Origin of the sequence: Colwellia sp. MT41, from assembly GCF_001444365.1 — a bacterium.
Taxonomy (GTDB): Bacteria; Pseudomonadota; Gammaproteobacteria; order Enterobacterales; family Alteromonadaceae; genus Colwellia; species Colwellia marinimaniae.
In genome coordinates, this window is sequence record NZ_CP013145.1 from 2,825,899 (window position 1) to 2,941,241 (window position 115,343).

General features: G+C 39.5%; 91 protein-coding genes, 6 tRNA genes and 2 pseudogenes (2 of these 99 only partly in view). 47 read left to right on the plus strand and 52 right to left on the minus strand.

Translation table 11 applies throughout. The annotated features are described in order from the left end of the window. From CMT41_RS12130 to CMT41_RS12195, 16 genes and pseudogenes are all read left to right on the plus strand, one after another. A protein-coding gene (locus CMT41_RS12130) for a ribose-phosphate pyrophosphokinase (RefSeq protein ID WP_057181562.1) crosses the window boundary here: on the plus strand, positions 1 to 730 show its 3' portion. Its footprint begins 215 nt before the window's first position; only the last 730 of its 945 coding nucleotides appear in the window; the start codon falls outside the window, past its left edge; its stop codon occupies positions 728 to 730. Between the two features lie 296 nt (positions 731 to 1,026). Continuing rightward, complete coding sequence (locus CMT41_RS12135) at positions 1,027 to 1,647, plus strand: 50S ribosomal protein L25/general stress protein Ctc (RefSeq protein WP_058027404.1); 621 nt, start codon at positions 1,027 to 1,029, stop codon at positions 1,645 to 1,647. A gap of 30 nt (positions 1,648 to 1,677) precedes the next feature. Then, positions 1,678 to 2,262 (plus strand): aminoacyl-tRNA hydrolase, encoded by a 585-nt coding sequence (pth, locus tag CMT41_RS12140; RefSeq protein WP_058027405.1) that lies wholly within the window; start codon positions 1,678 to 1,680, stop codon positions 2,260 to 2,262. A gap of 62 nt (positions 2,263 to 2,324) precedes the next feature. After that, on the plus strand, positions 2,325 to 3,416 hold the full coding sequence (gene ychF / locus CMT41_RS12145) for a redox-regulated ATPase YchF (protein WP_057181565.1): 1,092 nt from the start codon (positions 2,325 to 2,327) through the stop codon (positions 3,414 to 3,416). A 313-nt stretch (positions 3,417 to 3,729) separates the two neighbouring features. Next, the gene (locus tag CMT41_RS12150; protein ID WP_058027406.1) at positions 3,730 to 4,071 is read left to right on the plus strand and encodes a DUF3718 domain-containing protein; all 342 of its coding nucleotides are present in this window, start codon (positions 3,730 to 3,732) and stop codon (positions 4,069 to 4,071) included. Between the two features lie 204 nt (positions 4,072 to 4,275). Further along, a tRNA-Met gene (locus CMT41_RS12155) sits at positions 4,276 to 4,352 on the plus strand. A 284-nt stretch (positions 4,353 to 4,636) separates the two neighbouring features. Further along, positions 4,637 to 4,721, plus strand: a tRNA-Leu gene (locus tag CMT41_RS12160). A 45-nt stretch (positions 4,722 to 4,766) separates the two neighbouring features. Then, positions 4,767 to 4,841, plus strand: a tRNA-Gln gene (locus tag CMT41_RS12165). A 53-nt stretch (positions 4,842 to 4,894) separates the two neighbouring features. Further along, positions 4,895 to 4,969, plus strand: a tRNA-Gln gene (locus CMT41_RS12170). Between the two features lie 275 nt (positions 4,970 to 5,244). Next, positions 5,245 to 5,329 (plus strand) — tRNA-Leu (locus CMT41_RS12175). An 86-nt stretch (positions 5,330 to 5,415) separates the two neighbouring features. Next, a tRNA-Met gene (locus tag CMT41_RS12180) sits at positions 5,416 to 5,492 on the plus strand. A gap of 537 nt (positions 5,493 to 6,029) precedes the next feature. Further along, the gene (locus CMT41_RS12185) at positions 6,030 to 7,226 is read left to right on the plus strand and encodes an IS4 family transposase (protein ID WP_083494194.1); all 1,197 of its coding nucleotides are present in this window, start codon (positions 6,030 to 6,032) and stop codon (positions 7,224 to 7,226) included. Further along, on the plus strand, positions 7,210 to 7,380 hold the full coding sequence (locus CMT41_RS19185; protein ID WP_157466373.1) for a hypothetical protein: 171 nt from the start codon (positions 7,210 to 7,212) through the stop codon (positions 7,378 to 7,380). Before CMT41_RS12185 ends, CMT41_RS19185 begins: the two co-directional genes overlap by 17 nt. Before the next feature lie 761 nt (positions 7,381 to 8,141). Then, positions 8,142 to 8,255 (plus strand): annotated as a pseudogene (locus CMT41_RS19910) (hypothetical protein); the annotation flags it as partial. Between the two features lie 162 nt (positions 8,256 to 8,417). After that, positions 8,418 to 9,608, plus strand: coding sequence for an AAA family ATPase (locus tag CMT41_RS12190; protein ID WP_058027407.1), 1,191 nt, complete (start codon positions 8,418 to 8,420; stop codon positions 9,606 to 9,608). Beyond that, positions 9,595 to 10,110: a hypothetical protein gene (locus CMT41_RS12195; RefSeq protein ID WP_058027408.1), complete on the plus strand. Its 516-nt coding sequence runs from the start codon at positions 9,595 to 9,597 to the stop codon at positions 10,108 to 10,110. The genes CMT41_RS12190 and CMT41_RS12195 overlap by 14 nt, the downstream gene beginning before the upstream one ends. 191 nt (positions 10,111 to 10,301) lie before the next feature. On the opposite strand, the gene CMT41_RS12200 is transcribed toward CMT41_RS12195, so the two are convergent. After that, positions 10,302 to 11,495: an FAD-dependent oxidoreductase gene (locus CMT41_RS12200; RefSeq protein ID WP_058027409.1), complete on the minus strand. Its 1,194-nt coding sequence runs from the start codon at positions 11,493 to 11,495 to the stop codon at positions 10,302 to 10,304. Positions 11,496 to 11,988: 493 nt separating this feature from the next. Between CMT41_RS12200 and CMT41_RS12205 the strand changes: the two genes are divergently transcribed. The 7 genes from CMT41_RS12205 (at position 11,989) to lnt (ending at position 21,022) form a co-directional block, all read left to right on the plus strand. Further along, positions 11,989 to 12,468, plus strand: a complete 480-nt coding sequence (locus tag CMT41_RS12205) for a hypothetical protein (protein WP_057181568.1) — start codon at positions 11,989 to 11,991, stop codon at positions 12,466 to 12,468. Further along, positions 12,431 to 15,232, plus strand: a complete 2,802-nt coding sequence (locus CMT41_RS12210; protein ID WP_232299952.1) for a ligand-binding sensor domain-containing protein — start codon at positions 12,431 to 12,433, stop codon at positions 15,230 to 15,232. Before CMT41_RS12205 ends, CMT41_RS12210 begins: the two co-directional genes overlap by 38 nt. Positions 15,233 to 15,393: 161 nt before the next feature. Continuing rightward, positions 15,394 to 16,836, plus strand: coding sequence for a tRNA (N6-isopentenyl adenosine(37)-C2)-methylthiotransferase MiaB (gene miaB / locus CMT41_RS12215; protein WP_057181569.1), 1,443 nt, complete (start codon positions 15,394 to 15,396; stop codon positions 16,834 to 16,836). Positions 16,837 to 16,881: 45 nt separating this feature from the next. Then, positions 16,882 to 17,997 carry a PhoH family protein gene (locus tag CMT41_RS12220; protein ID WP_058027410.1) on the plus strand — a complete coding sequence of 372 codons (1,116 nt, stop codon included), beginning with the start codon at positions 16,882 to 16,884 and terminating at the stop codon, positions 17,995 to 17,997. Next, positions 17,997 to 18,455 carry an rRNA maturation RNase YbeY gene (gene ybeY / locus CMT41_RS12225; protein ID WP_057181571.1) on the plus strand — a complete coding sequence of 153 codons (459 nt, stop codon included), beginning with the start codon at positions 17,997 to 17,999 and terminating at the stop codon, positions 18,453 to 18,455. Before CMT41_RS12220 ends, ybeY begins: the two co-directional genes overlap by 1 nt. Before the next feature lie 97 nt (positions 18,456 to 18,552). After that, positions 18,553 to 19,431, plus strand: a complete 879-nt coding sequence (locus CMT41_RS12230) for an HlyC/CorC family transporter (protein ID WP_057181572.1) — start codon at positions 18,553 to 18,555, stop codon at positions 19,429 to 19,431. Further along, positions 19,424 to 21,022: an apolipoprotein N-acyltransferase gene (gene lnt / locus CMT41_RS12235; RefSeq protein ID WP_058027411.1), complete on the plus strand. Its 1,599-nt coding sequence runs from the start codon at positions 19,424 to 19,426 to the stop codon at positions 21,020 to 21,022. The genes CMT41_RS12230 and lnt overlap by 8 nt, the downstream gene beginning before the upstream one ends. A gap of 41 nt (positions 21,023 to 21,063) precedes the next feature. Here the strand turns inward: lnt and CMT41_RS12240 are convergent, their stop codons facing one another. After that, the gene (locus tag CMT41_RS12240) at positions 21,064 to 22,032 is read right to left on the minus strand and encodes a GGDEF domain-containing protein (RefSeq protein ID WP_058027412.1); all 969 of its coding nucleotides are present in this window, start codon (positions 22,030 to 22,032) and stop codon (positions 21,064 to 21,066) included. Between the two features lie 89 nt (positions 22,033 to 22,121). After that, positions 22,122 to 23,237, minus strand: coding sequence for a response regulator (locus tag CMT41_RS12245; protein WP_057181575.1), 1,116 nt, complete (start codon positions 23,235 to 23,237; stop codon positions 22,122 to 22,124). Positions 23,238 to 23,410: 173 nt separating this feature from the next. Between CMT41_RS12245 and tpx the strand changes: the two genes are divergently transcribed. Next, entirely contained in the window at positions 23,411 to 24,082 is a 672-nt protein-coding gene (gene tpx, locus CMT41_RS12250; protein WP_057181576.1) for a thiol peroxidase, read from the plus strand. A gap of 290 nt (positions 24,083 to 24,372) precedes the next feature. Next, the gene (locus tag CMT41_RS12255; protein WP_057181577.1) at positions 24,373 to 24,843 is read left to right on the plus strand and encodes an Hsp20 family protein; all 471 of its coding nucleotides are present in this window, start codon (positions 24,373 to 24,375) and stop codon (positions 24,841 to 24,843) included. Positions 24,844 to 24,932: 89 nt separating this feature from the next. On the opposite strand, the gene CMT41_RS12260 is transcribed toward CMT41_RS12255, so the two are convergent. Beyond that, positions 24,933 to 25,286, minus strand: a complete 354-nt coding sequence (locus CMT41_RS12260) for an MGMT family protein (protein WP_058027413.1) — start codon at positions 25,284 to 25,286, stop codon at positions 24,933 to 24,935. A 107-nt stretch (positions 25,287 to 25,393) separates the two neighbouring features. Here CMT41_RS12260 and CMT41_RS12265 point away from each other — a divergent pair, with 107 nt between their 5' ends. Continuing rightward, positions 25,394 to 25,849, plus strand: coding sequence for a YaiI/YqxD family protein (locus tag CMT41_RS12265; protein ID WP_057181579.1), 456 nt, complete (start codon positions 25,394 to 25,396; stop codon positions 25,847 to 25,849). 103 nt (positions 25,850 to 25,952) lie between these two features. Here the strand turns inward: CMT41_RS12265 and CMT41_RS12270 are convergent, their stop codons facing one another. Then, on the minus strand, positions 25,953 to 26,777 hold the full coding sequence (locus CMT41_RS12270) for an ion transporter (protein ID WP_057181580.1): 825 nt from the start codon (positions 26,775 to 26,777) through the stop codon (positions 25,953 to 25,955). Beyond that, positions 26,774 to 27,436 carry an MBL fold metallo-hydrolase gene (locus CMT41_RS12275; protein WP_057181711.1) on the minus strand — a complete coding sequence of 221 codons (663 nt, stop codon included), beginning with the start codon at positions 27,434 to 27,436 and terminating at the stop codon, positions 26,774 to 26,776. The genes CMT41_RS12270 and CMT41_RS12275 overlap by 4 nt, the downstream gene beginning before the upstream one ends. A gap of 166 nt (positions 27,437 to 27,602) precedes the next feature. Between CMT41_RS12275 and CMT41_RS12280 the strand changes: the two genes are divergently transcribed. Beyond that, positions 27,603 to 28,940 carry a sodium-dependent transporter gene (locus CMT41_RS12280; protein ID WP_057181712.1) on the plus strand — a complete coding sequence of 446 codons (1,338 nt, stop codon included), beginning with the start codon at positions 27,603 to 27,605 and terminating at the stop codon, positions 28,938 to 28,940. 211 nt (positions 28,941 to 29,151) lie between these two features. On the opposite strand, the gene CMT41_RS12285 is transcribed toward CMT41_RS12280, so the two are convergent. The 3 genes from CMT41_RS12285 to CMT41_RS19195 form a co-directional block, all read right to left on the minus strand. Then, the gene (locus CMT41_RS12285; RefSeq protein ID WP_058027414.1) at positions 29,152 to 30,468 is read right to left on the minus strand and encodes a DNA recombination protein RmuC; all 1,317 of its coding nucleotides are present in this window, start codon (positions 30,466 to 30,468) and stop codon (positions 29,152 to 29,154) included. Positions 30,469 to 30,869: 401 nt separating this feature from the next. After that, complete coding sequence (locus CMT41_RS12290; protein WP_058027415.1) at positions 30,870 to 31,955, minus strand: YecA family protein; 1,086 nt, start codon at positions 31,953 to 31,955, stop codon at positions 30,870 to 30,872. 419 nt (positions 31,956 to 32,374) lie between these two features. Next, positions 32,375 to 32,521, minus strand: coding sequence for a hypothetical protein (locus CMT41_RS19195; RefSeq protein ID WP_157466374.1), 147 nt, complete (start codon positions 32,519 to 32,521; stop codon positions 32,375 to 32,377). 218 nt (positions 32,522 to 32,739) lie between these two features. Here CMT41_RS19195 and CMT41_RS12295 point away from each other — a divergent pair, with 218 nt between their 5' ends. Together CMT41_RS12295 and CMT41_RS12300 are read left to right on the plus strand one after the other, a co-directional pair. Next, on the plus strand, positions 32,740 to 33,171 hold the full coding sequence (locus CMT41_RS12295) for a DUF1413 domain-containing protein (protein WP_058027416.1): 432 nt from the start codon (positions 32,740 to 32,742) through the stop codon (positions 33,169 to 33,171). Between the two features lie 40 nt (positions 33,172 to 33,211). Next, positions 33,212 to 33,739, plus strand: a complete 528-nt coding sequence (locus CMT41_RS12300) for a hypothetical protein (protein ID WP_058027417.1) — start codon at positions 33,212 to 33,214, stop codon at positions 33,737 to 33,739. A gap of 517 nt (positions 33,740 to 34,256) precedes the next feature. Here CMT41_RS12300 and CMT41_RS12305 read toward each other — a convergent pair. Both CMT41_RS12305 and CMT41_RS18740 read right to left on the minus strand, forming a co-directional pair. Next, a complete protein-coding gene (locus CMT41_RS12305) occupies positions 34,257 to 36,227 on the minus strand; it encodes a nuclease-related domain-containing DEAD/DEAH box helicase (RefSeq protein ID WP_058027418.1) in 1,971 nt (656 codons plus the stop codon). A 247-nt stretch (positions 36,228 to 36,474) separates the two neighbouring features. Then, positions 36,475 to 36,663 (minus strand): annotated as a pseudogene (locus CMT41_RS18740) (IS3 family transposase); the annotation flags it as partial. 122 nt (positions 36,664 to 36,785) lie between these two features. On the opposite strand from CMT41_RS18740, the gene CMT41_RS12310 reads away from it, so the two are divergent. From CMT41_RS12310 to CMT41_RS12320, 3 genes are all read left to right on the plus strand, one after another. Then, entirely contained in the window at positions 36,786 to 37,079 is a 294-nt protein-coding gene (locus tag CMT41_RS12310) for a hypothetical protein (protein ID WP_058027419.1), read from the plus strand. A gap of 382 nt (positions 37,080 to 37,461) precedes the next feature. After that, complete coding sequence (locus CMT41_RS12315) at positions 37,462 to 38,340, plus strand: tyrosine-type recombinase/integrase (protein ID WP_058027420.1); 879 nt, start codon at positions 37,462 to 37,464, stop codon at positions 38,338 to 38,340. Positions 38,341 to 38,347: 7 nt separating this feature from the next. Continuing rightward, a complete protein-coding gene (locus CMT41_RS12320) occupies positions 38,348 to 39,547 on the plus strand; it encodes an IS91 family transposase (protein WP_058027421.1) in 1,200 nt (399 codons plus the stop codon). Between the two features lie 473 nt (positions 39,548 to 40,020). Here CMT41_RS12320 and CMT41_RS12325 read toward each other — a convergent pair whose 3' ends face one another. After that, positions 40,021 to 41,088: a hypothetical protein gene (locus tag CMT41_RS12325; RefSeq protein WP_058027422.1), complete on the minus strand. Its 1,068-nt coding sequence runs from the start codon at positions 41,086 to 41,088 to the stop codon at positions 40,021 to 40,023. Between the two features lie 568 nt (positions 41,089 to 41,656). Here CMT41_RS12325 and CMT41_RS12330 point away from each other — a divergent pair. Then, complete coding sequence (locus tag CMT41_RS12330) at positions 41,657 to 41,932, plus strand: hypothetical protein (protein WP_232299953.1); 276 nt, start codon at positions 41,657 to 41,659, stop codon at positions 41,930 to 41,932. Positions 41,933 to 42,164: 232 nt separating this feature from the next. On the opposite strand, the gene nudC is transcribed toward CMT41_RS12330, so the two are convergent. The 11 genes from nudC to CMT41_RS12385 form a co-directional block, all read right to left on the minus strand. Then, the gene (gene nudC, locus CMT41_RS12335; RefSeq protein ID WP_058027423.1) at positions 42,165 to 43,157 is read right to left on the minus strand and encodes an NAD(+) diphosphatase; all 993 of its coding nucleotides are present in this window, start codon (positions 43,155 to 43,157) and stop codon (positions 42,165 to 42,167) included. Between the two features lie 15 nt (positions 43,158 to 43,172). Beyond that, positions 43,173 to 43,493 (minus strand): winged helix-turn-helix transcriptional regulator, encoded by a 321-nt coding sequence (locus CMT41_RS12340; RefSeq protein WP_157466375.1) that lies wholly within the window; start codon positions 43,491 to 43,493, stop codon positions 43,173 to 43,175. Positions 43,494 to 43,621: 128 nt separating this feature from the next. Further along, complete coding sequence (locus CMT41_RS12345; RefSeq protein ID WP_058027424.1) at positions 43,622 to 45,601, minus strand: PAS domain-containing sensor histidine kinase; 1,980 nt, start codon at positions 45,599 to 45,601, stop codon at positions 43,622 to 43,624. A gap of 48 nt (positions 45,602 to 45,649) precedes the next feature. Then, positions 45,650 to 46,258 carry a hypothetical protein gene (locus CMT41_RS12350; RefSeq protein WP_058027425.1) on the minus strand — a complete coding sequence of 203 codons (609 nt, stop codon included), beginning with the start codon at positions 46,256 to 46,258 and terminating at the stop codon, positions 45,650 to 45,652. Between the two features lies 1 nt (position 46,259). Further along, the gene (locus CMT41_RS12355) at positions 46,260 to 47,261 is read right to left on the minus strand and encodes a hypothetical protein (protein WP_058027426.1); all 1,002 of its coding nucleotides are present in this window, start codon (positions 47,259 to 47,261) and stop codon (positions 46,260 to 46,262) included. 53 nt (positions 47,262 to 47,314) lie between these two features. Further along, positions 47,315 to 48,283: a response regulator gene (locus CMT41_RS12360; protein WP_231733053.1), complete on the minus strand. Its 969-nt coding sequence runs from the start codon at positions 48,281 to 48,283 to the stop codon at positions 47,315 to 47,317. Positions 48,284 to 48,614: 331 nt separating this feature from the next. After that, positions 48,615 to 49,328 (minus strand): glutamine amidotransferase-related protein, encoded by a 714-nt coding sequence (locus CMT41_RS12365; protein ID WP_058027427.1) that lies wholly within the window; start codon positions 49,326 to 49,328, stop codon positions 48,615 to 48,617. Positions 49,329 to 49,406: 78 nt separating this feature from the next. Continuing rightward, positions 49,407 to 50,630 carry an iron-containing alcohol dehydrogenase gene (locus CMT41_RS12370; RefSeq protein ID WP_058027428.1) on the minus strand — a complete coding sequence of 408 codons (1,224 nt, stop codon included), beginning with the start codon at positions 50,628 to 50,630 and terminating at the stop codon, positions 49,407 to 49,409. After that, the gene (locus tag CMT41_RS12375) at positions 50,630 to 52,027 is read right to left on the minus strand and encodes an aldehyde dehydrogenase family protein (protein ID WP_058027429.1); all 1,398 of its coding nucleotides are present in this window, start codon (positions 52,025 to 52,027) and stop codon (positions 50,630 to 50,632) included. Before CMT41_RS12375 ends, CMT41_RS12370 begins: the two co-directional genes overlap by 1 nt. Before the next feature lie 76 nt (positions 52,028 to 52,103). Then, positions 52,104 to 53,474 (minus strand): glutamine synthetase family protein, encoded by a 1,371-nt coding sequence (locus CMT41_RS12380; protein ID WP_058027430.1) that lies wholly within the window; start codon positions 53,472 to 53,474, stop codon positions 52,104 to 52,106. A gap of 272 nt (positions 53,475 to 53,746) precedes the next feature. Then, on the minus strand, positions 53,747 to 54,955 hold the full coding sequence (locus CMT41_RS12385) for an MFS transporter (protein ID WP_335338149.1): 1,209 nt from the start codon (positions 54,953 to 54,955) through the stop codon (positions 53,747 to 53,749). Positions 54,956 to 55,329: 374 nt separating this feature from the next. Here CMT41_RS12385 and CMT41_RS19585 point away from each other — a divergent pair, with 374 nt between their 5' ends. Together CMT41_RS19585 and CMT41_RS19590 are read left to right on the plus strand one after the other, a co-directional pair. Further along, positions 55,330 to 55,551, plus strand: coding sequence for a helix-turn-helix domain-containing protein (locus CMT41_RS19585; protein ID WP_058027431.1), 222 nt, complete (start codon positions 55,330 to 55,332; stop codon positions 55,549 to 55,551). After that, positions 55,491 to 55,652: a helix-turn-helix domain-containing protein gene (locus tag CMT41_RS19590; protein WP_232299954.1), complete on the plus strand. Its 162-nt coding sequence runs from the start codon at positions 55,491 to 55,493 to the stop codon at positions 55,650 to 55,652. The genes CMT41_RS19585 and CMT41_RS19590 overlap by 61 nt, the downstream gene beginning before the upstream one ends. Positions 55,653 to 55,703: 51 nt before the next feature. On the opposite strand, the gene CMT41_RS12395 is transcribed toward CMT41_RS19590, so the two are convergent. Further along, a complete protein-coding gene (locus tag CMT41_RS12395) occupies positions 55,704 to 57,398 on the minus strand; it encodes a methyl-accepting chemotaxis protein (protein WP_058027432.1) in 1,695 nt (564 codons plus the stop codon). 572 nt (positions 57,399 to 57,970) lie between these two features. Here CMT41_RS12395 and CMT41_RS12400 point away from each other — a divergent pair. Next, positions 57,971 to 58,888 carry a glutaminase gene (locus CMT41_RS12400; protein WP_197410283.1) on the plus strand — a complete coding sequence of 306 codons (918 nt, stop codon included), beginning with the start codon at positions 57,971 to 57,973 and terminating at the stop codon, positions 58,886 to 58,888. Positions 58,889 to 59,115: 227 nt separating this feature from the next. On the opposite strand, the gene CMT41_RS12405 is transcribed toward CMT41_RS12400, so the two are convergent. After that, on the minus strand, positions 59,116 to 61,485 hold the full coding sequence (locus CMT41_RS12405) for a S8 family serine peptidase (RefSeq protein ID WP_058027433.1): 2,370 nt from the start codon (positions 61,483 to 61,485) through the stop codon (positions 59,116 to 59,118). A gap of 420 nt (positions 61,486 to 61,905) precedes the next feature. Here CMT41_RS12405 and CMT41_RS19200 point away from each other — a divergent pair, with 420 nt between their 5' ends. Next, the gene (locus tag CMT41_RS19200; RefSeq protein ID WP_157466376.1) at positions 61,906 to 62,046 is read left to right on the plus strand and encodes a hypothetical protein; all 141 of its coding nucleotides are present in this window, start codon (positions 61,906 to 61,908) and stop codon (positions 62,044 to 62,046) included. Positions 62,047 to 62,199: 153 nt separating this feature from the next. After that, a complete protein-coding gene (locus CMT41_RS12415) occupies positions 62,200 to 63,132 on the plus strand; it encodes a cation transporter (protein WP_058027435.1) in 933 nt (310 codons plus the stop codon). A gap of 63 nt (positions 63,133 to 63,195) precedes the next feature. On the opposite strand, the gene CMT41_RS12420 is transcribed toward CMT41_RS12415, so the two are convergent. Continuing rightward, positions 63,196 to 64,719: a fumarate hydratase gene (locus CMT41_RS12420; RefSeq protein ID WP_058027436.1), complete on the minus strand. Its 1,524-nt coding sequence runs from the start codon at positions 64,717 to 64,719 to the stop codon at positions 63,196 to 63,198. A 289-nt stretch (positions 64,720 to 65,008) separates the two neighbouring features. On the opposite strand from CMT41_RS12420, the gene pabB reads away from it, so the two are divergent. The 3 genes from pabB (at position 65,009) to CMT41_RS12435 (ending at position 68,846) form a co-directional block, all read left to right on the plus strand. After that, the gene (gene pabB / locus CMT41_RS12425) at positions 65,009 to 66,493 is read left to right on the plus strand and encodes an aminodeoxychorismate synthase component I (RefSeq protein WP_257721047.1); all 1,485 of its coding nucleotides are present in this window, start codon (positions 65,009 to 65,011) and stop codon (positions 66,491 to 66,493) included. Between the two features lie 88 nt (positions 66,494 to 66,581). Then, positions 66,582 to 67,151, plus strand: coding sequence for a CoA pyrophosphatase (locus CMT41_RS12430; protein ID WP_057181596.1), 570 nt, complete (start codon positions 66,582 to 66,584; stop codon positions 67,149 to 67,151). A gap of 318 nt (positions 67,152 to 67,469) precedes the next feature. Continuing rightward, complete coding sequence (locus CMT41_RS12435; protein WP_057181597.1) at positions 67,470 to 68,846, plus strand: L-serine ammonia-lyase; 1,377 nt, start codon at positions 67,470 to 67,472, stop codon at positions 68,844 to 68,846. Between the two features lie 125 nt (positions 68,847 to 68,971). Here CMT41_RS12435 and CMT41_RS12440 read toward each other — a convergent pair whose 3' ends face one another. After that, positions 68,972 to 71,161, minus strand: coding sequence for a TonB-dependent receptor family protein (locus tag CMT41_RS12440; RefSeq protein ID WP_057181598.1), 2,190 nt, complete (start codon positions 71,159 to 71,161; stop codon positions 68,972 to 68,974). Positions 71,162 to 71,476: 315 nt separating this feature from the next. On the opposite strand from CMT41_RS12440, the gene CMT41_RS12445 reads away from it, so the two are divergent. Further along, positions 71,477 to 73,255, plus strand: a complete 1,779-nt coding sequence (locus CMT41_RS12445; protein WP_058027437.1) for a hypothetical protein — start codon at positions 71,477 to 71,479, stop codon at positions 73,253 to 73,255. Positions 73,256 to 73,953: 698 nt separating this feature from the next. On the opposite strand, the gene CMT41_RS12450 is transcribed toward CMT41_RS12445, so the two are convergent. From CMT41_RS12450 to CMT41_RS12460, 3 genes are all read right to left on the minus strand, one after another. Then, entirely contained in the window at positions 73,954 to 78,105 is a 4,152-nt protein-coding gene (locus CMT41_RS12450; protein ID WP_083494283.1) for a cobaltochelatase subunit CobN, read from the minus strand. Positions 78,106 to 78,379: 274 nt separating this feature from the next. Further along, complete coding sequence (locus CMT41_RS12455) at positions 78,380 to 78,739, minus strand: DUF2149 domain-containing protein (RefSeq protein WP_057181600.1); 360 nt, start codon at positions 78,737 to 78,739, stop codon at positions 78,380 to 78,382. Then, the gene (locus tag CMT41_RS12460) at positions 78,739 to 79,278 is read right to left on the minus strand and encodes a MotA/TolQ/ExbB proton channel family protein (protein ID WP_058027438.1); all 540 of its coding nucleotides are present in this window, start codon (positions 79,276 to 79,278) and stop codon (positions 78,739 to 78,741) included. Before CMT41_RS12460 ends, CMT41_RS12455 begins: the two co-directional genes overlap by 1 nt. Positions 79,279 to 79,536: 258 nt before the next feature. Here CMT41_RS12460 and CMT41_RS12465 point away from each other — a divergent pair, with 258 nt between their 5' ends. Beyond that, the gene (locus CMT41_RS12465) at positions 79,537 to 81,720 is read left to right on the plus strand and encodes a TonB-dependent hemoglobin/transferrin/lactoferrin family receptor (RefSeq protein WP_058027439.1); all 2,184 of its coding nucleotides are present in this window, start codon (positions 79,537 to 79,539) and stop codon (positions 81,718 to 81,720) included. A 132-nt stretch (positions 81,721 to 81,852) separates the two neighbouring features. On the opposite strand, the gene CMT41_RS12470 is transcribed toward CMT41_RS12465, so the two are convergent. The 5 genes from CMT41_RS12470 to rppH all read right to left on the minus strand — a co-directional run bounded on the left by CMT41_RS12470 (position 81,853) and on the right by rppH (position 87,638). Next, complete coding sequence (locus tag CMT41_RS12470) at positions 81,853 to 82,704, minus strand: thymidylate synthase (protein WP_057181603.1); 852 nt, start codon at positions 82,702 to 82,704, stop codon at positions 81,853 to 81,855. Further along, positions 82,704 to 83,624 (minus strand): prolipoprotein diacylglyceryl transferase, encoded by a 921-nt coding sequence (gene lgt, locus CMT41_RS12475; protein WP_057181604.1) that lies wholly within the window; start codon positions 83,622 to 83,624, stop codon positions 82,704 to 82,706. The genes CMT41_RS12470 and lgt overlap by 1 nt, the downstream gene beginning before the upstream one ends. A gap of 154 nt (positions 83,625 to 83,778) precedes the next feature. Beyond that, positions 83,779 to 84,573, minus strand: a complete 795-nt coding sequence (locus CMT41_RS12480; protein WP_058027440.1) for a sulfite exporter TauE/SafE family protein — start codon at positions 84,571 to 84,573, stop codon at positions 83,779 to 83,781. Positions 84,574 to 84,636: 63 nt separating this feature from the next. Further along, positions 84,637 to 86,991, minus strand: coding sequence for a phosphoenolpyruvate--protein phosphotransferase (gene ptsP, locus CMT41_RS12485; protein WP_058027441.1), 2,355 nt, complete (start codon positions 86,989 to 86,991; stop codon positions 84,637 to 84,639). A 131-nt stretch (positions 86,992 to 87,122) separates the two neighbouring features. Continuing rightward, entirely contained in the window at positions 87,123 to 87,638 is a 516-nt protein-coding gene (gene rppH, locus CMT41_RS12490; protein ID WP_057181718.1) for an RNA pyrophosphohydrolase, read from the minus strand. Positions 87,639 to 87,787: 149 nt separating this feature from the next. Between rppH and mutH the strand changes: the two genes are divergently transcribed. Next, entirely contained in the window at positions 87,788 to 88,456 is a 669-nt protein-coding gene (gene mutH / locus CMT41_RS12495) for a DNA mismatch repair endonuclease MutH (protein ID WP_057181607.1), read from the plus strand. A 24-nt stretch (positions 88,457 to 88,480) separates the two neighbouring features. Here the strand turns inward: mutH and CMT41_RS12500 are convergent, their stop codons facing one another. The 8 genes from CMT41_RS12500 to CMT41_RS12535 form a co-directional block, all read right to left on the minus strand. Beyond that, complete coding sequence (locus tag CMT41_RS12500; protein WP_058027442.1) at positions 88,481 to 89,401, minus strand: D-hexose-6-phosphate mutarotase; 921 nt, start codon at positions 89,399 to 89,401, stop codon at positions 88,481 to 88,483. 247 nt (positions 89,402 to 89,648) lie between these two features. Beyond that, positions 89,649 to 91,856, minus strand: a complete 2,208-nt coding sequence (locus CMT41_RS12505) for a patatin-like phospholipase family protein (protein WP_058027443.1) — start codon at positions 91,854 to 91,856, stop codon at positions 89,649 to 89,651. 289 nt (positions 91,857 to 92,145) lie between these two features. Continuing rightward, positions 92,146 to 93,468 carry an amidohydrolase family protein gene (locus CMT41_RS12510; protein WP_058027444.1) on the minus strand — a complete coding sequence of 441 codons (1,323 nt, stop codon included), beginning with the start codon at positions 93,466 to 93,468 and terminating at the stop codon, positions 92,146 to 92,148. 11 nt (positions 93,469 to 93,479) lie between these two features. Then, on the minus strand, positions 93,480 to 94,982 hold the full coding sequence (locus tag CMT41_RS12515; RefSeq protein ID WP_082606556.1) for an amidohydrolase: 1,503 nt from the start codon (positions 94,980 to 94,982) through the stop codon (positions 93,480 to 93,482). Between the two features lie 274 nt (positions 94,983 to 95,256). Next, positions 95,257 to 95,880 carry a protein-methionine-sulfoxide reductase heme-binding subunit MsrQ gene (gene msrQ, locus CMT41_RS12520; protein ID WP_058027445.1) on the minus strand — a complete coding sequence of 208 codons (624 nt, stop codon included), beginning with the start codon at positions 95,878 to 95,880 and terminating at the stop codon, positions 95,257 to 95,259. A 4-nt stretch (positions 95,881 to 95,884) separates the two neighbouring features. Beyond that, complete coding sequence (gene msrP, locus CMT41_RS12525) at positions 95,885 to 96,892, minus strand: protein-methionine-sulfoxide reductase catalytic subunit MsrP (protein WP_058027446.1); 1,008 nt, start codon at positions 96,890 to 96,892, stop codon at positions 95,885 to 95,887. A 194-nt stretch (positions 96,893 to 97,086) separates the two neighbouring features. After that, the gene (locus CMT41_RS12530; protein WP_057181719.1) at positions 97,087 to 97,455 is read right to left on the minus strand and encodes a glutaredoxin family protein; all 369 of its coding nucleotides are present in this window, start codon (positions 97,453 to 97,455) and stop codon (positions 97,087 to 97,089) included. A gap of 180 nt (positions 97,456 to 97,635) precedes the next feature. Beyond that, positions 97,636 to 98,187, minus strand: a complete 552-nt coding sequence (locus CMT41_RS12535) for a DUF2058 domain-containing protein (protein WP_058027447.1) — start codon at positions 98,185 to 98,187, stop codon at positions 97,636 to 97,638. 881 nt (positions 98,188 to 99,068) lie between these two features. Here CMT41_RS12535 and CMT41_RS12540 point away from each other — a divergent pair. Then, complete coding sequence (locus CMT41_RS12540; RefSeq protein ID WP_057181614.1) at positions 99,069 to 99,353, plus strand: peptidylprolyl isomerase; 285 nt, start codon at positions 99,069 to 99,071, stop codon at positions 99,351 to 99,353. Between the two features lie 135 nt (positions 99,354 to 99,488). Here the strand turns inward: CMT41_RS12540 and CMT41_RS12545 are convergent, their stop codons facing one another. The 9 genes from CMT41_RS12545 to CMT41_RS12585 form a co-directional block, all read right to left on the minus strand. Further along, positions 99,489 to 100,784, minus strand: a complete 1,296-nt coding sequence (locus CMT41_RS12545; protein WP_058027448.1) for an inorganic phosphate transporter — start codon at positions 100,782 to 100,784, stop codon at positions 99,489 to 99,491. A gap of 10 nt (positions 100,785 to 100,794) precedes the next feature. Continuing rightward, complete coding sequence (locus CMT41_RS12550; RefSeq protein ID WP_057181616.1) at positions 100,795 to 101,475, minus strand: TIGR00153 family protein; 681 nt, start codon at positions 101,473 to 101,475, stop codon at positions 100,795 to 100,797. A 238-nt stretch (positions 101,476 to 101,713) separates the two neighbouring features. Next, on the minus strand, positions 101,714 to 102,415 hold the full coding sequence (gene phoU, locus CMT41_RS12555; protein ID WP_058027449.1) for a phosphate signaling complex protein PhoU: 702 nt from the start codon (positions 102,413 to 102,415) through the stop codon (positions 101,714 to 101,716). Positions 102,416 to 102,485: 70 nt separating this feature from the next. Beyond that, entirely contained in the window at positions 102,486 to 103,325 is an 840-nt protein-coding gene (gene pstB, locus CMT41_RS12560) for a phosphate ABC transporter ATP-binding protein PstB (RefSeq protein ID WP_058027450.1), read from the minus strand. A gap of 94 nt (positions 103,326 to 103,419) precedes the next feature. Next, positions 103,420 to 105,057, minus strand: coding sequence for a phosphate ABC transporter permease PstA (gene pstA, locus CMT41_RS12565; RefSeq protein ID WP_058027451.1), 1,638 nt, complete (start codon positions 105,055 to 105,057; stop codon positions 103,420 to 103,422). Positions 105,058 to 105,115: 58 nt separating this feature from the next. Further along, positions 105,116 to 107,449, minus strand: a complete 2,334-nt coding sequence (locus CMT41_RS12570) for an ABC transporter permease subunit (RefSeq protein WP_058027452.1) — start codon at positions 107,447 to 107,449, stop codon at positions 105,116 to 105,118. Positions 107,450 to 107,687: 238 nt separating this feature from the next. After that, positions 107,688 to 108,722: an NAD-dependent epimerase/dehydratase family protein gene (locus CMT41_RS12575; protein WP_058027453.1), complete on the minus strand. Its 1,035-nt coding sequence runs from the start codon at positions 108,720 to 108,722 to the stop codon at positions 107,688 to 107,690. Positions 108,723 to 109,115: 393 nt separating this feature from the next. After that, positions 109,116 to 110,396 carry a Vi polysaccharide biosynthesis UDP-N-acetylglucosamine C-6 dehydrogenase TviB gene (tviB, locus tag CMT41_RS12580; protein ID WP_057181622.1) on the minus strand — a complete coding sequence of 427 codons (1,281 nt, stop codon included), beginning with the start codon at positions 110,394 to 110,396 and terminating at the stop codon, positions 109,116 to 109,118. A gap of 122 nt (positions 110,397 to 110,518) precedes the next feature. Then, a complete protein-coding gene (locus tag CMT41_RS12585; RefSeq protein ID WP_232299955.1) occupies positions 110,519 to 113,206 on the minus strand; it encodes an SLBB domain-containing protein in 2,688 nt (895 codons plus the stop codon). 477 nt (positions 113,207 to 113,683) lie between these two features. Between CMT41_RS12585 and CMT41_RS12590 the strand changes: the two genes are divergently transcribed. Both CMT41_RS12590 and CMT41_RS12595 read left to right on the plus strand, forming a co-directional pair. Continuing rightward, positions 113,684 to 115,123: a peptide MFS transporter gene (locus CMT41_RS12590; RefSeq protein ID WP_058027455.1), complete on the plus strand. Its 1,440-nt coding sequence runs from the start codon at positions 113,684 to 113,686 to the stop codon at positions 115,121 to 115,123. Between the two features lie 106 nt (positions 115,124 to 115,229). Beyond that, positions 115,230 to 115,343, plus strand: partial view of a 5-formyltetrahydrofolate cyclo-ligase gene (locus tag CMT41_RS12595; protein WP_058027456.1) — the 5' portion only. Its footprint extends 465 nt past the window's final position; the window shows 114 of its 579 coding nt (coding positions 1–114); it begins with the start codon at positions 115,230 to 115,232; the stop codon falls past the right edge of the window.

Here is a 115,343-nt window from a genome sequence, read left to right on the forward strand (position 1 = left end):
AATGATAGACGCATTGCGTCGTGCCTCCGCTGGCCGTATCACTGCTGTAATCCCTTATTTTGGTTATGCTCGCCAAGACAGACGTGTACGTAGTGCTCGTGTACCAATTACGGCAAAAGTAGTTGCTGACTTTTTATCAAGTGTTGGTGTTGACCGTGTATTAACGGTTGATTTACATGCCGAGCAAATACAAGGTTTCTTTGATGTGCCGGTTGATAATGCTTTTGGTACGCCAATTTTATTAGAGGACATGAAAAGTCGTGGTTTTGACAACCCTGTGATTGTTTCTCCTGATATTGGTGGCGTGGTTCGTGCTCGTGCTGTTGCTAAATTATTAGATGACGCTGACTTAGTCATTATTGATAAACGTCGCCCGAAAGCAAACGTTGCCCAAGTGATGCACATTATTGGTGATGTAGAAGGTCGCGACTGTATTATTGTCGATGACATGATTGATACTGGCGGTACATTAGTCAAAGCGGCAGAAGCATTAAAAGAGCATGGCGCAAAACGTGTTGTCGCTTATGCCACTCACCCAGTATTGTCGGGTAATGCCGCACAAAACCTCAGAGATTCAGTGCTTGATGAAGTTGTAGTTACTGATTCAATTCCTCTTTCTGATGAAATTAAAGCGCTTAAAATGGTTCGTCAATTAACCTTAAGCGGCATGCTTAGTGAAGCTATTCGTCGTGTAAGTAATGAAGAATCTATATCGGCAATGTTTGATTAATTTCTAGCGAATAATTACTACTATTGCAAAAAAGCAGCCGCTGCCACGGCTGCTTTTTTATTGCTCCTTAACCCTTATTTATTTCCCCCTTCCCCCTCTAAACCATCAGTAATTAACCGCTTAAGTTGATAGCTTTACCTAGGGCTAAATGTTACAATGCGGCGCCTTTTTTATCTAATGACCGAGTTAGTTGTTAACTGATCTAGGATGTTAAAATGGTATCTCCTTGTTTTTGGTCGCAAAAAACAAGACTTAATTTTTAAGTTTTATAACTTATATAACAGAAGAGTATTAAAATGACTGATTTTTTAACATTAGAAGCTGAAGTACGTACTGATTTAGGGAAAGGTGCGAGCCGCCGCCTACGTCACGCGGAAAAAGTTCCTGCTATCCTTTACGGTGAAAACCAAGAACCAGTATCTTTAACGTTAGCGCACAAAGATGTATTCCGCGCTCAACAAGAAGAAAAATTCTATACGCAAGTATTAACATTAAATATTGCTGGTAAGCCAGTTGAGTGTTTAATTAAAGACATGCAACGTCACCCGTTCAAGCAATTGGTAATGCACTTAGATTTCATCCGCATTGATCAAAACCATGTAGTTCATGCAAACACTACTCTTCACTTCATTAATGAAGAAGAAGCGGTAAAAACTGGCGCTACCATTGCTCATCACGTGACTAAAATTGCCATCTCTTGTTTACCAAAAGATTTACCTGAGTTCATCGAAGTTGACTTAACTAACTTAGCACTTGGTCAAACTTTCCATTTATCAGACCTTACGTTGCCAGCAGGCGTTACTTCTGACGAATTAGCAAAAGGTGAAGAACACGATCTAGCTGTTGTTTCTGCTAAAGCGCCTAAATCGGCTAAAGTAACAGACGAAGCAGCAGAAGAAGCTCCAGCTGCTGAATAATAGCTACATTCATTTATAATATTATAGATAATGACTATTAAATTAATTGCGGGGCTGGGTAATCCTGGCCCCGAATATAGCAAAACACGCCACAATGCAGGTGTTTGGTTCGTCGAAGAACTGGCACGTTGTCACAACATTTCCCTCCGTCCCGAAAAAAAATACTCCGGCCTTTATGGTAAAGGCTTAATTGCGGGAAACCTTGTCCACTTATTAATTCCAACCACCTTTATGAATCGTAGCGGTCAAGCAGTTGCACCACTTGCTAATTTTTATAAAATGTCGATAGATGAAATCTTAATTGCTCATGATGAATTAGACATGCAACCCGGTGTTTGTAAAATAAAAAAGGGTGGTGGTCACGGCGGACATAATGGCTTGCGCGATATTATCGCTGCTATGGCTAATAATAAAGAATTTTACCGGTTACGTATTGGCATTGATCATCCGGGTCATCGCGATAAAGTAACAGGGCACGTATTAGGTAAAGCGCCTAGTGCAGAACAAGAAAAAATAGAACAAGCAATCGACGAAGCCAGTCGATGTCTTGATATTTGGCTAACAGACGACTTAAAGAAAGCGCAAAATCGCTTACACTCGTTTAAAGCCGAGTAAATATACACAAGTAAATACACGCTAGTAACTCTGTGTTAGCAACTAATCAGTAGGTAAAAATTATGGGTTTTAAATGTGGTATCGTTGGCTTGCCTAACGTCGGTAAATCAACACTATTCAATGCACTTACCAAAGCAGGTATTGAAGCGGCAAACTTCCCGTTTTGTACTATTGAGCCAAATACTGGTGTAGTACCGGTACCCGACCCTCGCTTAGATAAATTAACTGCAATAGTAAAACCTGAGCGTGTCTTAGCCACCACCATGGAGTTTGTCGATATTGCCGGTCTTGTGGCTGGCGCATCAAAAGGTGAAGGCTTAGGTAACAAGTTTTTAGCGAACATTCGTGAAACAGATGCTATTGGTCACGTAGTTCGCTGCTTTGACAATGACAATATTATTCACGTTGCTAATAAGATTGATCCTGCTGATGATATTGAGGTGATCAATACTGAATTAGCATTATCTGATATGGACACAGCAGAACGGGCAATTTTTCGTTTAGCTAAAAAGGCTAAAGGCGGAGATAAAGACGCCAAATTTGAAATGCCTGTTTTAGAAAAAATATTAAAGCATGTTGAAGAAGGCCATATGGTACGTTCTTTAGAATTATCTAAAGAAGAAAAAGCCGCTATTGACTATTTAAATTTCTTAACACTAAAACCAACCATGTATATTGCTAATGTCAATGATGATGGTTTTGAAAACAACCCCTACCTTGACGTAGTACAAAAGATAGCAGATGCAGAAGGTAGCGTAGTTGTTGCTGTTTGTGCAGAAGTTGAAAGCGAATTGTCTGAAATGGATGAAGACGATAGAGCTGAATTTATGGCTGAGATGGGCTTAGAAGAGCCCGGTCTTAATCGTGTTATAAATGCCGGTTATGCATTACTGCACTTACAAACTTATTTCACTGCTGGTGTTAAAGAAGTACGTGCTTGGACAATTAAACAAAGTGCTACTGCGCCGCAAGCGGCCGGTGTTATTCATACCGACTTTGAAAAAGGCTTTATTCGCGCTGAAGTCATCAGTTATGACGACTTTATTGAGTTTAATGGTGAGTCGGGTGCTAAAGAAGCCGGTAAGTGGCGTTTAGAGGGTAAAGACTACCGCGTAAAAGATGGTGATGTAATACACTTCCGCTTTAATGTATAAAAGTCCGCCTATAGCTAGAGTCTATTTAGCCTAACCAAAAAACGCATCCTTAGTGATGCGTTTTTTTATGCCGCTAAGGACTGACGAGTCAGCATCCTGGCTGTAAACTTGAGTCAACTTGACCATAGTATTATAATAAAGACTTGTTTTAATTGTATATACAACTAAAATACCGCCTGTAATATAAAAACGAAAGATATACAGCTATTCAGTTAGCTTAGTTATTCTACTAGCGGGTACCATAACTAAGCTAATGGTCTACACTTTTCTTGTTTAAAGAAATTGATAAATCAAACAATAATAAGGCGTCACAATGAAAAAATTTATTTTATTACCCATACTATTAGCGACAAGTGTTATTACAGCTCCATCGGCTCAAGCAGAGGACCTAGCATTGCGTATTTGTGAATATGTGCAAGCAAATGATAAAAGTCGCTTAAGGTCATTCTTAAAGCAAAACAAGTTAAAGCTTCGTAAAGTTTATGATGGCCTAGCGTGTAACGGCAATAGTTTATTAATTTTTGCCGCTAAATCTAATGCTTTAGAAGTTGGCGAATACATTATTGGTAAGTTACCTTCTAAAAAGGTTAAAGCTGAGATAGATAACTTAGCAAAATATTCTGCACATTTAGCTGAAGAAGCAAGAGATAGATAAGACTTACCTTCATGATAAATACAAACGCATTATCATTTCCCAATAAGTAATGCGTTTCTCACCTTTTATTTGCATAGTTATCCACCAAAATGCACAATCAATCGCCAAACAAATAGAAAGTACACCTTTTTTAAAAAAAACGGTTGACGAAAGGCAGGTAGATTAGCATAATACGCCGCACTTGCTACCGAGCAGGTTGGTAAAGGCTACATAGCTCAGTTGGTTAGAGCACATCACTCATAATGATGGGGTCCCAGGTTCAAATCCCGGTGTAGCCACCATTTTACTTCGGTATTTTTTACTTAAGTAAAAAGAGTTCAAGTCTCTTTAACACTTGAATGTAATGCGGGTTTGGCGGAATTAATAAACGATGACGCGCTACTTTTTTTTATAGAGAGTAGGTTCCAGTATTACAAGATGTGAGAGTTCAAGTCTCTTTAACACTTGAATGTAATGCGGGTTTGGCGAAATTAATAAACAATGACGCGCTACTTTTTTTTATAGAGAGTAGGTTCCAGTATTGCAAGATGTGAGAGTTCAAGTCTCTTTAACACTTGAATGTAATGCGGGTTTGGCGGAATTGGTAGACGCGCTGGATTTAGGTTCCAGTATCGCAAGATGTGAGAGTTCAAGTCTCTTGACCCGTACCATTTCAAAGCAACTTTAGTTGCACAAGTAAAAAGTAAATACATTGCAGGGATATAGCCAAGCGGTAAGGCAGCGGGTTTTGATCCCGTCATTCAGAGGTTCAAATCCTCTTATCCCTGCCATTTTTTATGATGTTATTTAGTTATAAAAAAATGCAATGTAATTACCTCCCAGTAGGGATATAGCCAAGCGGTAAGGCAGCGGGTTTTGATCCCGTCATTCAGAGGTTCAAATCCTCTTATCCCTGCCATTTCTTTTAAAGAAATGGTTATAGAGTTCAAGTCTCTTTAACACTTGAATGTAATGCGGGTTTGGCGGAATTAATAAACAATGACGCGCTACTTTTTTTTATAGAGAGTAGGTTCCAGTATTGCCGGATGTGAGAGTTCAAGTCTCTTTAACACTTGGATGTAATGCGGGTTTGGCGGAATTAATAAACAATGACGCGCTACTTTTTTTTATAGAGAGTAGGTTCCAGTATTGCCGGATGTGAGAGTTCAAGTCTCTTTAACACTTGGATGTAATGCGGGTTTGGCGGAATTGGTAGACGCGCTGGATTTAGGTTCCAGTATCGCAAGATGTGAGAGTTCAAGTCTCTTGACCCGTACCATTTCAAATATCCAGAAAACAAAACACTTCCTTCATTATCTAAATTTTAAGCACTGCTTATATTAGATAATTATTTGTGTTTCTAATGGCTACATAGCTCAGTTGGTTAGAGCACATCACTCATAATGATGGGGTCCCAGGTTCAAATCCCGGTGTAGCCACCATTTTCACTTCTGTAAAAATCAATTGAAAATATCTAAATATTATCTCTTCAATATATCTACGAAAAATCCTAGTTAATACTTAAAAAAACACCTCAAGCTCAACAAAAATAATACTTTTAAAATACTAAAGACCCTTTTTAGTTATTCAGTTTAACCACTAAACATTGGCTTGCCCTATTTAATTTTAGTTCTGTTGTAGTTTAGTGCTGCTGAGTAAATAAGTGATACGCATACACGCTCTTTGACATCCTGTCACCGCGATATACCGTGCGTCCTGAACATAATCCCATCCATGGCTGACGAATCCCCATAACTTTTTAATCTTAGTTGGGTTTAATTCCCCAGCGCTTACGGTGAAAAAAGATGAGATAAACTAACTAAAGATACCCTCTCTTTTCGCAGAAAATTTCGCCTAAGCGAAACCCTTGGGCCGGGAGACTCATTAAAAAAAGCATAAAAATAGTTAAATAAGGTTAGGTGTACCCATGAATATCGGCGATCATTAAATTCTCTAAAACCCAATTGACGTCAATATTCATGAATACATCCACTATGTTACACACCTTTTTCAAAATGTCTTCTTTTAATGCTATTAATGATAAACGGAGGATCAAAGCTGTTTTAGATTGTACTGACTCACTTGCAATGGATGAAACGCTTACCCTTACAGGTTTAGGCAGAGGTATCATCAATACTAAAGCAAAAGTTAAAAACTCCATTAAACGTGTCTGTCGGCTATTAGGCAATGAAAATTTACACCAAGAGCGGATAGGTGTTTATGCTGCGATTGCTAAAGTCAGCCTCAAGAATATCAAATATCCTTTGATTATTATTGATTGGTCACCTGTAAATAGGCTAGATAAACAAATATTGCGCGCGGTGATCCCTATAGGGGGCAGAGCATTTACTCTTTATGAAGAAGTTTATCCAGAAAAACAACTTGGCACGGTTACCGCTCATAAAGATTTTTTGAATAAATTAGCGTTAGTTCTTCCTAAAAATATAACCCCAATAATTTCAACCGATGCTGGTTATAGGGTTCCGTGGTTTAAAGAAGTAGAAGCACAAGGATGGTTTTGGCTTGGCCGTTTACGAGGTAGAGTGAGTCTTCAAGTTGAAGAGCAATGGCAGAGTGTTTATGAATTATTTTCACAAGTAAAAGTCAATGAAAAAAAGCACTTAGGGACATGTTTGTTGGGAAAAACGCAAAAGCACACTTGCACAGCCGTCCTTTATAAAAAAGCCTCCAAAGGAAGGAGTACGAAAACATTAGACGGTAAAAAAAGTAGAAGAAGCGTAAGCTTAGAGTATGCTAAAGGCGGTAGAGAGCCTTGGTTGTTAGTGAGCAACATGCCTGAATTAGAGTGGCCTGCAGAGCGGATTGTCAACTTATACAATCAACGAATGCAGATAGAAGAAGGCTTTAGAGATACAAAAAATGAACGTTACGGCCTAGCACTAAATTTTTGCCGAAGTTCAAGTTTAGAACGAGTAAATATTTTACTCATGATAGCAATGCTTACCCAATTTTCATTGATATTGGTAGGAAAAATGGCTTACATAAAAGGCTACTATAAAGACTTCCAAGCTAACACGGTTAAATCTAGACGAGTACTATCTTATTTTCGATTGGGAAAGGAGTTAATCAGACGAGAACAATATCAGTTTAATGTTGCTGACATTGCTCTAGCACTAGGAGGGTTAAAGGCATGCGCGGATGCACAATTCAGATAAAGAAATGGGGATCCCTCAGCATCCATGGGGCTTAACACAAGCATCAGGACAGTATGCTCCTGCACTGTCTAATAAGGTATATCCATATACCGTCATGCTTTTAATGCTCACTTTTATCACCTCAGCAATGCATCAAGGTACTACTGAGCTATAAAACTAGCCAAGAGCGCCAAATCTGCGTGGTAAAACCCTGAAATGACTGAAAGGTGCAGGTGTTTTCTCAAGGATGATGAAAAAGCGGCGTTGTACAGGGATGTGCATTAACGCGGCTCCTCGAAACACTTGATTGAATGAAAGATTAGGTTTTATTCGCAGCGCCGGGAGAGTCCAGAGAGCCTAACTTAGGCGTAACGCGATAGTTCTCTTTCTTTTCTGGGTGTAGTCGCCACCGCGACGCGAAAGAAATTAAGAATGCAGTCGCATTTTAAGAGCATATACATAAAGTCATATTCAATAAGTGCCTAAAAACGCTAGCCGTAATAGTTTAATGCCGAATGAGGATAAAAATGTTGATTATTTTAAGTGGGTGTCTGTTATTTTGATTCACAGAAAAACACACTACTTGAGCTATCAAACTAGCCAAGAGCGCCAAATCTGCGTGGTAAAACTCTGAAAAGATTGAAAGTGTGCAGGTGTTTTCATCAAGGATGATGAAAAAGCGGCGTTGTACAGGGATGTTCATTAACGCGGCGCCTCGAAACACTTGATTGAATGAAAGATTAGGTTTTATTCGCAGCGCCGGGAGAGTCCAGAGAGGGCTCGGCGATAGCCCTCTCTGGGTGTAGTCGCCACCGCGACGCGAAAGAAATTAAGAATGCAGCCATGGCGTGATGATAGAGCTATTTATCATGGGTGTTGGCAACCAGCCCTTAAAAATCTAAAGTTAAGTTTCGTAAGCAATACAATACACGTCATACCTACGCTTCAACCATGTTAACTAACAATAAACCTATAGCTTGGGTAGCCAAACAACTTGGTCATAGTGACATTGGTATGACTTTGAGTACTTACGCAAGATGGTTACCATAGAAATAATCTTTATAAATTAGTCTTATTATATATTAGCTAATGGAACAATTAAGCCATAAAAGTCAAAAAAACATAAATAAGACCAAATAATCACACCTTTAAGTTAACATTCAACCAAATTTGTCTTATCATGGTTTTATAGTAAGTTAATTTTGGATTGTAATGATTAAAAAATTTGGAGTTAAAAATTTTTTCAGTTTTGAAGAAGGCATGGAAGTAAGTTTTGAGCTTGATAAAAAGGTACCTGAAGATATTAGACAGGGTTTAGATACAACTACAGTATTAGGAATAAAAGGAGCAAATGGCTCTGGTAAAACAAATATCATTAAGGCGATAGATTTCTTAACCTCCTTTTGCACTACATCAGCCAAATCTAAAGAAGCTGAGGGGATAAACATAAGATCTTTTTTTGATAATGAAGACGCTATTGAATTCTATATAGATTTTAATGTGGAAGAGCAGCATTTTTTTTATGAGTTAGAAATAACAGAGAAGTCAATTTTAAGAGAGGTTTTATATCGAACTAACTCTAGAAAAGTTAAGGTTTTTGAAAGGGTTGGTAATGAAATTGTAGATTGTATTGATGATGTTGTTGAACTCAAAGCTATCAAATTAAAAAGCAATGCGTCTTTACTTAGCCTCTATGATACATACAAATTTACATCTAAAATGGAAGATGTGCATAATGCATATACATTTTTCCTCCAAATGATCACCAATGTTAATTCATTTGGTTATTACGATGTAGGTTATGATTATAGAGATGCTTCCGAAAAATTTAATTCAGATCCAGAGTTATTCAAATTTGTAAAAAATATAATAGCCTCCGCTGATAATGGTATCAAAGATATAGAAATTACCAATATGATTGATTCTGATGGTAAAAAATATTTTTATCCTGTTTTTATTCATGAACATAAAAAAATGGATTTAAGATTAACCTATCATGATCAATCAAGTGGTACTAAAGCTTTATTTAAAAAAATGTCTCTCTATTGGTTAGTTCTTAAAACTGGAGGGTTCTTAGCCTTTGACGAGTTTGATATTCATATTCACTCAATGATTTTACCATTGATAATTGAAATGTTTACTAACAAAGACATCAATAAGAAAAATGCCCAATTCATTTTTACTGCACACAATACTGAAATCATTGATACTTTGGGAAAATATAGAACAATACTTGTAAACAAGGAAGATAATGCTAGCTATTGCTATCGATTAGATGAAATTACAGGAACAATGATTCGGAATGGACGTCCTATAACCCCTTTGTATCTAGCTAAGAAGCTAGGAGGCATACCTTCAAATGGCTTAAAAAGCTTCCAAGGAAGTATTAATGAAGAGCTTTAAAAACAGCCCTAAAAAGATGACTTTCTTAGATAGCCTACCTGTAACAAGTATTGAAACATCTGACATTGCAGCTAAATGTAAATTTAATTTGTCATATTTTGATGATAGACAGGCACCAAGCCAATCTTTTAGTAATTGGAATGAAGAAGCAGGGATATGTTGTTTAGATTCTATTTTAAATAAAATTAAAGAGTTTACAAAAGAATCTCTATCATATTGGACCAAGCAACGAAGTGGTGCTGGTAGCCTCAAAATTTTAGCATATTATAATGAATTTCCATCTAGATCTGCATTTTTTCATCCCCCTAACATCCCTCATGATGCCTGCTGGGCAAGGTTTCGTTTAGGGAATAAAGTTAGGCTGATTGGCTTTGTAATACCTGAACAAATGAATAATAATGAATTTATTCATAAAGGAAAAGATTATAGATACGACTCAAATACATTTTATTTAGTCTTTTTTGACAAAAATCATGCTTTTTATCAAACTGAACAAGCATAATAAATTATTAACCAAATTAATTTATTTTCATTAATCTATATAGAGCACTAACGTTTTTCTATTATTGTTTTATATTAAAAAGGCAATTGATAATTTAATCGATTGAAATACATATGAATTTTAAGGTTTCAACTCCCCCCTTTCGAAATAAGTAGAGGAAAAGTTAAATCTTTAACTGCCAGTGAACTCAGCTATAAACCACAAGCATAAGCCAAGGCTTTATTTTTTATCGTGCTGTTAAGGAAGGGCACTTTATTAACGGCGAGTAGTGCTAAATTACGTGCTGCCTTAATCACTGGCGAAGGATGGCTAAAGCCTGCATATAAGGCATCCATGGTTGTCATCATAAGTAAGTTCTCTTTGCGCCGTTTTTGCTCATATCGAGCTAACACAGCTTCATCATGCCAAGTTCCGCCATTAGCAATAGCGTCAGCAATAACGTGTTGTAAAGCAATAACGTCTTTAAAGCCTAAATTGACTCCCTGCCCTGCCATGGGGTTGATAGTATGGGCAGCATCGCCTAACAGCAGTACTCGTTTATGTTGATAAGTATTAGCATGCCTGCGTGTTAAAGCAAAAGCGCCTTTCGCAAGTACTTTGATTTCACCTAATCGTTTGGGGAAATATTTAACTACTTCTTGTTGAAGTTGCTTATTGGATAATGATGCTAAGCGAGTGATCTCATCACGTTGGTGATACCAAACTAATGCCGCATAACCACCTAACGAACTTTCTCCGGCTAAGGGTAATAAAGCGACTGGGCCCGTGGGGAAAAATTGTTGCCAAGTAATATCTTGTTGACTCTGTGAGGTTTCAATATTAATCAACATAGCCGACTGTTGATAATCCCAGCCAGTCACACCAATGGCTGACATTTCTCTAACTTTTGATTGTGCGCCATCAGCGCCAATGACGAGTGTTGCCGTTAATGCGCTATTGGTGAGTGTTAAGCTTGCTTTGTCGTGCTCTTGGGTTAAAGAGACTAAACTATCAGGGCAAAAAGTACGGATATTACTCATAGCACTAATTTCCTGCCAGAGCGCCAGTTGAATTAATCGATTTTCAACGATATGACCTAGGTGCGTTTGTTTAATGTCTTGAGCATTAAACTCAGTATAAGCACTTTCATGCTCCCAAACACCGAGGCGTTTATATGGACAGACACGCCACTGCTTAATTTGTTGCCATGCTCCCAGCTGATTAAGTAAATTTTCAGAGGCCAGCGATATAGCCGATACACGTAAATCAAGCGCTTGTTCAACAGCATAATTCTTGGGCTGGTACTGTTCAACCAACGCTACTTTTAAACCAAGTTGAGCTAAGGACAGTGCACTTGCTGCACCAACCATACCACCACCAATAACTACACAATCAAAATGTTCCATGCTTAAAAATTCACAACAATATTGTAATATACCTTTATTTTACCCAAGCCTAGCGCTATTTTCGACTGCTTTATTACATTAAACACCCATGTTCATCACTTTAACCCTCTCCACTTAGGCGAAGTAGCGAGTTGCTGGCCTAAAATATTCAACAAAGGCGGTAAATAAAGTGTTAATAGTGCACGAATACTAGATTCACCCGCAAATTTGTTGAACATAAATAGGGGTGTCCTGATGTTACTAAAGGAAGCAGCGAGGGGTAAGCGATGGGTACTAACATAAGCTGAAAATGCAATGCTTTTGATCTCATGGTAGTTAGACAAAGCTTGTTTGTCAGTAAAATTCAGTTATAGTGAATTGTCGACTTTGGCGGTTCATGGGGAATATGTGCCGTCTAATTAAGGCAAGAATTACTTAAAAATTAAGTTGTTGCCGTTAAAGGTATATTATGAGTAATAATAAAAACTATATAACTGAATGATAAGGATGCACTATGTCAGCATTAGCAAAAACAAACATCTCAGGACAAAATACTGAAGAAAAACGACTCGCGAAAGATATCAATTTAATTTATGATTTTACTGAAAAACCTAACCGCACTCAGTTAAAAGCAAAGAGCGATCGCGCCGTTGTTGCCAAACTAAGAGCAGATTTAGTTTTACCGAACAACAAAATATTAACTGTTGATATAGATTTTGATAGTACAAGCGGATACCATAACAACACTATGTTGGTTATGGATGACTTTGGTGTTGACATGTTAGTCACTGCTTTCGCAGTAAAGTACGGACAGTCATTTGCTGATAAAATAACTAAAGCTTGGGCAGAAAAGAAACAACACGATGACCCTAGAAAACCCACTTACTTGTTGGTACAAAAACCCATTAGGGATGGCGATCTGCCAAAAGTATTTGCCGCCTGCGGTGATAAAATACATGACAATGACAACAAAACACCACAAAGTATCGTTTAGTATTTTCTCTGCTAAAGTATTTCAGGCTAAGTGCTATTCACTAATAGCGCTTAGCCTGTTGATTTTCAGTTTTTCCAGCCACGCCGATAATATCGCCTCGATAAATACCCTCAGTAATGTCACAAAAATGCTGCAAGATAAACATGGTTTTATCTGGTTATCGAGTCAACAAGGGCTAACTCGGCTTGATGGCAGCAATAACATCACTTTCTCGCTCAATAACCAAGAGTGGCCGCTGCCCTACTCTTGGATCAATGATATAAGTCTCATTGATGATAAGCTATTAATCGCCTCAGAAAGGGATGGTTTATGGCTCTTTGATACCAATAACGGTGTCGCTAAAAAGCTAGCCGTTGATATTCCAAGGCAAAGCCACTATCACTCAGTGTGGTTTAAAGACCAGTATTATATCAATGCACCCAATAAGCTTTATCGTTTCAATCCAAGTACAAAAACAACCCAGTTGCTTGATGACAATATCGCCATCAAGCACCTTGTTCATAATAAAGAGCAGCTTTATGTCGCAAACAGTGACGGCTTATATCAATTACAAGATGACCAACTTCAACAGATCCTTAGTGAGCCTATCACTGCCTTAACCGCCCTGTCTGATGCGGTAATAGCCATTACGGCCAATAAAATCTACCGTTTAAGTAATGAGGGTGATATATCAAGTATCAAACATAATGAAAAACTTTATGCCTTAACAAAAGCCTTTGCTAGTGATAACTTTTTCACCGTCAGCAATGCCGGTAAGATAAGTAAATATAATGGTACAAGCTTATTGCCACTGTCGCACAATTATGGCAATAGTACTCCGGTACGCCTAACCTCACTGTTTCACGATGCATCAGGTGGATTATGGTTAATCAGCAGCCATGGCGTTGAACAGCTTAATGAGACTTACGTTACCAATCATAAAGTTATTTTTGATATTCCAATCAATGCCAATGAAATAACATTATTTGATAATGAAATTATTATTGGCAGCTATGGGGCGGGTTTACAAAATTTCTTAAAACCGGTATTTAAGCAAGATATTAATAGCGCTTTCACTAAAAATGGCTTGAAGATATTTGACCTGCTAGAGATAAATAAAGACCTATACATCGCCAGTTATGATGGTTTATGGCGCTATGGTAACAGCACAAAACAAGTACAAAAACTTGATGTTGTTGCTGATAAACTGATTTTAAAGCTAGAACATAAAAACAACTTACTTTATATCGCCACTAATTATTACGGTCTCTATATCTATGATTTGAGTACTGAGAAAATAATTAAACATCTTGATATTATTGATGGTTTACCCAGCACGGAAATTATTGATGTACTGCCTTTAGACTCAGGAAAACTATGGATAGCATCGAGTAATAACATTAGCATTTATCAGCCATCCCTTAATAAAATCATCACCTTAACCACGCCAAATAAGAGTAAAGTGATCTCTTTTGTTTATGCCGATAACAAAATTTTTGCTTCGACCTTAGGTGATGGGATTTTGGTTTTTAATCAACAAGGTGGCTTATTAGCCCAACTTTCTAAAGGTCATAGTTTCACCGAAATGTTATTGATTAATGACACCATATGGGCCTCAGGTAAACCTGGGTTATATCGAATATCACCAAAAAACTATCAAGTAACCATGATAGAGAATAGCCAGCAGTATTCTTTTGTCAGCAGCATGTTAGTCAAAGATGACACGCTATATGCTATCCATTACAGTGGCGTACTAGCACTCAATTTATCTGCAAAAAAACAATTTAACCCCAATGTTATTATTAGTAAAACCACCATCTCAGGTAAAGCCTATTTACTCAATAAAACCATCGAAATAGCAAGTGGTAACGATGTTATCACCCTTGATTTAGCCAGTTTAGACTATCGTCCTGGCCTAGCAAAAGAGTATCAATATCGTATTAACAACAACCAATGGCAGAAAATAAATAATAACCAGTTAACCTTAACAGGACTAGCTTCTGGTCGTTACAATATTGAAATCATGGCCACCAATAGTTTAGGGCAATGGAGTGATATCATAGCGTATACCGAGATTGATGTTGCCTATCCGTGGTACTGGACAATAGAGCTGAGAATCTTCTATGCAGTATTGGTTTTATTTATCGTGTTATTGACCTCATGGCTACTTTTTTTACGGACAAAGTCAATTAAACATATTCACACCTTGCTCAAAGATGATATGCGAAATTACGGTAGACTGATGAATACTTTGCAACGCAATTTACAACTAACCGCGACATCATTAGCAAATAATGATGTCGAGCAAGGTAAGCAACTCATTGAGAAGAGTATATTAGTACTTAAAGATAACATTAATAGCCAAGAGCCTGACAACCTTGCCGGAAAAACCTTAGCCCTGGCAATTCCCTTTTTAGCGGACTATGTCCAGAGCAAGTACGAAGTTAAATTGCACTTCACCTTAGATGATAAGGTGGATAAGCTTAAATATGAACTAAGGGCCGATATATACAAAGTGATATTTGAAGCCATTATGTCAGCTATATTCAAGAGTGAAGCACAAAATTTCAGTCTGAGCTTAAAAGAGGTTAAACAAAAATTATGGCTTACTGTTAATAGCGATAAAAACTCTTTTAGCCAACTTAATAGTAAAATTAACTTTGACCTCGCTAGCTATACTATTCGTCAGATCACCACTAAACATCAAGCGTCACTTAATATTTTTGCTAATGATGACGGCAGTAGTCAGTTGGTAATTAGCGTGCCATTAATGGCCTTAAATTAGTTTATAATTTACCCAGCTAGCAAAAAAAATACAGACATTTACAACTAGTTGCCTTATTCATTCGAAATTAGTCCTTAATTGGTATAAAATATGCCTCCTTTTATCTTTACTGGCTTTGCTTAGGTAAATTCCAGTGAAATTTGTGTGTGAAGAGTGAAGTAATGAGTAAGAAGCTATATATCAAAACTTGGGGCTGTCAGATGAACGAGTATGACTCGCAAAAGATGGCAGAATTGTTGGACTCAACCCATGGTTATACCTTGGTTGATGAAGCGGAACAAGCCGATGTTATTTTGCTTAATACTTGCTCTATACGCGAAAAAGCACAAGAGAAAGTCTTTCATCAATTAGGTCGTTGGAAACGTTTAAAAGAGACTAAGCCTGATTTACTTATTGGTGTTGGTGGCTGTGTTGCCTCACAAGAAGGTGATGCTATACGTAAACGTGCACCTTTTGTCGATATGATTTTTGGTCCGCAAACCCTACACCGCTTACCTGAAATGATTAATCAAGTACAGAAGACAAAGAGTCCGGTTGTTGATGTCAGCTTTCCAGAGATTGAAAAGTTTGATCGCCTACCTGAGCCTAAAGCTGATGGTGCCAGTGCTTTTGTTTCTATTATGGAAGGTTGTAGTAAATATTGTACTTTCTGCGTAGTGCCCTACACCCGTGGTGAAGAAGTTAGCCGTCCCCTTGATGATGTGCTCTATGAAATTGCCCAACTTGCTAAGCAAGGCGTACGTGAAGTAAACCTACTGGGTCAAAATGTTAATGCTTATCGTGGTCCAACCCACGATGGCAGCATTTGTCGCTTTGCTGATCTGCTACGTTTGGTCGCTACCATAGATGGCATCGATCGTATTCGTTATACCACCTCACATCCAGTTGAATTTACTGATGATCTTATCGAAGTTTATGCTGATGTACCTGAACTAGTAAACCACCTACATCTGCCGGTACAAAGTGGCTCCGATCGCATTCTAACGCAAATGAAACGTGGTCATACTGTGCTTGAATATAAGTCTAAAATTCGCCGTTTGAAGAAAGTTCGCCCTGACTTGAGCATGTCGTCTGACTTTATTATCGGTTTTCCTGGTGAAACCGATGAAGACTTTATGGCAACAATGGACTTAATTAAGGCCATTGATTTTGATTTAAGCTTCAGCTTTATCTACAGTGCTCGCCCTGGTACACCGGCAGCCGATTTACCCGATAATATTAGCGATGAAACCAAGAAAAAACGCTTAAAGCTGTTACAAGACCGTATTACCCAACAAGCATTACGAATTGCCAGACAAATGTTAAATACCGAGCAGCGCGTTCTCGTTGAAGGCCCTTCGAGGAAAAACCCAATGGAATTACGGGGTAAAACAGAAAATAACCGTACGGTTAACTTTGTTGCCCCACATACCGTTATTGGCCAATTTGTCGATATCAAAATTACTGATGTAGTTGCCAACTCTTTACGCGGCGAATTAGTAAGAGAAGAAAAAGACATGGGTATGCGCATTGCCCATTCACCAGCAGATATTTTAGCCAATAATCACCACACGGCCACGCCAAGTAACCTTGACGATATAGGTGTAAGTACTTTTACCCCATAGCAGCCCTTTGGGCAGTATTAAGCACTTTAATTTAACAAAGCGGAAATGAATTTGACCACATCAACGACTAAGTCACTTAAGTTAACCCGAAAAGTTTTCAGTTTAACGCCTGTAGACAACCATAGGCAGGCAAACTTATGTGGCCCTATGGACGATAACTTAAAGACTATCGAACGCCGTCTAGGCGTAGAAATAAGTTACCGAGGCCAAGAGTTTACTATCATGGGTAAGCCGTCAAATTGCCAAGCAGTGGTTAAAGTTTTAACAGAGCTATATCTTGAAAGCCAAGAAGTTAAGGGAAAAAGTAAGATAATCTCCCCTGAAATGGTGCATTTAGCTATTTTAGAGTCTGGCTGTCTTGAGCAAGAACAGCCACAAGCAAACAGTCAAATAGCCTCAGAGTTAGGTAATCAATTAGATAAAAAATACGATGATATCGTCACTATAAAAACCAAACGTGGTGTCGTAAAACCGCGTAATGGTAACCAACAATCCTATGTACAAAATATAAGGACAAACGATATCAGCTTTGGTGTCGGTGTGGCGGGTACAGGTAAAACCTATTTAGCTGTCGCCTGTGCGATAGAGGCATTAGAGCGCCAAGAAGTGCGTCGTATTATACTGACCAGACCAGCAGTAGAAGCGGGGGAAAAGCTAGGTTTTTTACCCGGCGATTTATCACAAAAAATAGACCCTTATTTAAGGCCACTTTATGACGCGCTTTTTGAAATGCTTGGCTTTGAAAGGGTCGAGAAACTTATCGAACGCAAAGTCATTGAAGTTGCGCCACTTGCTTATATGCGTGGCAGAACCTTGAATGATGCCTTCATCATATTAGATGAAAGTCAAAATACTACGGTTGAACAAATGAAGATGTTTTTAACCCGTATTGGCTTTAATTCTCGTGCTGTGATCACCGGTGATATAACCCAAGTTGACTTACCTCGTCATCAAATGTCAGGGCTTCGCCATGGTATTGAAGTGCTGCAAGATATCCCGGGCATTAGTTTCAATTTCTTTCAGTCTAAGGATGTTGTTCGCCATCCCGTTGTCGCCAGAATTGTTGACGCTTATGATAATCATGAACAAAAAACAAACCGAGAAAAACAACAAAAAAAGCAAGCACAACAAAAAAATAATGATAAGAGCACGCTAAGCTAATGGCTCATGTCATCGATCTACAAATTGCTTGTAAAGCAACCGAATTACCCACTAAAGCGCAATTTCAACTATGGGTTGATACGGCTTTGGCAGAAGTCACTAGTAAGCCAGAGCAGGAATTTGAACTCACCATTCGCTTAGTTAATAGTGACGAAAGCCAGCAACTAAATAGTCAATATAGAGGCCAAGATAAAGCAACGAATGTGTTATCTTTTCCTTTTGAGGTACCTGACGGCATAGAGCTTAACTTATTAGGCGACTTAATTATTTGCATAGAAGTCATGAAGCTAGAAGCACAAGCACAAAACAAAGCCCTCTTTGATCATTGGGCACATCTTGTTATACATGGTTGCTTGCATTTAGTTGGTTTTGATCATATAAGTGACAGTGATGCTGTTGAAATGGAAACTATCGAGATTGCCATTTTAGCGAAATTAGGCATTAGCAACCCTTATTGATAGCCGTACCCCTGTGATATGCAGGATTTCACTGGCAGTTAACATGGGTTAACAAATAACATTTTCAATAACATAATAAAGGAAGAATAATAGCTCTATGAGCGATGACACCCCCCACTCTAGAACCGGTTCAGCCAATAAGTCTTTTTTTCATAAAGTTATGCAAATACTAATACCTGAGCCGAAAAACAAAAATCAATTGGTAGATGCATTAGATAATGCGCAAGAAATAGACTTGATCAATCCTGAAACTAAACAAATGCTCAAAGGTGTTTTAGACGTTTCTAAATTGCGCGTTCGAGAAATAATGATCCCACGCTCGCAAATGGTTACTATCGATATTAACCATAGTCTTGACGAATTCCTGCCTATTATCCTAGAGTCTGGTCATTCACGTTTTCCCGTTGTTAATGAAAATATTGATCACATTGAGGGTATTTTATTAGCAAAAGATCTACTCGCCTTTGGTTTTAGCTCTCAAAAGGATGATTTTAGCCTAAGGGATATCATTCGCCCTGCCATTATTATCCCCGAAAGTAAAAAAGTTGAACCCTTATTAAAAGAGTTTCGTTCTAATCGCTATCATATGGCTATTGTTGTTGATGAGTATGGCGGTGTTTCAGGTGTTATCACCATTGAAGATATTTTAGAACAAATTGTCGGTGAAATAGAAGATGAAACCGATGATGAAAACGAAGACGAAATCAAGAGATTAGCCGGCAATGTCTACTTAGTAAAAGCGCTTACTGAGCTGAGTAACTTTAATCACTACTTTAATTGCAACTTTAATGAAAGCGATGCGGTTACCATTGGCGGCATTGTTTTACGTCAGTTTAACCACTTGCCACAAAAAGATGAACTTATAAACATAGGGAATTTTGAATTTAAAGTACTGGCTGCTGATAATAGACGCATACAAGTGCTACAAGTCAGTGTTGACAAAGGTCATGAAATTAACGGTAGAATGAGTGACTAATATCACCAAGGGCGTTATTTTTTCAGCGATATTAAGCAAACTCACAAACAAACAAAATTGGCTGTGCTTTTTTAGTGGCTTTTTCTTGGTGTTTGCTTATGCGCCATTTTCCTATTGGTGGCTAGCATTAATTTTACCTAGCATAATACTACACCAAGTCAGCCATGCTTCGCCTAAACTAGCCGCTAAAAAAATGGCTCTGTTTGCCTTTGGTTGGTTTAGTAGTGGTATTAGCTGGGTCCATGTCAGTATTGATCAATTTGGTGGTTTGCCACTGATAGTGTCTTTACTGTTAATGCTAGCTTTATGTTCCTACCTCGCACTATTTCCGGCACTTGCCGGCTATTTAACCGCTCTTTTATCTAAAAACAAACAAGTTAACTTGTGGTTATTACCCTCTATTTGGCTTTTTTGTGAATATTTACGTTCAGTAGTGCTGACCGGATTTCCTTGGCTATCACTTGGCTATAGTCAAATTGACAGCCCCTTAGCTAACTTTGCCCCGGTTATTGGTGAAGTCGGGCTAACGGCTATTATCCTGTTAGTAAACATTTCCTGGGTCAAAATATATAATATCTTGTCGGCCTTATTTAAAAATAAGAACCAAGACACTAATACACACATATCTAGCAAAGACTTAATATTCCCTATGGCTTTAGCAGCAAGTATTCTTGTTACTAGTGTGGCTTTAAGTCTGGTTAGTTGGACTGAGTTAACGGGAAAAAGCGCTAAAGTTGCCCTTATCCAAGGTAATATTGCCCAGTCGATCAAATGGCAACCCGAGCAAGAATGGCCAACGATGCTTAAATACCTCGACTTAACACGGGTAAACTATGATGCCGACTTAATTGTTTGGCCTGAATCAGCTATTCCGGCACTGGAGCCAGCAGTTCAGGACTTTTTAAGCACAGTGAACCGTTCAGCCATTTTAAATAACAGCGCTGTTATTACCGGGATAATTAATTATAACTTTGAAAGTAAAGAGTATTATAATGCCTTATTGGTTTTAGGTAAGAAAACCACAGAGGATGAACAAGGCTATTATTACAATCACAGCAATAGGTATTATAAAAGCCACTTACTACCCATTGGTGAATTTATTCCCTTTCAAGAATGGTTGCGTCCTCTAGCCCCCTTATTTAACTTACCTATGTCGTCCTTCACCGCAGGTAATTATGTCCAAGCAAATTTAGTGGCCAATAATTTTCATATTTTACCGCTAAACTGCTTCGAGGTTGCTTTCCCACTCCAGGTAGCCGCCAATTTTACCGATAAAACAGAATTGCTACTGACCGTCAGTAATGATGCCTGGTTTGGCGACTCTCATGGTCCACATCAGCATTTTGAAATTGCCCGAATGCGCGCGTTAGAATTTGGCCGGCCCTTAATACGCTCAACAAATAATGGTGTTACCGGCATTGTTAATCATTTGGGTGAAATTACTGCCATAGCACCACAATTCGTAGAAGTGGTACTTAGAGGTAAGATTGAGTTGGTCAGTGGTTATACGCCATACAGCCAATGGCCGAATTTAATATTGTTTTTGATGGTATTCATGCCATTGGTTTTGTTGAAACTTTTTAAGTTTTAACAGTCAATAAAAAGTGGCCTGAACAGCCACTGTTCTATAAATCACTTTGTTTGCTTGGGGTGTAGAGACGTTTTATTACGACCCGTTTCTTTGGAACGATACAAGGCAGCATCGGCGCATTCAATCCATACTTCATGGGTTTCAATACTTTCATCAACTTCAGCTATGCCCATACTAATGGTGTACTTAACATTGATATCGTTATAAGTGACAATAGCCTCACTGACCTCTTTACGCAGTCGTTCAGCAAAAATGAAGGCATTTTCAAGATTAGTATCCGACAATAAAATAGCGAATTCCTCACCACCATAACGACCACAAACATCGGTTTCCCTGACATGATGGCGAATTAAGCCGGAAATGTGACGAATGACTTTATCACCAACAACATGACCATAACTATCGTTAATATTCTTAAAATGGTCAATATCAATCATCACTAAAGAACTTGGGTTCTGGCTACGACTCCAGCGCTTATGCTCGGCTAATAAACATTGCTCCCAGTGGCTACGATTAAATAATTGGGTTAAGCCATCGGTTTGACTTAATAGGGCTAATTCTGCATTAGCTTTTTTCAAGCTTAGTTTATGCACCGCTGTATCGGTGACATCATAAACAATTAAACATAAATGGCTTACTTCACCCGTTGCAGAGAGCAGCGGAATAAAAGTAGTATTTTGATACATAAATTCTTCACTACCCGTTACCGGACGATAACTATCGAACTTGAACAAGTAAGGTCTTTGCTCCCATATAGTAAAGGCTTTATTTTTCAGTAAAAAGACTGATTCAGCTTTACGGGTAAACCACTCTCTAGGTATCTCTGGAAACAGATCAAATATCAGCTTACCTTTTACCTCACGGGGAAATAAACCGCTATGATTTTCCATAAAACCATTAAATATTTGTATAGTGAACTCTTTATCGAGCACAACGAGACCAACGTCGATGTTGTGCAACATTTCCATTATCCAATGCAGTTCATGTAATTGTGATTTTTCTAACGTCATAAACCATTCCTGTCATCACTTTCCAGCGCGAACTTGTGTCACTTGTTAATAACAACAAGCTAATGTATTAACTGCGATTAACTCAGTAATTAATCCATCAAATAAGCCAACTTATTGTTAAGTGTTTTCATTGATTTTTCAGTGAAAAGCAACAACAAATCACACTTAATTGGGTAGTTTTCTATGCCATAGCTTATTTCAATGGCTAAGGTTCTTTTCCATTTATTGGCATTATTAGCAATTAAATCAGATATTTTTCTATGTTGCCCCAATACCTCAGGATGTCCTTGGCTGAACTGGATATCAAGTTGCTCTGCCACCCCTTTTAAGCAAGCACCAATAAGTACATTAGCCAAATCCATTAATAACTCTAATTCAGTGCCCATATCAGCATCATATTGATAGTTCATCAGTGAGGCGACATCTTTAAAGCTTGAATCATTTAGAATTAATAAAGCCTCTCCTGAAATACCTGCGCTAATAAAACCTTGGCAAATACCTGAAGTACTTTCATGATTTTCAATATCTTTTAACGCCATGCGAAGTTCACTCACTTCAATGAAGTTAACATTCGGAATCGGTAACACCACAAAAACATTGAGTAAACGTGCCAGTAAATCACCCGCCCGCCCCATAGCAACATTGGCGAGTTCTTGATAACAATCACGCATTTCAGCCGATAAAGTCATCTCTGGTTCAGCAGTCAAAGGGGTACTGTCAACGGTAGAGACATCAAGCTGGCTAGAAAGGCGATCTTCCTGGCTATCAAATTCTGCCACAGGAAGTTTAATCGGCGCAACTTTTATCGCTGCTGCTGGCTCAGTGGTAGCGACTTCCTTTGAGAACACGCCATAAGACGATAATACCTTGGTAAGAATATCTTTATTAACGGGTTTTTGAATAAAATCTAGCGCACCTAAACGAGTAACACGTTGATGAGCTTCGGGTTGAATATCACCCGATATCACTATGGTAAGTGTGGGTAAATCTTCTGCTAAAATGGTTTCAAGCACTTGATAACCATCCATCTCTGGCATATTAAGATCAAGTAAAAGCACATCGCCTTTGCCTGCCTTTATCGCCTCAATACATTCTAAACCATTGGCCGCAAAACTTATTTCTACATCCCAACCATCGGGTAATGAACGCGCCACCTGTTTTCGCGCCATATTAGAATCATCACAAATTAATAATTTAGTGGTCATATTAATCTTGGGCCTTACATAAACGATAACAACGGCCGGGTAAAAACATCTCTAGCCTCTATTGATAACCATAGAGTATCCAATATAAAACACAATGATAAAGTTCTATTTATAGAACTTTTATCGCTAAACGGCTAATATCGGTTCACCTTAACCATTATTTTCAATACTTCATGAAATTTCCTACTTCAAACATCACCTTATGTGCTTTCTTTATCGCCAGTTTTACCCTGGCTTTTAACTGTCAGGCTTACTCTTTTGATCTGGATAAGCTAAAACAAAGCAATAATCTGGTTAAAGCTGGCGACAAATATGTCACCCTTTTAGGGCAACAAGTTAAGGTTGGCGAACAAGCGCCGCCGTTTACAGTGGTTGATAAAAACTTCGCGCCAGTATCACTGAAAGACTTCCAAGGGCAAACCTTACTTATTTCTGTTGTACCTAGTTTAGATACGGGCGTTTGCTCTATTCAAACCAAACGTTTTAATGAAGAAGCGGCCAAGTTACCTAAAAACATCACTGTTTTAACTATCAGTAATGATCTGCCATTTGCCCAAAAGCGTTTTTGTGATGTTGAAAAAATCGATAGTATTAAAGTACTATCAGATTCAGTGTGGCGTGAGTTTGGTACTAACTATGGTCTATTAATTAAAGATATGGGCTTGCTTACCCGAGCGATATTCGTCATTGATAATCAAGGCAAGATTGTTTACAAAGAGCTTGTTGCCAACATATCACAGCAGCCTAATTATGATAAAGCGTTAGCAAAGGTAAGATATACGGCCCCCGTTATTGTTGTTAATGCCGTAGCAGCTAAAGAAGCAGCTAAAAAAACAGAAAAATAATCAACTTAAAACACCAATAAAAACAAAGAACTAACAATTAAACTCTAACTTATTGCAATTATATTCTTGAAAAACAAATAAACAATCCCATCTCTAATTGTGTAGTCGCCGCAAGGGGCTACACCAAGAAATTGCCTGTTCATTGTGAAAGGCAGCATTATTTAAAATGACCCGCGTATTCGCGCAGTAATTTACTAGGCAATATTGCTTTGCTAGTGAGTTGCTCAATAGCTGAACGCCAACATTGAAAATAATAATCATTTTATTGCTATATATTAGGATAACTTATTATGCGTAACTCTACCGATTTCAGTCCACTATACCGCTCTTTTATTGGCTTTGACCACTTAGCTGGTTTAATCGATAAAGCCTCACGAGCTGACAAACAATCATCATACCCGCCTTTTAACATCGAGTTATTAGCGGAAGATCAATACCGCATTACCATGGCTGTAGCTGGGTTTAGCGAAGACGATATTGATATCGAATCAAAAGAAAGTAGCTTAACGATTGTTGGCACCAAGCAAGTCAGAGATAAACCAAAAGTTGAGGCAGGTAAAACTCCCCGACAGTTTCTCCACCAAGGCATTGCCGAACGCAATTTTGAGCGAAAGTTCCAACTTGGCGAGCACGTAAAAGTTATTGGTGCCTTTATGGAAAACGGCTTGCTGCACGTTGATTTAGAAAGAGAGGTTCCTGAAGCATTAAAACCTCGTAAGATAGCCATTAACGGCAAAAGCTTATTACCTAGTAACGCTTAATTCTTAACTGTTTCTCCCTTTGTTTTTGCCCAGTCTTTGACTGGGCTTTTTTGTTTTAATGAAGCAAGTTAAATGTCTGCCCACACCTATTAAAACTCCAGTGAAAACAATATTTCTGCTAAATCTGGTTGCCATTGAAAATCGTTTAGCTGTACTCGGCTACCAAGCACCACTATCTGTTCATCTTGTAAATGCTGCTTTTGCTTAACAAAATATTCACTGCCGAGCGGAAAAGATATTTTTCCTTGTGAATTAATAACTCGAAACCATGGCACACGTCGCCCTTGCCATCCCTCTTTTGGCACCTTACCTAACGCTTTACCCACCAGACGAGCACGACCAGGCAACCCGGCCAAATCAGCAATTTGTCCATAACAAGCAACTCGGCCATGAGGAATTAACTGCACTGTTTGCCATATTTGTTGGTAATGTGGGTATACCATTTTTCGACGTCCTGCGCTATCAAGCGTTGATTAGCCCATTTTTTATTGACCAGTGAATACGCTATCATAGCAGCACAAACATCAATTACACTATGCTAAGGAAAAACATGAAAATTTGGGTGGATGCTGATGCCTGTCCAGTGGTAATTAAAGATATTTTATTTAAAGCCGCTGATAGAGCCAAAATAGCCACGACCTTGATAGCAAACCATAATATTCGAATACCGCCATCACCTTTTATCAAATTTATACAGGTAAGCAGTGGCTTTGATATTGCTGACGATGAGATCGTTAAACGTGTTGAGCCCCATGACTTGGTTATTACCAGTGATATTCCACTGGCGGATGAAGTAATAACAAAGTCTGGTATTGCCCTTAGCCCCCGCGGCGAACTTTTTACCAAAGAGAATATTAAATCACGGCTCAATATTCGTGATTTTATGGACACTATGCGTGCTAGTGGTGTGCACACTGGTGGGCCACCGGCATTAAATCAAACCGATAGACAAAACTTCGCCAATCACCTTGACCGTATTATTACTCAGTTTAAAAAATCTCAATAAACAGTGCCAACATACGACTCAATAAACCCAAAGAGGCCGATACTCAAACGAGTATCGGCCTCTTTTCTCTCAACTGGCTTATTTTTAAATTACGTTCTTTCAGCTACTTATTTTCAAGTAAAAGCACTTTAATTTCTTGCAACTGTTTTTCTAAGTTATCTATTTGCGCACGACTTGCTGGTTCACCACCTTCTGCACTTTCACCGTGTTGCTCAGCACGAAATTTTTCATGCTCTTGGCTCATCACTTCTAATACCGTACCTACCATCATATTTAAAAAGATAAAAGCGGTTAAGAAAATAAAGGTCAAATAGTAAATCCAACTTAATGGATACACAATCATTGTTTCGTACATCACATCGGTCCAATCTTCAAAGGTGGCGATACGAAATAAGGTCAACATTGAAATAGATACATCGCCCCATAATACTTCATTAATTTCATGGAAAAACATACTACCTACGGCAGCGTAAATGTAGAAGATAACAAACATCAGTAGCGCGATATAGCCCATACGAGGTATGGCTTTAAGTAAGGCATTAATCAACAAACGCAGCTCTGGCACTATAGATATTAAGCGTAAAACACGAAACACCCTTAATAAACGAGCCAATAAAATCCCTGACCCGCCCGATGGCACTAGGCTACCAATGACAATGACAGTATCAAAAATATTCCAGCCACTTTTGAAAAAGTATTTTTTTTCAGGGCAAGCAAAAAAACGAATAGATAATTCTATGGCAAAAAACACCGTAACCGCTACATCCATAAGTAATAATACTGCAATAGCATTAGCGGACAAGTTATGAGTTTTAGCGCCAATCAATAACGCGGATAATAAAATAACGGCAATAACAATGCCTTGAAAAATTTTACTATCGTCTATGTTACTTAATTGGCGCTGAGCACTTAAGATCAAACGACTCATTTACTCACGCCCATCACAGCATCACTGACATGCTGATTGCTGCGACGCTCTTGTCCAAAAGTGCTCATTGGGCCATGACCCGGAATAAATCGCACATCATCTCCGAGGGGAAAAAGAGTGTTACGAATAGAATGAATTAAGGTGGCGTGATCGCCACGGGGAAAATCAGTACGGCCAATGGAACCGCTAAATAAAACATCACCCACTTGGGCAAGTTTTGACTCTCGATGAAAAAACACTATATGACCTGGGGTATGACCGGGGCAAAAATAAACTTCTAAGGTAATATTGCCAAAACTTACGCTATCGTTTTGTTGTAAAAAACGCGTAGGTGTGAATTTTTCTGCATAGTTAAATGCCTCACCAAACATTTGCTTTTGCTGTTCGAGAGCATCTATCCAAAACTGATCTTCTTTATGTGGACCTTCAATAATAACATCATAATCTATCGCTAAGGCGTGGGTCGCACCGGCATGGTCAAGATGAGCATGAGTAATTAATATTTTTGCTAACGTTAAGCCATGTTTAGTGATAGCCGCTTTGATTTTGTCAATATCACCACCGGGATCAACTACCGCAGCCTGTTGGGTTTCACTGCACCAAAATAGCGTACAGTTTTGCTCAAAAGGCGTTACCGGGATAATTTCATGTTTTAACATAACTCGCTCTTCAATCATTACTATTTACAAAATGGCGGCATTATATCATAAGTTCCAAGGGTATATTGATGACAAAAAGGTAACAAAAGCCATGAATAACACTTCCCCTAAGCGTGTTAACTCGGTAAGCTTTGCGCAACTAATATTAACGATTAACTATCTCTCTATGACCACCGTTTCTTCCCGTGATTCCTTTCATTCTCGTCTTGGTTTTGTTTTAGCTGCAGCAGGTGCTGCCATAGGGTTAGGCAATATTTGGGGATTTCCCACACAAGTGGCAAATAACGGTGGTGGCGCCTTTTTAGTAGTCTACTTAATTGTAACTTTTTTACTCGCCCTGCCGGCTCTTTATGCAGAAGTTTACATCGGCAATCAAGCACAAACGAACCCTGTAGCCGCATTAGCATCGGCTTGTGGTAAACGCTTTAAAAAACTCGGTCATATCGCCGGCATTATTGGCATTATTGGCGCCATGATGATGTTAAGTTTTTATACCATAGTGGCAGGTTGGATGTTGGCTCATGCGCTGGCATCTTTGGCTGAATTAGTTGGTTTAATGTCATTATCGCAATGGTTATCCACGTCAAGCACCTGGCGCAACGTTATTTTCACCCCTATTTTCATCGTACTTGGCGCAGCCATAGTACACCAAGGTGTGCACAGCGGCATTGAACGTTGGTCGGCACGCTTAATGCCAATGTTACTCGTTATGCTAGGTGGTTTAGTTATTTATATCCTGCAACAAGATGGCGCTATGGAAGGATTAACGCTTTATTTAGTCCCTGATTTTTCACAAGTGACCGAGCCCAAACTTATTATTTCAGCCATGGGACAAGCATTTTTCTCACTGGCCATAGGTGTTGGTGCCATGATGGCTTATGGCTCGTATATGCCTAAAGGAGAGAGTGTTGGCAAGTTAGTACTTTCGATAACCTTACTTGATACCTTTATTGCTTTTATCGCCGGCTTACTTATTATCCCAGCACTTTTTGTTGCCCAACATGCAGGACAAGAAGTATTTATTGACGGTCATTTAATTGGTGAAGGTCAGCTTATTTTTAACATTCTGCCAACCCTGTTTAGCTCCATGGGCACTGTCGGTTTAATTGTCTCTTTTGCTTTTTTTGCGCTGCTTTCAATTGCTGCCCTCACCTCAACCATTTCGTCAACAGAAGTCCCTGTGGCTTATTTAATTGAAGATAAAGCCATGACACGAAAAAATGCTACCTGGTTAGTATCTGGATTAGTTTTAGTTGCCAGCATGTTACTTATTGCCTTTTTTGAGCAACTCTTTGCTTTAGTCATCCAATTACTCACTACTGTGCTGCAACCACTGATGTCGCTGTTTTATTTCATTGTTATAGGATGGTTGTGGAAGCGTGGTAATCAACTAACCGACATAGCAACATTAGCGCAAGATAAATCATTAAGACTGCTTGGTTTTTACTTACGCTTTATTTGCCCAGCATTGTTATTGGTCGTCTTTGTTAATGTGGCCTTTTAAAACCCTTAGTTAAACAACTCGCTAATTAACCAGAGCCTGCTTACCACCCGTAGGCTCTGAAGATTGCTGACGTGATATAAAAACAGCAGACCATAATGACCTTATCAATGACCTGTCATCTTAATAGCTGAACAACTAAATGGGCACAACCTTTTAGCCGTAAAGAGGCTGTTGGCATTTGATGTTAAGCTACTCTCCGCCACCACCAACTTTATTTATCCAGTAACGCCACATCTTCCTCAGTCAAGTCCACTTGCTCTATTTTCTCAAAACGTATTGATATTTTATCTGCCGAGGTATGAATTTGTTTAACATCGGTTGCCGCTTGGTCTATATGTTTGGCAAGGTTAGCAAAACGGCCTTTAAAGCGATTAAAGTCTTGTGCTAAGTCAGACAAATGTGCCTGAATGATATGGATTTGCTGACGAGTCGCTTCATCTTTAAGGACCGAGCGCGCGGTTGTTAATATCGCCATCAAGGTGGTGGGTGATGCCAACCAAACACGTTTCCTATGAGCATATTCAACTAAGTCACTTTGATGCCCATGGATCTCAGCAAAAACAGCTTCCGCTGGAATAAACATAATAGCGCCGTCGGCAGTTTCGTTATCAATGAGGTACTTATCACTAATATCATTAATATGTTTTTTAATATCGATTTTGAACTGACGCATAGCTGATTTCCTCTCAGATTCAGGGGCTTCAAAGTCCATCATTTTACGGTAATTTTCTAAGGGAAATTTTGAATCTACTACAACATTACCGGTCGGTTTAGGTAAAAACAGTATACAATCGGCTATTTTTCCGTTTGATAAGGTATGCTGCAGTTTAAAGCTTTGCTCTGGTAGCACATTTCTGATCAGGCTATTTAATTGCACTTCGCCAAAGGCCCCTCGTGAGCGCTTATCATTAAGTATGGCTTGTAAGCTGACCACGTTGGTAGATAACTCGGTAATTTTCTTCTGAGCATCATCTATTAATGCCAAACGCTGTAAGATATCACTAAAGGTTTTAGTGGTTTTTTCAAAGCCTTCGCTCAGACGCCTTTCGACCTGACCACTGATCTCTTGTAAACGTTTATCGGTAGAGTCCGTTAAAGCATCAATACGCTTGGTCATTTGATCGCTGCTTTGCGCTAATGTTTTCGACAACTCCTCCCTATTGCTAAAGGCCGTGGCATTTAAATGTTTAATAAGTTGATCGAGTGACTGATTTTGATTTTGATTTAATTGCGCTTGCAGCTCATTAAATTGCCTCAATAATTTAATCCGTAAATCAGCCATTTGCTGCTCAAAGCTATTAGCTAACTGCAATTGCTGCTTTTCTTGTAATTGGCTAAGCTGCTGCAAAAATTGTTGCTCAGTTTGTTTTGCTAACTGACTAAACAATTCAATATTATGCACTTGTAAACGTTTTTCTTGCTTTGCTAACCGCACTAGCACCAGTATTAATAGCAAGGCCAACACCACAAAAGCCAGTACAGGCAACCAAGTCGATAGCAACTGCTGTTGCTCTAAGGTAAAAGTCATTTTCTCAATCTCAATAAGGTGCCAAACGCACTACACTGTAAATATTACCAGTATCTTTCTGAAAGGCAAGCACAAAGGCAAGAACTGTGGCTTCCAGTTTATTTCTGAATTTTGTCCTGAGTGATTAAACTCTGTAACAGGGCCGTTTATTAAATAAAGATACAGATAACCCTAGAATATAGAGTTAATTTAATAAGCTGAGTAATCACCTATAAATAGGCTTAGATGTGATAATTAGGTCTACTTATACCACACAGAGGACATTAGAGATTAAACGCTAAACAATGCTTCGGATTAGATTTTGTATTGATTATAGCGTTGCTAATTGGCGTAAAATACTTGGCTAAAATTATCGACAAAGGAGAAAAAACCAACTGTTATTTGTGCTTTTAAGTGACTTGTTAGTTGCGTTGAACGCCTGTGACTTGCCAGTTAGTATACTCATTATTAGTAAATTCAACAGATTCACCATACTGTACAGGTTTTCTAGCCATAGATTCAATAGTTACCCTTTTTTCATTGTCTAAACCATTTAACCAGTCCATAGAGAAGTAGCTATTCTCAATATAACTAAATATAAGCTCCACCAATCTACTAGGTAATAATTGATGCTCTATATTCAGAAGAGAATCTATAAATATTGCGCACTTGGTAAATTGACTAGGCCATGAAAAAACTATCGCAAAGCCGTTCTCTGTTGATAGTGTATTAATAGCAATGTTTTCGACAAAAACAGCATCAAGATCGAGCGATTGAATTTCTTCACCTTCTATCGTAAATTCAGGAGTAAAACACCCTGAAACTACTAAATTTAACTCGCCTGTAAAATATATTGCGACACTTTCAAAATCATCAAACTGTTGTAATTTGTAACTCCCAGTAAATATATCGAGAGACGTTTTAAAGTCATCTATACCTTTAAAAAATCCGAGTTTCATCGCATGCAAGTTCTGTTGAAATACAACTTGATCTTCGTATGTCATTCCACGATCTATATTATCTCTCATGAACGGCACTGCTTTAATCATACTAATTTTTTTGAAATACTCTAAGGCATACGCCCTATAACCTGCAATAAAGTTCTGATCTTGTCCATTATTGTATGGCACATCTTCGATAACGGAAAATAACTCTTTGTCATGCTTACCGCAAAAACCTTTAAAAGTCGAAGCTTTTTGCCAGCCTAGTTTTGAAATTTCATTTCTACCATATTGATCCATGCCAAAACTGTAAACATGATTGGTGTCATCAACTATAAATTTGAGGGGGCCCTTTTTTTGGATTGTATGAGCATTTATGATTTTTTTACTACAGTTTTGTTTACTTGCTTCAGGGTGCATACATTCTTTATGGTTTGTTTTTTCTTTAAAACCAGCAATAATACGGCGGATAGAATGTGAGACCTCATTAGCTCTAATAAGGTGACAGTTTTTATATTTATTTCCCGATCCACACCAACAGGGATCATTACGACCAATCTTTGACATATCTTCCTTGAGCAACTAATAATATATTATGTAGACGTCTCAGTAATGACCGTCTACTCGATTTCTTTATAATCTACCGTAAAACTCTTTAATTTCAAACTCTTAATTTTTGTTTTATGGTTATTTTTAACCATTATTGAATAATACTGAGACTTCTCAGTAATGTAATAAAAAAGCATTAGAAAATATATGGCAAATAGATTTGTGGCTTACGTCTTCAAAGCGCACCAAAGAGCCGTTAGGGTGTGATTGAAATATTGAGTTTCTAAAGTTAAATTCAAAGTGCATGCACCGGACTGCTCAAAGGGCAGTAGCTACCACATTGCGGACGTTTTCATGAACCAAATCCACCTCACCTAATGACAACTTTGATACGAAAGCGGACGTTAGCTTTGGCTTATTTAGCGACAAGTGATCCGTCATTGCGACCTTAACACTAAGAATGTTATAGGTGCTCTAAAAGTGTCGCCATCATTAACACTGATAATTTTACTTACAGTTGCTGAACCGTAGTCTTTAGCGTTAACGGCAAAGGTTAATAAGATGAAAATTATTATTTTTTTCATATCAGGTGCCTTATCTGATAACTCACTATCTATTCCAAAGAAGTCTTTCGTGCAGTATTACAGTATCTCTACATTAAAACTAGCCACATTCGAGAGGTGTCCTATCCGACATAGAAATACATTCTATGTCGTTTTATTATATTTCTACCGTTATTCTATTGTCATTCTATATTTATAGATGTATAGTTCAGTTATCAAATCAAGCAAACGGAGTCTACATGACAACATTTAAAGCAAAAAAACAAACAACCTTAAACCTGAATATTTCTCTCCCTCAAGAATTGGTTCTAAAGCTATTAAAAGAAGCGGAAAAAGAAATGATTGATTTATCACTTCATATCGCTAATAAACTCGATTCTTCATTGGATGAGATCAGTGACGATCTTAAGCTCGAAGGAAATACTTTGACGGGAGCAATTATGCGTGCTGAACATCTCAAAGAAGGAGATGAGTTTACGCTTAAAGACTTATTCAAAGGTGACGAAGCAGGATGGGAAGATGTGAGATCACCTAGATCATTTGGACGTAAATTTAAAAAAGAAATGCTTGATCTGGAGATAGCTGAGATTGCAGGAAAAAAAGCTGATAACAAAATAATTTACAAAAGAACAAATAAAGCGGCGTCTATTTTAACTGTATTGAAGCTGTAAAATTAAAAATTAAAAATTAAAGTAACGGAAGGAAGTCCTAATGGCGTTTTACATTATAGTATTTGTCGTTATTGGTTTTGTGATAGGGACAATAACCCCCAAAAATAAACAGGATGATGCTTATATTTGGTATGTATTGATAAGTATCGGTTGGTTTTTTATATCAGGGCCTTTCGCCATTCTTGCATTCGTTGAATTGGGTGTTGGTGATATGCTTGCAAGGAAAATAAAAGGGCAAGAAAGCACTGTTGATAAAAAGAATATTGATTCAGGAAATATTATTGATACTGACTTCAATGAAATAAAAATCAGTGAACTTAACTTTAATGATGTACCTAAAAATACTGAGAATAAAATTTGGGTTCCAACTAGAAAACATCAAGCGAAGTTAGTTAACCCTTCGCGCTACAACTATAAAACCGAAGTTATTGATTCGGGACAATATTGTTCGTATGGCGAATGGCTGCGTTTAGGATACCAAGTTAAAAAAGGTGAAAAAGGATGCAGACGAGGAGGTTATACCGTTTTGTTTGACAGAAGCCAAGTCATAAGAAAGCATTTTCATTAAAACAAGACAACTATTGAGGAATTTATTATGGCATTAGCAGTATTATTAATATTATTAGCGGTAGCTTACAAGTTAGGACTATTTGAACTTATAAAGGAATTAACTGACGAGGCTACTCGAAAGAGCAAGGCGTAAAACGAGGAGCATAAAATAAAGACCTACAAACGCTACGATAACATGGATACAGACTTTGATGTTGATGCTATCAATGAAAAAATTAGAAAGATTAACAGCATAAAGTTTGATTGATGCGTAACAAAAGCATGGTTAGTACAATTACCCGTCAGCCTTTCAATATAGAGTGCCTGCTCTTATAACCAACCGTAGCTCAGAGTATATAATTTGGACTTGATACAATAAACTCTGTTTTAGCACTACTTGGTGGTAGTCATCACGTTCATGTGACTAGCTGGTAGTCAATGTCGTATCCACATACATCGCTGAACCTTGTTGTTTAAACCAATCAAATTATTGTTGTTGGAGTGGGTTTTAAGTGTTCATTAAACAGTTCGCCAACTTAAACGGATTTGTTCATGTTATTGTTAAAAAAATCTGAAAATTGATTTCCCGTACTTATATCCAATATTATGAGGTTCTCTACAGATCGCGTTATAGATGTGTATACAATTTCGGGCGTATCATCATGATCCATTAGGTAGAACACGGTTTTAGACTCTAAACCTTTAAAACTATGAACGGTTGATAACTTGATTAATCCGCTGTTTGCATAGAAATGGTTTTTCTTAGTTCGTCTTGCTTGCACTATTTTAGTTTGCAATCCTTCATAGTTTTCAAGAGTGTTTTGTAGCGTGTTTTCTGACATAAATTTGAGCGATTCCAAAGTAATATTGGAGTCATAGACTGAAAGTAACTCATGCAGTTCTTGATAGGTTTCAAACATACAATGAACCTTTTCAACATTTTGAAATTGTTCAACTAGTTTACGGACAAAATAAATTTTGGAGGATAGTATAACCACATCATTTGGGTTAAAGTTGTTAGCCTTAATAGTTTTTTGAATCAGTTCAAATGATTGATTTTCCCAGTTATGACTAAATGAGTGATAATCTAGAATCTCAAACGTAAGCCCTTGTTGGGCTGGAGCCGTTTCCAATAATTCAGAATCAGAATATTTTTCTATCAAATACTTCGATTGATAGTCCTTAAAAACTTGGTTGAGTGGTGAATTGAGACTAGTTCTATAAGAGCGTTTTAATTTCTGCCAACGTCCAAATCCTTGAGCTATAACCGCTGCGCGTTCATTGTCTCTCCCATAAATATTTTGTGATTCATCACCAAAAAGAACCATTTCCCCATCAGCCGCTAGAAAGTTATCTCTAATGATTTTGACCCATTCATTCTTAAAATCCTGCACTTCATCAACTAAAATTGTTTGGTAACGTAGCAAATCATAGCCTTCAAAACAGTCTCTTTTATAAAGTTCTTTGAAGCCAAAACGATCTATTAATTCACTTATATCTAGCCCTGTTTCATTGATTTGAGAATTGTAGAACTGATGGTAGTTAGTTACAGCAAAGTTACTCCCATCTCTATATCCTAAAATATCACTGATTCTATCTTTAATTAGATTTTTTAGCGTTATATTATAAGTGATGATCAGTACATTTTCTTGGTGCCGAGTACGAGCATTAACCGCTCGTTGCGCGATAATAGCTGTTTTACCACAACCAGCAACGCCCTTAACCTTTTGTTTACCAACATCACTAACTGCTAACTTAGTTTGTTTGTCATCCAGAGGTATTTTCTTACCTTGATTCAACACATGTTCACATGGCATTAAACGTCGTTTTAGATCATCATAAACACGGTCATCAAATAACACATGAGACTTAAAGCTCTTAATTTTTGATATGAGGGTATTAAGTTGATCATTGGCATATATCATCGACTTATCACGAGACAGCCGTTGTTTAGCCCTCACAATAGCATCAGAGCGTTTATTATAACTATCGTGATTGAGTTTTTGATTGCTATGTTGCTTGAACAGCTCTTGCGATTGTTTACTCAGATCATCGTCGGCCTGGCTATAAAACTGATTGACTTGAGGTTTAGTCGCTTTATGCATATAAACTAGCGGTAGAACAAGATTAAAAAAGTTACGATTAGTAAGCTGCCTTAACCCTAACGCTGGCAAATGTAATTGGTATAAATTCTTTTTGTAAGTAAAGGCTTGTGACTGAGGGGACGCTATTCGAGAAGAACCGTGGGCACTTTGAACTGACCATTTGTTATAACTATCAATACTATATTTTTTTAAATCGTAGTCTTTAACCTCTATGACAAATATCGCTACGCCTTCTTTGATTATAATAAAATCTGGCCTATCACCATCTAAAAAAGGATTAAAAAATATTTCATAGCTGTCATCAAGGTGTTCATTTAAATGATGTAATAAATGGTACTCACCTTCTGTTGGCTGTACTTTTAATCGTTCAATGTTTTCTAGCGACGGATATAAACTAGCCATAATATCTACTTATAAAAAAGGTAATCCAAAATGAGCACCTATTAAACCAATAGGTGCAATAGGTATAGGTAAAAGCAATTCGCCTACAACATCAGCTAACCCATCACTCATTGTGTCGGGTTGCTACATTGATAGCTAACTTTTGTGATACTCCAGTAACTTCAACACATATGTAATCGAGTACTGTTTTCTAACCCCTAATCAATCTGTTCAAGCTAGGGTGGACACTTTATTAAGCGACATTTAATTATTCATATTTCTCAGGACTTAAATAGCCAAGAGAACTATGCATTCTATTCTTGTTGTAATCAACTTGAATATATTCAAATATGTTTTGGCGCATGGCTTTTCTATCCATGATCGGCTCATATTGACCTGTTTAAACTTTCATTGAATGGAAGAAGCTTTCAACACAAGCACTTTTAACATTGCCTTTATATACGGCTTTTATGGCAACTAATTCTACCGTTGGTAACTGTTAAAAACATATAGATACTGGTGTTGTTATTTATTTTTATTCAATTAACATATAGAAATATTTAATAAGGAAATAAAGTAATGTCATCAATAAAAAATGGTTATTATGAGACCTGTGAAAAACTCGCGTCTGGGATTAGTTCTTTTACTGAGAAGGTTCGCTCTTTCAATGAAGAGATGGAAGTTAAAAACATTGAGATTGAGATAGAAAGTGCAGAAGAATTTTGCCTAGGGAATGCCATGAGGCAGCCAGATGGAAACCCATTAAAGGGAAAAGAGGCTGTATTGGCATGTAAGCTAATGAGAAAAGTGTTACTTGAAAATGATCAGGAGCTATTCAATAATTTGAAAGAAGCAGGCTTCATTCATAAGTGATATTTGTAGTGTGGACTCCCCCTTTTTTACCAGCCACCCAAGAAGTTACACTGTAACTTCAACTAGAGGTGTTTATGAGCAAAGGTAAACGACTAACAGTATCTATATGATACTTACCGTATATGATTTGACTCATGAGTGATGATCGTTTCAGGCTCTGTCTGCCATTAGTAACTCAAAAGCTAATGTCAGCTTATGGCTATCAGTTGACCTAAAGAACAACAAGTAGCTAACGTCAGCAAAGCGCACAAAGAACTAAACCGCTCCGCGGTAATGGTGTGTTTGGCAAGCACCGTTCACCCCTTTAACACCTTTAACACCTTCACTTATTCCTAAACTAAGTCTTGAGGCATGTCGTCTCACCTTAGCTTGGAGAATACTCATGAACATCAGCCCATACTTTTCAGCACCACTGCGTCAGCGTATTAACGAAGACATGATCCTTCGTAAACTAGCCACTAGCACACAAATTTCTTATTTCCGTGGTGTTAATAAATTCTGTGAATTTTTACAACACTCACCTGAAACCACCACCCAAGAAGAGTTGCGTGAGTTCCAACTTTTCATGGTCACTCACGGTGTTTCTGGACTCACCGTCAATGCCACGCTAACGGCACTTACGTTCTTATTCAAAATAACACTCGATAAACCGGAAGTCATCGCACGGGTTTGTCCCGTGACCGTTGCCCGTAAATTGCCTGTGGTATTGAGTCTAGAAGAGGCTAAGCGCTTTATGTCTTGTACTATGCATCCTAAATTCAAAGCCGCGTTAGCCGTCGCTTATGGCTCGGGATTACGTGTCAGTGAAGTGGTGTCTTTAAAAGTGAGTGATATCGATAGTGAACGTATGATCCTGCGTGTTGAGCAAGGTAAAGGCAGTCGTGATCGCTATGCACTGTTATCACCCGCTCTCGTTGAACATCTTCGGGGTTGGTGGCGTTTTGCGAACCATGAAGGCCAAATGTTTGAAGGTAGTTGGTTATTTCCAGGCTTGAACCCTATCGACCACATGACAGCTCGCCACTTGAGTCGCGTCTGTAAGCAAACGGCTAATGCGGCGGATATTGAGAAAAATGTCTCCATGCATACTTTGCGTCATAGTTTTGCTACGCACTTACTTGAAGCGGGTGTAGATATTCGCGTGATCCAAGTATTACTGGGGCATGCTCAACTGAATACCACGGCTCGTTATACAAAGGTGGCCACGGATTTACTCAGACAAGTTATCAGCCCATTAGATTCATTAATGATAAAGCATTGAGCCGCTCATGCCTCGTCCAACACTGGAAGTGGCCGATGTCTTCCGAGCACACGGCCAACATTGGCGTGAGAGTCATGCGGGTCATGTCAGTTTAGAGCAACTCAAAGTGATGTCTGCCGTTGAACATTGCCGCAGTGAAGTGCTCGGAGGTCATGTTTTGCATTGCCCTGCGTGTGAGCATGATCAAATAGCCTATAACTCATGTCGCAATCGACATTGCCCGAAGTGCCAAGCGAGCGCAGCGAAACGCTGGCTAGCTGCACGACAAACAGAGTTATTACCTGTCGAGTACTATCATGTGGTGTTTACGCTTCCGCAACCTATCAGTGACTTAGCCTATTACAATAAGTCGGTGATGTATGGGGCGCTGCTCAAAGCGGCCGCTCAAACGTTGTTAACGATTGGGGCGGATACCAAGCATTTAGGTGCTCGCTTAGGTGTGACGTTTGTCTTGCATACGTGGGGCAGTGCCATGACGCATCATCCGCATGTGCATGGCATTATTCCTGGCGGTGGTTTATCACCCGATGGTGAAAAGTGGGTGTCGTGTAAAGCGGGATTCTTCTTACCTGTACGCGTATTATCACGTTTGTTTCGACGGTTATACCTTGAAGGATTACGTGAAGCGTATGAGCAGAATAAATTACTGTTCTTTGGTGATTGTTTACCTATTATGGAGGGAAAAGCCTTTCTGGCCTGGTTAAACAATCAACGAAAAATAGACTGGGTGGTGTATGCCAAGCGGCCTTTTTCGGGGCCTCAAGCAGTATTGGCCTATTTATCTCGCTATACCCACCGTGTTGCTATTGCGAACTCGCGACTGGTGGCTATGGATAAACAAACGGTGAGTTTTAAGTGGAAGAACTACCGCGTTAAGGAGCAAAATCGACACCGAGTCATGACGTTGACGAAAGATGAGTTTATCCGACGTTTTTTACTGCACGTGTTACCGAGTGGTTTTCATCGTATTCGCCATTATGGTTTGACAGCGAATACCGGTCGTAAAAAGAACTTGGCTAAGGCGCGACAGTTATTAAACGTTGAAGTCCCGATAGTGCTATTGGATAAAGATATATCGGGTGAAGTAAAAGCGCATGAGCCAACAGCTACCTTTGTGTGTCCTTGTTGTGGTGCAGCCATGATAGTGACCGAAGTATTACTTCATTTGTATTTGCCTCGAGCACCGCCCTTAATGCAGGGTATGTGATTAACCACAAGGTAAATTATTGACGAGCGTTGATAAGGAATGACGCTGTCCAATTTACGAAAACGAGTCGAATATGGGCTAAAATAAACAAGTATGAAAGGTGATATTTATGTCGAAAAACATATTAAAGCAATCTAGCGTAGTCTTCCTAAAGCATTGCCCCCACTCAGCACAAAAGACAATTAAGTAATCCCCATAGCACCGAGTTTGTTTCCCGCGGTTTCTTCATTGTGAGCCTTTCAGACATCAGCCTTCAATTGGAGAGTTGTTGGTAGGTTTTGTGTACTGGCTGATATCTGAAAACCTTAACCAAGTAGCCCTTAACAAAAGGGCTACTTCATTTGAAGTTTACTAATTTTTTAAAATGAGATGCTAAGGGCGGTAAGTACCACAGAGCAGACATTAGGTCTTTGTGTAAAAACTATAGTTTGGATTAGATATTGTATCGATAACGCCCTGTTTACAGCATATCATTAGGCTTTTAAACTTTTAATAAAAGAGCCCATTTGGCTAAAACCATCAAATGTACTTGGTAATTTATCAGAATCTGATAGAACACCACTAAAAATTAAGTTTTCAAATTTTTCAAGTGCTGTAGCATCTTTTTCCTTTATTTTAGAAGCGTAATCAGCATAACTTTGTATAAATTGACAAAGTGTTTGCCTTAACTCAATCTGCATAATCTGTACTTTTACAGACCTATGATTAAGTAAAATAACTCTAAAGAAATAAATCAATATGACCTCTATTGATATTAACGGCATTAAGATATACAAATGTTCTGTACCTATAGTTTTACTTTTGAACATACCCAATAAAACTAACGTGATTTCAGTTATCAAAGGTGCAAGAATAAGTATTGCCATACCAATTAAGGACAGAAAAGACAAAAAAGCTTCTTTTTTCTTTTTGGTAACAAGTTCAGAAAATCCTTTGTATAACCCTACAAAATTGAATCCAATTTTGTATTCTTCTAGCTTGGTTTTTAAAATATCAACTTCAATTTTTTTTGCTTCTATTTCTTTGTTCCATTCACTTTTGAGCTTTTCAGCTTCAGCCTTCTTTTGTTCAAAACTTTTAAATATGCCGATATTTGCATCATTAATAAACTCTTTTGCAATATTTGCAGGCATTACATAAGAAGCATATATAATCTGAGAGTGTACATTTTCATCCATATCAGCTGCGTCTTCTTGAACCAGACGTTTAATTGAGCTTAGATTCATATTAAGCTCTTTGCCAGCACCGATTAAGAAGTCATATTCACAAAGAAACCTGTATGTTATTGAATATATATGATCAATACTTGTGTTATCAGAAGATTTAAAGTCGCGTAACCATTCTATAAATTGATTTCCAATATGTTTTATATTATAGCTACACCTTTCACTCCAATCCTCGGGGGCTTTGTACATATAACCAACAATAGTCCTAGATATCTTTAAGCGCTTATTTCTACTTTCATCTTCTATATGAGCAGATTCAGCCTTTCTAAGAAACGAAGCTAAAACTTTTGAATTATTCTCCTGACTAAAAAACATCGAAACTCCTAATTAATCCAATTGGCTCACAAAAATTGTTATTGAAAGCCTCTGTAATATAACAGTAATTATTCATTAGAACTAATATAGTAAATAGACTGGTGGCTAATGTCTTCAATGCGCACTAAGTGATCTTTAGCTCTAATTCATTTAACAACCGCTTTAGGCTCCTAGTTTCCCCTAGTAACTCAAAAAAAATGTCTGTTTTGAGGTACCAGTTAACATACTGGCCTAATAAAAACCGCATGATTAAATTGTATGATTTTTACTCGTTTTAGCTTCCGTGAAAACCCACCATGTTCTGATATTCTTCAATAATTAGCCCTAGAGCTGCCTATATAATTGAGATATTTAATTCCCATGAAATGCCAATTTCATGTTAACGCGATTTTATCCGCTCAATTTACCGTTAATATGAATTAAAAAAAAAAGACTATCTGGATTTCGACCTTTAAGCTTTTGATTTCATTATGCCGCCAATTTCACTTTAAACTGGATCTCACATAACGGCACTTATAACAATCCATGTCTATACTCAATTTACTTTCTAATTGTCAGAGCCATTAACATGAAGAAAAATACTAGCCCTTTGCATAAAACAATGAATATTATTTCTTATTTAGCCTTACCTTTAATGGTCATAACGTTAGTCAGTTGCTCTAAAGCACCGCCAGTAGCCGTAAGTGAATGTAGCACTGTGGTCAGTCATGTGAAAAAAGTATTAAAAGACCATGCCCCGAGTAAGACCAAAATGCTTAAACAGTGCAAAGCCGCTACAGATGAAGCTAGGGGTTGTATCATGGCCGCAGATAAACCGATGAAAATACTGCAATGTGACTTTTAGTTTTTTAGCCAACAACTATTTCAGCGGAAAAATTGATAATGCTGGCATATATAACTGTCAGCAAGGGCTGTTTCATCGTTTGTACTACCGTAAGAAATACTACTACATAACGTTGTTAGCACATACTCTATGCCAGCAAGCACAGAAAACATTAAAGCGAAAAAAGGGGCCAGCGAATCAATGGTTAGCTGGCCCCTTTTGATTTTATGCCTTTTTACTTTATCACTTATAATTAATACTGCCCTATTTCCTTATTCAACCACGCGGTGATTAAATAAGAAGAAATAGAGTCGCTACTACTCATTCTATATTGCAGAGTCTCAGAGTTAGCCGCCACATCAGTCACAGAACTATTCGAGGTAAACTTACTCAGTTGCTCACGTGAAAACCACTGAGCATCTTCTAAATCATCTTGGCTAATATCAATTGTCTCAGAAGTGGCAATAGCGGTAAAAGCTAACATTATCGAGGCGGGAAAGGGCCAGGGTTGAGACGCTATATATTGTGGTTTTTCCACGATAATAGCGGTTTCCTCCACCACCTCTCTGCTCACCGCTTGCTCAAGAGTCTCACCTGGGTCAACAAAGCCCGCTAGCGTTGAATACATACCTTTAGCCCAACTAGCCTGCCGACCTAACAAGCAACGTGGAGTACCATCAGCAAACATTTTTTCTACCAGCATAATGACCGCAGGATCGGTGCGAGGAAAACTCATATTTCGACAATCGGAGCAGCGTCGGGCATGCCCAGCTTCAACAGCACCATTAGCATTACCACAATGGCCACAAAATTGATGACTTATATGCCAATGCACTAACCCCTTAGCTAACGCTAAGATTGACGCATCAATAGCAGATAAATTAGCGGTGACTTGTCTAATCCCTTGCCATTGCCCCAGCTCAGTTAACGCTTGCTGAGTAGAAAAACGCAATTTATTATAATCGATAGCAAAGATGGCAGCAGTTGCGGGCTGATTTTTTACACCACCCTGATGTTCTGCTCTGCCTTTCCCTAAGTATATGCAGCTATTAAGATTAACCGTTGGCAGTTGTGTTTTATTAAGATAAATGGGAATAAATTCAGCCGCCTTTTCAAAAAGACTCATGCCTTCATGAATGACACAAAATAAAGTATCTTGGTGATTAAACTCAGCTGTTAACCAGCGTTTATTCTTTCGCTGGTTAGTGCCTCTATCTAACGGCATACTGCCATAGGCTAATGTCATATTTTGCTTTCGTCCTTAAGTGCTGGTGTCCACTGAGCAGACCAACATCCAAAGGAGAAATAATTTAAAATAAGTCACGCCTTGGGAGGATAATTGATAACCACTTTTTTGGCTGTCAATAAGCTGCAGTGTTTTGAGTTCTTTTAATCGAGTATTTAACAATGTGGGGGAGATTTTCTCACAGCGTTGTTGCAACGCTCTAAATGTTGCTGGGCCAGTACGTAAATGCCAAATAATACCTAATGCCCATGTTCGCCCAAGTAAATCGAGTAAAGCCATAATAGGCTTACCCGTTGCAGAGCCGCGTACTTGTCTGCCAGGTAGTGGCAGTGTCATAATTACAAGATAAAATGCAATGATAAAAGCACCATGCTACATTATTGGTAGCGCAGATACTATAGCAAACCGCCCTGCAAGAGCAAGAGAGTAACGCTCACTGCCAATGAGTATTTAGCAGTTAAGTGTTAACTAATTAATTGCTTAACACTTAATTTATTTGCCGCTAATTCATCATAATGAATAGGTAAAAAAATATCAAATTTACTGCCTTGACCTACCTTTGAGCTGACCTCAATACGGCCATGATGATCTTCAATAATAGACCTGACAATATGAAGACCTAAACCTGTGCCCTTACCCACTGGCTTAGTGGTAAAAAAGGGGTCAAAAATATTTTTCAAGTTCTCTTGGCTAATACCAGCGCCATCATCTTCGAAACGGACATTGATTTCTTGTTGAACGACATGTGACGAAATACAAATACAGCCTTTAGTTTCAATGGCATGAGAAGCATTTACCAATATATTAATAAACACTTGTAATAACTTTTGCGGAAACCCAATAACATTAACATTGGCTGCAAGGTCTTTGCTTATTTCAACTTTGTATTTAAGCTCATTAGCGACTAAGGTAAGGCTTTTTTCAATTAATTCATCAATGGCTATCGCTTCAGGAAGTTTTTCGTCAATATGAGCATAATTACCTAAATCTGTGATGATTTTACTGACTCTGGCAGCTCCTTCCAACGTTGAAGCGATTAAAGGTTCAATATCCTCAAGAATAAAATCTAAATCCTCTCGTTGATATAACTCTTGTGCGGCTTTTTTATTAGCAGAATTTTTAGTTAGATCTACATTTGTTAATGCTATATAGGCAAGCAGTGGCTTAAAATAGTCATTAAGTACATCCAAATTACTGCGAATATAACCAACGGGGTTATTAATTTCATGAGCTATACCTGCAGATAATTGGCCAATAGAGGCAAGCTTTTCTGCCTGTATTAACTGTTCATTTAATGACGACAAGGCCTTTTGGCTATGTTTTCTTTCATTAATATCATTTAAGGTGATTAAATAATTAATGGCTCCCATAATAACTATTTTCCGGCCGGTAAATTCAATATGTGGATTTTCAAAACCGGGGGCAAGTAAAGATTCTTCCATATTTTTTAACGCTATATCCTTATCGAACTGACCATCTAAGGTTGCTAAAGCAGGGACAAAATTAGCCACTGGTTTATCGATGATATGCGCTTTATCTCTTAGTAATAATTTTTCAGTTTCTATATTGCACTCTTTTATCAGCCCTTGTTCGTCTACTAAGAGTACCGAACAAGGTATGGTATCCATAATGATATTGGCTTTGTCATTTGCTCGAATAACATTGCAGCGCTCTTGCTCTGCTCGCTGTTTTTCAATGGTAATATGTTGAGTAAACTGCTGAATAGCAATTGATAAGTCAATTATTTCAGTGGCAGCTCTCGTTTGTATAAACTCAACACTAGCCCCTGCGGATGTCCGCTGCAGAGCTAAGGCGGTAATATTTTCAATGGGCTTTACTATGTATTTACTAAAGAAACTGACCGTGCATAAAATAAAACCTAAATAGAGAGAAACCACCAAAAATGACAGTTTAGTAAAGTTGCTTTTCGCTCTCTTAGCCTGCTCACTCCAGAAATGATTATCACGCATAACTTGAGCCGATAATTGCTCTAAGTTACTGACATACATTGTTGTTATCTGGTCAGAGTCAGCAATCCTAGCTTGCCAATAGGTGTTTTTTTGTCTTGAAACCTGGGAGAATAAATTGACAATAACATCATTTTGTTCAGTCGCGACAATGAGTTTTAACACCAGATCATTACCGTCCTTATTGACTAGTTTTCCTTTAACACTCATCAGGGTTTGCCTGAGTTGTGCTGATTGCTCATTAATCCCTTTTGCTAAATACGTTTGCCGACCAGAAAAGAGTAAATCTTGTGTGGTTAGCCAAAGCTGCGACATAGTAAATACATGCTCAATGGTTTGTACTAATAAACGTGACTGATAATGTATCCGTGATACCTGCTCAACCTTTTGGTATTGATGCCAAAGGCTGGCAAAAATAACTACTCCAGAAAGTAACGTCGATATTGCTAATAGCAGATTATAATTAGAAATTTTCATAATTAATTCGCCATTTTTTTGTCAGGGATATGAAAAGCGTTACCATAACTATAGCTTTTCCAATTCATCTCCCCATAATATTTCAGTGAGTAACAGGGTTTTCAATGCACACCTTAATACCACATTGGCTAACTCAGCCGCACCTTGGGCATGACTTAATACGCTTGGCTTCGCCGTAATACCATCAGCACTTAATTGTTGCTTCAATTCTTGATAATTTTTGCCAATAAAAATGTCCTTAAAATCACTATGTTGAGCAATTTTCTTTTTAGGACTGCGACAGCGTTGAAAAACAAAGTCTCTTATTCTTAAGTCTTTATCAATTGCCCACACTATTTCTACCAAGCCCCAAGCACTTTGCTCTGATCTTACATGGACATAACCTAGAACCTCCTGACCTTTCATCGCGATATACAAGGTATGTCGACCGAGTTCACTAAAGTGTAAGTCATTACTGGGCAGTGCAATTTGCACTTGCGCCCGAATATTATCATCGACCGTTTTAACAATTGAAAGCTGATTAGTTTTTTGTGGATAAAGCTGTGCTATTTGCGCAACGGGATCACGTAAGGAGCAGTAAGCGACTGCATGAACATTGCTAGGTAGCAATAGCAGCATAGCTAAAGTCAGTATTAAGATGATAAAGCGTATGGTCATATCAGTACCTAACCCTTATTTGAACTCTAGCCAATTGCTGTTTTTTACCACTTGCTGGGCTGTTAATTTGTTTTACGCCAGACATACTTAGCTCTAACTGGTTATTAAATTGATAACTAAAGCCAATATTTACTAACTTATCCGTACTTGCGTGATCTGTTCTAGCTCTAATAATGAACTGGCTATATAATTTTAATTGCTCATTTATTGAGGTTTTATTTAGCTCAACTAGGCTGTATTTTTCTTTTTGCCAGCCCTGGTGCTGATTATTATCTTCACCTAGGGCTAACTCCCCTAATATCCCCCATGTTCCCCAATAGTATTGCCAATCAATGGCTAACCTTTTTCGTGAAATATCATCAATCTTGCCATCAAAAAAAGACAAGCCAATGACAAAGTCTAGGTGACTTAATGAGCCTATTCTCCCCGTGAGGGCGTATGAGCCAGCAAGCGATTTTGCCTGATCTTTCCCCCCTAGGGTGTAACTAACGTTATATTCTATTTGTCTTAGTACTTTGTTAAAGCTAAGCCCCCAATCCAACTTTGTGCCTAAATTTTTTCCATGATAGTAATCAAGTAAGCGGCCATTGGTATCAATACTTTCTTCTAAGCCAAAAGGTAAGGTAAAATGCCCTACTCGAACATTAGGCAGCCAATTGGGCCCAGCAGTATAATTGAGGTGCGCCTCTCTAATAATAAACTCACTATCATCTTTCGAACTAAATAAGAACGGCACTGGCATATGGTTTACTAACTTGGTGAAATATAGCTGTCCTACACCATAACCAATATCCCCAGAAGAATTAGTAAAAACCTTATGAGTATCAATACCTAAAGCATAAATAGCACTGCTATTATCTAAGGCTTGATTATCATTCAACCGAGCACTGCCATCGATGCTCCATCTGAGGTTTTTGCTGAAATTGCCATAACAAGACTCTGAAACAAACACGAAAACAACGCTGATAAAGACTAGTGAAAAAATATAAAGCCAAGGTTTCATTATTCCCCCTACGGGTAAAGTAAGTCTTACCAGTAACATATATAAATAAACCTTTATAAATTGACCGCCAACCTATTAAGGACTAATTCTCCAGTACAGACAGAAGCCGCTAATGAATATTCGGCATTGATAATTAAATCATCGGTAAGTGTATCTTCTAAGTTGGCGATACCTATATTAGGGCGTAACAGGCGAGGACTTTTTTGAGCTAACCAAATGATACGTTTGGCAAGTAAAACGGCATCATCGGCACAGGTTTCAATCAGTAAAATAGCAAAGGTATGCTCAGCCCACTTTATCAAAGGATCAGATGCTCGGCGCTTTAGTAGCGTTATCACTTCCAAGTCTCGGCTTTTAACCCCTTGCTTGTCATCTATTGAGTCAATTTTTACTAAGAGAAAACTTAACGGGTGTTGATAACGCTTAGCTCTGGCAATTTCATAATTTAGCCAACTTTCGACAAAGTAGTTTTTCGATAACACGCCATCACTTTCAGCATAGGAGACAGTTCCCATAGCACCTTGTTTAAATAAGCCTCTTTCGATACGAATAAGTAAGGTTTTTATATCAAAGGGCTTTATGACGTAATCATCTGCGCCCGAGAGTAAACCGGCACTTTCCTCCGCTATTTCACAGGTCAGCATAATGATCATGGTGGCGGCAAATTTACTATCACTCCTTAAAATACGGCAGGCTTTTAACCCGTCCATGACTGGCATACGTATATCCATAATAATTAAATCCGGAGGGAATCTATGTGCTAACGCTATCGCTTCTTCACCATTAGCGGCCTCGCTAATAGAGACTCGTTGATTGCCTTTATTAAATTGACGGTGAATACCCCTTTTCAAGGTCTCTCTAACACCAGCTTCATCATCAACAATGAGGACACTTTTTTCGCATAACATACGCTCTCCTTGCCCGGTAAATATAAAAGTAAGAAATAAATAGCCGCTTGCTCTTTGGCATAAAGCCGCATAAACACTAAGTAATAATTGAAGTGCAATTGATGTACCAGACATCAAAATAACCCCGAAGTTTTTTAAAGCCCTTAGTGCTCTAGGTCATGGTAAGAGTTGATGTTTTTAGCAAGGTAATGAAGTGGTAATGGGGTATTATCAAAATGACAGTATTTGCAAAATGCAACGCAGGGAAATAATAGCTCGGTTGGCAAGTCTTAGCTTGATATCAAATAAGGTATTATTGGTTAAAGGGTTATGAAACATACCTAAAAAGCCAATATGCTACGGGCTTGAACTTATGCCCAATAAAGAAGAGTCTATTTGTTTTTTTATCATAAACACTTAAAGCTCAACGCCCGTATTCAGTGCTGTTATCCGTTTTAAAGCAGCACTATCTGGCAATAACCTGCTGTATAAAATTAATAAGCCAGCGCATGACTAATTCCCCATCGCCTTGTTGTGACAATGACTGAAGACCCTGAGTGAAGTTTTTCTCAGCAATAATAGCTTTTCGGCTTTGCATTATCGCCTTAGCATAAGCTCGGCTAAATTCAGGGTGACCTTGTAAACCAATAAAATTATTACCCACTTGTATCATGGCATAAGGACAAAAGTCATTAGCCATTAATACTTCAGCGTCAGCTGGTAACTGCTCTACTTGCTCTTGATGGCTAACCACGAGTTTAATTTGATCTTTATGCGGTTGCATCCAAGGTTTATGGCAGTGTACTTTTGTTGTCGCCACGCCCACGCCCCAACCTTTAGCAGAGTAAGCAACTTTACCGCCCAGTATTTTGGCTATAAGTTGATGGCCAAAACATATACCGACAAAGGGCTTCCCCCCGACAAACAATTGCCAAACAAACCGCTCTAACCTAGTAATCCAAGGTAAGTCATCATTTACACTGGCTTTGCTACCACTAGTCATATAAGCATCACAAACATCAATATTGTCAGGAAATTCGCCATCAACAACCCAATAATAATGCAATTCAATGGCACTATCACATTGGCTTAACAACTGAGTAAACATATGGTCAAGGTCAGTAAATTCCTCTTGCAGCGCAGGTTGCACATGGTCACAAAGCAAAATCCCTAACTTCATAATAATAACCCCTCATTAGCATGCAATATCAGCCCATATCAACTCAATAACAATGTTATAGCAAAAATAACTAACTCGTTAACACTCTCCGTGCACTGCTTTTTTGAATATATCGCTATATTGCTGAGCGCTAAAGGCGATAGGGTTGCCGCTGGCACTAGGGTCATTAAATGCCATCATGCCAATTTCATCGGCTCTGCGGGTATCTATGGCTATTTCTTGCAATGAATGAGGAATAGCTAGTTGTTTTCTCAAGGCTAAAATCCAATAAAAAAAACCGTCAAATGTTTGCTGCTCAAGGGCTAAATAACGGCTTAGTCGAGTGATTTTTTTTGCTATAACCTTTTTATTTGCTTTGAGTACATAAGGCATCAATATGGCATTAAGTAAACCATGATGACTATCATAAAGTGCCCCAAGGGGATGTGCTAAGGCGTGCATAGCGCCAAGACCGCGCTGAAAAGCTGTTGCTCCCATAGTGGCAGCGGCCATCACCTGTGCTCGTGCCTCGAGATCATGGCCATTAGCCGTCGCTCTAGGTAAATACTCTTTTATTAAGCGGATGGCCTCAAGAGCAATACCTGCCGCCATGGGATGAAAAGAAGGGGCACAATACGCTTCCAGCGCGTGCGATAATGCGTCCATGCCAGTGGCAGCGGTTAACCCAGCGGGTAAACTAACCGTCAGCTGGGCATCTAAAATCACAATATCCGGTAACATTGCCGGGTGAAAAATAATACGCTTAATATGCGCTTGCTCATCGGTGATAACCGATGCGCGCCCTACTTCAGCGCCTGTTCCCGATGTGGTTGGGATAGCAATGACTTTCGCCATTTTATCTGTGTTTACTCGGTGAAAATTGCTCCCTGAATCTTCAAAGTCCCATAAGGGTCTCGTTTGACCAACCATGAGCGCGATTGCTTTGCCGGCATCTAGGGCTGAGCCACCGCCAAATGCTATAACCCCATCGTGCTTGCCGTGCAAAAAGGCAGTAACACCATCGGTTATATTTTTCTCGCAGGGGTTAGTTTTAATGGCAGAAAAAACCTGACAGTGAATACCTTGTCCAGCAAGATGTAACACCGCTTGTTTTACCATTGGCAGTGCCGCCAAGTCAGCATCTGTGACCAGTAAAGGCGCGTTAAAACTAAGTTCCTGACACGCTGAGGGTAATTCATTGATGCGGCCAATGCCGGCACGAATCGAGGTAGGATAATGCCAATTGCCATAAAATTGCTTCAGCGTTGTCACCGATAACCGCCTTGGTTTTTCACGTTGAGTTAAGTCAAATTTACCAGTCATTATTCACTGTTAGTCATTTTAATATGAAATGATTTAGCTCGGCTAAGGGCCTGATAACCTAAGCTAGATAAGGTACAGCCTCGCCCTGAATTTTTAACCCCAGTCCAGGGTAAAGCTGGGTCGAGGTAATCACAGCGATTAATAAAAAAGGTGCCGGTAGCTAATTGTTCGCCCAGGGCGATGCCTTGCTTAATATTGCGAGTAAAGACGGTCGAGGTTAAACCAAACATTGAGTCATTTATCAAGCTAACGGCCTGTTGATCATCGCTCACTTTCATAATGCCAACCACAGGGCCAAAACTTTCCTCCGTCATTAGTGACATACTGTGGTCAACGTTGGTTAACACTTGCGGCGCGAGATAAGCACTACCTGGCTTATCTAAGGGGAAGTGATGACTGGCAAGGTGTGTTTTGGCGCCAGCAGCAAGTGCTTCGGTTATTTGCTGACGAACAAAGTCCGCATTGGCAGCGTTAACCAAGGGCCCAAGTGTGGTGGCTAGTTCATCCGGCCGCCCTAACTTATAGTCCTGTACTAAGGCCACTAATTGCTCAACAAAGTCATCATAGACCTCGCTGTGCACATAAATGCGTTCAATAGCGCAACAAGATTGCCCTGAGTTGAAAAAAGCACCATCAAGGCAACTTGCCACCGCCTCAGCTATATCAGCATCTGCTCGAACATACGCAGCGTCTTTGCCACCTAACTCTAAACCCACACCAATAAAACGGCCACTGGCGGCGCGTTCGACCATTTCACCGCCGGCCACTGAGCCAGTAAAAGCAACGTATTTAATTAGCGGCTGGCGAATAAGATTTTCGGTCTCATCATGACTTAAGAATAAATTTTGAAAGATGCCCTCGGGTAAGCCCGCTTGCGCAAAAGCGTTAGCAAATTGCTCACCGCATAAGGGGGTTTGCGCTGAATGTTTTAGCAGGACACTATTTCCCGCCATAATGGCTGGCACGATAGAATTAATCGCCGTTAAGTACGGATAGTTCCACGGGGCAATAATAAAAACAACACCCAAGGGTTCGCGTTTAATGTAGCGTATGAAACCCGGTTTTTTGGTTAATTTTATATCGGCTAGGGCATTTTGTGCCTCGGTTATCATAAAGCGAGCACGCTCGGCCATACCACTTACTTCACCCTGGCCATAACGAATGGGCCGTCCCATCATCCAACATAACTGCTCGGCAATTTCATCGGCTTTACTGAGCAAGATATCGACCATGGCATGACAAATAACCGCCCGCTGTGCTAGTGAGCTTTGTCGCCACCTAATTTGTGCGCTATTTGCAAGTGCCAAAGCCCGTTGGACCTCAGCCTGAGTAGCCAATTCACGCTCGACATAAATAGCGTCATCTATAGGTGAACGTGTGGTTTGAATTTTACTCATAGTGAACTCATAAATTACTCATTACTTATCTACCTAGTAACAACGCTACTGCTAAGTGTGGTTAAATTATTTCAGCTTATATAATTTCAAAGTAGCGACTTAACTCCCAATCAGAAACATGCTTACGGTATTCTCGCTCTTCCCATTCCCTACTGGCACTAAAGTGCTCAACAAAGTCATGACCAAACATGGCTATGGCGGCTTTCGATTGCTTAAACCTAGTCGCCGCTGCAAATAAAGTATTGGGCAGTGCTAATTCTGCTGGATGACTTTGTTGATAAGCATTGCCCTTAATTTGTGGCAAGGGCTGCAGTTGCTCTTCTATGCCAATTAAGCCCGAAGCTATGGCCGCGGCTAAGGCTAAATAAGGGTTAGCATCGGCAGCGCCAAGTCGATATTCAATTCGTTGTGATTTTTCTGAGCCAGAAATAACCCGCAGTGCTGTGGTACGATTTTCTACCCCCCAAGTAGCATCAAGTGGCGCCCATAAGCCAGGAACCATGCGACTATAGCTATTAACTGTCGGAGCAATCATGGCGATAAACTCAGGCATAAAGCGTTGTTGTCCGGCAAGAAACTGGCGCTGTAATTTACTCATGCCATCCTTATTATCTTGCTGATAAAACACACCATGGCCTTGTGCATCTTTTAATGAGATATGAATATGACCACTTTGCCCTGGCCAATCTGTCGACCACTTAGCCATAAAAGTAGCCATTAAATTATTACGTTGTGCCCAAACCTTGATAAAGGTTTTAAAAAGTGCGGCTTTATCCGCAGCATTAAGTGCTTCATCATGGGCGATTGCGGCTTCTAAGACCCCAGGACCTGTCTCTGTGTGTAAGCCTTCAAGGGGAAAGTCCATTTGTTCAGCAAGGGCTAAGATTTGATGATGTAAGTCGGCGTGCACCGAGTTACGGATGATCGAATAACCAAAGCAGTCCGGCGACAGTGGTGTTAAGTTTTTATAATTTTTTGCTCGAACAGACTCAGGCGTTTCATTAAAAATAAAAAACTCATATTCTAATGCCGCTATCACTGTAAAACCTTGTTCTTTGGCGCGTTCAAGTACTCGCTTTAGGGTGTTGCGCGGACAAATAGGCGCTGCAGCACCACTAAACTCCGCGATAAATAACAACATATCATCTTCAAAGGGTAAGGCACGGCAGGTTTGCGGGATAATACGAACAGGTGCATCTGGGAAGCCAGTATGCCAGCCAGTATATTTAACATTATCATAAAGCTGATCTTGACAATCCCAGCCCAATACAACATCACAAAAAGCAAAACCTGAGTCTAATGAGCAGAAGAATTTTTCTTTACTCATGTACTTGCCACGCATAATGCCATCGATATCAAACAAGCCCACTTTCACATGGCTAAGGCCTCTTTGCTCGACAATTAACTTAGCGTCAGCAATGGTTTTAACTTCTCTTGGTAATAACATGCACTTTCCTCTTTAGCGGTATTACCTTACCTAGAAATCAGCTAGAGATTACCTAGAAATGATCTAGAATATTGATAACTCGAAGGATAATTAAAATTTGTACTTACCTTTACAGTAAAGCTCAACAAAGGAGATTTTTCAAAATAACTCAATATTGATTGAGTTATTTTCAGAAGAGTACACAACTAAGCAGGCGTAAAAAAGCCAGTCGAATGACTGGCTACTGATGACATGGTATTAATACATGGTACAAACACATGGTGTAAGTAAGCTTAACTGCTAGGTGCCCGCTTAGCCGTGTTAACAAACTGACTGGCGGCTAAAGAAAGTAAGGCGAAAAAGGCACCAGCATAAAATACTAAGGAATGATCATAAAGCCAAATTAAACCAAAGGTCGCTGGTATAACCACAGCGGCAATATGATTAATACTAAAACTTACCCCAGCAGTTGCAGCAATATCTTTTGGGTCTGCTATTTTTTGAAAATAGGTCTTTAAGGCGATGGCCATAGCAAAAAATAAATGGTCAATAACATACAGCACGGCGGCAACATTAGCCGACTCAACCAGCGCATAACCGATAAAAACGGTAATTAAGCCCAAATACTCTAAGGTTAAGGCTTTACGCTCCCCTACTTTGGCAATCCAAGCACCTATTTTAGGCGCTAAAAAAAAGTTAATTAGATGATTAATCATATACAAAAGCGTAATTTCTTGGACACTGTAACCAAATTTTTCCACCATAAGGAAGCCGGCAAAGACAACAAATATTTGTCGACGTGCTCCCGCTAAAAAAGTGAGTAAGTAATACAAACTATAACGTTTTCTTAGAATTATTTTTTTATGTTGTATATGTTCCATTGGAAATTTAGGCATAGCAACGGCTAAGCAAATCGTTAGTAATAAGCCACTAAGACCAAAAAATATATACATCACTTGATAGCTAGCAGAAAAAACACTAAAACCCAGCCAAATTAAGCCATAACAGATAAGTGATGCCGCTGACTTTATTGACATTAGTTGACCAAGTTTTACTGGCGCCTCTGCTTTTTTAAACCACTGCAAGCTTAATGACGTATTTATGGTTTCATAATAATGAAAACCAATAGACATCAACACCGTTGTGGCATAAAGCCCGTAGATACTAGGAAACAGCCCAGTAATGGCAACACCAATAGATAACAGACACAAAGAAATCAAGGCAAAGACTTGCTCGGTAAACACTAATAACACAAATATCGCGGTAAACGCTAAGAAGCCAGGGATTTCCCGTAAAGATTGCAACATGCCTATTTCAGCGCCAGTAAAGGCTGCTTGCTCAATAACAAAGTTATTGAGCATTGCCATCCAACCGGCAAAAGTAACTGACATGACAATGCTGGCAATCGCTAAGAAAACAAAAGGACTTTGCCAACTTTTACCTTGCTCGGTAACAAGTGTTGTTTTTGCTGTTGCTTGCGTTGCTTTGCTTAATTCTTTCATACAACTCCTTGTTATACATAACTGACACTAAATAACTGACACTATTTAACTTACCCGAAGTAATGAGTGCCAAAGACATAGCAGGTAAACGCTCTACCAAGGATAAGCTTGTCTCGCTAAAGAGGCCATTATATGATGATTTAACATGAGCAATAGCGACAATTATGACAGTTAGTTTATCAATTCAGACAAAATCGTCTGGCATAAACAAAGCCCGAGCCGACTTTACCCAAGCTTACCCCGAACTGTATTACCTACCTCTGCCGAATTTAAGCCCATGACGCAGATTGTTAGCCATACTCATCCGTGGTCGCAGCTTTCCTATTCTTGTGTTGGTGTTATGCCTATTGAAACCGATGCGGGTATTTTTGTTTATGCCAACTATTCAAGATAAAAGACTATTACCGATAATTGAAACCCTCAACCAAGAGCCCGCTAATAAATTAACCATAGAGCAATGGTCACTTAAAGTTGGTGCCTCAAGCAGGACACTAAATCGATTATTTAATCAAAATTACGGCATGGGTTTTAGCAAATGGCAACAAAAACTAAGAATATTAAAATCGTTAGAATTACTGAACAGCAATACCCACTGATAGATATTGCCTTTGAGCTAGGTTATGAATCAACTTCAGCATTTATCACCGGCTTTAAAAAACAACTTGGTTGCCCACCTAAAAAGCACCTCGCTAAGTAACCTTTTCTTTAGGGCAACTTACTAGCCTTTAACAGTAACTAATACGTATCACTATTTTTTTTCAAGTTTAAATTCACTCATTTCCTCATGTAAGTCATGGGAGGTAGACTGTAAGTGAGTAGTTGCTTCAACGGCCCGATCAATCTCCAACTTGTTCTCATGCGAGGCATCATTAACTTGCGTGATATTGTTATTTATTTCTTCAACCACACAGTGTTGCTCTTCTGCAGCGGTCGCCACTTGGGTGGACATATCATTAACACTACTAATAGCTTCATTAACATCGGCCATTAAAGCATTTGAGCGTTCAGAGAACTCTATGGTTTTGGCACTCAGCTCTCGGCTATGATCCATAGCCACCACAGCGTTATGTGCGCCCGAACGATATTGCTCAATCATTTGTTCAATTTCTTTAGTTGACTCTTGTGTACGTTGCGCTAAGTTTCTCACTTCATCGGCAACAACAGCAAAACCTCGGCCTTGCTCCCCGGCTCTGGCTGCTTCTATCGCGGCATTAAGCGCGAGAAGGTTGGTTTGCTCGGCAATACCTTTGATGACTTCCAATACTGATTCTATTTTTTCACTGTTTTTTTCTAGCTTAGTAAGCGCCTCGCCACTGTCTGATAAACTTTCCACCAGTTGCCTAATTTGCTCCATAGCCTGTAAATTCACCTGCTGACTTTGCTGTGAACTAGATGATGCGGCTTCTGTTAACTCTAGGGTACTGTTGGTGTTTTTTGCCACTTCTTGTGCGGTTGAAGACAACTCGTTAATTGCTGTAGCCACCAAATCAATTTGTTGAAATTGATTGACTAAATTTTCTTGCACCTTGTTATTTGCTTGGGCTAATACTTGAGCAGTTTGTTGCACATCATTGGTAGAGTCATTGACCTTGGTTAAAATAGCACAAACACTAGCGCGCATTGTCTCCATATGTTCAAGCATCTGCCCTACTTCTCCTGGTTCATCTACTGCTACATGTTCATCAAAATTGCCATGAGCAATATTCTCTAACGAATGTACTGCCTTTTTCAAGCCAGCTTGCACGGCATTAATGACCAGCCAAGCGCTAATAATATTAACGAATACACTCACAACTACTGCAGCTATGGCAATAAACTCAAGCTTGATAGCTTCTTCATCAATTTTTATTACCGCCTCTTCGGTAAAACGCTCAATTTCAGCTAAAACACCTTCAACATGCTCAGTTAGCGCTAAGGCCTCATTTTCAACCGTTTCGCTTAATAGCTCAGCATGATGAAACTTATGCTGTGCTAACGCCACAAAAACTTCTTTCGCGTGTTTCGACCATTTTTTATGCTGACGTTCTAGTTGTTTGACATCAGTTAAAAGCTGCGAAAATTCATCTCTGTCAACCTGCTCTTCAGCATGATTTTTTGCTTGAGCAAGTGACTGCTCTATTGCCTTTAATTCGTGTGCAATCTTTTTATTTAAACTTTCAAAGTGCTCAACCGCTGCCTTATAATGCGCGTTTGCTGAGGGCTCAGTAGCCGTTGCTAAAGCAAAGCGAAAAGCCTGTTCAAAATATATTTCTTGCTCTAACTGATGCTCTGTTAACGAAGTGACCGCTTTGGTTATGGGAATATCGGTATTGGCAACAGCTTCAATATGATGTTCAATGGTGATTAATTGCGTTAGTATTATGGCGGTGGCAATAACCTGGACCGCAACGGCTAGCACAACCATAGCGATAATGCGTTGCTTGATGGATAAATCAACTTTCATCTTAATTACTCCTCAACCTTTTTAGAATGCTTTTGAAAATACTTTTTAGAGTACTTTTGCAAATATTTTTGCCCATTATCACCGCATTCTATGTATAAATTTAAAGCCTAGATTAAAAGTGTAGCTCATTTTTTGTATGGATATTAAAAAGCTAGCGCTTATACATTTTATGATGTTATGACATACAATAAAAAACAGTTGGAGATAATTGTTTTAGAGAGCTGGATAGTATTCACCAAAACAAAATAAACCACCTAAGGAGTTGATAAAATTAAACTTTTAATAAATTATAAATTAAAAACTTTAACGATTAACTTTTGCGATATCTGTTAACGCAGCGGCTAAATCATATTCAATAGTGGTATGTAAAAAGAACACGTTTACTCCTCGATAAAGTGCCTTGCTAAGGTATTTTACTTGCCGCTTAACTATCACTAAGCTTGCTCGACACAATTTTGTCTTGTCAATGCAGTGATTTTAGCGATATAAAGGGCAACGACAGTGACTACAGTGACGCAAACTGCTCCATAGCACTTTTTATTAATGATATTTTATAGGCTTTATTTATGAAACTGATGGAGGTATTAAATGAGATACATCAGCAAGTGCTCCCTTCCCTTGGGCAAGGCAAGGTTGCGACATATATTCCCGCTTTAGCGAATGTTGATCCGATGCAGTTTGGTATGGCGATCACCTTAAATGATGGCCAGTATTATGGCGTCGGTTCATACCGGACCCCTTTTTCTATTCAGAGTATTTCTAAAGTATTTAGCTATACCCTAGCGCTACGAACTTATCAAGATGGCTTATATAAGCGTGTTTGGCGAGAGCCTTCCGGTAACCCTTTTAATTCTTTGGTACAGTTAGAGTATGAAGCAGGTATTCCTCGCAACCCTTTTATTAATGCCGGCGCCATCGTGGTGTGCGATAGTTTGGTGTCTCATTTTAATGACCATGAAAGAGCCTTTAATGAAATTCTGGGGTTTATTCATCAGTGTAGCGGTGATAACAGCATAACCATAGATGAAGTGGTCGCTAAGTCTGAAATGGCACATGGCTTTAGAAATATTGCTTTAGCCAATTTGATGAAAAGCTTTGATAACTTTGATAATGATGTCAATACAGTCTTGCAAACTTACTTTAAACATTGCTCTATTGTGATGAATGCCCAGCAACTATCGCGCTCTATGCTGTACTTAGCGAACAACGGCACTGATCCTATCTCAAAGAAACAGTTGATTAACGCTACTCAAGCAAAGCGTATTAATTCATTAATGTTAACGTGTGGCCATTATGATGCGTCTGGCGATTTTGCTTTTCGCGTTGGCTTACCGGGTAAAAGTGGCGTGGGCGGCGGTATTGTCGCGGTTGTGCCGGGGAAAATGGCTATCGCGGTCTATTCACCGGCATTGAATGAATACGGTAATTCATTAGTTGGCACAAAAGCACTAGAGCTATTTACTACTAAAACAGGACTTTCTATTTTTTAAGCTTAACTTAAACCGCCTTACGCCAAAGGCATGATATTGAGTTTGAGTTATAAAGTAGTTAATTACAATGTTAACAAGCCCAGCTCTGTCGCCGTTACTATCACATTCAGCCTTGATCAAAGTTTACCCTCGGGTTAAGCCAAGTACTGCGGTGGAAAAACAGATAAAAAAGGTCGCTTCCGAGTAAATAAGAAGCGGCCAGTAAAATAAACATTGTACCTAGCTATTTAGAATTCCACTATTTTTTCATCTGAACAGATAGGGCTATTTAACTCACACACTTTATAAGTGAATGTTCCGCCACCGCCAAAGGAGTCTATATAAAAACCATCATTGTCGGTGGTTAATTTCTTCATTTTCTTTTTAACTTTATAGATATGTACTTCATCTCCATTGGCATTGTCCCATGTTAACTCGACAAATTTAGTGCCTTTAACTTTATAGCCATAGAGCGACAAGCTGATTTTTACATCTGCCGGCGGCGCTGCAGCAGGCGGATCTGTTGGGGCAACCTCTCCAGTGCTAAAATTGCTGGTGCCAAGGTTATCAGTCACAGTTAACTTGACTTCATAAGTACCGTCAGCATCATAACTATGAACAGCGTTTACCCCACTAGCGGTATTGCTATTTGAACTGTTTTCACCAAAAACCCAAGCATATGAAAATATACTGCCCTCAGTATATTTACTGGCGCTAGCACTGGCATTAAAGTTACAATCAAGATAGCTACAACTGGCGGTAAATGATGCTGTCGGTCTAGTATCAACAACAGTGACTTCTTGCTCGCTGTAATGGCTAGCACTGGCATCATCAGTCACAGTTAACCCAATATCATAAGTAGCATCAGCATCAAAGCTATGAGCAGCGTTTACCCCAGTTGCGCTGCCTTCACCGCCAAAATCCCAACTATATGAAACCACTTTTTGATCATCGCCATCACTATCGTAACTAGTACTACCATCAAAGCTACAACTTAAATCAGTGCAGTCGACCGTAAATAAACTTACCGGTGGGACATTAGCTATCGTTTCTTCAAAATTACCGCTAAGTGACAGCCCTGAGAAACTTGAATAAGCTCTTATCATCACATAATAAGTACCTGTTTGTGGACTGGCAACACTACAGCTTTCATTATTACCAATTTGATAGGGACGACAGTCATAACTGGTTATACTGGGTTGTGAGCCATATTTTACATATAAATCAGCATCACCACTGCCACCTGAAATAGTAAAAGCTAAGTTAATGGCACCTGCTGGAATACTCATTTGATACATCAACTCATCGCCACTAGCTCCAGAGAGATTATTAACTGAAGCCCCATTCACTAAATGAGTAGGCTCTGGTGCTAGTGGAAACTCACCAACTTCACAGAATTTTTCAGGTGATTCAGGTAAAGGTAGGTAATGTTCAGAGATAAAATCATACATAGCTTTAGCTTTGACTATGCCGTAACCGTAGTTATTATCTCTGCCAGCACTGCCTTTATCATCTGCCGACTGCGCCATGGCGATACGCATTTGATGATTGCTACACTCTGGGTAATAGTTCCAAACTAGCGCGGCAACACCTGCTACATGGGGCGTTGCCATGGAAGTACCAGTCCATGCCGCGTAGCTATTATGTGGTAAGGTAGACATAACCTCTACCCCAGGTGCGGCAATTTCTACCTGAGTATTATATTGGGAGAAACTAGCTTTATTGCCTGATGAATCCACCGCAGCAACAGAGACCACAGAGTCATAAGAGGCCGGATAGGACATACCGCTACTACTATCATTGCCAGCCGCAGCAATTGACAGTATGCCACTGTCATAAGCGGCCTGAAAAGCATTGCTCTCAGCCATACTAGAGCCAGAGCCGCCAAGACTCATACTGATGACATTTGCCCCTGCCGCCATACATTGATCGATCGCGACAATTAAATCTGAGCCATAGGCCCAAGAGCCACTGCTATTAAAAACCTTGACCATATGAATTTTTAAATTATTATTTGGATTAACGCCGACAACACCAATCTCATTATTCCCTAAAGCGGCAATAGTGCCCGAAACATGGGTACCATGGCCATGACCGTCTTCATCCCAATTTCCGGAATCATAATTGTTATAACCATCACTGCCGGTTACACCTGAACTAGGTAAATCGTAATGACCAAGATCATAACCAGTATCCATAATACAAACGGTCATATTGCTATTTGAATTACCAATAATAAATGGCCCTTGTTCTTGTCCTAGAACTTCATGCTCAGCTTCAACCATAGTTATGCCATAAGGCGTTTCTTCAGCGGTATTTTCAGCAAGCAAGTAGCGTTTAGGATCAAGTTCCACTAACTCAACATCATGGCGTTTTTTGAATTGCTTGGCGGCTTGGGCGGGTAAATTTACCGCTATGATTCGATGTTTATCGATTTCAAGCTTGATTTGGCCACGATGGCTTTGTATGGCAGTCATTACTGATGTTTTACTGCCGGGTTTGAACTTAACAATATAGCGTTCATTATCGGCATTAAAATCTTTTTTTGTGGCGGCTAGCGATGGCATAAACATCATTGCCACGATTACGACAACAAGGGGGGTATATTTAATATTCATATCAGCTCTTCCTATCATTATTATTGATGTTAGAGCTAACACTAAGCAAGCCGACATCGCTAACATTGAGGTTGCTTTCTACCTTTATTAAATATAGTTGTTGTTATCGCTAAAAAATAGTAACTGTTAAGGTATTTTATTAACGGCACGCGTGTTAAAAAGTATCTGGCGAACAGAATTAACCTCGTTAAAAACAAATATCTCAGCAGCTATATTGTCAGTGGTGAGTTTATTCTCCTGTAAGTAGCTCACCATAGAGTGACAGTAGCTGATAGCGACATGTTTAACTTTGCCATTTTTCTTATGCTGATTTCTTATGCTGGCTCGGTGCAGGTTAAGCCAATTAATTATTTCCTTGCTCAATATTTAAGCCTCATGTTTCACTGCATAAAGCCCGTTAACGCTTAGTAACAGACCGCCGTGTATTTGCTGGTCAAAAAGCAACAACAAAGCCAGCAACCAACCTTTGCCAGTAGAACCACCATAGATATTGTTCGTTTAGCGCTAGGTGAGTCCATTAACTTTTCATCAAGCCCATCAAAGCAGTACGGGTATAAATAACAACATAGATCTTAACTTCACTTTGCTACCAGCTCTAAATTCATTAATATTACCCCAAGAAAATTATTAAGTTAATATTCGCCACTCACATATAAAGATGAAACTAAAATATTAACAGTGAGTGTTAAGCCGCTAAGTAAAGTGAAGGTTAAAATGAGTAATATAGTGCGTGAAAAGGTAAGTAAGCAATTGATTGAAAAAAAAACGTTAATGGTCGGTGCCGCAACTAATTTATTTATGGCTTTTGCAGGTTGGTTAGCTTACTACTTATCAAACTCGCAAGCCTTGGCTCTCGATGGTAACTTCTCTTTTGTTGCCTTTATCACTGTAATACTCGCTTTACGCGTGTCGGCTATCAAGCTAAACAAATCCACCACCTTCCCTTTTGGCCAATTCGCCTATGAGTCACTTTTTTCAATGGTTAAAGGTTTGATGATAATCGGCATGTTGCTGATGGCACTTATTGTCAATATTGAGCGAGTATTTCATTATTTAGCGGGTGAGCCTGCGAATGTTTTAGATACCGAGGTTATTTTTATTTATAGCGTGATGATGGTTTTTCTTTGTTTCTCTTTGGCTTTTTATTATAAACGACAAAATAAGAGACTATCTAATGCCAGCACCTTATTACTGGCTGAATACACCGGGGTAAAACTCGATGGTTTAATGTCATTGGGCATAGGTATCACTTTAGTGAGTATTCGATTTATTGATATTGAAGGCTATTTCGGCTTTCTTCATTATATAGGTGATGCTTTACTGATTATTGCGCTGGTATTTCTTTTTGGTAAAGAGCCTCTCACTCTGGTGCGGCATTCCTTTATTGAATTGGCTGGTGGTACTTTGCAAAACACTAAGCAAAAACAGCACATTGAATCGATTATAGCTAAGCACTTAAGCGAGGATGGCTTATTAGTCGACAGCTACATATCAAAAACAGGCAGTTGCTATTTAGTTGTCGCCTACATAAGTATAACTAAGCTAGAGACTATTGATGGTAAGGCGATAACAGCAACCAAAGCTGCTATCGAAGCTGAGCTTAATCAACACTACCCTCACGCAATGCTCGAACTATCGTTAAAATAGCAGGCATAAAAAAGAGCGCTGTAAGCGCTCTTCATTAATTGTCTCTTTAAAATAAAGAGTCGATTAAGCTTTTGCTTTGTTTTCCGCTTCTTGGATTTTAACTTTCCAAATTTCAGGGCCGGTGACATGAACAGACTCACCTGTGCTATCTACCGCAACCGTTACTGGCATATCTTCTACTTCAAATTCGTAGATAGCCTCCATACCCATATCTTCAAAGGCAACCACTTTCGCTTTTTTGATTGCTTTAGAAACAAGGTATGCCGCGCCACCAACCGCCATTAAGTACACTGACTTATGGTCTTTAATGGTTTGACACGTTGCCGCACCACGTTCAGCTTTACCAATCGTGCCTAATAGGCCAGTTTCTGCTAACATCATCTCAGTAAATTTATCCATACGTGTTGCCGTAGTAGGGCCAGCTGGACCAACTGCTTCATCACCAACAGCGTCCACTGGACCAACGTAATAAATAAACTTATTGGTGAAGTCTACCGGCAGTTTTTCACCTTTCGCTAACATGTCTTGAATACGTTTATGTGCGGCATCACGACCGGTTAAAATAGTACCGCTCAGCAATACCGTTTCACCCGTTTTCCACTCGCTAATATCGGCTTTGCTTAATTTATCAACATTAACGCGACGAACATTCTCACCAACTTCCCAGGTAATTTCTGGCCACTCATCCAGCTTAGGTGGCGTTAATACTGCTGGGCCTGAGCCATCAAGATGGAAGTGTATATGACGGGTAGCGGCACAATTTGGGATCATCACTACCGGTTTAGATGCGGCATGGGTCGGCATTGAGTTGATTTTTACATCAACCACGGTTGTTAAACCACCTAAACCTTGTGCGCCAATACCAAGTTTATTGACACGTTCAAAAATTTCTAAACGTAATTCCTCTTCAGCATTTTCTGGGCCACGTTCAATTAAATCTTGAATGTTTACCGGCTCCATTAAGCTTTCTTTGGCTAAAACTGCCGCTTTTTCAGCGGTACCACCAATACCTATACCTAACATTCCTGGTGGACACCAACCCGCGCCCATCGTCGGTAAGGTTTTCACTACCCAATCAGCAATCGAGTCTGATGGATTTAACATCACCATTTTAGTTTTGTTTTCACTGCCGCCGCCTTTAGCCGCAATCATAATATCAAGACCCGCGCCTTCGACCATATCAATATGGACCACCGCTGGGGTATTGTCTTTAGTATTTACCCGAGCACCGGCAGGATCTGCAACGATAGAAGCACGTAAGGGGTTATCCGGATTTAAATATGCACGACGGGTACCTTCATCAACCATTTGTTGTACGGTCATGTCTGTTTTATCCCACTGCACCGCCATACCTATTTTAACAAAACAGGTGACGATACCAGTATCTTGACAGATTGGACGTTTACCCTGGGCTGACATACGTGAGTTAATCAAAATTTGTGCTATTGCGTCTTTCGCCGCCTTTGATTCTTCTTTGTGATACGCTTTTTCTAATGCCTGAATAAAATCAATCGGATGATAATAAGAAATATATTGCAGTGCATCTTCAATACTGTCGATTAAGTCTTGTTGTTTAATGATGGCCATAGTGCTCTCTATTAGCTATAGGGCGATTGTCCTTTGCTGGCTATGTTTACAGCATGAAAGTTCAAAAAACCCTAATATTCTTTAATATTGTTAAGTGGAAAGTTATAATAAAACTACTGCGTATAATAACCTGCTATTGAAAGTGCTACCAGTCCCTTATGACTGATAATAACTATTTAACTAGCAAATACTTAAGTGAAGCAAAACCTTGTTTAATACCACTGACATCAAATTTACCACAACACTTAACGCGGCAATTAAGGCCGCACTTAATACCCAGGAAAGCGCCGTGACTCTTGCCGCTAAAATACTGCCCGTTAAAAGTGGTACCACAGCAGAGGCTATTTTTAGCCCTATTGCTCATCAACCTTGGGCGATGTGGTTAGACTCGGGTAATAGCGACCATGTTGATAGTCGCTTTGATATTATAGTGTGGCAGCCCATTGCCACCCTAACCACACGGGGTAATAACACTGATATCTGCTTTCCTAAAAACGTATCTCAAAACTTAGCGAATAAGAGTTACCTTGAAAAAAGCAGTGATGATCCACTGTTACTGCTTAAACAACTGCAAGCACAATTATTTACCATGCCAAAGAGTCCTCATGAATTTTTGCCTTTTTTAGGTGGCGCCTTAGGATATTTCTCCTATGATCTAGGTCGTCGATTTGAGCAACTACCTAGTATTGCTAAACAAGACATTCACTTACCTGACATGGCTGTGGGTTTATATAACAAAGCGGTTATTTTTGATAAAAACTCAGCGACTTTTTACCTAGTGTGCCCCGATGCTGAGCGTATTGAGCTTGAAAAATCATTGCTTAACTCGGCTATTAACGCCACGCTTGGCGTAAGTGCACACGAAAAAGTTGCCAGCAAAACCAGTGATCAAGCTTTCCACTTAACCAGTCCCTGGCAAGCCAATATGGATAAAGCCAGTTACATTGAAAAATTTAATAAAGTACAAGCTTACTTATTAAGCGGAGATTGTTACCAAATTAATTTAGCACAGCGCTTTAGTGCCCAGTATCAGGGTGATGAATTTGAGGCTTATTTAGCCCTAAAAGCAGCAAACAAAGCACCATTTTCGGCTTTTATTCGCTTAGACAATGCCGCTATTTTAAGTGTTTCTCCTGAGCGTTTTTTACGGTTAAAGCAAGGTAAGGTACAAAGTAAGCCCATTAAAGGCACCATGCCGCGCAGCAGCGATAAAGTACAAGATGCTAAGAATGCCGAAATTTTAAGACACTCAAGTAAAGATATTGCCGAAAATTTAATGATTGTTGATCTACTGCGTAATGACCTCAGTAGAAGTTGCCAAGCGGGCTCAGTAAAAGTACCTAAACTTTTTGATATTGAGAGTTTTCCGGCGGTACATCACTTAGTCAGTACCGTTGAAGGTATACTCTCTAGCGATAAACATGCCACTGACTTACTGCGCGGTGCCTTTCCTGGCGGCTCTATTACCGGTGCGCCGAAAATACGCGCCATGGAAATTATAGAAGAGCTAGAGCCACACCGCCGCAGTGTTTATTGTGGCTCTATTGGTTATCTGTCAAATTGTGGCACTATGGATACCAGCATAACGATTCGCACCTTAATTTGTCAGCCAAGTGACAGCTCAGTCAATACCGTTTTAAAAGGGGAAAAGAGCATTTATTGCTGGGCTGGCGGTGGGCTTGTCGCTGATTCAACCGCTGAAAGCGAATATCAAGAGACCTTTGATAAGGTCAATTGTATTTTACCAGTATTATCAAAGCTCAATCAGGTGTAGGCTTAAGTTTAAACCTAAGTTAATGTTAAGTCTTTTAGAAAGCAGCATAAAAATAACAGTTCCTAAATAAGTAGTAAGGGTAACGCCAATGGACAAAAATGAATTTTTATTACGCTTTAATTTATTACAATTGCCTGAGTCTGAGCATAATTATCAACATCATTTACCACTTCGTTCTGCTGCGGTACTCATCCCTTTGGTCGAATCCGCTGAGGGTTTACAAGTATTATTAACCAAACGAGCCAGCCATTTAAAACATCACCCATCCCAAGTCAGTTTCCCCGGCGGTAAAGTAGAGCCAACAGATAAGTCATTAATAGATACGGCACTGCGAGAGACTTTTGAAGAAATTGGTTTATCTCGACAAGCCATCACTGTTGTTGGACAATTACAGCCTTATCAAACCATTAGCGGTTTTCATGTTACCCCAATTGTTGCCATAGTCGCCCGCGCACAACGCTATAAAATGGATAAAAATGAAGTCGCTGAAATCTTTCAAGTACCACTACAACATTTTTTGACCACCAAGGATCATCATGTCTTTGTTGCCAGTAAAAATGGCAAACAACATAATGTGCATTTTTTGCCCTACAAACACTACCATATATGGGGTGCTACCGCGGTAATGATCAAAGATTTAGTCGCTCACATAAACTAGTGCCTCGGTTATTACGCCACTAAAAAAAGCCCCCTAGTACATTTAGTTATCAATTAGTCGATTATTTTGTTTCTTTATTTAATAACTTTCAGCTAGAATTACCACTAACAAAAATTAACCGACAATAATTCCACTATTCCGACAAAAAACAGTGATAATTCGGAAAAATAGCACCAACACCATACTTTATATTACACAGAACCTTTAACACCGAGCTTTAGCTTGAGTACTCTTGGGTCTATAATTAAAGAATAGTGTGAATTAAACCAAGTAGATTATTCCACTTGGTATTAAATAAGCAGAGCAAAGGTAAAAAGTATGATCAGTGTATTTGATATGTTTTCTATTGGTATAGGTCCATCAAGCTCACATACCGTGGGGCCAATGAAAGCGGCAAAACTTTTCGTTGATGCATTAGTTAAGCAAGAATTATTAACTAAGGTCGACCGAGTTAAATGTGAACTGTTTGGCTCATTAGGGCAAACAGGTATTGGCCATGGCACAGGTAAAGCGGTTATTTTAGGCTTCACCGGGCAAACGCCTGAAGGCATTCCGGTTGAATCAATAGAAACTATTTTAGCGGAAGTCGTTAGCAGCCAAAAAATCTCACTCAATGGTAGCCATGAAGTCAACTTCCCTAAAGATGACGCCATTATTTATCACCGCAGAAAAACGCTACCTGCTCATGCTAACGCCATGACCTTATATGCTTATCAAAATGATAGTTTATTATTAGAGCAAACTTATTACTCCATTGGTGGTGGTTTTATTGTTGAAGCCTGTGATTTTGAAAAAGAAAAAGATAAAGCGCTCTCTTTACACACCAATATTAAACGACCACATGTTTTCAGCTCAGGTGATGAATTATTAGCCTTGGCAAGTACTAAGGGGCTAAGTTTTAGTACTATCATGATGGATAATGAAAAGTGCTTAAACGATGAAAAAGTAATTCGCACTAAGCTGGTCACTATTTGGCAAGCAATGAAAGACAGTATCGAACGTGGTATGAACACCGAAGGTATTCTGCCAGGCGGTTTAAAATTAGCTCGCCGTGCCCCTGCGCTGTATCGCACTTTGTTGGTAGAAAAATCTACCGACCCTTTAATTGCAATGGACTGGGTCAATTTATTCGCTATGGCGGTAAATGAAGAAAATGCCGCGGGTAGCCGAGTAGTTACCGCACCTACCAACGGTGCCGCAGGTATTATTCCAGCAGTGCTTAGCTACTACGATAAGTTTGTCAAGCCGGTTTCCGATGAAGACTGTGTTCGCTATTTATTAACCGCTGCCGCTATTGGTATTTTATATAAAACTAATGCCTCTATTTCTGGCGCTGAAGTAGGTTGTCAGGGTGAAGTAGGTGTTGCTTGTTCAATGGCCGCAGGCGCATTAACTGAAATTATGGGTGGCACGCCACCACAAGTAGAGAATGCCGCTGAAATAGGTATGGAACACAACCTAGGTTTAACCTGTGACCCTGTTGGCGGCTTAGTACAGGTACCTTGTATTGAACGTAACGCTATGGGCTCAGTCAAAGCGATTAACGCTTCACGCTTAGCGCTACGCGGTACTGGCACACAAAAAGTTTCTTTAGATAAAGTTATCAAAACCATGTGGGAAACAGGTAATGATATGAAAACCAAGTACAAAGAAACATCACGCGGTGGTTTAGCGGTAAATATTATCGAATGTTAAGCGAATTTTAGTCGAGTGATAGTTGAATGTTAGTCTCTTTATAATTAACAATATCCACTAAAAAAGCCCCTACAAGTCAGTCTTGTTGGGGCTTTTCTTTAGCTATCACTTTAATCTTTTAGCGTCTAAAAATTATACTGATAACCAACCGATACCGTTAATGGTTTACCGACCATAACAGAGCCATGCATACGGGTAGCCATGTAAGTTTCATTGAGTAAGTTATCGATGCTAAAACGTACTTGCTGATTGTTAGCAATATCATAACTGGCAACAAAATCTATCACGGTACGGGCGTCAATATTCTCATCACTTGCGCCAAGCCCTGCTTCACTGCGCATTTCACCGGTATAACGCACAAGTATGTTGCTGCGCCATTTTTCACCCGCTAAACCAACAACAAATTGCAGCTGATTGGTCGGTACATAAGGGAATTCATAACCTGAATCCACATCACCCCAAAAGTCCGATTCAAAGCTATTTAAAAATTCAGTTTGGGTATGAGTAAAAGTTAAATCAATTGGCATAGAAATATCGCCAAAATCAAAAACATAACCGGCTTTAAATTCAAGACCAGTGATCTTCACTGCGCCGGCATTATATTGCTCACCAATCTTATCATCATCACAATTTTGGCTCGCAGTACAGTTGCCATGCATATTGTCATAATCAGAGTAGAAAACTAACGCTTCTCCGTTGAAAGCACCTTTAGCGTATCTCGCACCTAACTCATAGTTAATGCTTTCTTCATTTTTGGCATCTGCATTACCCGGTGATGGTGGCGCAAAGCCTTTTTGTACACCGCCCAGTAACACTAAATCATCACTTAAATGATAAGTAAGCGCTAACGAAGGTAACACTACATCGACGCTGTTTTTTGTAGTTTCAGGGGCCATTTGACGATCTACATCATTTTTGCCCCAATCTTGGCGCTCGATGACCATATTTTCATAACGCAGGCCGGCATTCACAATAAACTTACCGACAGTCCATTCATCGTGAACAAATAAGGCTAAAGCGCTGGCACTATCAATACGATTTGAGTCTGTACCTGGAATACCGGCTTCAGTAAGGTTCATATTGTAAGATGAGTCGAGTTCATATTTATCAACCCATTGATATCTGTCCATTTCATCTTTATGGTAACGGATACCAAATTTTACTTGGTGGCTGTTAAAGTCCGCATCTAATACCGTTTGAATACCTTGCGATAAGTAAGCACGATTATTGGCTTTAACATCAACATCAATTGCACCAGCTGCCACTTTGTCATGCTCTGCTGCGATTTCAATACCACCATCACCTAAGCTTTTACCATTAACCTTACTGGTTTTATACCAGTTACGGCTAAAGTCATTATGATAAACGGTCGTGCCTAAATTAAAGCGACTTGATAGCGCTATTACATGGCTTAGTTGTAACTGCAGGTGCTCGTTAGACATATTATCTTTTTGAGAAGCTGAATAACGGCTGTAAGGAGCAGAGTTAAAATCGCCGGCCGTTAAACCCATATAGGTATCATCAGACTCTTCATCTGAGTACTTAATTTTAAATTCAAGCTCTTGATAGAAAGTGGCATTATCATCAGTGTTATAACGAACTTTAGCTAGAATATCATTTTTGACAAAACCGGTGTCTTGCTCACTATGATTGATATCTTTAAAACCATCAGCTTGGTAACGAAAAACTTCAAATACCGAGCTAATATTTTCGCCCTTGCCACCAACAAAAGCATGCACTTTAGCAAAACCATCTTGCCCTGCTTGTACACTGACCTGCCCCGCTAACTCTTCATCTGGAATTTGACGAGAAATCATATTAATCACGCCACCGGTAGTGCGCGGACCATACATGGCACTTGAAGTACCTTTAAGTACTTCCACTTGTTGCATACGACCGGCTGTTGGAAAGTAATAAGCCGCTGGCGAGGAGTATGGTGCCGGAGCTGCCAATACACCATCTTCCATTATGGTCACCTTTTCACTACGGTTTTGGCCAGTACCACGCATACCAATGTTGGCGCGCAAACCATAACCATCTTCTTCTAAAACATACACCCCAGGGATAGACGTCAAGGTACGCATAATGTCGGTGTAATCGAATTTTTCTAAATCAGCTTGTGATAATTGATGAGCACTGCCGGGAGTATTATTCACCGCGTTACTGTTACCAAAAATAGTAAATTGATCATCTACCGAAGTATCTTTGACCGTATCATCGGCAAGAGCATTACTGGTCACAGTACAAGAGAGGGCACTGGCAATAACCACGCTTAATAGCTTAGGTTTAAATAGATTAAATGATTTAATTGACACTTTTTGACTCCAAATATTTATTGAATACTGTATTGAATTTGGTGTTGAATACAGTCTTTATACTTATATTGCGCGCATTAAATCACGACCAATAATACGAATCAATACTATTTAGATCAGTGTTAACAATCTATTACAAATACCGGTCATGAACTTAGCCGTTAATACATAGACATACCTAGATGAATGGTATGCAGTATAGCCATCAAGGGTAATTAAGCAGCATTAGTAAACATTGTTAGCTATGCTGATAGTTAAGTTAGCAGGGATAAAATTATAACTGAAGGCACTTCAAACTTGATACTAAGACTTGTAATGTATTTAAATAAAAACAAGGCCGCCAAAGACATGATTAGATATTTCACATCCCCGACAAGCTATGTTCTTCAAGCTATACTGATAATAGGCTTATCCGGCTGCCATAATGACAAAAAAAAACCAGCTCCCTCGATTATTAATAATATTGCACCTATTGTTAGCCAAGTAACCATACAGCCACCAAGCCAGCCCAGTAAAACCATTACTGCTAATTACGCTTATTTTGATGAACATGATCTTGAGGGCAGTAGCTTATATAGCTGGTTAATTGACGATATTGTTATTGCTAACTCACTCAGTTTTACCTTGCCAAATGATAGCGAAGGGAAAAATTTAACTTTTTGTATTACACCTATAGCGGCTACAGGAGAGATAACCCAAGGATTAGAGGTCTGTGAAACACAGGTAATTACCGGGCAATACACAAAACCGACTATTGATGCCTTAGTACTGACTAGCTCCATAACAACGGGTATTGAGGTTTCGGCAACTTACCTGTTTGTAGATGAAAACCAACGGCTTGAAGGTGATAGTGTTTTCAACTGGAAAATAAACGACAGTGATTACAGTGCACAAAAAATCATTACCTTCGGGGTAGAGCACCAAGGCAGTTTCCTTATATTATGCCTAACCCCCATCGCAATCTCCGGTGAAAATGCTACGGGTGATACTATTTGTAGTGACGAAATACTTATAGCAGCTAAGGAAGGTGACGCCCCGTCAATAGAAAACCTACAATTAGCCAATTTTGCCAAAGCAACGAATGAGGTTTCGGTATCATATGACTATGTTGATAGTGATGGTGATTTAGAATTTGATAGCACAACTGTTTGGTCTATTGATGGCGTAGAAGTTAGTCAAATGCCCGATTATATACTGCCTCATGATAGCGCAGGAAAACTGCTATCGGTATGTGTTACCCCTATTGCTATAACTGGCTCCCCCACAGAAGGAGCCACTAGCTGCGTAGCAGAATATATCGCGGATATTGTTATCACCGGTAAATTAGAACTATACCAGACCATTAGCTTAGCGATTACCGGTTATAGTTTTAATAGCGTCACTTGGCGCATACTGCACCCAAGCTACTCGCCCATAAGATCTACCGACAGTAGCTCTTTCATCATTACCGGCACGAGTCCAACAGAAGAAGCAAACTGGTTAATTGGTCATGACCTTGAAGTTTGTATTGATACTATCGAATCTGGGGAAATATGTTTATTCGCGGCTGAGCAACCAATCACTGAGATTACTGGCGGTTTACCGACAGAATTAGATACCGACAATAATATCAGCAAGCGCGTTATTGCACCGGTAAGCTTTATTGATTTAACCATTTCAGGTACCAGCAAAAGGTTACATAGACCTCTAAATGTAGTCGAATCAATACTTGCCAATGCTAATAGCGCGGGCAGTGTGCCACTGCATGATGGTCAATACCTAGATATAAATACTGGCCTTGTTTGGGCGATTTACGAACAACAAACTGCCATAGATAGTTGTAGTAATCGCAGCATGATACTGCCCGTGCAAGGAGAAAGTGATACCTCTGATGCCTTTGGCTTGCATCAATTTTACAGTCAAATAGCCAGTAATTATTCGCAATTCATCGGTGCATACATAGTTAGAGCTATGGGTTGGCCTGGGGTCTATTATCGCTCTTCATCATTTCACTCGGTAGGTAACCATTACGATTATTACTTAATTGGCGGCTTTGGCGATTATATCAAGGATGAGACTACCGAGGCTGCAGCTTGTTTAACAACGCTGCCCTAGCCTGAAATACGCCTTGATAGATAAAAGATATCTTCCTACTAACTTGCCTGTTTATACCCAAACCACATGAAGATGCAGCTTCAAGTAGTTTGGGTATATATCGCGTTATTAAGCTCAGAGCTTTTCTTTTGTGAACTCATTGGATAAGTAAAAAGTTATTTTAAAGAGATGACTTCACTAATGAAAGCTACTAAAGAAGGGATTATTTGATTGCATTTGACCAATAATTCAGTAGCAGTAAGCACCATTTTTTTCAGTGTTTGATATTAAGTGAGGTGCTACATAGGCAGTTAAGCGAATATAGCCTTGATGAGCAGATACCGGCCCTTTGCCAATAAGGCGATAGTAAATATGAGTATTAATTGCAGTAATAATTTACTCTTCGAAAACTATTTTTCCGATAGAAATTTGACGAATAGCACCTGTACCACCAAGTAACTCACCGTTATTTTGTGTTTTTATTAATTTAAATTAGGCATTAAAAAACCGATCTAATTGTGCATGATCTAATAACACATGGCTTATTACCTCTGCTGGCGCCACTATCTTCGGTGTCACTGCAATAGTAATCCTAAATATCACCCGATAATTCATACAAGTGTAAATTTTCTCCGTTCATTAATTAGATAAGGCACATGAAAAAGCACCAACAAGTTTCCTTGTTGGTGCTTAATTTTCAGTATAGTGACTAAAGCTAATTACGCAGCTTTTTCTAACACTGATTTTACAGCTTTAGCATTTGGCTTAAGCCAGACTACTTTCTTATCTGGTCGAACAAAGTGACTAACCAGGCCAATAAAGAATATAGCCAGTAACCAATAAAGCGTAGTGTGATCCATTTCTACCGGCTCAGCTTTGCTCTGTTCTACCAATTTTTGCCCTGTAACTTGCTGGGTTTGTTTGGCTTGACTTGCTGACGCTGGAGGTACTTTCGGCTGTGCTGGAGCTTGTGCCAATGCCTCTGCTAATGCCTTAGATAAGGGCATTAAACCAAAACCAACGGCGGCACTGTCCATATACTCATTGAATTTTACATTGTCAGTAACAACATCAAATTTTGTCGCAAGTTCTGAGTAAGTTGCTACCATTGTCTTGATAGTTGCTTCATCAGCTTGCCAGTAGCCTTTACGCACAGCTTCAAGCATACGCTCGATAATTTGCGCTAAACTTTCGGCATTATGCTCTTCAAAAAATTCACGCATATCCATTTGGTATTTATCTTCAACATAGACTTCAAAGAACTCTTGCCATTGATCATCACGTATCGCCTCAGGCGTCATGACTTCCCAACCCCACATGTTATTCATGCGGTCTAAAATGACCGTAGCGCCAGCATAACCAGAGTCTTGCATGGCTTTAATCCAACGTGGATGGAAATAGCGGCTACGCATTTCTTGATTAATAAATTCAGCCAGGGTTTGTACCTTTAACTGATCTTTTTTACGCAAGTTAGAAACATACATTTCCGGAGTTTTACCATCTAGATGGCGTATTGCTAAGCCGATACCACCAAAATATTGGAACGGATCATCATTGGTCAGTAAGGCATAAAGATTGGTTGAACGGGAGAAAATCACGCCCTGAGTACCTGAAAGCACTTTTGCATATAAACCTTGGCCTGCCCCTAAAGCATTAGCAACATTTTCACTCCAACGTTTTTCGTCGCTGCCATAAGCAAAGCCCATGCGATCAAGATAAAGGTTAGCTAATTTATCATCGGTTTCCCAAGTATCCGAGGCTAATGAGCTACCCGCTAAACCAGTACCATAGTTACCGGTTTCATTAGAGAAAATACGAATAGATGATAAATAATCAGCATCTTCTGCTGATGTTCCTTGGGCAAGTAACTCAGCTTTTAAAGCTGTTGCGTGGCGATAGACAAAGTTATTGTCTTCTTTCATTTTAGCCACTTTATCAATGGCTTTTGCTAACCATAACATCACATTAGGAAAGGCATCTCGGTATAAACCTGTGGTAGAGATAACCACATCAATACGTGGACGTTTTAATTCGCTATAAGGAATAACCTCCGTACCGACCACATGTCCCTGATGATTCCACTTAGGTTTTACACCTAGGGCATGGAGTATTTGCGCTTCTAAGGCACCTTGATGACGCATCGTTTCTAATGACCACAAGGAGAAGGCTAACTTTTGTGGGAACTTACCATGCTTTTCAACATAAGCCGCTATGGTTTGGTCCATCAGAGTAACACCGGCATCGTAGGCTTCTTTTGAAGGTACTTTAGCTGGATTAACACCAATAAGATTACGGCCGGTTGGTACGGCTTCAGGGTTACGAATGGGGTCACCACCATAACTGGTTTTGATGTAGTTACCTTCTAGCGCAAGTAATAAGTTTTGTGTTTCAGCTATGGCTTGGAAGTTATACCAATAAGTTTTGGCTACCTTTAGGTCAGCAACTAATTTTTCATCTAAATCAGATAAAGTCTCAGACGTACCTTTTAAAGAGCCGATATAGGCTTTTAATAACTGAAAACCATCAAGTGCCGGTAGCTTTTTAACATTTCGTTGATCAAACTGCTCTGCTTTGGCAATAGTCATGTTATGCGCTTGCTCATATTCTGCCGCGCGCTTCGTGAAGTCATCACCTAACATTTGCAACATGGTAGTAAATAAATGCGCATCTTTTGGCAAATCGCCAAAAACATGCACCCCTAATGGTTGGCTCATTTGCGCCAAGGCATTTAAGTGGTCTTGTAATTTAGCGATATAGTTATCAAAATCAGCGGCCATGGTCTCTGGCTCAATGGCTAAATCTTTTAACATATTTAGCTCTTCTGCCATAACTATGATGCTGTTTTGAGTATTAGCCTTGGTTTTCCCTGCCGATAACATTAAGTAATTGTTAATTTTTTCATTTAATGTTGCCACTTCAGTATATAAACCGGCTTTGGCAAAACCTGGTGTTAGGTGGCTTATCATAGTCGCTCGACCACGACGTTTAGCCTGCATAGCCTCACCAACATTATCGATAATATAGGGATAAAATACCGGCAAGTTGCCTAAAGCTAAACTCGGTGCATCATAGACAGATAAACCACGTTCTTTACCGGTGAGCCATTCTTGACTGCCATGAGTCCCTAAGTGAATATAGGCATCAGCGCCGAAGGTTTCTCGGGCAAATAAATAGCTGGCTAGGTAGCTATGATTAATCGGTGTTTTAGTGCTGTGATATAAATTGGCATGCTCTTGGGCATCGTCACCACGAACACCTTGGGGTATCACTATCATATTGCCAAGGTTCATTCTTGGAATAATAAACGCTAGCATGGTTTCGCCGTTAATTTTTGCTTGTCGTAACATGCTACTTTCTTCTGGCTTGCCCCAACGGGCAATAATAGCTTCAGTAACCTCTGCTGGCAGGGCATTAAACCAATTAAGGTAAGTAGTTAACGGCATATATTCGGCCAAATCGAGGGCGATTAACTGCTCAACATCTTCGCCGCGATAATAGGGGCGTAATAACTTACCCGCTGACTCAATGATTTCTTTATGACCTTTAACATCAATGTTGTAGCCTTTGTCTTTCATCGCTTTAGCGATATTTTCAATGGATGTTGGTACGTCTAAAAAGGCGGCACCAATATTTTTCTCACCTGGTGGGTAGTTCCAAATAAAAGTGGCTATTTTTTTATCACTGTTGTTGATATGCGCTAGCTTGGCATGATTATAAGCACGCTCAACTAAGGCATTTAACTGATAATCAATAACCGTTTTAACACCTTTGTTCTTGCCGGTACCGTTGGCGGCAATAATAGTAGGGTCTGCGCTACCGGTATCTTCTGGCATCACCAAAAAAAATGGTGTTAATGATGGTGAAATACCGGCATGGTCTTGTTCAAAGCTGGCTTGATCGCCTTCGGTATAATTAAGGGCATGTAAGACTGGCACACCCAGTTGTTCAAACTCAGTTCGACGCTTAGCAACAAAATGTAATGAGCGATAGTTAATCAATAAATCAACACGGCTTTTAGTGGTAGTCATGGTGCCTTGTGCACTTGCAATACTGCCAGAGCTTTCGACCGTCAATAAATCAGTGAACTTCGTTGCTTGATCTTCACCTTCGAAGAAATAAGCTAAGGCTTTAGCGCCCTTTGCTTCAAGACCTTTAATCAAGGCATCGACGATTTGTTGTTGTTCATAATCAATAACACTTCTATGGATACCAATAGCAATTACCGGTTGATTGTCGGCAATATTTAGATACTGAAAAAAGGTTTCTTCATCGGCGGTCACTAAACCGGGAAAATCATAATGGTATAAGCCAACATTTGGCACAATAATAGGCGCTTTGGCGGTAAGCGAAGATAGCTTTAAAAAATCATTGGCAAGGTAAAGCATCAAATTACCATAATTATCACGACCAGCATTATTGTAATAAAGGGCAATGTTTTTAGCTTGTTCGCTTGGTAAGCCTTGGTTCATGTTAGCGTTATGTAAATCGCCCAAGGAGATAACCGGCACTGAAGAAAATTCACTGACATAAGCTTGGTATTTACCAAACATGAATTTAGACAAAGCCGGATTGATACCATCAAGCATTATTAAGCTGGCTTTCGACCAAGCCGCTTTAATATCTTCTGCTGATTTGCCTTTGCTGGAAAAATTAACTAGCTCAAACGGTTGCTCTTTTGCTAATAATTGCAATAAGTCGCCCTTAGGTTTAGAGACGTGAGAGGACATCATCAGTAATATTTTCGGCTTAACTTGTGCCTTATTTGTCTGCTTATCTACCGTGGTAGAGGGCTCAGCAACACTGACATTTACTAAGCACATTAGTGCTAAAGCCGTTAGTAAAGTAAGTTTATTTAAAATTTTTGTTATCATTATATTTTTGAGAACCTTTTTAACCTCAGCTCGGGTTAATGGTTGTTAATTAGAGTAAATATATAGCCAAACTAGGTAAAATGCCTTTTCAGCACGCCTGAGTAATTCATGATGTTTGGCTATAAAGACAATATATCGGTTAGTGAGCCAGAGCATGCATAGCTCAGCTATGCATGCTCGCCACCGCAATAGCGTTCCACCGATAAGGCGTTATTACTATTGATAGCAATGACAACTCATATAGAGGGAAAAATAGTGACTTAAACTAACGCAACTAATCCCTCGTTGGCTTAGTTGCTACTGACATGGACTCAGTTTGTGCTGCAACACCTTCAGGTACATAAATAAAACTACCATCAGCCATTTTATACGCAACACCGGCTCGCACACCTTCACCTGAACCGACTTTTCCAGTAGATTTGTATTGTTTAATTTCTTTGCCTTTTTTAACAATCACTTCCATATTTGGCTTACCGGGATTTTTTATCACGGTAACATCATCACTGGAAAAAGTGCTCAAGGGATTTTGTGCTAACGCAATTAACAAGGCGGTAATGATGACCAAAAACACATCAATCAAGTTAACAGCACTAAGAATGGGGTTTAGCTCTTCATCTTCATCAAGAAAGCGCATTATGCCTGACCTTTAATTTTTCTAATGTTAATTAATTCAACGGCACACCAGCGTTTTTTCACCGAGGCCGGCCAAAACGTTAACGATGAAATTACCATGCCCCAAATAACGGCGGCAAAAGCAATGATCAAGTTTTCACTAATGCCTTGGATATTGCCATCAGCCAAGGCTTGTAGTGCTGGCCCCATGGGAATCATGGTGGCAATCAAACCTAACATTGGCGCAATTCGTGTCACTATACGCAGGTTTTCTAATTGCTTTAGCGCCACCACTTCCAATTCATCTTCACTGGCTTGAGGGTTGTTAATAAAATGGTTATGGATGGGATAACCATTATGTGTGGTCACCTTCGGTAGGTCTGCTTGGGAAATCTGGCGTACATAAGCCAGTTTGTTTTGTTTTCTAACTAAGTACTGTGAGAAAAATCGCCCTAATGCATATATGGCGTAAACGACTAACGAACAGATTAAAATAATAACGGGCGTCATCAATAGTTCTGATGTTTGTGCCATGGTTATTTCTAAAGAATGAATATTCACTGTGCTAATTACCTCGTAAAAATTAAGCCAAACAATTGTACAACTCTCCGAACAACATATCAAATAATAATTATTATCATTTAGGTTTACATTTGCATTTCTACTCTGTATGGTACTCACGAAATTAATAAGCAACGTCTGTTTCTTGCACAAATGCACAATGGATACTTGCTGAAGTATTGCTTTTCCTGAAGCAAATTATTTACTTAATACCCCTATTTTATATTTAGGTGTATCTCTTTCTAATAGGAATAAAAAATGTTTATGCCCAAGCGCGCCCTCCTCGCAATCGCGATTTCCACAGCCATTTTTGTCGCACCGTCAAGTTATGCTGAAGACAATGTCCATAACACTGTTCATAGTGCCTTAGAAAGAATTGTTATTAGTGGTACTAAAACAGAAAAGCCACTAAAAGATGTTGCTGGTAGTATCTCGGTCATCACAGAGCAAGATATTGAAAGACAGCTAGTTACCGACATGAGCCAGTTATTTAAATATGATCCCAGTGTACAAGTGACCGGCAGTATCGGCGGCGCACAAAATATTATCGTGCGTGGCATGGGCGGCGATCGTGTCTTAATGATCAAAGACGGCATGCGTATGAACGAAGGTTATGGCGCCAATGGCTTAAATGATATTGTTGGTCGTGGCTTTATTGACACCGATACCTTAAAACAAGTGGAAGTAGCTAAGGGTGCCTCTTCTTCGCTTTATGGCTCTGATGCCTTAGGCGGTATTATCGTCTTTACCACTAAAGACGCTGCAGATTACTTAACGGATGGTGAAACCTTTGCCGGTACGGTTAAAGTTGGCTACACCGATGATGGTAAGCAAGGCAATATAGGTACTACCCTAGCTTTAGCAACCGGGGATTTTGAGCAGGTACTAAACCTAACTTACCGCGACGGTGAAGAGTCACAGAACTATGCTGGTACAAAACCGTCATTAGCGATTGAATCAAGCAGTATGTTCTATAAAGCAAAATACCACTTCAATGATGATACTTACCTTAGCTTTACTGCTGACATCTGGCAGCAAGATGTTACCGGTGATCTTGCTTACGGGCTATTAGGTTATTTTAGAGATCTTGAAGGTTATAGCATTATTGATGAAAATAGCCAAAGTCAAAAAGATAACCAATCCTTGCAATTGCGCTTTCATAGTGAGACTAAAACAGCCGTTTATGATCTGCTCAATGTCTCGCTTTATAGCAATAGTACTGAACAAGAAGATATTGAATATGGTCAGTTAGACATAAACGCTAATTATGGTTATCCGCTAATTGAAATTCGCGATATGTGGAAAACCGCGCTTTATAAACAAGCGACCCTAGGTTTTTTATCTAACGCCAGCCTAGCCCTAAATGACACTCACACTATTGGTTATGGTTTAGATATTGAACAATCGACTTCTAGCCGTACCGAAGTGAAACTTTATTCCGTCGAAGGTACGCCAAAAAATGGCTACCCACAAGCAACGGATAAATTCCCAGAGACTGATGTTTTTCGCGCTGGTTTCTTTATTAATGATGAAATTTCGTTGTTAGATGGCAAGCTTTTATTCACCCCTGGTGCCCGTTTTGATACTTACCAAATGGATGCTAATGGCGCGCTAAAAGAAGACGGAACCCCCTACGCAGACTTTGATGAAAACCATGTTTCATTAAGCATTGGTGGCCTATATAAGTTTACCAACACCATTGCTGGCTTTGCCCAATATGGACAAGGTTTTAAAGTACCTGCTTATGATTTAGCCTACATTGAGCATGATAATTCAATGTACGGGTATAAGATTGTCCCTAGTGATGATTTAGCACCCGAAGAAAGTGATAATTTTGAAATTGGTCTACGTGGCCATACTGGCAATTTTTTCTTTTCGACCGCTATATATTACAGCACGTTTGATAACTTCTTAGCAACAGAGGTTATTGGCCATGAAACTATTACCGACCCATACACGGGTCAAGATATGCTGGTAGAAATCAATCAATATCAAAATATTGACTCAGTGACGCTTAAAGGTATTGAAGCAGCGGTTCGTTATCATATCAATGATAGTTTTTCTGTCTTTGCCAATGCCGCCTATCAAGACGGTAAAGATGATGAAAGTGGTGATTACCTAACCAGTATTTCACCACTTTCAGGCATAACAGGTGTTAGTTATGAAGTAGATGATTTATCTGCTGAGTTAATAGTTAACTGGGCTAGTCGTATGGAAAAAGTGAATGATGGCAGCCCTGAAATTGCTGGCTATGGCACGGTTGATTTCTTAACTAGCTACCAAGTTACTGATGAATTTAGAGTTAGCCTAGCAATAACCAATATCACTGACAAAGAATATGTTAAATATCTAAACGGTGCTGGCCATAAAGATATGGCGACTTTATCAGATGTTACTGAAGCAGGACGAGGTTTCTCCGCATCAATGCGTTATGATTTCTAATGAATAGCGAATAGCGTGTTTAATGAAATAACAAAAATGGCCGTATCAATGATACGGCCATTTTTATATTTAAAAACCTTATCGCAATGTCTTATAATAAGTATTAAATATACCTATATAAGACGATAACGTTTACACCGAAAATGGATATTTAATCGCCTCATGGCACTCGTAACCTTCTACTTTAAAATCATCCATGGTTACCCAAGTCTCTAAATCTTCTAATGATTTGATGTCTGGGTTGATGATAAGTTTTGGCAACGCCATCGGTTCACGTTTTAGCTGCACCTCTTGCATTAACGATAACTGGTCTTCATAAATATGGGCATTAACAATTTTGTGATAGGCCATACCGGCTTTTTTACCGGTTATTTGCGCCATTAACGCCAAAAAGGTAAACACTTGCACCTGGTTAAAGTTAAGTCCTAGCGGTACATCACACGAACGCTGAAAGCTGGTTAGGTGTAAAGTATCGCCCAATAACGAGAAGTTATGAGTATGCATACAAGGTCTTAAACAGCCCAAGTGAAATTCACCTGGGTTGTAAAAAGTCATAATTTCAGCGCGATCATCAATACCGTTTTTTAGGTTATCAACAATCTTCTTCAGTTGATCAATAGTGCCGCCATCGGGCTTAGCCCAAGCGCGGGCTTGAACACCATACACGCGGCCCATATCATCTTCACCTTTACGGTGGGAGTTATTCAGCCAAGCTGCATTTAAATTGGCATTGGCATCCCACGTTTTAGTGCCTAATTTACGAAAATCACTGGCATTATCATAGCCACGGATATAACCAATAAATTCCGCTATGGCCGATTTATAAAAGCTTTTACGGGTGGTAATTAACGGAAATTCATTAGCGCCAACATTGTATTCTAAATCGGCATTAATCACCGTCAAACAACGCTTGCCAGTACGCTCATTTTCAACCCAGGTACCTTGATCAACAATGCGTTGACATAAATCTAAATAAGCGCGCATTAACTATTTCCTTTGGCAGATTTTATCGATGATGAGCTATTAGCTTTCTTTGATGATGAGCTAGCAGATGTACTGGTCGACTTCGCACTGGCTTTGCTCACTTTTTTACTCTCATTAATGGCCAATTTTTGCTGCTGGTTGTACCCCCAATAAATGATAAACAGTCCAATAAGTATCATGGGAATACTTAATATTTGCCCTTTGGAGATAAAAGAGAAATACAAACCTAAATGAGCATCTGGCTCACGGAAGAATTCGACCATACTTCTGAAAACACCATAACCAATTAAAAACACCCCCGAGGTTAAACCTAAACTGCGTGGCTTACGGGTAATAACATACAAAATAATAAACAATACCACGCCTTCTAAAAAGAATTCATAGAGCTGTGAGGGATGACGCGGAACTTGTAAGGCATCTGTTGGGAAAACCATAGCCCAAGGCACATCAGTTTGACGTCCCCAGAGCTCGGCATTGATAAAGTTGCCTAAACGGCCCATGCCTAAACCAATAGGTACTAAGGGCACAATGAAATCGCCGACCGCTAAAAAGGACTTATTGGTCTTACGGGCAAAAATCAGTACCGCTAAAGTAACCCCCAGTAAGCCACCATGAAAAGACATGCCACCTTGCCATATTTGTAATAGGTATAAGGGATCAGCTAAGAAGTAGTCAAACTGGTAAAACAGCACGTAGCCAATACGGCCACCTAAAATAACGCCGATAAAACCGTAAAATAATACATCACTGACTTGCTCACGTGTCCATAAGCCATTACTTTTATCAGCCGCCTTGTTTGCCATAAACAGTGCGGCAAGAAAACCAATTAAGTACATGGTGCCATACCAACGTAATGATACTGGGCCAATGCTAAAAATGATGGGGTCTATCACGGGGAATTGTAAAAACTTATCTGTCATTGCTGGTCCATTTTTTAGATAAAAGTTAGAGATAAAAGGTTAAAAGATAAAATCTTTGCTTAATGCGCACGATTATACCCTGTTATGGCTAAAAGGTTATTTATTAAAATACTTAACTGCAAACCACTCAACTTAAAAAATCAGTTAAAACTGGTTAACTAAACATCATTTTAATAGCGACAAGAATAAGAAAAACCGCAAAAATTTTCTTCAAGGTTTTCACCGGTAATTGACTGGCATATTTAACCCCTATCGGCGCAAATATTATCGAACTCATCACTATGCCCAATAAGGCTGGCAAATAAATATAACCGAAACTCCACTCAGGCAAATTTGTTAAATGAAAGCCAGTAATGATGTAACCAATGGAGCCAAATAAGGCCACCATAACGCCACAAGCGGTTGCTATACCAATGCTATGGCGCACCGACACGCCAAAAAAACTCAACATGGGTACTAAAATAGCACCGCCAGCAATGCCCATTAAACTGGCAATAACGCCAGTAAAAAAGCTAAGTGAAGGCAAAACATAAGTGGCGGGCAGTGACCTTTCTTTTGAGGCATTTATCGAAAGTAACATGTAAACCGCCAGTAAAACCACGACAACAGAGAAAAATCTGGCCAACACTTCACTCGAAAGAGAATCAGCAATGAAAGCGCCTAGCAATGCCCCTATGGCGATTAAGATCATTAATGGTCTGGCTAATGACCAGGGGATATTATTTTTTCTATGGTGGGCGAATGCCGCACTGGCCGAGGTAATGACAATTGCCCCTAAAGACGTGCCTAACGCCACCGGCATTACTATATCGCTACTCACGCCAACCAGTGGTAGTAAATACACCAGTGCTGGTACGATAATAAGACCGCCACCTATGCCTAACAGGCCCGCAAGAAACCCAACAACACTACCTAAAACGAGACAAAATATTAATACAGTTAAAATCATACTAGTTAGCGGTAAGTCCGCCCTTCTATCAATTATTGCTCAAAAACGAGGGGGAAACAGCCCCTAACCACCCGCGTGAATAAAAACACCCAGGCCAAGTGCTTCCAGCTGTTCATTGAGATAACTATGTACTTGCTTAGCCGTTGTTAAGGTTAAGACTTTAGCTAAAATAGTTTCTGCTTGAGTAAAGGTAATGTGACGAATAACCCATTTAATACGGGGTACGTTATGACCATTCATGCTTATTTTGTCATAACCCATGGCCAATAATAAAATGGCCCCGGCAGGTTGTGCCGCCAACTCACCACATAAACTAATGGGCGTTAAATATTGCGCCGATTGTTGAGCCAAGCTATTTAAAGCCGTTAATACCGCCGGATGAAAAGCATCATATAAATTAGCCACCTGGCTATTATTTCGATCGACCGCTAATAAATACTGCGTTAAGTCATTACTACCAACAGAGAAAAAATCAACACGTTTTGCTAGCGCTTCCATTTGAAATATAACTGAAGGCACCTCCAGCATAATGCCCACTTTGGGCCGTACTAATTGCGCCGATACAGCCTGAGCTTTCAATTGTGCTTGCTGGAGACTTAAGTGACCATCGACATTGCTTGCTGACATTAGCTCTGTGGTTATTGCTGTGGTCAATTCCGCTTTTAGCTCGGCAAACGCCTGATTGATTAAGCGAATGGATTCATCTACTTCTTCAACACCAGAGATCATCGGCAACATGATTTCTAAATTATTTAAGCCTTGATTGGCTCGTAACATTGCCCGCACTTGCACCAGAAATATTTCCGGATGATCTAGGGTAATACGAATGCCGCGCCAGCCCAGAAAAGGGTTTTCTTCATTAATAGGAAAATACGGCAGTGATTTATCGCCGCCGACATCTAAAGTACGCATGGTGACACTATGTTTAGGAAAGACCTGTAGCACTTTGCGATATAACTTAGTTTGCTCTTGCTCCGAGGGAAAACAGTGCCTATTCATAAAGGGTATTTCGGTACGATATAAACCAATACCAAGGGCACCAAGTTGCGCATTATGTTCAAATCCTGCCGATAAACCGGCATTGAGTAACACTTCAATCGCTCTACCATCTTGGGTAATACAAGGCAGGTGTGCCACGGCCATGACTTTATCGGTCAGGGCTTTTTCTTGGCTTAATAAATACTGATATTCTTGTATTAAAGTTTCATCAGGTTTGATAAATAACTCGCCACTATAACCATCAAGTATCGCCTGTTGCTGGTGTAATTGACTAAGCACTATGGCATTAACCCCCATAATGGCCGGCAAACCTAATGAACGCGCTAAAATAGCCGCGTGAGAATTATTTGAACCTGATAAGGAAATAATGCCAAGCAGACCCTGATGCTGGTATTGAGCGACCATGGCGGCACTAACGTCTTGTGCCAGCAAAATAAATTCGCTGGGCAATTGCTGTTCTTCTTGCGCTTGTTGCTGAAGATTAATCAATAAACGCGTGCCTAAGTCTCGAATATCACTGGCGCGCTCGCGAAAGTAGCTATCTTCAATGGCTTCAAATTGACTAATATAATGCTCGATCACTAACCTTAAGGCACTATCCGCACGCCAACCTTGGGCAATTTTCGCGGCAACCTCTTGGCCTAAATTGGCATGATCTAATAATTGTTTGTAAACATCAAAAATAGCTAAGCTGTCATCATCAATCGTTTCACTCAATTTACTACTTAAGGCATTAAATTCTAAACGCGTTTTTTCAACGGCTTGTTCAAAGCGCAATAACTGTTTTGGCCTATCGTTAGATTTTTTTAATGAGACCGCAGCAAGATCAGCTTGCGGTTGGCAGACGAAAATTTGACTTAAGGCTATTCCTGGCGCGCCAGCAATACCATGTAATTGTTTAACACCATGATTGTGTTCTTCTTGCTGATTCAGTAAATTTTTAATTTCGGCATTAGCCAAAGCACCGGCTAATTGCGCTGACAGTGTCACTAAAAAAGCTTCGTCATTTTCAGTAAAATGACGCGACTCTTTTTGCTGAATCGCTAAAATACCTAACACTTTACGTTGATGAATAATGGGCGTGCCCAAAAAGGCATTAAAATCCTCTTCTTCAACTTCTGGAGCGTGAATAAAGTCTTGATGCTGCTGAGCATCAGCAATATTTAACGGTTCTTCTCGTTGGCCGACAAGACCGACTAAGCCCTCAGAAAAACCGATACAGGTTTGTCCTTGTGAATTTTTAGCTAAGCCATCAGAAGCCATTAATAAAAAATGTTGCTGGTGATAATCGGCAAGATAAATTGAGCAACAATCAGTTTTCATGGCTTTTTTTACACTAGATACCATACGTTCTAACGCATTTTGCAGTTCAGCCTCTTGACTAAATTCCAAGACTATTCGACGTAAGGTAGTTAACATTTAAGGCCTCAAAAATTTATTAAGGGTTAGCATATAAGTGAAAGTTAGAAAAAAATAACCCACAATAAAGTGGGCTATTACGATTATTAGCGCGATTCTACAATCATAGTAATAATTAAGTTTTATTGACACTAGGCGCGACGTTTACGACGCTCCGGCCGCCGTTCATACGTTAACGGTAAAGCAAAACTGGCAAACTCTTTCATGACCATGCGATATACATCACGTTTAAAAGAGACAACCTGCCTAACAGGATACCAGTAACTTACCCATCGCCAATCATCAAATTCAGGGTGCGAGCTATGCAGTAGATCAACTGCAGATTCCGGTGCCGTTAGTTTTAATAAAAACCACTTTTGTTTTTGTCCAATACAAACGGGTTTAGAGTCATGCCTAATATAACGTTTTGGTAATCTATATTTTAGCCAATGCTTAGTTGAAGTAACAATTTTCACGTGTTCGGGTTTTAAGCCAACTTCTTCATGTAACTCTCTATACATGGTTTCCTCAGCCGACTCACCTTCATCAACTCCACCTTGTGGATATTGCCATGAATGTTGTCCAAACCGCCGTGCCCAAAATACTTGCCCCCTGTCATTAATTATTACTATGCCGACGTTGGCGCGATAGCCTTCGGCATCGATCACAGGAACTCCTGACAATTTATAAAATTCTTGCATCAATTCAACCATATTAACGTCAGAGGGGCAAATGATTACTTTGATTTTTTTAGCAAAACCATGATAATAGTTATTAACTTAGTAATAATATATTTCATGGTTAATTCACTGCACTTATGAACATACCCTCCTCTGAACAAGCACTGATGCAAAGTGCGCAAAATTTAGCCGGATTAACCCTAGGTGAAATAGCGCAACAAGCAGGTATTGCCATTCCTAAGGATTTAAGCCGTAATAAAGGTTGGATAGGTTTGTTATTCGAGCATGTACTAGGCGCCAGTGCCGGCTCTAGGCCAGAGCCAGATTTCCCTCACTTAGGTATTGAACTAAAGTCCTTACCCATTAATGAGCAAGCTAAACCGCTTGAAACAACATTTGTCAGTGTAGCCCCGTTAACTGGTCTAGTTGGGGTAACTTGGCATAATTGCTACGTGCGGAAGAAGTTAGCGCGAGTACTCTGGGTGCCAGTGATCACCCGTAAAGATGTGCCGTTGAGTGAGCGTTTAGTGGCTACACCTTTTTTATGGTCGCCCAACGCTGAAGAAGAAGCGTTATTAGCCCAAGACTGGCAAGAGCTCACCGATATGATAGTACTGGGTGAAGTAGAGAATATTCATGGCAAACACGGGCAAGTGATGCAGTTAAGACCCAAAGCGGCCAACAGCAAAGTAAAAACCCAAGCATTTGACCGCAACGGTAAACCTTTTATGACCTTACCGCGGGGTTTTTATCTAAAGATAAATTTTACTCAAGCCTTGTTACATCGCTATTTAAGAATTAACTAATTCGCCAAAGAAACGAGAGTTTAGTTAAAGTTTAGTGACGGTTATTTCTTGCGAGATGATGACAGTTGTCCCTGCCGGCAGTGCTTGCCAGCGAGTATTTGCGGCTTCTAAACAAACATATTCTTGCTCACCATTAGGGTGAATATCTGCCATAGTATTGGCTAAGTCAACGCCTGGGTTCCATAACACCCACTGTTGGCAATTACTGCTGACGATAGTAATTTTACGCTGCCACTGGCTATCAACAAGGGTCATTGGTTCACTGCTATGATATTCACGATCAATCTCGCCGACACAACTAACGCTCTGTTGTTGAATGCTCGAATTACCGGTTAATTTATCATAATAATTCACGCCAGTTAACGCATCTATGGTGACGTTTTTTGGCTTACTGACACTAAAATAGCTATGCAAGGCAGTCGAGTATTGGGCATCGTCTGGCGAAAGGTTGCTCATGGCTAGGGTCTGTTTAAGGCTTTTACCAAAAAACAGCGTTTGCTTTAATTTATAGGCATTAGGCCACAGCGGATGTTGCTGCTCTCCCTCTAAGACCAAAACAAGGGTAACGCCACTTTCATCGGCCTCAATTGCTTCAAGTTGCCATGGCAGTTGGCGAGCAAAGCCATGGTTAGCTGATTTTATCTGCTTATCATGCGCACCAAACCAAGGCCAACACAGCGGGATACCACCGCGAATTGCTGTACCGCGTTGATAACTAGCTTGCTCACTTAACCATAAAACATCTTTATGGCCCCTGGGGGTAAAACTTAACACTTGCCCGCCATACAAACTTAGCCGTGCTTGGCAATGTACATGGCTAATACTGAGTCCCTCATGACATTCAGTAGCATTCCCCGCTGGAAGGTTTCCTGGTGAAGAATCACCCTGGTTTAGGGTGATGGCGGTAACTTGAGCAAAATCGTTATCTAATAATATTTGTGTCATGGCGGTAACTAATGTGGTTAGGTTATAAAGTGGTAAGTGCTTGTTATACCAAAATCAATTGTTCGCGTTTTTAAACGGTAGATTAAGCTAGGTTTTATTAGCAAGTAGCTAAAAGCTGCTAAATTCTATAAGAAGCTAACACTGGTTGATAGCATAAAAGCTTACCTGCTAGCTTTTACTTAACAGCAAGCCATATAAAAATATGCTCTTTTAGCGAGAAATCACTTCGTTAGCTACAGTGGCCTATCTACCAGCTTTTACCTAGCGATAAAAATAGCGAATACTCACCGCCTGTGGCAGCCCCTATACCGAATACCGCAGGGCCAAAACTGGTGTCTGTGCCTATGTAAATGCTGCCGGAGTGAATTAAATCACTGTATTTAACGGTTTCATTCATAGCCCAAACATTACCGGCCTCAATACTGGTCCCTAAATAAATAGGTAAACCTGAGCCACCGGGTACTTCACGGCCTAAATCATACTGATAAACAACCGCAGCAAAGACTTTATGTACACCAATAAGCGCATCCTCTTGATAGCCAGACAGGTTTAAGAAACCACCTAGCTCGGTCACATGGACACTAAAGTCACTGTCATTATCTATAGTGGCAAAAGAGGTTATACCAACAAAAGTATGGCCACCAAGACCAACAGCACCACGCCAATCAAGAGTAAAGGTCAGGGTTTTATCTGTTGTAGTGGTGGTTAAATGCGGTGAGTACTTATCATTTAGCCACTGCACTTCAACGGATAACTTATTGCCTTGCGTGGGGAAATTAATACTGTTGAGCGTATCATAAGCAAACTTAACAAAGCTGCCATAACTCTGATAATCAAACTCATCAGTATCGGGAGTATCTAAGGATAAATCCCCCGTTTCAGCCGTTACGCCTAACTCAATAATACCGTTAAAAGAGTAATTATAACCTAAGGATAGCGTTGCCAAATAAGAGTCTTTACTCAGTTCAGGACGTTGATTGGTTTTTTCCCACCGGTCTTGAGCAAAGGTAACTCTAGCGCGACTGTATAAATCATGTGACTTGTTCAACGGTTGATAGAATTCACTAGCAAGTAAGGTTTCCCAACCAACTCTAACTTCATTTAACCAGCGACCACCCTTAGGGGTAAGATCTGTCATCAAATAAGACATATTCATCGAAGTGATAGAGCGATTAGAAAAGTCTGTCTTTAAATTAAAACCAAAATCAAAGTAATTAGGCCCCCAAGACTTAGCCTTAGTATAGAGAATTAAAACCCTACCTTGCTCGGTATCAATAAACTCAACGGTTACTTGTTCAAATTTATCTAAGGCATAGACTCTATCAATGGCTAAATCTAAGGCTTCTTTGCTCAGTTCTTTGTTTAACTCAACGGCAAAGTGCAGGGCAATAATATCGTTTTCTACTTTTGAATCATTGCTAAATTGAATTTCAACAATTTTGTCGGCTAGCTTAGCAAACCACCGTTGAGCTTTATTGCGCTTTTGTTGTTGATAAGCTTGATAATCAATGTCATTAATGGCTAATTTTGCCAAAACATCTAAATTAGCCAACGCGGCTTGCTCGCCCAACTTTAGCGCTTGTGGCATAACCGACCAATCTGTGGTGCTTAGCTCATCAATGGCTGGCCGTAACAACACATCTTTATCAGTCATTAAGGCTTTTTTCGCCAAACTGGTATTGTTCGTTAAAATGGTAGATAACTGATTGAGCACGGATACGGTACTGGTTAATTCACTTTGTTCTGCTAATGGCGAGCCAATATCGACAGCAATAACAATATCGGCGCCCATACTTTTAACGACATCAATGGGCATATTATTGGTGATACCGCCATCAACTAACATCACGCCATCAATTTCGACCGCCGCGACAATACCTGGTACGGCGGCCGATGCTTTCATTGCTTGGTTAATACTGCCAGCATCCAGCACCACCATTTTTGCTGTTGCTATATTTGAGGCAATCGCTCGAAAGGGTATGGCCAAGTCATCGAAACTAGCAAAAGAGCTGACGGTATCCGTTGAGCGCTGTAGGATTTGATAAGCACTTTGTCCTAACAATAAGCCATGGGGAACTTTAAACTCGCCATCGCTATAACCTAATCTTATTGATAAATTGTACCTATCTCTGTGCTGTTTATTGGCATAAGAGAGTGCTGCCCTTGGGATGAAATCAGAGTAACCATCATGCCAAGGCAGTGCCAGCATAATACGTTCAATTTCATCAACTTCATAACCTAAGGCATACATGCCGCCGACATAAGCGCCAATACTGGTACCGACCACATAATCGATAGGAATGTTATGTTGTTCTAGAACTTTAAGCACACCAATATGGGCCGAGCCTTTCGCGCCACCGCCACTTAAGACTAAACCAATTTTATCCCGGGCATGGACAGAAAAAGCTAACGTAGCTAGCTTAAAGAGTAAAAAAGTCAGTAAAACAAAACGCATAATAGTTGCTTAAAAATTAGTTAGTCAGTTAAATATGTTTCATTATAATAATGTTCAATAATTAAAATACAAGTTTAATCTCTGGACTCAATTTAGCCATCACTTAGCGAATGCGCTGAATATAATACTGACCAAGGCAATTTATTTTAACAATTGTGATGAGTAAAATAAAAAGCCCGTATGTTGAGTTTCCTTAACATACGGGCTTTGTTAACGGTACAGTGACTCCCTCAATGCCCCAAGGCTTTAGCTTTATGCTTAACCTTAGGCTTACCTTAAAGATTGATCATTATTTAGTATAGGCACGCGGCATATCAGTATCGGCGGTATAACGTTGACGTAATGCATCTTGGCGTGATGTTAACGACATAGCATTACCGTTAATCCACATAGCATCGACCTTGGTACTAATTTCAAACGGATCACTGCTCCATAAAACTAAATCAGCATTTTTACCGACAACAATACGGCCAGAGTTTAAGTTAAAGCTATCGGCAACATTGGCAGTAATTGCGGCTAAGGCAGTGGTTTCTGCTAGGCCATTGGCAATGGCCACACCCGCATCAAAGCGTAATTGATTAATGTTATGGCTCTCTCCACTATTAGTGATAATAACGGTAACACCCGCTTTGCTCAATATAGCGACATTGGCAAGTGAGGTATGCAATGAATCAAAACTAGTCGGTAAGTTATCAATAGCACTCATCATTACCGTTACCTTGGCTTTCGCTATTTCTTCGCTAACCAGCACAGCATCGCTTGCGCCAACAAGTATTAGATCAAGGTTATATTTTTGCTTTATTTTAAGTAAGGCGAGAATATCTGTTGCTCTATCCGCGTAAGCCAATAGTGGTTTTTCACCTGATAATAAAGCATACATGACCTGCTCTGCCCGCGATGGCGTTTTAGCTTCTTTTTCTTCTTTTTCTTCTTTGTCTTCTTTGTCTTTTCCTTGCGACTTTTTCTTCTTGGCTTTAGCTTTTTCGGCTTTAGCTAAGGATTTTTGTGCATCTTCAAGTTCATTACTCAAGGTTTGCAATTTAACCGCTCTTGAGCCTTTACGAGTGCTTCCAAGTGACACTATCACCGCGTTTTGCGAGACAATAACACTGTCAAATTCACCGGATAAATTAACGACAAAGCTTTGACCGGTAAACACTTTTTCGCCACCATGTGGCATAACCAAGTTACTGGTTATACCGCCCTTGCGCGCATAAGGTATTAAGCTCGACTTAGGGTTAAAGGCTAAACTGGCATCAAAGGTTAAATCTGCTTTTTTATCAGAGCCATCGCGAGTATCGGAGACAGCGCCCACTTCAACTAAACCCAATAAGTTCTTAGTGGCAATAAAACCTGGCGTTAAAATACGTCCTTTAGCATCGATAATAGTGTCGGCATTAAGTGAGTCTGGCACGTCATCCTTGCTATAAACGGCGGTAATTTTTCCCCCTTCAATAACAACGGTTGCTTGTAAAAGTACCCCTTGTTCAGCAACGGTATACACAGTGGCATTGGTGATAGCTATTTTTTCTGCCTGTACCGCGCTAGTTGTTAGGGCTAGTGCGCCAAACAAAACATAACGCAACGAAGTAATTAATTGAATGTTTTTCATTGATGTTGCCCTTATTTGGTTACTGGTTTGGTTACTGGTTTGCTTGCTGGCTTATTTACTGAGTTGTTTACTGAACTGTTTACCGGTTCAGTGCTTGCTTTGTTAGCGGCTTTACTGGCATCGCTATCAACATAACTATCTAGTGTTTGGCCAAGTAAAAAATCACTTTTAGCTTGGTATTTATCATCAAACCTATCATAAACCTTAGCGCCATCAATAAAGACTTGCTCAGCTTGGGCATAAACGCTGAACGGATTAGTGCTCCAAACGACAACATCAGCCTTTTTACCCACCACTAAACTGCCAACTTCATCATCAATACCCAAAGATTTGGCGGCATTGGCGGTAATCCACTTAATGGCATCTTCTTCTTTTAAGGCAAAACCATGCTCATTGGCACGGTACATCACTTTCGCCGCTTCTTGGTTTAAACGTTGAATAGTTGTGCTTGAGTCAGAATGCACCACAGCACAAGAATTTTTAACCGCATCAACAATGGCAACATTTTCTTCAACCATGTCAAAAGCTTCCATTTTAAAGCCCCACCAATCTGGCCACATGGCCGCACAGTTGCCATTGGCAGCTAATAAATCAGCAATTTTATACGCTTCAATAGCATGGTGAAAAGTACCCGAGTGATAATTAAACTCATTACCAAGGTCAATCATTACCGCCATCTCTTCCGCTTTATAACAATGGTTATGAATTAAAATTTCGCCGTCTAAAACCCCCATTAAGGTATCAAGCTCTAGATCACGTTTTGGTGCTTTCGGGTTTTTGCCCGCGCTGTAGTCACTGTCATACTTATCCCAAGCACGCTGGTACTCCGTCGCAGCAAGCCAAGCACTGCGGTAACCGGCAACATTACCCATGCGAGTAGATGGTAATACTTTTCGGCTACCATAAACACGTTTAGGGTTTTCACCACAAGCCATCTTCAAACCATAAGGTGCCTCGGCAAATTTCATGCCTTGCATGGTTACACTGGGTACATTACGTAAAGTAACACCACGGCCACCAAATAAATTAGCTGAGCCAGGTAATATCTGTAGGGTAGTTACACCACCAGCACGAGCAGCTTCAAAGGCCGGATCTTGCGGCCAAACGCTATGTTCAGCCCAAACTTCTGAAGTATTAGGCGAGGTCATCTCATTGCCATCGGAATGTGATTCCACTTGTGGATTTGGATAAACACCTAAATGGGAATGAACATCAATGATACCTGGGGTAATCCACTTACCGGTCATATCAATAACCTTCGCCTTACCTGCGAGTAAGTCCTTACCTACTTGCATAACTTTGCCATTAACTAACAAGATGTCGGCATCATTTAAGCGCTCACCAGTACCGGTTAAGATAGTGGCATTGGTTAGTAAAATACTTTGCGCCGGTAGTGCTTGGTAAGTACTTGGGTAAGGATTTTTATTGATAACAACTTTAGCATCTTGTTTTTCATTGGGTAGACAAGCAGTTAAACCAAGTGACAACATACTGGTGGCGAGCAAGGTAAACATACTTTTATTATCAGTGATTTTTTTAGTGAATTTACCGTTAAAAAAACTGCGTGGTAATGACTTTTTAGGCATCTTAATTCCTGTAGCGAAACATATTGCCCAATACCATAAATTTATTTGGCTAAAACAACAAGGTTATGACGACAAACAATCAAAAAACTAGGTTTAATGACTGAGATTAAGCTCAAATCAGAGTCTGCCCTTACCCATGAGAAATTTTTTATAGCCATGTCACCGCAAAATGAAGCATTCAGCGTATCTAAACTGGTGATGGTTATTTTTTCTTAACGATAGAGAAAAGTAACGCTTTAATTTTTTTATAGCGAAAAGCTAATAAAATGAGGGTCAAGATAAAATAAAACAGCGGTGAAATAAGTTCAGATTTAACCGACCAATAAAAATGAATCGCCACCAAGACAGTTATAAGATAAGAAAAATTATGTAAGCTTTGCCATGATTTACCCATTTTCCGTTTAAGGCGGTTAACGGAAGTAATGGCCAGCGCAGCTAATAACACAAAGGCAATCATGCCAACTGTGATATAGGGGCGTTTAACAATTTCGTTAAAAAATAACGACCAAGCAAACTGCAAGTCAAAAGCTAAAAAATTCAATATATGCATAAAGGCATAACTAAAAGCATATAAGCCAAGTAAGCGTCTTACTGGCAATAAATAACCTTGTTTAAATTTTTTGGCCAGCGGTGACACAGTAAGCGTTAGCAGTAACAAGTTAAAAGCACCGATACCGGTAAAGTGAATCACCCGTTGCACCGGATCAGCACCGAGCAAATCATTAAAAGCCAGGGTATATAAATTGAACAAGGGCAAAAAAGCCGCTAGATGAATAACAACTTTCAACATAAATACTTTGTTCGCCGTGGCTATTTTTTTCTTCATACAACTAAAAGAACTGTCTTAAATTCATACCTTTATATAAATGAGCTACCTGCTCACCATAACCATTAAAAGCTAAAGTTTTAATGCGGTTGCGGGCAAATAAACCTCCCGTCGTTATGTGCCGTTCACTGGCTTGACTCCACCTTGGATGGTCATGCTCGGGGTTAACATTGGCGTAAAAACCATATTCCTTAGGTGCCAGCTTATGCCAGGTGGTTTGTGGTTGCTGACTTACTAACGTAATCGACACTATGGATTTAATACTTTTAAAGCCATATTTCCATGGCACCACTAACCGAATGGGCGCACCATTTTGCGGCGGTAAAGTTTTACCATATAAACCGACACTCATTAAAGTCAGTGGGTTCATCGCCTCATCAAGTCTAAGTCCTTCAACATAGGGGTAAGCAATACCACCGCCTAAGCGTCTATTGGCTTGTCCTGGCATCTGCTCTGGATCATCAAGGGTTTCAAACAATACATATTTTGCCGAGGCGTTAGGCACTACTTTCTTTAATAAGTCAGCCAAAGAAAAGCCGATCCAAGGAATGACCATGGACCAAGCTTCAACACACCTCAAACGATAAATTCGCTCTTTAAGGGGAAACATACTGGTTAGGTCATGGTAATCTAAAGTGATGGGCTTATCGCATGCACCACCAATAGTTAACTGCCAAGGATTAACGTTAAAGTTTTGTGCTAACTCTTGTGGTTGCTGCTTTTGTGCACCAAATTCATAGAAATTGTTGTGGGAAATAACTTTACTTTCAGGAGTAAGAATTAACTTATCGGTGTTTGTATCCGGTATGTACTTTAACGGTGTTGTTTTGAATTTTATTGGCTCATCTTTGGAGAACCAACCAGCGTTCGCATTAGCACTAGCAGTAGCTAACAAAGCACCCGCCCCTAAAAAGCCCATGCCCTTTAATAATTCACGCCTATTTAGATATACATCTTCTGGGGTTACATCGCTTTCTTTTAAATCGTAGCTCTTGGCTGTTTTTATAAGCACAGCTAATCCCTTATTAAATATGACAACTAGTAATAAGATAGGTTTTAGCTACATTAAATTTCAAAGCTGGCTCATTAAAGATATTACTAACATTTAAAATAAAAAAAGTGCGCCATCAATGGCACACTTTATAATAAGGAAAGTTAGCTTTAGTTTACTTATCTCAACTAAACTAAAGCTAAGTTTAACTAAAGTTAAGCGGCTTTAGTTAAGGTTTGTAAATGTGCTACCACATCACTTGACTCATATAACCATTGCACTTGACCATCTGATTTCTCTATACGTAGACAAGGTACTTTGCGTTTACCGCCTTCACGAATAAGCTCTTCACTAAAATCATTTTTACCACTGATATTACGTAGCTCAATCTTTAAACCTTCTCGTTTCATGGTACGGCGCACTTTTACACAAAAAGGACAAGATGGTAGCTGATACAAGCTTAAGCTTTGGGTTTTATCATCAATTTTAGCTTGTTCCTCTATCGCGCGTTTTGGTGAGCGCGGTGAAAAAATAAAGTTTAGTATTAAAATTAATTGCCCTATGGGCCAACGGATAGCTTTCATCAACATAATATTTAGTAACTCTTGTAAATAAGGTAATTTCTATATGCTTAATTAACACTTTGTTTAGGTTAACTATTAATATAGGTACTAGTGTTATAGGCGTTCAAGACACCAATTCTGGCAATTATTCTAACACAATTGTCAGACTATTATTTTGCTGACCATTGTCCTATTAATTAACTACCACATTAGGTCATCGGGAATTTGATAATCTGCATAAGGATCATCTTCATCCGTTTCTGCAGTCGCTAACTTATCGTTTTGCACTAGCACCATAGTATGGTCGAGCTCTGCGACTTTGGCAGCCGTTTCACTGGTAACAAGGTAAGTGACTTCATTTAAGCCACATAATGCCAAGCGGCCATTGACCAGTGCTTTATGGGTGATGGTATTAAGCGATAATTTTTTAACTTTATTATTGAAGGTATAGTTATATTCACTTTCCCCGCTAACACCTGTCAGTTGGTGGTGTTCAAGAATTTGCTTGATGCGTAATAGCTGTTCTTTAGTAGCAACCTCTTGTTTTTTAACATCATTAAGTGCGCTATCTTTAGCAACTTTGTCAGCTTTCGACTTAACTAAGTCTTGTTTTACTTGCTCTTGTAAACTCGCGCCATGATCAACACCGCTACGTTTTTGCTTATTTTTTTTACGTTTATCGGCATTTGCTTGACGCGTTTTTTGCCTGGTAGTTAAACCGGCTTTGAGCAACTGTTCTTGAAGAGAAGCCATGATAAATTCCTTACTGCTTTAGGCAATATGTGAGGCGAAAATTTTTTGCTATTCTACCCATATTTAAGCGTAAGTGCCAATTTAGGCGCATAAAGACTCCAGAGTAACGCATCAAGTATTATCCTGGCTAAAGAAAGACATTATACCAAGTCCATTAAGTTAGTTCCCGAAGGGCGAATTTAAAAACTTATCCACTGGCGTTATTACTTTTGATAAGGACTCGGCATGGATACTTATTAGAGAATGCAGACGGTACCTTATGTGGATAATGCCGGAGCAATGATCCTGAGTATATTCTCCTCAATAACCATTCTCGACCATCAATGCCTTGGCTCTAAGACTTTTAATGCCCGCTGAGTGAGAACAAGTTCCTTGGTATTGTATCGATTACCTACCGGTTGCTTTTATCCAGCAATTATTTTCCTAGACAGTCATGGCCTTTGCCAAGGCTTAGTTAATAAGACATAAATGGTAAAGTTTTACTGGTAATTCATCGACTAAAAATAGCATTATTGTCCTCTAACCGTGGTAATAACCCTATAATTTTGTCCTGGTTGATCCGATGATAACACCCAAAAAACAAGTAAACAACGAAGCCTTTCGTAATATTATAAAGTTCAGCTATGGGTTAAAGTGGTTAGCCAACCCCTGTATTTAAAATGGCCTATACTCATTGAATTCATTGATAACTAGCTTTTATAGCTGTTTTAAACGCCCGTATTATAACCACTGACATCTAAGGTATTCCGATGGCTAAGGCGCAAGTTTCATTTCCCTGACTTTCAATTGCTAGGTAGATGCGTTACTGTACAGGCGATCAATTATATGATTATAATTATTTCAAAAATATAATTTCAAATTTAAAGTAACAGGAAAGTAGTATGTCTCAAGCAAGTGCACGCCACATTTTAGTGGATACAGAAGAACAATGTTTAGCCTTGAAAACAGAAATTGAAGCAGGTAAAGACTTTACTGAAGTAGCTAAAGAGCATTCTAACTGCCCATCTAATGCCCAAGGTGGTGATCTAGGTAGCTTTGGCCCTGGCCAGATGGTACCGGAGTTTGATGCAGTTGTTTTTTCAGCACCTTTAAATACCGTACAAGGCCCAGTAAAAACTCAGTTTGGTTACCACTTATTAGAAGTAACTGAACGTAGCGAAACCTAGTCCAATAAAAAGTAAAATAAAAAGCTAGTTAAGCTAATGGTTTGTAAAAACTAAGTTTAAATAAAGAACATAAAAAAGCCGCAAAATTTGCGGCTTTTTTGTCTCTGTTTTCTAGAAGCTTAGGGCAGTAACAAGCTAGCTAAAAGTTGCCTGCATCATCCAGAAGAACAAAATGGATAAACCTGCACCTATAGGTAAAGTGACAACCCAAGAGATAACAATGTTTCGCACCACACCTAAGTTAATGGCGGCAATACCACGGGCCATACCGACACCTAACACGGCACCAACCAGAGTTTGTGTAGTTGATATTGGCAGACCTGCACCCGAGGCGATGACCACAGTACTAGCCGCAGCTAATTCAGCAGCAAAACCACGACTTGGCGTTAAGTGAGTAATACCTTGGCCAATGGTGGCCATTACTTTATGACCAAACAGCGCTAGTCCAGCAACAATACCAAAACCACCTAACGGAAGAATCCACCAAGCAATGGCTGACGTAGCAGAAATTTGCCCATCATTTTCAACAATACTTACCACCGCGGCCAATGGACCAATGGCGTTAGCAACATCATTTGAACCGTGAGCAAAAGCCATAGCACAAGCGGTAATTACCATTAATACAGCAAATACTTTTTCTACATTGACGTATTGCGCTTTTTTGGCAAGCGTTTCATCAAACTTCAAGCGACTAATCAATATTTTACCTATGATTGCCACGATAACAGCGACAATAATTGCTAAATAATAACCACCTGCGCCTTTGATTTCAAGGGTGACAATACCAAGATCGACAGTTTCTAAACCTATGTGTTTAAGACCTTTTTTGATGGTAACCAGTGATAAGACAAAACCAGCAAGAAACATATAAACAGGAACCCAACGCTTAGCTTGCTCTAATGGTTTATCGGTATCAAAAATCAATTTTTGTGCACTGTTAAAAATAACAAAAGCGATAACACCTGAGATAAGTGGCGTGACAACCCAGCTACCAACAATACCAAGAACCTTACCCCACTCAACAGCATCAGGGCTTACGCCTACCGCAGCAAAACCAACAATGGCGCCAATTATAGAATGCGTGGTAGAGACCGGCCAACCTAAGGCTGAAGCGATTAATAACCAGGTTGCCGCAGCAAATAATGCTGAAATCATGCCATAAACAAGTAATTCAGGCGTTTCGATAAAGTAACTAGCATCAATGATGCCTTTACGTATGGTTGAGGTCACTTCACCACCAGCAAGGTAAGCTCCGGCAAATTCAAAAACCATCGCTATAATAATAGCTTGTTTAATGGTTAGTGCTTTTGAACCAACAGAGGTTCCCATGGCATTAGCGACATCATTGGCACCAATACCCCATGCCATGAAGAAGCCCACAACAGCAGCAATAATGACAAAGGTGCCGCCTGAGTTAAGTATAATATCCATCAGTTAAGCCTTATTTCCTAGCAAGAAGAATTTCTAAACGTGCACCTACACGTTCAGCAAGGTCGGCTAAGTCGCCAACCCAATCAATAATTTGATATAAGAACATTACATCAACTGGATTCAAATCCTTTTCAATCGCTAATAAGTTTTTACGTAAAATAATTTGCAAGCTATCGGTATCATCTTCAATAGCGTCTAATTGGTTGATCATTTTCTCAACTAAGACAACTTCACGGCCACGAAAGCCCGTTTCTAATAAGTCATCTAGTTCATTAATGGCTTCAGCCGCTTTTTCGGTAGCATCAAGACAGCGCATTAGATAAGTAGAAAACTCTGCTTGCAAGCTAGTTGGTATTTCAAGTTTACGCCCTAAGATTCGGCCGGCAATATCTTTTGCTTTGTTGGCTATTTTGTCTTGTTGGGTAAGGAGTTCAAGTAAGTCAGCTCTATCCACTGGCATAAATAAGCCACCAGGTAACTCTAGACGTAATTGACGTTTTAAAGTATCAGCATCTTGCTCTAACTTAGACAGTTTACGACGAACTTTTGCCGCTTCACTCCAGTCATTTGCAAAACATGCATCAAAAAATGGGATAAGTTGTTTACTACATTTAACAACTATTTGAATATGTTTTTCTAACGGTTTTATTGGTGATTTTGCAAATACACCTATGATTGTATTTCTGGCCATAATTATGTTTCCAGTCTGTATAACTCTCGTCATTGCTATGCGCGGCGGATAGTAACTCATTTAACTTCCAATGTTAAATGCTAATATGAGCTTAAATGCATACCTATATTAGCTAACCACAACAGTGTTAATTTATATCCACTAAACTCTCGATTAGATCTTAGCTAATCAATTGAATTTAATGTTTTTTTTATTATTCATCTTTATTTAAATTACTTGGTAATTACTTGTTGATCGTTTAGAGATTTTTCATCTCTTCCGCCGTGCTATGACGAACCACCTTACCTTTAACAAAATAAATAATATGTTCACAAATATTTTGACAACGGTCGCCAATACGCTCTAACGCTCTAGCGGACCAAATAACCGTCATAACTTGCGGGATGGAACGTGGGTCTTCCATCATATAGGTCATTAATTGACGTATCAGCGCTTCATATTCACGGTTGATTTTGTCATCCATTTGATGAATTTTAATAGCAGCATCAACATCCATTCGAGTAAAAGCATCTAAGCTTAATTGCAAAAACTCTAATACCCGTCGACCTAAGTTATCAAGATTCACCAATAAGTATTGCTGCGAAGTGGAAAAGTTTTCTAGGGCGACTCGGGCTATTTTCTCTGCTTCATCGCCAATACGCTCTAAATCCGTAATAGTTTTAACGATCGCCATAACTAAACGTAAATCGCCAGCCGCTGGTTGGCGTTTGGCAATGATGCGGGTGCACTCATCATCAATACTCACTTCATAAGCATTCACTTGATAATCTTTACTTAACACTTGCTTCGCCAAGGTTACATCCCGTTGATCAACCGCAGCTAGTGCATCCGCTACTTGTTTTTCAACCAAGCCGCCCATATGCATAACATTATTAATGACCCGCTCTAAATCTTCATTGAACTGGCCAGAAATATGACGACCTATTTGTAAATTATCCATGGTGTATCCTTTTATCGGTATGTTCTTGCATACTTATCTACTTATTGCTAATGAGTTACTACTAGATTAGTTAACCATAACGACCCGTAATATAATCTTCAGTTTTCTTTTTCAATGGCGTGGTAAATAATGTATTGGTATCACTGTACTCGATTAAATCCCCCATATACATAAATGCCGTTTGATCAGACACCCGTGCTGCTTGTTGCATATTATGAGTGACTATTACCACAGTAAATTGCTTTTTAAGATCATTGATTAACTCTTCAATGACTAAGGTCGAAATGGGATCAAGTGCGGATGTCGGCTCATCAAGCAGTAACACCTCAGGTTGAATAGCAATAGCACGAGCAATCACTAAGCGCTGCTGCTGACCACCGGAAAGCCCTAAAGCGCTTTCATGTAATCTATCTTTCACTTCATTCCACAAGGCGGCACTGCGTAATGATTGCTCGGCTGCATCATCAAGATTTCTACGGTTATTTTCGCCCATAATACGTAAACCATAGACGACATTTTCATAAATAGTTTTAGGAAAAGGATTAGGACGCTGAAATACCATCCCCACTTTTCGTCGCAATTCGGCCACATCTACATGTTTGTTATAGATGTTATGACCATTAAGGTTTATTTCACCAGTGATATGACAATCATCAACTAAGTCATTCATACGGTTAATACAACGTAATAAGGTTGATTTACCACAACCACTTGGCCCAATAAACGCAGTGACCTGCCCCTTGGGAATCGACATGGTAATATTATTTAACGCCTGTTTTTTACCATAAAATAAATTTAATTTATTAATATCTAAGGCAACTTGCTCGGGCGGTAAATTATTTAAATCTAACGGGCTTTTAATTAAAGGGTCAGAGCCTGTAGCTAATACTTTTGGGCTTATAGAAATCATAATAGGTTTTTCTCTAATTACTTTTCATTGATCATTACTTGTCATTTTAAAAACTAATTTAAAATGACAAATTTAAACTTACTGTTTAAGCAACCTAGTGCTCTAACATCTTATATTTTTCCCGTAATCTATTACGGATTGACACGGCAATCATATTCAAGGCAACAATAATGCTGACTAAGAGTAAAGCGGTTGCAAAAACTAAGGGCCGCGCGGCTTCTACATTAGGACTTTGAAAACCAACATCATAAATATGAAAGCCTAAATGCATGAATTTTCGATCTAAATGTAAGAAGGGAAAGTTACCATCTATGGGCAAATTAGGCGCCATTTTAACCACGCCGACCAACATTAGTGGTGCTACTTCCCCTGCTGCTCGAGCAATAGCTAAAATAATACCGGTCATAATAGCAGGACTGGCGATAGGTAAGATAATCCGCCATAAGGTTTCAGCCTTCGTTGCGCCCAAGGCCAAGGAACCGTAGCGCATCTCCGATGGAATACGTGATAAACCTTCTTCGGTGGAAACTATGACCACAGGTAAGGTCAATATTGCTAGCGTTAGCGAAGACCATAATACGCCGGGGGTGCCAAAAGTGGGGCTAGGTAGGTTTTCTGAATAAAACAATTGGTCGAGTGAACCGCCCACTATATAGACAAAAAATCCTAAACCAAATACGCCATAAACGATAGACGGCACACCAGCCAAATTAATAACCGCTATGCGTAATAGCCTAGTGAAGGCATTTTTACCGGCATATTCATGTAAATAAATCGCTGCAATAACGCCCAAAGGTGACACTATGACTGTCATCAATAACACCATAAGTACGGTACCAAAAATAGCAGGAAACACCCCACCCTCAGTATTCGCCTCACGCGGATCTTCAATGATGAATGCCGCAATCTGACTAAAGAAGGTAGCCAGTTTTTCAAGCAAGGTAAGTTTATTATTAAAGGTGACTTTAAGGATGTATTCAAAATTAATAGAAACTAACTGCCCATCCATAGCACGCATAACAAGATGATCACGCGATATTTTTTCGCGATAGCCCATTAACTCTTGCTCTAACTTGGCATAGCGTTGATTTAAACTAACCACCTCACTATCAATCTCAGCTTGCACACTTGCGGTTAACTTATTTTGCAATTCATACTTACGCGTTTTTAAACGTAAACGTTCTAATTGATAGTTTATTGCACCGATATCAGACTTTTGTAAGTCATCAATCTGTTGTTGAAAATTTTCAACTCGCGTTAATAATGTAGTTAACTGATTGGCGTCAACTACTTTGCCGTCAACAACAACACTGTCAATGTAACCGTAAAAGTTACCATTAGTACGACGTTCAACCATGACCAATTCTTTTGGTGTTTGCGTCTTTTGAATGTAGTGACTTAACAACCAACGAAAGTCTAAACTGACTAGCTCTCGGTTACCGGTTTTGATCAATAAGCGCTCTAACATTTTTTGCTCTGGAGCAAGCACTAAATTTAAATGCGCTAATTGACCGACAGGTATTTCCTCTCGGTCATATATTTCACCAATAACAATACTCTTGACACCATTTTTATCGATGAGATCAAATTGGTAAAGTTGGCTTGGCCAAAAATATGACAAACCACGTGAAGCGATAAGCCATAACAAGCCCAGCACAGAGATTAAGCTGATACTTACGCCAGCTGCTGATAACCATATCCAGGGGGCGCCTGATTTGAACCATTTATTCATAAAATAACTCTTAAATTGGTAAATAACTTATTTTTTTAGACAATCAATATCACGTGAACTACATTGAACTGTATTTTTCACGTAAGCGTTGACGAACAATTTCTGCTGCGGTATTGAAAATAAAGGTAAATATGAATAATACAAAGGCGGCTAAGAACAAGATACGGTAATGGGAACTACCCACTTCGGCCTCTGGCATTTCTACGGCAATATTGGCGGCTAACGTTCTCATTCCTTGGAAAATACTCCAATCTAATATCGGCGTATTACCCGTTGCCATCAAGACAATCATAGTTTCACCCACTGCGCGGCCAAGTCCCATCATAACCGCGGAAAAGATACCTGGACTTGCGGTCAACAGCACTACCCCAACTAAGGTTTGCCATTGAGTGGCACCAAGCGCTAATGAGCCACTGGTTAAATGGCCTGGAACACTAAAAATTGCATCTTCAGCCATAGTAAATATGGTAGGAATAACAGCAAAACCCATGGCAATACCGACCACTAAAGCGTTCCTTTGGTCAAAATTGATACCCAGGTCGTTAGTAAGGTATTGACGCATATCGCCATTAAAGAGCATAGCTTCTAGCAGTGGTGATAGAGAAAATGCCGCATAGGTTGTCAATATTATCACTGGGATTAATATAATTGGCGCCAGGGTTTCAGGGAATTTATCTTTGACCTTATTGGGTAGTTTATACCAGGAAAAGGCCGTTAACAGTGTCACCAAAGGTAATAAAAGAAAGAGCATAAATATTGCCGGTAAATACTCTTCCATTAACGGAGCTAACCATAAACCCGCTAAGAAGCCTAAAATAACGGTCGGCAGTGCTTCCATCATTTCGATAGTAGGTTTGACTTTTTTACGTAAGCTTGGCGTCATAAAATAAGCGGTATATATTGCCGCACTTAAGGCAACCGGTACCGCAAATAACATCGCATATAAAGCCGCTTTAATGGTGCCAAAAGAAATAGGCACTAAAGAAAATTTAGCTTCAAAATCATCAGAGCCAGAGCTAGATTGCCAAATATAATCAGGCTCAGGATAACCTTCATACCAAACTTCTTGCCATAACGCTTGCCAAGTAACCTCTGGGTGCTCGTTATGAACACTGAACGTTTGTAAGTTTTGCTTATTGATATCGAGTGGATCATTACCATTAATGATTAAGCCATTTGCTCGCGGCGCTATAGCAAAGGCAGCAGGTTGGCTCGAGGCTAATTGTCCTTGCCATAAATGGGCAGAACTCGTGGTATAAAAGACATTGACCAGGCCACTGGTCGTCATAGTATAAAAACTTTTGCGGAACCGCTCGGTGTAAATAGCGGTTATCGCCGTTGATGTTTGCTTTTGGCTGTCATCATTGGCATTAAAACTTCTGATTTGTTTAAACTGGCGACCTGAATCTGTTGCCACTTCAAACCATTGACTGACGTGGCCACTACTATCACCCAGTAATACTGAACTACTACCAGAGAGCAAAGCCATTGAAGTAAGGTAAGTATCTTCGCTACTAAGAATAGGGGTAATCGTTGCTTTTAAGCTAACCTCGTCATCATCTTTTAACGAATAAACCCACACGGTTGAACCAGTGCGTACAAAAGCCAAACTCAAATCAGGCGTTACTTTAATTTCATCAACACCACTATTAACGATAGCGTCTGGTAAGTCTATTTGTTGATAATTTATTTCATAATCAACGTCATCGCCCGCACTGTCTGAGCCAAACTCATCATCAGCTATAAAGCTGGTTTTTATTAAACGTTTATCCTCAGTAAAAGCAACAAAGACCATTCTTTCGTCATCCAGGGCAAAAGCCAGATGAGGTAATTGCGCTTGTTGCTCATCTATCCTTAACGACTTTTGTCCTAAGGGGTAATTTACTTTAGCAATAATTTCCCGGGTATCATTGGCGTAGATGGCATGAAAGCTCGGCTGAACTAATAAGGTTTTACCACTGCGAGTATGGAGTAATTTATCAGCTGAAAAGGAATTCACCACACTAATAACCTGCTCTTGATTAAAAGCATCACTGGCAAAAAGAGACCTTGAAAGCGCTTTATCACCGACTGAAAACTGATTATTTGCGTGCTCCGCACTGGCGGTTAAATGATAAAAATGAATAGTACCCGTATCGGTAATTTGATAAACCAATTCTTGTAACTCATCGACACCGGTCGCTAACACTTTTTCATTCGCTGGTAAGTTAATACTGATATTAACCGCTGGCTCTATTTTAGCGGATTCAAAAATAGGCATAACGACATAAAGCAAATACAAAAAAATCAACACTAGGGTGAACAAAACGCTAATACCACCAAAGGTTATTAACCATTTTGCCAATGAATTTTTAACCGCCCGACTTCGGGTTGAACTAATAAGAGTTGCCACTTAATTAACCTTATTATTAATAAACTAACGACTAGCTTATCCAATATAGAGAATATGATAAAAATAACTGGGCAAAGTATAAGTCAGTTATGTGACATTTATATTACAGTAAAAAATTGCTTCACTAATAAATTGCCAAGGGCATAAAAAAAGCAGCGCCTCAAGTGAGTTGCTGCTTATCTAATACCACGGCTAAATTTCAACGTGACTGTTATTAACTTTGGTTATGACTCATGTCTTAGCTCAACAAGTTAATATACCAAGGCATGGCTTTATCTATGCCTTGTTGAATTTTAAATTCTGGCTCAAAACCAAGCAATGATTTAGCTTTAGCAATATCGGCTTGTGAATGCCTAACATCACCTGCTCTAAAGTCTCTATACGTTGGCGATTGTTGATACTCGATACCATTCGCTTGTAAAGCGATTTTTAAGCTAGCAAATAAACTGTTCAAGCTTGTTCTATCACCTAAGGCAACATTGTACACTTGATTCTTACCGGCAGCGTTTGCCGTGGCCGCTAAAATATTAGCTTGTACCACGTTTTCAATAAAACAGAAATCACGGCTGGTTTCACCATCACCATTAATCAGCACAGCTTCGTTCGCTATCATGGCAGCAGTCCACTTAGGTATTACCGCAGCATAAGCACCATCTGGGTCTTGTCTTTTGCCAAAAACATTAAAATAACGTAAACCGGTACAATTTAAGCCATAGGTTTTATAAAAAACATCCGCATAAAGTTCATTAACATACTTAGTAACCGCATATGGGGATAACGGTTTACCAATAACCTCTTCCACTTTAGGTAACCCTGGGTGATCGCCATAGGTAGAACTTGAAGCCGCATAAACAAAACTTTTAACCTTGCTATCTTTTGCCGCCGTTAACATAGTTAAAAAACCAGTAATATTGGCTGAATTGGTTAATAAAGGATCGGCAATCGATCGGGGCACTGAGCCGAGCGCCGCTTGATGAAGGATATAATCAACACCCTCTTCATAATGACTTAAAGCTTTATTACAATCACTCAGCTCTCTGATATCACCTTTAACGAAATGAAAATTTTGCCATTGCTGGGATGAAACCTGTGTTGCTACTTCATCCAAGTTGTGTTGATGACCAGTAGAAAAATTATCTAAACCCACCACTTTTTGATTTAATAACAGCAGCATTTCTAATAAGTTTGAACCGATAAATCCGGCACAACCCGTAATCAGCCAAGTTTTAGGTGAATTGATAAGTTCTTGTTTAATTTTTTGAAATTGAGTCATTTTCTTTTCCTTCAATGAGAAGCCCATGCGTTAAATAGTCCTTCTTTAACAAACTACCTTTAACTGAAAGTCAGCTAGAGCTGTTTTATGTCGCCTCTGTTGTAGTTTAGTGTTGCTAAGTGAACAAGCGAGACGCGTAAACCTAACGTGCATGGATGCACTAATGTCGTGGAGACAGGAGTCTAAGAACGACCATGGGGATCTACACAAGCTTCAGGATAATATGCTCCCAGCATTATCTAATAAAGTACATCCTGTACCGTCATGCTGGTGAAACTCGATTTTATCACTTCGGCAATATTCACCATAAAATCATATAGTTACAATGTAGGCATCAGTATTATGGAACAGAGCCTTTATGTCATATAGTTAGTTGAATTAGGCAAAATGAGATTACAAGCGAATATCTGCTAACTCTTTATCTAACATATATTTCAGATCGTAAATCACATGTTCTTTTTTCATCATAGCTTTGATTTTACTAGCAGTTAAAGCCTTAAACTGCTTGTGAGCTACCGCAAAAATCACCGCATCATAATAACCTTGCTTAGGTGATGAAATTAAATCGATATCATATTGTTTTTTTGCATCTTCAGGATTTACCCAAGGGTCGTAAACATCAACTTTAATATCAAACTCTGCTAATTCTGTGTAAACATCAACAACCTTAGTATTACGAATATCCGGGCAGTTCTCTTTAAAGGTTAAGCCCATTAATAACACATTAGCGCCATTTACCGGTAACTTGGCTTTTAGCATGGTTTTCACTAATTGTGATACCACATATTTGCCCATAGAGTCATTAATACGACGTCCCGCTAAAATAACTTCTGGATTGTAACCAATCGCTTGTGCTTTATGGGTTAAGTAATAGGGGTCGACCCCAATACAATGGCCGCCAACAAGACCTGGCCTAAAAGGTAAGAAATTCCATTTAGTGCCAGCGGCTTTTAATACTTCTTCGGTATCAATATTAAGTTTATTAAAAATCACCGCTAATTCATTAATTAAAGCAATATTGAGATCTCTTTGAGTATTCTCAATCACCTTAGCTGCTTCAGCTACTTGAATACTTGATGCTTTATAGGTGCCTGCGGTAATAATAGATTTATATAAGCTATCGATAAAATCAGCAATTTCAGGGGTAGAGCCTGAGGTAACCTTTAAAATATTGGTAACCCTATGTTCTTTATCTCCGGGATTAATACGTTCAGGGCTATAACCGGCGAAAAAATCTTGATTAAAAACCAGCTGACAATTACGCTCAATCTCAGGTAAACATACCTCTTCAGTAGCACCAGGATATACCGTTGATTCATAAATAACGATATCACCTTTACTCATCACTTTAGCCAGCATAGCACTGGCTTTGATTAACGGCGTTAAATCAGGTTGCTTGTGTTGATCAATAGGTGTTGGCACTGTGACAATATATATATTACAGTTTTTTAAATCGTCGACATTAGTAGAATATGAAATAAAGGCTGAATCGGCTAATTCATCACTTGATACTTCTAAAGTGAAATCATGGCCTTGCTTTAATTCCTCTACCCGTTTGTTATTAATATCAAAACCTAAGGTCGGATATTTTTTGCCAAATTCTACTGCTAAGGGTAAACCGACATAACCTAGGCCAATGATTGCTAAATTTACGTTTTTTAATGAATGCAACATACTAGGTCCATTTAATTTTTATCAATACTTTATGAGTATTTTATTAACGCTATTATTTAATTTATGACCTGCTAGGCATTAACCCCTAGCAGTATTTATTTAATTTAACTATACGCTTTCAGTTAGATTCCACTGATAGCAGCAAGGGCCACGGCTGAGTTATAGATAATGGTCGTGACACTAGTCCATAATGCTAAGTTATTCATGTATTCAGCATCAAGCGGTACCACTATGGTATCGCCAGGTTTTAAGTTATCTCCAGCATCGCTAGTAAACCAATTGCCACTGTCCATCATTTTAATACTACCATTGGCAGCAATAATATAGATTCTGTCTTCATCAGCACGTTTTTTACTGCCGCCACTTTGCGCAAGGTAATCTTCAGCTGATAAATTAACATCATACATATGTGATGAGGTGACTTGTACTTGACCAACGACGTTAATAGAGTTTTTCAATGTTGGTACGTAAAGCACATCACCCCCTTCAAGCAGCACATCATAATGTTCATCGTTAACTACTTTAGGTAAGTCCAGTACTAAACGTCCCACTGGTTGTACATTAGCCATATCAGTCAACATTTGTTGTACTTCCGCATAAGATTGTGAGTAATTTTGATCCGTCATTGACTTTGACGCCATTTCTATCCGTAGATCAGCAGTCAATTTTAATAAGTTTTGTTGTTCAATTTCTCGTAACTGCACCCGGGTAAAAACTGAGCCTTCTTGATGGGCAAATCGGGTAAAACCACCGGCTTTAGCAATTAAATCCGCTAAGCTTTCGCCGCGACGCACGGTATATTTACCCGGAAAAACAAATTCGCCCCTAAGTTCAACCACACTATTTTCACTCCAGGCCGGAATTTGATGAATATTCAATCTATCTTTAGAGCTTAATAAGACATTATCCTTTTCCTCACCTGCAAGTGCTGCCCCAAGGTTAATGCTAAAAGACATTTGCTGAGCCATATGATTTACAATTTGATTACGAGTCACTTCAGCGCGTACTACATAGGCAGATTCTGTTAAGCCGCCAGCAGCCGCCACTAAGTCTGCAATCCGGGCATTTTTAGCCAGCGGATAAACCCCAGGGAATTTCACTTCACCGTCAGCTTCCACTAATTGAATCGGCTGACCTGATTTACCTTGACGTTTTAACTGTTCAATAATAGGCCACAGCAAACGTTGACGTGAAAACAGGGTTAACTCTTTAAGGTCTAGTTCATCTTCAACTTCGCCACCACTAAATAGCGCAATAGATTGCTCAATGCGTTTAGCCGCGGCGATTTGTCCACTATTAAGTTGAGAAATTTTTTCTTCATCGCCGTATTTCAACCAGAATTGCTTTAGCTTATATTTATCTTTCGCCAGTTGCTGCTCTTTTTTAGTGAGATTATCTTGAGTAAAGGCTAAGGCATCTAAACTAATTTTACTGTCAATTAATTTTATAATATTGGCAAAGATTAAAATCTTATCATTGCCTTGTAAAACTAGGTTATCTTTTGAATTAGGCATTGAAATAGCTTTGGCTAAATCAAATTGTAGTATTTCAATATTACGGGCAATATCTATTTCACGGACCACCAGAGAATAATTTAGATCGGCAGAGTGTAATAAGTGAGAGTCGATACTGGGCAAAATATCGGTAATACGCTGTCCAGCTTGCCATTGGTATTTACCTGGGCGAGTAACCGCACCAATAACAGTAATAGATTGCTCAAACATTTCAGCCGCTTTCATTACGTAAACCGCATCACCTGCTTGAACTTTTTTAGCTAAATCACTGGCTTTGGTTAAATCGATATTAACTACCGTGCGCAAGGCATCATGATTATAACGTTCCACTCGGGTTGTTTTAGCAAACGCTGTGGGTAACAAGCCCCCTGACATAGTCAAGACATCATTAAAGTCAGCATTTGGGCTTAGTTCATAAATAGCAGGGCGTCGTACTTCACCTTCAACACTAATGGTATGACCTTTAGGGGCAATAAAAACCACGTCACCCGATTGCAATAAAACATCAGAGCTTGAGTCACCATGAATTAACAGGTCATATAAATCCAGCGTAGTGACTAATTTACCGCCACGTTTAAGCTGAATATTACGCAAACTACCTATATCACTAATACCACCAGCAGCAAAAATCGCATGGGTAATGCTTGATAATGAACTTAAGGTATAAGGACCCGGTTTAAAAGCATCACCAAGGACAAAGATACGCATTGAGCGTAAAGAGGCTATACCGATGACAACATCAATACCAATAACCTTCTCTTTAATACGTGCAGACAATAAACGTTTCATTTCATCAAAGGTTAAACCAGCAACAGTAAAAGGTCCGTGTGATGGAAAGACTATTTGCCCTTCACGGTTCACCGTTAATTCTAACTCGCTTTGTTCTTTACCGAAGATTTGTACTGAAACTTTATCTCCTGGTCCCATGATATAGTCGGCAGGAATGGCAATATCCATCATAGGCGCAAACGTTTGTGGCGCATTAGCAAAAACATCATAGCCAAAGGGTTTTAGCTCATCACTTTCTTCTAACTCTGCTAACGCATCTTCTGCAACAATAGGGTTGCCGTCCGCATCAAACGTGGTGCCGCGCGGAAACACCTCGGTATTTTTTATCTCATTGCTTGAACCACTCGCCGATAACTGGCCTTTAATGCTACTTAAATCAACACCCATACTTTTAGCAAGCGCTGCTTGTTGTGATGGCGGCATTTTTTTAAACTGCTCTAACTGCTGCTGGCTTATCTGAGTATTAGCGAGTACTTTTAAGGGCAAACTGGCCAGAGAAAAAGTCAAAAAAAGCGATGCTATTATAAAAAAATTTCGGGTGTTGGCATGGTGATTTTGAACAAACTGTTTGATGGCGGTTATCATTTTAGCAAAAATTCCTATTTATTATAGCCGGTGCAGTAATACATTTAAGCAGAGCGACCATTTATCATTGGAACAATCCGTCCTTGAACTAATAGCGCCTGAGCTAAACCACTTAAATTAGTGACGCCGAAGTTTACCAGCATATGGATAGGCAAACAATATGTTAACCAACCTAGTGCTAAGTTATATTAACCAGCAACTTACTATTTAGCTGGTAAGTGCAAGGAAACATTTCTCTACGGCTCTCAAAGCAAGCAGGCTATTGATTTCACCTAAAACTTGCCTTTAAAGCAACACACAGGTATAACACTCTCATTACTTTTGTATGGTCATACCCTCTGCCCATACAAAAGTAAAATTAACGCAAAAAATTATAAAAATAAAATCTAGGATAATTATATGACTACACCTAATGCGGGTACGCTATTTGGCCACCCAAAAGGACTTTTCCTGTTATTTGGTACTGAAATGTGGGAGCGTTTCGGTTATTACGGCATGCGTGCCTTATTGGTCTTGTATCTAATTGCCTCAACACAAGATGGCGGCTTTGGTTGGACCAACCAAGAGGCGTTACGGTTATATGGTTTTTTCACCATGGCTGTTTATTTAACCCCGGTAATCGGTGGTTGGTTAGCTGATAACTATATTGGACAACGTAAGGCTATTATTTACGGTGGTATTATCTTTGCCTTAGGTTACTTTACCTTAGGTATTCAAAAGTCATTGATTGTCGGCATGGAAGAAACGGTATTTTATATCGGTTTAGCGCTTATTATTATTGGTAATGGTCTATTTAAAGCCAACGTATCAAGTTTAGTCGGTGAGCTTTATGAAGAAGGCGATCACAGACGTGACAGTGCTTTCACTATTTTCTATATGGGCATTAACTTAGGTGCCTTTTTAGCACCCATCACTGTTGGTATTCTTGGCGAAACGGTTAACTGGCATTACGGCTTTATATTAGCCGGTTGTGGTATGTTAATTGGTTTAACCTTACAACTGACCCTAGCAAATAAATATTTAGGTGATATTGGTGTGCTGCCATCAGCTAAACGTGTTAAAGGTGAAACAAAAGCAGATGCACCGTTAACCCCGCACGATATCGACCGCATGAAAGTTATTTTGATCATGAGCATGTTCTCGGTAATTTTCTGGGCGGGTTTTGAACAAGCCGGTGGTTTATTCACTATTTATGCATCTGACTTCACCGATCGTACCTTGTTTGGTTTTGAAATTGCCGCTTCATCATTTCAATCATTGAATGCCATGTTCATTATTTTACTGGCACCTTTTGTTGCCTCTACTTGGGTTAAAATGGGTTCAAACGAGCCGACCTCACCGAAAAAGTTCGCTTTAGCTATGTTATTTTTAGCCTTAGGTTTCTTCGTGATGTTATGGGCAACTATGGTTCAAGGCGGCGATGTTGCGGTGAAAGTAAGTATGTTGTTCTTAGTATTCGCTTACCTGTTCCATACTTTAGGTGAGTTATGCTTATCACCCATTGGTTTATCACTGGTCACTAAATTAGCGCCACTTAAATTTACCTCGTTATTAATGGGTATTTGGTTCTTCTTTACTGCCTTATCTAACTGGTTAGCTGCATTTATTGGCTCATTTGTTGGTGAAGGTGAAGAAATGGTTAATAATGCCGCTAACATCTTTATGGGGGTTGGTATTGGTGCATTAATTACCGGTGTTATTATCTACCTGTCAGCGGGTAAATTAGTAGAGTGGATGCATGGCGCTGAAGGCGAGAATACCCATGATTTAGAGTCTAAAATTGAAGAAGAAATTTCAGTGACCGGCACTCACGAAGGTATTTCTGAAACACGCAGATAATTCGTAAGAGTACAAGTTACAAGTATAGTATTAAGCTGGGCGAGCAATCGCCCAGCTTTTTTTATTCCGAATAAACAATAAAGAACGCATAAAGATACTCGCCCTTATGAATGCACGCTCACAATTACGAAAAGAAATCAGACAACGCCGTAATAGCTTATCAGCAAGTGAGCAGCATAATGCAGCGATTGCTCTAGCAACTAGCTTATCTAGCCATAGT

Coding starts and splice junctions, on each gene's coding strand:
- CMT41_RS12245 (WP_057181575.1), bottom strand. CDS start 23,237: ATGACCACTAAATTATTAATTTGTGATGATTCTAATATGGCGCGAAAA.
- CMT41_RS12200 (WP_058027409.1), bottom strand. CDS start 11,495: ATGGAACATTTTGATTGTGTAGTTATTGGTGGTGGTATGGTTGGTGCA.
- CMT41_RS19585 (WP_058027431.1), top strand. CDS start 55,330: ATGCCAACTATTCAAGATAAAAGACTATTACCGATAATTGAAACCCTC.
- CMT41_RS12275 (WP_057181711.1), bottom strand. CDS start 27,436: ATGTTAAAACATGAAATTATCCCGGTAACGCCTTTTGAGCAAAACTGT.
- CMT41_RS12455 (WP_057181600.1), bottom strand. CDS start 78,739: ATGCGCTTTCTTGATGAAGATGAAGAGCTAAACCCCATTCTTAGTGCT.
- CMT41_RS12395 (WP_058027432.1), bottom strand. CDS start 57,398: ATGAAAGTTGATTTATCCATCAAGCAACGCATTATCGCTATGGTTGTG.
- CMT41_RS12575 (WP_058027453.1), bottom strand. CDS start 108,722: ATGACTCAATTTCAAAAAATTAAACAAGAACTTATCAATTCACCTAAA.
- mutH (WP_057181607.1), top strand. CDS start 87,788: ATGAACATACCCTCCTCTGAACAAGCACTGATGCAAAGTGCGCAAAAT.
- CMT41_RS12540 (WP_057181614.1), top strand. CDS start 99,069: ATGTCTCAAGCAAGTGCACGCCACATTTTAGTGGATACAGAAGAACAA.
- CMT41_RS12550 (WP_057181616.1), bottom strand. CDS start 101,475: ATGGCCAGAAATACAATCATAGGTGTATTTGCAAAATCACCAATAAAA.
- CMT41_RS12360 (WP_231733053.1), bottom strand. CDS start 48,283: ATGTCTGGTACATCAATTGCACTTCAATTATTACTTAGTGTTTATGCG.
- CMT41_RS12500 (WP_058027442.1), bottom strand. CDS start 89,401: ATGACACAAATATTATTAGATAACGATTTTGCTCAAGTTACCGCCATC.
- CMT41_RS12430 (WP_057181596.1), top strand. CDS start 66,582: ATGGACAAAAATGAATTTTTATTACGCTTTAATTTATTACAATTGCCT.
- CMT41_RS12285 (WP_058027414.1), bottom strand. CDS start 30,468: ATGACTTTTACCTTAGAGCAACAGCAGTTGCTATCGACTTGGTTGCCT.
- CMT41_RS12515 (WP_082606556.1), bottom strand. CDS start 94,982: ATGTTTACCTTGCTCGCCACCAGTATGTTGTCACTTGGTTTAACTGCT.
- CMT41_RS12240 (WP_058027412.1), bottom strand. CDS start 22,032: ATGACGTTAGAAAAATCACAATTACATGAACTGCATTGGATAATGGAA.
- ptsP (WP_058027441.1), bottom strand. CDS start 86,991: ATGTTAACTACCTTACGTCGAATAGTCTTGGAATTTAGTCAAGAGGCT.
- CMT41_RS19195 (WP_157466374.1), bottom strand. CDS start 32,521: ATGAAAAAAATAATAATTTTCATCTTATTAACCTTTGCCGTTAACGCT.
- CMT41_RS12350 (WP_058027425.1), bottom strand. CDS start 46,258: ATGACCATACGCTTTATCATCTTAATACTGACTTTAGCTATGCTGCTA.
- CMT41_RS12465 (WP_058027439.1), top strand. CDS start 79,537: ATGTTTATGCCCAAGCGCGCCCTCCTCGCAATCGCGATTTCCACAGCC.
- CMT41_RS12320 (WP_058027421.1), top strand. CDS start 38,348: ATGCCTCGTCCAACACTGGAAGTGGCCGATGTCTTCCGAGCACACGGC.
- CMT41_RS12135 (WP_058027404.1), top strand. CDS start 1,027: ATGACTGATTTTTTAACATTAGAAGCTGAAGTACGTACTGATTTAGGG.
- CMT41_RS12205 (WP_057181568.1), top strand. CDS start 11,989: ATGTCAGCATTAGCAAAAACAAACATCTCAGGACAAAATACTGAAGAA.
- CMT41_RS12530 (WP_057181719.1), bottom strand. CDS start 97,455: ATGAAAGCTATCCGTTGGCCCATAGGGCAATTAATTTTAATACTAAAC.
- CMT41_RS12405 (WP_058027433.1), bottom strand. CDS start 61,485: ATGAATATTAAATATACCCCCCTTGTTGTCGTAATCGTGGCAATGATG.
- pth (WP_058027405.1), top strand. CDS start 1,678: ATGACTATTAAATTAATTGCGGGGCTGGGTAATCCTGGCCCCGAATAT.
- phoU (WP_058027449.1), bottom strand. CDS start 102,415: ATGGATAATTTACAAATAGGTCGTCATATTTCTGGCCAGTTCAATGAA.
- CMT41_RS12355 (WP_058027426.1), bottom strand. CDS start 47,261: ATGAAACCTTGGCTTTATATTTTTTCACTAGTCTTTATCAGCGTTGTT.
- CMT41_RS12590 (WP_058027455.1), top strand. CDS start 113,684: ATGACTACACCTAATGCGGGTACGCTATTTGGCCACCCAAAAGGACTT.
- CMT41_RS12300 (WP_058027417.1), top strand. CDS start 33,212: ATGGCGTTTTACATTATAGTATTTGTCGTTATTGGTTTTGTGATAGGG.
- CMT41_RS12340 (WP_157466375.1), bottom strand. CDS start 43,493: ATGACACTGCCACTACCTGGCAGACAAGTACGCGGCTCTGCAACGGGT.
- CMT41_RS12545 (WP_058027448.1), bottom strand. CDS start 100,784: ATGGATATTATACTTAACTCAGGCGGCACCTTTGTCATTATTGCTGCT.
- CMT41_RS12150 (WP_058027406.1), top strand. CDS start 3,730: ATGAAAAAATTTATTTTATTACCCATACTATTAGCGACAAGTGTTATT.
- CMT41_RS12265 (WP_057181579.1), top strand. CDS start 25,394: ATGAAAATTTGGGTGGATGCTGATGCCTGTCCAGTGGTAATTAAAGAT.
- ybeY (WP_057181571.1), top strand. CDS start 17,997: ATGGCTCATGTCATCGATCTACAAATTGCTTGTAAAGCAACCGAATTA.
- CMT41_RS12330 (WP_232299953.1), top strand. CDS start 41,657: ATGAAGAAAAATACTAGCCCTTTGCATAAAACAATGAATATTATTTCT.
- CMT41_RS12445 (WP_058027437.1), top strand. CDS start 71,477: ATGTATTTAAATAAAAACAAGGCCGCCAAAGACATGATTAGATATTTC.
- lgt (WP_057181604.1), bottom strand. CDS start 83,624: ATGACAGATAAGTTTTTACAATTCCCCGTGATAGACCCCATCATTTTT.
- CMT41_RS12270 (WP_057181580.1), bottom strand. CDS start 26,777: ATGAGTCGTTTGATCTTAAGTGCTCAGCGCCAATTAAGTAACATAGAC.
- CMT41_RS12435 (WP_057181597.1), top strand. CDS start 67,470: ATGATCAGTGTATTTGATATGTTTTCTATTGGTATAGGTCCATCAAGC.
- CMT41_RS12535 (WP_058027447.1), bottom strand. CDS start 98,187: ATGGCTTCTCTTCAAGAACAGTTGCTCAAAGCCGGTTTAACTACCAGG.
- CMT41_RS19590 (WP_232299954.1), top strand. CDS start 55,491: ATGGCAACAAAAACTAAGAATATTAAAATCGTTAGAATTACTGAACAG.
- CMT41_RS12325 (WP_058027422.1), bottom strand. CDS start 41,088: ATGTTTTTTAGTCAGGAGAATAATTCAAAAGTTTTAGCTTCGTTTCTT.
- nudC (WP_058027423.1), bottom strand. CDS start 43,157: ATGACATTAGCCTATGGCAGTATGCCGTTAGATAGAGGCACTAACCAG.
- CMT41_RS12305 (WP_058027418.1), bottom strand. CDS start 36,227: ATGGCTAGTTTATATCCGTCGCTAGAAAACATTGAACGATTAAAAGTA.
- CMT41_RS12185 (WP_083494194.1), top strand. CDS start 6,030: ATGAATACATCCACTATGTTACACACCTTTTTCAAAATGTCTTCTTTT.
- CMT41_RS12195 (WP_058027408.1), top strand. CDS start 9,595: ATGAAGAGCTTTAAAAACAGCCCTAAAAAGATGACTTTCTTAGATAGC.
- CMT41_RS12380 (WP_058027430.1), bottom strand. CDS start 53,474: ATGTTATTACCAAGAGAAGTTAAAACCATTGCTGACGCTAAGTTAATT.
- CMT41_RS12420 (WP_058027436.1), bottom strand. CDS start 64,719: ATGGCCATCATTAAACAACAAGACTTAATCGACAGTATTGAAGATGCA.
- CMT41_RS12280 (WP_057181712.1), top strand. CDS start 27,603: ATGACCACCGTTTCTTCCCGTGATTCCTTTCATTCTCGTCTTGGTTTT.
- CMT41_RS12505 (WP_058027443.1), bottom strand. CDS start 91,856: ATGCGTTTTGTTTTACTGACTTTTTTACTCTTTAAGCTAGCTACGTTA.
- CMT41_RS12210 (WP_232299952.1), top strand. CDS start 12,431: ATGACAATGACAACAAAACACCACAAAGTATCGTTTAGTATTTTCTCT.
- CMT41_RS12480 (WP_058027440.1), bottom strand. CDS start 84,573: ATGATTTTAACTGTATTAATATTTTGTCTCGTTTTAGGTAGTGTTGTT.
- CMT41_RS12290 (WP_058027415.1), bottom strand. CDS start 31,955: ATGTCAAAGATTGGTCGTAATGATCCCTGTTGGTGTGGATCGGGAAAT.
- CMT41_RS12345 (WP_058027424.1), bottom strand. CDS start 45,601: ATGAAAATTTCTAATTATAATCTGCTATTAGCAATATCGACGTTACTT.
- CMT41_RS12365 (WP_058027427.1), bottom strand. CDS start 49,328: ATGAAGTTAGGGATTTTGCTTTGTGACCATGTGCAACCTGCGCTGCAA.
- CMT41_RS12470 (WP_057181603.1), bottom strand. CDS start 82,704: ATGCGCGCTTATTTAGATTTATGTCAACGCATTGTTGATCAAGGTACC.
- CMT41_RS12260 (WP_058027413.1), bottom strand. CDS start 25,286: ATGGTATACCCACATTACCAACAAATATGGCAAACAGTGCAGTTAATT.
- CMT41_RS12450 (WP_083494283.1), bottom strand. CDS start 78,105: ATGATAACAAAAATTTTAAATAAACTTACTTTACTAACGGCTTTAGCA.
- CMT41_RS19185 (WP_157466373.1), top strand. CDS start 7,210: ATGCACAATTCAGATAAAGAAATGGGGATCCCTCAGCATCCATGGGGC.
- CMT41_RS12190 (WP_058027407.1), top strand. CDS start 8,418: ATGATTAAAAAATTTGGAGTTAAAAATTTTTTCAGTTTTGAAGAAGGC.
- CMT41_RS12310 (WP_058027419.1), top strand. CDS start 36,786: ATGTCATCAATAAAAAATGGTTATTATGAGACCTGTGAAAAACTCGCG.
- CMT41_RS12230 (WP_057181572.1), top strand. CDS start 18,553: ATGAGCGATGACACCCCCCACTCTAGAACCGGTTCAGCCAATAAGTCT.
- pstA (WP_058027451.1), bottom strand. CDS start 105,057: ATGAATAAATGGTTCAAATCAGGCGCCCCCTGGATATGGTTATCAGCA.
- CMT41_RS12510 (WP_058027444.1), bottom strand. CDS start 93,468: ATGAAAAACATTCAATTAATTACTTCGTTGCGTTATGTTTTGTTTGGC.
- CMT41_RS12315 (WP_058027420.1), top strand. CDS start 37,462: ATGAACATCAGCCCATACTTTTCAGCACCACTGCGTCAGCGTATTAAC.
- CMT41_RS12220 (WP_058027410.1), top strand. CDS start 16,882: ATGAATTTGACCACATCAACGACTAAGTCACTTAAGTTAACCCGAAAA.
- CMT41_RS12370 (WP_058027428.1), bottom strand. CDS start 50,630: ATGACTGGTAAATTTGACTTAACTCAACGTGAAAAACCAAGGCGGTTA.
- tviB (WP_057181622.1), bottom strand. CDS start 110,396: ATGTTGCATTCATTAAAAAACGTAAATTTAGCAATCATTGGCCTAGGT.
- pstB (WP_058027450.1), bottom strand. CDS start 103,325: ATGATTTCTATAAGCCCAAAAGTATTAGCTACAGGCTCTGACCCTTTA.
- tpx (WP_057181576.1), top strand. CDS start 23,411: ATGAAATTTCCTACTTCAAACATCACCTTATGTGCTTTCTTTATCGCC.
- CMT41_RS12415 (WP_058027435.1), top strand. CDS start 62,200: ATGAGTAATATAGTGCGTGAAAAGGTAAGTAAGCAATTGATTGAAAAA.
- CMT41_RS12295 (WP_058027416.1), top strand. CDS start 32,740: ATGACAACATTTAAAGCAAAAAAACAAACAACCTTAAACCTGAATATT.
- CMT41_RS12255 (WP_057181577.1), top strand. CDS start 24,373: ATGCGTAACTCTACCGATTTCAGTCCACTATACCGCTCTTTTATTGGC.
- CMT41_RS12375 (WP_058027429.1), bottom strand. CDS start 52,027: ATGAGTAAAATTCAAACCACACGTTCACCTATAGATGACGCTATTTAT.
- miaB (WP_057181569.1), top strand. CDS start 15,394: ATGAGTAAGAAGCTATATATCAAAACTTGGGGCTGTCAGATGAACGAG.
- CMT41_RS12385 (WP_335338149.1), bottom strand. CDS start 54,955: ATGAAAGAATTAAGCAAAGCAACGCAAGCAACAGCAAAAACAACACTT.
- msrQ (WP_058027445.1), bottom strand. CDS start 95,880: ATGAAGAAAAAAATAGCCACGGCGAACAAAGTATTTATGTTGAAAGTT.
- ychF (WP_057181565.1), top strand. CDS start 2,325: ATGGGTTTTAAATGTGGTATCGTTGGCTTGCCTAACGTCGGTAAATCA.